This window comes from Candidatus Leptovillus gracilis, assembly GCA_016716065.1.
GTDB lineage: Bacteria > Chloroflexota > Anaerolineae > Promineifilales > Promineifilaceae > Leptovillus > Leptovillus gracilis.
In genome coordinates this window covers 288,358-403,700 of the sequence record JADJXA010000004.1, presented here as the reverse complement: position 1 = coordinate 403,700, position 115,343 = coordinate 288,358, and the positions used below count along the sequence as shown (strand labels likewise).

The following is a 115,343-nucleotide window of genomic DNA, read 5'->3' as shown; positions in this document are numbered from 1 at the left end:
GCGATGACGGCTTTATCGTCGTGCGTAACCTGGACACAGGCGAACGAGCGGCGGTGATCAATGGCAACGACGGCGCCGTGAACAGCGTCGCTTTTGCCCCGGACAACGTGCGGCTGGCGGCAGCCAACGCCAACGCCAATGTGCGCGTCTGGGATACCCAGGCGCGGCGCGCCATCTATAACCTGCGCGGCCACGACGCGCCCGTGCAAGCGGCCGTCTTTAACGCCAGCGGTACGTATCTGGCTTCGGCCGGCGATGACGGCCGTACCATCATCTGGAACATGGAAAACGGCTCCCCTGTCTACTCAGCCAATCCCTACCCAGAAGACCCCGCCCCTGCCAACGCCGTGGCCTTTAGTCCAGACGGAACCCACGTCATCACCGGCTACAATGATGGCGTCTCCCGCGTTTGGGATTTTGCCAACGAAGGGCTGCTGTTTAACCTGATCGGCCACGCCAGCCTGGTGTTCGACGTCGCCTACAGCGCCGACGGCCGTCTGATGGCTACCGCCAGCGGCGACGGCACAGCCAAAGTGTGGGACGCCGCCACCGGCCAGACACTTTACACCCTGTCCGGCCACAACGGCGCCGTCTCGGCGGTGGCTTTCAGCCCAGACAGCAGCCAGGTCGCCACCGCCAGCCAGGACAGCACGGCGCGCATCTGGAATTCTGAAGCCGGTCTGGACGTGATGGTGCTGTCGCGCCACCGCCGGCCGGTGAACGCCGTGGTGTATAGCGCCGACGGCCGTCTGGTAGCCACTGCCAGCGACGACCGCACCGCCAGAGTATGGGACGCGACCAGCGGCGAAGTGTTGTACGCCCTGGGCAACCACAACGCCGCCGTCGAAAGCGTCGCCTTTAGCCCGGATGGCAAGCTGTTGGCTACCGGCAGTTCCGATTATTATGCCCGCCTGTGGGATTTGGAGAATGGAACACTGCGCCTGCCGGTGCTGCCCCACGAAGGGCTTGTATCCTGGGTGGTCTTCGACGCCAGCGGTGCGCGCCTGCTGACCGCCAGCGAAGATGGCCGGGTACGGGTGTGGAATGCGGCCACCGGTGACTTGTTGCAGACCTTTAGCCACGACACGGCCGTTACCACCGCCATCTACAGCCCGGATCAGACACAGATAGCCCTGGCCGACGTAAGCGGCCAGGTAGTTATCTGGGATGCCGCGACCGGCGAACCAATCCTCACGTTGTCTGGCCACAATGGCCCGATTAACGGCATTGCTTTCAGCGGCGACGGCCGTCGGCTGGCGACGGCCGGTGGCGATGGCGCAGCCAAAATTTGGGACCTGGGCAGCGGCGATCTGCTGCGCACATTGTCTGGACATACCGGGCCGGTCCTCAGCGTGGCCTTCAGCCCCGGCGGGGCGCGTCTGGCTACCACCAGCGCCGATCGCACGGCCAAATTATGGAACACCCAGACCGGCCAGGTGCTGCGAACCTTGCTGGGCCATACGGCTCCGGTGAACAGCGTTGTCTTCAGCCCAGATGGCGCGCGCCTGGCTACCGCCAGCGCCGATGGCACGGCGCAAATCAACGCCCTCAATCCAATAGACGCCCTGCTTGAACGCGCCCTGGAACGCATCACCCGCCCCATGACCACCCGCGAATGCGAACAATACCTGCGCGGCGAGGTCTGCCTGACGGTTGAAAATTAACTTGCAGCCGTAAACCGAAGTCCGTATGCGGTTTTCCGATGGCCTTTGCCAGAGATGCCGCCATACGGAATACCGAATACGGAATACGGGCACTAGAGATCTGGTTGGTAAAACAAGATGCCTTCTAAACCATTTGATGCTTTGATTATTGGCGCAGGACCGGGTGGGGTGGCGTTGGCCGCCGCGCTAGGCGACCTGGGCCTGACGGTGGGCGGTCTGACGCCCGACGACCCGGCCACTCCCTGGATCAACACCTTTGGTATCTGGCGCGATGAACTGGACGCGCCGGGCCTGTCGCCCGATTGGCTGAGCCACCAATGGCAGGATTGCACGGTGTATGCCAACGGCCGTGAAATCCCCCTCCACCGCATCTATGGCTTGCTGAACAACAACACCGTGCAGGCCCACTTCCTGAACCGCAGCCAGCAGGCCGGGATGCACTGGTTTCGTGGACGGGCGGCAGAGTTGAGCCATACACCCACCCATTCACAGGTGACGCTGGCCGACGGCCGTGCCGTGAACGCCCGCCTGGTGATTGACGCCAGCGGCCATCACCCGGTGTTTGTGCAACGGCCGTACAAACCAGACGTAGCGATGCAGGCCGCCTATGGCATCGTCGGCCGCTTTTCCCGCCCCCCCGTCCGCCGCCAACAAATGGTGCTGATGGACTTTCGTTCCAACCACCTGTCGCCCACAGAAAAAGAAGCGCCGCCCACCTTCTTATACGCCATGGATTTGGGCGATGACCTTTATTTCGTTGAAGAAACCTCACTGGCTAGTTATCCGGCCGTGGCCTACGATGTGTTGCAGCGCCGCCTGGAGCAGCGATTGGCCCATCGGGGCATCGCTGTAACCGAGGTGCAGCATGTGGAACACTGCCTGTTCCCCATGAATTTGCCCATGCCCTACCTGAACCAACCGGTGATGGGTTATGGCGGCGCGGCCAGCCTGGTACACCCGGCCTCCGGCTATCAGGTGGGCGCGGCCATGCGTTATGCCCCGGAGTTGGCCCAGGTGATTGCCACAGCCTTAGACGCACCGCGCAGCACGCCAGGCGACGTGGCGCAAGCCGCCTGGCACGCCTTGTGGCCGGTGGACCGCATTCGCCGACACAACATCTATCTCTATGGTCTGGCTACCCTGCTGCGTTTCAACGACAAACAAATCCAGCACTTTTTTGCCGCGTTTTTTGACATGCCTCAACCACAATGGGCCGGTTATTTGTCTAATTCGCTCAATACCAATGAGGTTTTGCAGGCGATGCTGGGCCTGTTTGTGCAAACGTCGAACCCTGTGCGACGTTCGCTGTTGTCTGGCGTGGGCAGCGCCGGGGGATTGTTGTGGCACGCGCTGCGCGGCCAACCGGCGTGAGAGGCAGGGGCCATCGCCGCCAAGAATATGAGGGATTGTTGACTATGACTCGTGGATATTTTCTTCTGGCAGGCATCGCGCTGCTCTTCTTATCGGCCTGTGGCCGCCAGGAAACGTCGGTCACACTGTCGCCGCCACCGACGTCAGTTAATCTGCCCCCGGCCATCATCAGCGAAGGGCAGCCAACGGCCGTTACCAACAACCCGGCAGTGGAAACGGCCGCCGCCGCTTCCTCACCCACCCCCTTTGAAACGCCCACCCTGGCCCCTACCGCTACCTCGGCCAGCCAACCGGCCGACAGCCAATCGCAGCCGGTGGCGGTGGATAGTTTGCCTGCCACCACCCACGACTTGTTGTTCATCGCCGACGGGGCCTTAAAGCGCTGGCAAGCCGGTGCGCGCCAGGTGGTCACGCTGCTGCCTGGCGGCGATGAAACCGCCGACGGCCAGAAACGAGCGGCGGGGCAGCCGCTGATTGTGGGGGATGTGACCAGTTATGACCTTAGTCAGGACGGCCGTCGCGCCCTTGTCGCCCGGCTGACGCACAGCGCTAACATCGCCAACACGGCAGCAGCCATCACCACAACCCTGTATACCTACGAGTTGATCTACCTGGATTTGGAGACGGGCAGTCGACGGGTGCTGGCTACGGCCGTCAACGACCTGTCCACGCCCACATTTACCCTGTCGCCAGACGGCCGTCGCGCCGCGTTTGGCGCGCTCAGTCTGGGGGACGGCGCCACCCAGGCCGTGACCGATGCGCGCGTCTACGGCCAGCTTTATGTGATGGACACTGAGGCGGCCGCGCCCCCCAGGCAGGTGGACACCTGTGATGGCCTGTGCCAGTCGCCCGTCTGGCATCAGGACAACAATTTTTTTGTGTTTGGCGATGAGCGCGGGCTGCTGCTTTACAATGTGTCGGCCAGTCGGCCGGAACTCCTGGCGGCTGGCGACGATGGTTCACAGTTTGGTCGCTTTTTTGGACCCATTTCCTGGGCCAAAAACGGCCGTTGGCTGCTGCTCTGGTTGGGCGCCGGCATCGAAGGGGGGCAGCAGGCCATCTTCGACGTGCCCAGCAAACAACTCATGCTCATTCCCCACACCTTGCAATACGCCGATCCGTTATACGCCGAAGTGACCTGGATGCAGGATGACCGGCTGTTTATGGTTCGGGCGGAGACGGCCAATGGACCGGCCCTGGGCGAGACGTGGCGGGTAAATGTGGACGCCGGACAGGTGCAGCGTGACGAATCGGTGGTTTTGTCTACCGATGTTATTCATCCGACAGCGCCGGTTCATTGGGCCGACGGCCGTTTTGGTTACGGTTTGTTGGCTGAGAATGGCGCGCCAGGCGCCGGCTTGTTCCGGCGCATCGCTTTTAACGAACCGGCCGAGCGCATCAACGCCGTGCCGGCGGCCCTGTTCGCGCCGGAAATCGCCTGGGCGCCCGATGGGGCCGGGGCGGCCATCGCCCACGAGGGGTGGCTCTATTACGCCCCGGCCAATGGCGCGTTGTCCCCGGCCAATGGCGCGTTGTCCCCGGCCAATGGCGCGTTGTGGGAGTTGAGTACGGCCGTTGGCCGCTGGGCGCACAGTCTTACCTGGCTGCCCTAAGGCCACCCATCCGACCCTAACCCGGACAAGCCAGAACCAAAAAGAGTTATCAAATATTCTTGCTCACTGTGCAAGGAGTTGGTTCATAAGGCACTATAGTTCCATCCGACTGCGCCATCGTTCGGCCAGGGTCAGCAGCCCCCAGGGAACCAGGATGAGGAACGCGCCAGCCAGCAGGCAGGGCACGGCCGCTGCCATCGCCTCCCAGCCAAAAATCAGCCCAATCAGCCCGCCGCCAACCACCACCAGCATAAAAATTACCAGCGCCAGCAGCCGTTTGTCGCTTTCCTTGCGGTAACGGCGCATGTTGGTGGCTAACGGCCGTGCCTCATTCTTTTCATCGTCTGCCATACAACCTCCACATCGGCAACACCAGACGTCGGCTACTGTATCATCAAAGGGGGCATCTTGCCGGAAACGGCCGTTTCCTTTACAATTTCGCCCATCTCATCAACTGGTAAAAATCTATTTGCTAACAAGAGCGATCATTCCCATCATCCTGTTTTTTTGTCTGGTTGGCTGCGCCACCGCCGACCCTCCATCAGCCACGCCTACCCTTCCCCCCCAACTGGCCCAAGGCCAGAAAGTATTTCAGACCCACTGCGGCGCCTGCCACAGCCTCCAACCCGACCTGACTATTGTCGGCCCTTCCCTGCACGGCATCGCCACTCACGCCGCCGACCGCGTAGACGGCCAGGACGCTCGCACCTATATCTACACGGCCGTTCTCAATCCCAGCGCTTACACTGTGCCCGGCTACGCCCAGCTGATGCCCACCACCTTCGGCAAAACCATCACCGGCGAAGACCTGGACGCCCTCGTCGCCTACCTGCTGACAATGGAATAAAACACGAATTCCCTTTGTCTCTTGGTCTCTTGGTCTCCTTGTCTCTTTGTCTCTTTGTCTCTGTCATAAACCCTTTCCCGTAGGAGGAAACATGAAAAAAGCAGCCAAGTGGTTCGGTATCATCCTGGCGGTCATCGCCGCCTTACTGCTCATTGCCATTGTCGCCGCCGCCGCCGTGCCTATCGCCACCGATCCCGACGTGCGCGCCAATCATGGCGCTGGTTCTAAAAGCGTGCTGCCCTCCTACTCTGGCCTACAGCGCGCCTTCCCCGCCAGCAATGAACCGGCCGACAATCCCTCTACGCCGGAAAAAGTGGCCCTGGGCCAACTGCTCTTCTTCGACCCCGCGCTCTCCGAGAATAACGAAATGGCCTGCGCCACCTGCCACAACCCCGATTGGGGTTTCAGCGACGGCCGTGCCCAACCCCTCGGCCTCGATGGAACGCCGCTAGCCCGCAGCGCCCCCACTCTGTGGAATGTCGCCTACGCGCAAGCGCTGTTTTGGGACGGCCGTGAAACCTCCCTCGAAGCCCAATCCCACTTCCCCCTCACCCACGCCAACGAAATGGGTGTCAGCAACACCGCCGCCCTGGTGTCTGAACTGGCGGCCATCCCTGAATACCAACAGCGCTTCGCCGCCGCCTTCACCGATGGCCTGACCTACGACAACGTGGGGCGCGCCCTGGCCGCCTTCCAACGCAGCCTGCTCAGCCAAAACAGCCCCTTCGACCGCTACGCCGCCGGCGACTTCGACGCCCTGACGGCGCAGCAGCGGCGCGGGTTGGCTCTCTTCCGCTCCGGGGCCACGCGCTGCTTTGAATGCCACAACGCCCCTACCTTTGCCAGCGACACCTTCCGCGTCGTCGGCGTACCCAGCGACGACCCAGGCCGCGCCGGCGTGGTGGCCGATGGCTTGAACGGCGCGTTTAAAGTGCCCACGCTGCGCAATATCGCCCTCAGCGCCCCTTACATGCACGATGGTTCGCTGGCGACCCTGGCCGAAGTGGTGGATTTCTACGCCGAGGGCGGCGGCCGCGCCCACGGCCGTGACAACATAGATGTGTTTGTGCAGGGCTTCACCCTGAACGAGCAGGAACGCGCCGATCTGGTAGCCTTCTTGATGGCTCTAACCGACGAGAGTGGGCTGCCGCAGCCGGTAACGGCCGTGCCTTCCGGCCTGCCTGTCATCCCGGCCAGCGCCAATCCCATGCGCGATGTGGCCGCCAGCTACAACATCGGCGGCGGTGAGCCAGCCATCGCCGAGCGCGCGCCGCAGACAATTCAGGTGGCGGCCGGGGAGAGCATTCAAACGGCCGTAGACCGCGCCCGCCCTGGCGACACCGTAGAAATCCCTTATGGCGTCTACCACGAGCGCGTCGTCATAGACATCAGCGATTTCACCCTGCGCGGCCGACCCAACGAAGCTGGCGATTACCCCATTCTGGATGGGGAAGGTCTGCTGCCCGAAGGCGTGTTGGCCTCCGGCAACAACTTCACCGTCAGCCACCTGCACACGCGCAACTACACCGACAACGGCATCCTGGTGGAAGGCGTCACCGGCGTGCATTTCCATGACATTTTTGCCGAAAATGTGGGAACCTATGGCGTTTACCCCGTACAAAGCACCGACGTACTCATCGAACGGGTCGTGGTCACTGGCGTAGACGACGCTGGCATCTACGCCGGGCAGTGCGAAAATGTGATCGTGCGCGACAGCGAAGCCTACGGCAATGTTCTGGGCATCGAGCTGGAAAACACCCTCAACGGCCAGGTGTACAACAACTACGTCCACGACAACACCCTGGGCATCCTCATCGTCTTACTGCCGCAGCTGACCTCTAAAATCTCGGCCGACACCCGCGTTTTTGACAACGTGGTCGAGAATAACAACCTGGAGAATTTTGCCCCCGGCGGTTTTGCCCGCATCGCCCCGGTGGGCACAGGCATCCTGCTGTTGGCGACCGACAACGCCGAAGTAACCGGCAACACGCTCAGCGGCAACGACAGTGTGGGTGTGGCCGTCTTTGGCCTGGAGCGCTCTGGCGGCTTTAACATGAACGAAGTAGACGTAGGGCCGCGCTCGGAGAACGTGTGGGTGCATGGCAATACGTTTAGCGCCAACGGCCGTTACCCGGCTGCGGCATTGGCCGAGTTGGGTATCCCTGGCGCAGATGTGATCTGGGACGGGCAGGGCAGCGGCAACCGCTTCGACGAGCCGGGCGCATCTACCTTTCCGCCCGTGCTGCCTGGCAGCGGCTGGCCCGCTTGGGCCTATCGCGCCTATTACACCATCCTCAATCTGGCTGTTACGCAGATGGGTTAAGGTGCAGGCAGACCCAAAGGGTTTTAAAGAACCTTCGGGTCTCGTAGGAGTCCTATGACCGAACAAACTTTCCAAATCACCGGCATGGACTGCGCCGACTGCGCCCGCAGCGTGGAAAAAGGTGTTGCCCGGCTGGCTGGCATCGAAAGCTGCCAGCTTAACTTCACCACCGAAACGCTGCGCGTAACCGGGAACGCAGACCGCGCCGCCATCGTCGCCCGCGTTCAGGAGCTTGGCTACGACGTGGCCTCGGCCAACCAGCTAACCAACCGACCGGCCAATCAGCCCGCCACGGCCTTCTTCCCTTACCTGTGGGCGCGGCGCGATACACGGCTGGCGCTGCTGGCGGCGCTGCTGATCCTGCCCGGTCTGGTGTTTGATGAACTGCTGCCGGGCTTGGGCGTGGACGGGGCGTGGATTGAGATAACGGCCGTTCTCGCCCTCATCATCGCCGGTTTGCCCATATTTAAGAGCGCGTGGACGGCCGTGCGTATCAACCGCGAAATCAACATCAACGTCCTCATGTCCATCGCCGCCATCGGCGCGGTGCTGATTGGCGCGTACACCGAAGCGGGCATGGTCATGGTGCTGTTTGTCATCGCCGAGGCCATCGAAGGCTACACCGCCGACCGCGCCCGCCAATCCATCCGCCGCCTGATGGAACTGGCCCCCAACAAAGCTACCGTGCTGCGCCAGTGCCTGGACTGCGCCGGCCACCTGGGGCAAGATGGCTACACCGGCGGCCCGTGCCCCTTCTGCGGCCTCGAAGAGCAGCGCGTGGCCGTGGCCGAATTGCGCGTGGGTGAGACGATTGTGGTGAAGCCGGGCGAGCGTGTACCGATGGACGGCCGTATCCTCGCCGGCCGCTCGGCCATCAACCAGGCCCCCATCACCGGCGAAAGCCTGCCGCTGGAAAAGCAGCCCGGCGACGACGTGTTTGCCGGCAGCATCAACGGGCCGGGCACGTTGGAGATCGCCATCACCCATCTGGCCGAAGACAATACCCTCAGCCGCCTCATTAAATTGGTGGCCGAAGCGCAAGAAGCCCAGGCCCCCTCGCAGCGCTTTGTAGACCAGTTTGCCCGCTATTACACGCCCATCGTTGTGGCGATTGCCGCTTTGGTCGCCACCGTGCCACCGCTGGCCTTTGGGCAGCCCTGGCTGGACGCCGCCGACCCGGCGCAGGGCTGGATTTACCGGGCGCTGGCGCTGTTGGTGGTCGCCTGCCCATGCGCGTTGGTCATCAGCACGCCGGTCAGCATCGTCAGCGCCATCAGTAATGCGGCGCGGCATGGCGTTATCTTCAAGGGTGGGGCGCACCTGGAGGAACTGAGCCGCGTCCGGGCTGTTGCCTTCGACAAAACGGGCACGTTGACGCGGGGTGAACCGGCCGTTGTTGCCGTGCGCTCGGCCGTGTGTGAACTGCCCGCCGGCGCAGCGTGCGCCGACTGTGATGATCTGTTGGCGCTGGCGAGCGCCGTGGAGCAGCGCAGCGAGCATCCCATCGCTCAGGCGGTGGTGGCGCAGGCGGCGGTGCATGGCGTGGCGCAGCAGTACAAAGCGGCGGAAAACGTGCAGGCGCTCAGCGGGCGCGGGGTGACGGGGCAGGTCAACGGCCGTGCCGTCACCATCGGCAGCCACCACTATTTTAACGACCACGCCGCCCACGCCGCCCACTGCGCCGAGCTGGACACGGCCGCCAACCAGGGCTACACCACCATGCTCATCGGCCGAGATGATGATTATCTGGGCTATATCGCGGTGGCCGACACAGTGCGCGAAACAAGCAAGACGGCCGTCGCTGAACTGCGCGCTCTGGGCATCCACTACCTGGTCATGCTGACCGGCGACAACGAACAGACAGCGCACAAGGTAGCCGCCGACGTGGGCATGGGCATGGCCGAGGTGTGGGCCAATTGTTTGCCGGAAGATAAGGTAACGGCCGTGTCCCAACTACGTCAGCAGCACGGCCATGTCGTCATGGTCGGCGATGGCATCAACGACACGCCGGCGCTGGCGGCGGCCAATGTCGGCGTCGCCATCGGCCACACCGCCCAGGCCCTGGAAACGGCCGATGTGACGCTGATGCACGACGATTTGCGCCTGCTGCCCTTTGCCATCCGCCTCAGTCGGGCGACGATGCGCGTGATTGGCGTGAACGTGGCCCTGGCGCTGGGGCTGAAGTTTGCCTTTTTTGGGCTGGTGCTGCTGGGATTAGGCTCCATGTGGCTGGCGGTGCTGGCCGACATGGGCGTTTCGCTGTTGGTGACGGCAAATGGGATGCGCCTGCTGCGTTGGCCGGGATTAAAACGGTAGGGACGAGCCGATGGCTCATCCCTACGGGTGGTCAGGGTGGCGGGAATTGGCTGCTGCCGGGGACGCTGCCATTTTCGACGTGGGGGATGTTGTGGTCTACCAGGACGTTGCCCAGCGCGTCGGTGACGCGGAAGGTGTAGGGGCCGGGTCCCATGCCGCTGTCGGCGACGAAGTAATTCCACATTTCGCGGGGGAGCTGCTGGAAGGAACCATTAGATAGGCGGTATTCCACTTTGGCGATGGGATTGCGGTGATTGCGAATTTGCACGGCCGTCCACCACTGATTGCTGCCATCCTTAAAATGGTAAACGATGGGGCCGTCTAATGCCGGGCTGACGATTTGCCAGGTGATAGGCACACGCCCCAGGGGAATGTCGTCTATCAGGGCAAAGGCTTGTGGACTCATGTCTACGTGCCCCTGAGCACATTCGGGACAGCGGTCTACAATGCGCACGACGACGCTGCCTTTACGGCCGTCTACCCGCACATAGGCCCCACACAAAGCGGCGTTGTTGTAATCCACCTCGTTCATGGCCGCCACCATCAGGTTATTGGGCGAGGCAGGGAAGAGGCAGTTGCCTTCGCCGGTGGCGTTGTAATAGGTGGCGATGCCGCTGCGAACAGGGCCAATGGTCGGGTCGCCGCTTTTGACGATGAGGGGAAGAAAGAGCGGGGGCGCAGCGGTGGAATGGGCAACGGCCGTTACCGCGCCGCTTGCCATCAGCCCAACCAGACCGGCCATCAAAGTGGCCGCCAGCAACCACAAACGCCGAAAATGTTTCATGGCGTCATTGTATAGGCAAAAAAACCATTGTCAAAACGGCCGTGTTTGTTATACCATCCAATGAGTTAGCCTGCGTTTGTTTGTTGATCATCCAACCAGCAAATTTTTACCATCAAGACATCCAATTTTTACTAGACTCAGCCATGCAACCTACAGATTACCCCATTCACCGTGACGTACTCAAGCAATTTTGGTACGCCTTCACCAAAACCGGGCAGGTAGAGCCGGTCAATGGGCAGCAGTTAGACCCCATCGTGCTGCGCTCCTGGCAGCGCTGCGCCCCCCGCCTTAGTCCGCGTCAGGCCCCCCGCCTGGTTACACTGCAAGAACCGGCGCTGCTTAAAACGCTCAAAGTCCATGAAGACCTTACCATGCTCGCCCGCCCTTTCCTGGAAGACATCTATCAGTTTCTTGAGGGGTCTTACTGCGCCGTCCTCGTCACCGATGGCGCGGGCTGCATTTTGGACCTGGAAGGCGACCAATCGGTACTCAGCCAGACACAGGACCCGGTAACAACCCGCGGACGGCCGGTTTCCCCCTTTGGCGCCAATGACGGCGATGGCCTGCACAAAGGAACCATCTGGTCAGAAGGGGTCATGGGAACCAACGCCCTGGGGCTGGCGCTGCTGACCGCCATGCCTGTCCAGGTGGTTGGGGCCGAGCATTACCACGAGTTTTTTCACCAGATTGCCAGTTCCGCCGCGCCGATTCATGATGTGAACGGCCGTATCATTGGCCTCATCGCCTTATTAGAACCGCTGTCATCGGTTTCGCGGCACAGCCTATCGCTGGTGATGGCCGCCGCGCGGGCTATCAACAATCAACTCCAGGCCAACCTGTATCTGGAAGAAGCCAACAACCGCCTGACAGAAGTCAAAGCTATTTTGGAAGTCATTCACGAAGGTGTTGTCACCTGGGACGCCAACGGCCAGATCAACCACATCAACGCCCTGGCGGCCCAGACGCTCAAGATCAATCCCGCTTCTATTTTGGGCCGCCCTTTTAACGAAATTCTGCACTTTCCCGATGAACTGCACAAGTGATTGACAATCACCAACAACTGCTAGATGTGGAGGCGTCGCTGTCGGCCAATGATCAGACGGTAGAATGCCTGGTCAGCCTGCTGCCCATCTCTTACGACCCGCTGCTCAGGGCCGGCTACATTGCCATCTTGCGCCCCATCGAACAGGTGCGGCGGCTGGTGCATCAGCAAGTGGGCACCAGGGCGATGTTGGCTCTGGAAGACATGCCGGCCCAATCATCGCCGATGCGCGCGGTGATGCGGCAGGCGCGCACCGCGGCGCGGGGTCTGGCCCCAGTGCTGCTGCGCGGCGAAGGCGGTGTGGGCAAAAACCACCTGGCGCGGGCCATCCACAACGACAGCGAACGTGGCGCGCACCCTTTTCTGGCAATCAACTGCCGCGCCATTCCTCACGAGCTGATGATTGGCGAATTTTTGGGCCAGGAACAGGACATGCGGACAGACGGCCGTCCCAGCAAATTTGAATTAGCCGATGGCGGCACGCTGATGTTTGACCAGATCGAAGCGCTGTCGCTGGAAATGCAGGCAGCCTTGCTGCACGTCATCGAAACAGGCCACGTCATGCGCCTGGGCAGTTCCCGGCCCATTCCGGTAAACGTGCGCATCATCGGCGCCACTTCGATGCCGGTGGAGAAACTGGTTCAGGAGCAGCAGTTCCTGGCCCACCTCTATTACCGCTTCGGCGTCTTCACCATTTCTGTGCCGCCGCTGCGCGAACGTATAGACGATATCCCCTTGCTGGCCGAACGTTTCCTGGCGCGCATCTCCGAGCGGGATGGAGTGGCGGCGTGGATAGATGATCAGGCAACGGCCGTACTCTGTCGTTATCCCTGGCCCGGCAACGTGCGTGAACTGGAAAGCATCCTTGAACGCGCCCTCCACCAGAGTACCGACAACGTCATCCGCGTCGCCAACCTGTCGGAAACCATCCGCAGCGGCCGTATTGTCATCGCCAATTCCCCCCAGGCCGAACCCTTGCTCACCACCGCCGAAGCCGAACGCGAAGCTATCCTCCGCGCCGGCTGGGCCTACCAGGGACGCATGAGCGAAATGGCCCAACAACTGGGCATCGGCCGGACCACCCTCTGGCGCAAGATGAAACGCTTCAACCTGACCCCCGATCAATTCAAATAAACATCTTCGTTTCATAATAAAACATCTTTGTTGCAGCCATGTTTCGCAATGAAACATAATTTGCTGCGTTGTTGATCTCTATCGCACTTGCTGTATGATTACCGACAGTGTGTTATGCAAATCATCCAAATCAGGCGACTTAAAAGTGTGGCCTTTGCATGAAACACAAACCCCGTCAACGCATCCTTTCAGGTTGGTTCAGCCTGCCAGCGCTGTCTTTGTAGCCATTGGCTGAACCTGTTGCACTCATCAAACGGGAAGAGGCAGCAAACGAGAGCATCACATCATCCATCCATCAAAGGCACTCATATAAGATTCTTGTGGGTGATGTTTTTGTATTGCAACAAGGAGGTGAAGCGACACAACTATTTCCCACCAAAGTAACTCCAACCTGATAATCAGGCGGCAAATCTTGCGACTTCATTTGCCTGGCGTGTGGCGCCCATTTTTTGATTATCGGGGGTTTGAAGACAGGTTGACACAAATCAAGTACCTTATTCTAGTACCTTAAGGAGAATCAAGATGAAAAAGAATGGTTTAACAGGCGAACTGGTTGGCGAAATATTCGGCACCTTTGTTCTGATTTTATTGGGCGATGGTGTTGTCGCCAACGTGGGGTTGGCCCCTCGTTTGGCCGCTCCCGCTTATAACTGGAATACCATCACCGTGGGCTGGGCTTTCGCGGTTGTCGTCGCCGTCTATATTTCTGGCGGCGTCAGCGGTGCGCATCTTAACCCGGCTGTAACGATTGCTCTGGCTGCCAAGCGCGGTTTCCCTTGGGCCAAAGTGGGACCCTACATTGTGGCGCAGTTCATTGGCGCGTTCCTGGGCGCTCTGGGCGTTTACCTGGTCTACCGCGATGGTCTGGTTGCCGCCGGTATGCCCAACGTCTGGTCCACCGGCCCCGGCTCCGTTTTTGGTTCCGCTTTTTCCGCCACACCGATGACCAGCACCGGCAGCTACAGCATGCTCACGGCCGGCATCGCCGAATTCTTTGGCACAATGATGCTGTTGTGGGGTGTGTTAGCCAGCGGCGACGAACGCAACCTGGGCCTGAAGAACAACATGGGGCCTTTCCTGGTTGGCTTCACCGTCCTGGCAGTTGGTTTGTCTCTGGGTGGTCCCAGTGGTTACTCCATCAACCCTGCCCGTGACCTCGGCCCCCGTATTTTCGGCGCTCTCGTCGGCACAAAAGGCCTCTTTGATGGCCTCTACTGGTTAATTGTACCGGTATTGGTTCCGGCCATCTCCGGCGCCATTGGGGTCTTCGCCTACGACGCATTCGTGACGCCTTTCTTACCGGAAAAGAAATAACTTTAGACGTTTCACAAAAACGGGTTTGCTGCGGCGCAAAAACGGCCGCAGCAAACCCGGCCAAGAAGTAAGGAGAGTCCCATGAAAAAATTGATCAATGCCATTGATGATGTGGTGAAAGAACAACTCGAAGGCATGGCAGTCGCCCATCCAGACATGCTGAAGGTGTACTTTGAACCCAAGTATGTTGTACGCGCCGACGCGCCGGTCCAGGGTAAAGTTGCCCTCATTTCCGGTGGCGGCAGCGGCCACGAACCCATGCACGGTGGGTTCGTAGGCAAGGGTATGCTGGACGCGGCCTGTCCGGGCGAGGTCTTTACATCGCCAACACCGGACCAGATGTATGAAGCCGCCAAAGCCGTAGACGGGGGCGCGGGTGTGTTGTTTCTGGTGAAGAACTACACCGGTGACGTGTTGAATTTTGAATCGGCCGCAGAAATGGCCTATGCCGACGGCATGAAAGTGCAGAGCATTCTCATTGACGATGACGCCGCTGTGAAAGACAGCCTATATACGGCCGGCCGCCGTGGTGTGGGCACAACCGTGTTGGTAGAAAAGATCGTCGGCGCGGCCGCCGAAGCCGGGTATACCCTGGATCAATGTGCGGATCTGGCCCGTAAAGTGAATCAGAACGGCCGTTCCCTGGGCATGGCTCTTACTTCTTGCACCGTTCCTGCGGCTGGCAAACCCACTTTTGAACTTGGCGACAACGAATTTGAAATCGGCATTGGCATTCATGGCGAACCAGGCCGCGAACGCCTGCCCATGACAACCGCCGATGAAATCACCGAAATGATGGCCCTGGCGATCATTGACGACGGCCCCTACAGCCGAACCGTTCGTGAATGGGACAACGACGCCGGCGATTGGGTAGACGTACAACTGACCGACCCGCCGCTGCAAGCCGGTGATCAAATCATTGCCTTCGTCAACAGCATGGGCGGCACGCCGGTCTCGGAACTGTATGCCATCTATCGCAAACTGGCGCAAATCTGCGAAGCCAAAGGTCTCACCATCGTCCGCAACCTGATTGGCCCTTACATCACCTCGTTGGAAATGCAAGGCTGTTCCATCACCCTGCTGAAAGCCGACGAGGAAATCCTCAAATTCTGGGATGCGCCAGTCGTAACTCCCGGTCTGCGCTGGGGCGCTTAGGAGCAGTTGGTAGTGGATAGTGGACAGTTGATAGTGACCTATCAACTAACAACTAACAACTATTAACTATCAACTATCAAAGGACGGCATTATGGTCACCAGAGATCAGATTGTCCGCTGGTTAGAGGCAACGGCCGTTGTCATGCGCGACAACAAAGAATACCTCACCCAATTGGACGCCGCCATCGGTGACGCCGATCACGGGATCAACATGACACGTGGTTTTGACAAGGTCATCGAAAAATTGCCCACCGTCGCCGACAAAGACATTGGCAATATCCTCAAGACCACCGGCATGACCCTCATCTCCAGCGTTGGCGGCGCCAGCGGCCCCCTTTACGGAACCTTTTTCATGCGCAGCGGCATGGCCCTGGCCTCCAAAGAAGAGCTTAACGACGAAGACCTCTTTAAAATGCTCAAAACCGGCGTCGAAGGCATTGTCCAACGCGGACGCGCTCAACTTGAAGATAAAACCATGTTCGACGCCTGGTCCCCAGCCCTGGACGCTATGCAAGCCGCCCTCGATGCGGGCCACGACACCCACACTACCCTCAAAGCGGCCACAGACGCCGCCGAACAAGGCATGAAAGGGACCATCCCCCTCATCGCGCGCAAAGGCCGGGCCAGCTACCTGGGCGAACGCAGCCGAGGCCACCAGGACCCCGGCGCAACTTCATCGTATCTAATGCTCAAAGCATTATTGGATGTTTTAGAAAGTTGATATTCATCAGGAAGACGACGAACAACGAACCATTGCGTTCGTCGTCCTACCCACTATTTTTGATCTGAAGGAGCAAAAAAATGGCAGAAAAATTTGTAGCCGCTATTGACCAGGGCACTACCAGCACCCGTTGCATGATCTTCAACCACGCCGGCGAGCCAGTAGGCATTCACCAGATGGAACACGAACAAATCTACCCCAAACCAGGTTGGGTAGAGCATGATCCGCTGGAAATTTGGGCGCGCACCCAAGACGTTGTTAAAGGCGCCATGAAAAACGCCGGCCTCACCGCCGCCGACATCGCCGCCGTAGGCGTTACCAACCAACGCGAAACCACCGTTGTCTGGGACAAAAACACCGGCAAGCCCTATTACAATGCCATCGTCTGGCAAGACACCCGTACCGACAAAATCATCAAAGAACTTGAAGGTGGCATCGGCCAAAATCGGTTCCGCGAAAAGGTCGGCCTCCCCCTGGCCACCTACTTCTCCGGCCCCAAAGTGAAATGGATCCTGGACAATGTCGAAGGCGTCCGCGCCGCCGCCGAACGTGGCGACGCCGTCTTCGGCAACATTGACACCTGGGTCATCTGGAACCTCACCGGCGGTCCCAAGGGTGGCGCCCACGTCACCGACGTGACCAACGCCAGCCGTACCATGCTCATGAACCTGGAAACTCTGAATTGGTCCGAAAGCATCGCCAAAGAGATGACCATTCCCATGTCCATGCTGCCGGCCGTCAAGTCCTCCTCCTTAGTCTACGGCTACACCAGCGACGATGGCCCCTTCGGCGGCCGTATCCCGGTGGCCGGCGACCTGGGCGACCAACAAGCCGCCACTGTCGGGCAAGCCTGCTTCAGCCCCGGCGAAGCCAAGAACACCTACGGAACCGGCTGCTTCATGATCCTGAACACCGGAACCAAGATCGTCCCCTCCAAGAGCGGTTTGCTGACAACCCTGTGCTACAAATTCGGTGACGAACCGGCCGTGTATGCCCTGGAAGGCTCCATCGCCATCACCGGCGCCCTGGTTCAATGGCTGCGCGACAACCTGAACTTCTTCGATTACTCCCCCCACATCGAAGATTACGCCAAAAGCGTCGAAGACAACGGCGGCGTCTACTTCGTGCCCGCCTTCTCTGGCCTTTTTGCCCCCTACTGGCGCTCCGATGCGCGTGGGGCCATCGTCGGCCTCACCCGCTACGTGAAGAAGGGCCACATCGCCCGCGCCGCCCTGGAAGCCACCGCTTACCAGACCCGCGAAGTATTGGATGCCATGAACGCCGATTCCGGTGTGCCGTTAACAGCCCTCAAAGTTGACGGCGGTATGGTCTACAACGACACCCTCATGCAGTTCCAATCCGACGTGTTGGACGTGCCCGTCGTGCGCCCGAAAGTGGCCGAGACGACAGCCCTGGGCGCTGCCTACGCCGCCGGTTACGCCGTTGGCTTCTGGCAAAGCACCGACGAAATGCGCGCCAACTGGGGTATCGCCAAGACCTGGGAACCGACCGAAGGCAGCAACGCCAGCACCACGCTGTACGCCCAATGGAAGAAGGCCGTTACCCGTACCTTCGACTGGGTAGAATAATTTTGAATTGTGAATTGTGAAGTAAGAATTGTGAAGTAAAGAGGGTGGATGGATTCGGCGCTGGCCGGATTCATTCACCATTCACAATTCCCCATTCACAATTCACAATTTCTTTTTGGGGAGACCCAAGATGAACCGTTTACAAACTGAAGTTCTGGTCATTGGCGGTGGGGCCACCGGCACAGGCGTGGCCTGGGATGCGGCGCTGCGTGGCTTTAAAGTCATTTTGGTAGAACGCCGCGACCTGACCCATGGCACATCGGGGCGGTATCATGGCTTGCTGCACAGCGGCGGCCGTTATGCCGTGAAAGACCCACATGGGGCGGCCGAGTGCATTGCTGAAAACCAGATTCTACGTGTCACCCATGCCCACTGTATTGAAGACACCAGTGGGTTTTTTGTCGTTCTGCCCGAAGACGAGGGCGAATACCCCGATACATTCAAAGCCGGCTGCGATGCTGTCGGCATTCCTTGCACCGAAATCTCCGTCGCTGAGGCTCTGCAGCGCGAACCGCTGCTGAATCCGCGCATCAGCCGCGTTTTTGAAGTGCCAGACGGCTCATCGGACAGCTTTCTGGCGGCCCATGCCACCGCGCAGGCAGCGCGCAACGCCGGGGCGCAAATTCTGACGTACCACGAAGTAACCAATCTGATCATGGCTGGCGGCGACAGTGACCGGCGGGTTGCCGGGGCGATTGTCCATAATGTTGTTACCGGTGAAGAGACGGAAATCCACGCCGACATCACTGTCAATGCCGCCGGCGCCTGGACGGGCAAGCTGGCGGCAATGGCTGGTATTGCGATTTCTATTATGCCCAGCAAAGGGACGATGGTCGCCATGAACCACCGGCTGGTGAATACGGTGGTCAACCGTTGCAAAAATCCGTCGGATGGCGATATTATCGTTCCCAGCCATACCGTTTGCGTGATCGGCACCACTTCGATCAATGTGCCGGAGCCGGAACCGCTGCGCATTGAACCGTGGGAAGTACACAAGATGTTGGAGGAAGGGGACAAAATGGTCCCTGGTTTTGCCCAGGCGCGGGTGCTGCGAGCCTGGGCCGGGGTACGGCCGTTATTCCAGGATACCTACGTAAGCGGCAAAGGGCGCGATGTGACGCGCAAACTGGCCCTGCTAGACCACAAAGAGCGCGAAGGCGTTGGCGGCTTTCTCACCATTACCGGCGGCAAATGGACCACCTTCCGCCTGATGGCCGAAGCGACGGTGGATGATATTTGCCGCCATTTGGGCACGGAACGGCCGTGTACCACCGCCGCCACCCCCGTCCCTGGCGTTGAGCAAGGCCATTACTGGTTGGGCCACCGCCTGCACGAAATCGAAGAAAAGCACCTGCAAGGCGAACTGGTCTGCGAATGCGAATTGGCGACGCGGACGATGATCGAAAACGCCGCCCAACGCAATCCGCTGCTGACCCTGGACGATTTGCGGCGCGACGTGCGCCTGGGCAAAGGGCCATGCCAGGGTGGATTCTGCACCTACCGCGCCGTGGGCATTCTGCACGAGATGAAAAAAGCGGGCAGTTGGGAAGTGAACATGAGCGACGAGGCCGGCGCCGCCACCTGGGAAGTCGCTTATTTGCAGTCGCCCGGCCACAACCTGGTCAGTGACGCGGACGGCCGTGCCGCCAACGGCAATGCCGCGGACGGCCGTGCCGCCAACGGCAATGCCGCCAACACCGCCGATTCCTTCAACCCCAACCTGCTGCTGCGCGACTTCTTGCAAGAACGCTGGAAAGGGGTGACGCCTATTTTATGGGGCCGCCAACTCAAACAAGAACGGCTGGATGAATTGATCTACATGAGCCTGATGAACGCCGACCACCTGCCGGACAAAGAACTGTCCAGCCCCGTCACCGATTTTTACCATTTCGACACGACGCCGACAGCCGAGGAGGTGGCCGATGTCTGATTTGCTCATCATTGGCGCAGGATTGAGTGGGTTGATGGCCGCGTACACGGCCGTCAAAGCCGGGCTTACCGTGAATATCGCCGCCAAAGGCTTAGGCTCCATGCACTGGAGCGCAGGCACCATTGATGTTCTGGGCTATACAGCCGCCCAACCAGATGCGCCGGTAAAACGGCCGTTAGAACAGCTCCCCACCCTCATTCAGGCCAATCCCCGCCATCCCTACGCCCACCTTAGCGACAAACACCTGGCCGAAACGCTGGCAACCTTCGTCGCCCTTAGCAAGGATATTGGCGTGCCCTACGGCGGCGCGACCAATCCCGGCGACAACCTGCTGCTGCCCTCGCCGGCCGGCGCGGTTCGGCCCACCTACCTGGCGCCCATGGCCCAACTGGCCGGCGATTTAAGCCGCACCGAGCCAATGCTGATCGTCGGTTTCGAGGGGCTGCGCGATTTTTACCCGGAACTCATCGCCGAAAATCTGAGCAAACTCGGCTGCCCGGCGCGCGCCGCCTTCCTGCCGCTGAAGCTCATCACCAACCGGCGCGACAGCAACACCGTGCAGTTGGCCCAGGGGCTGGACAATAAAGAGCAGCGCGCCCTGCTGGGCGCTGCCCTGCGTAGATTGGTCCGCCCCGGCGAACGCATTGGCCTGCCGGCAATTTTGGGCATGGAAGCCCACATGACGCTGCTGGCCGAATTGGAACGGGAAACCAACACGGCCGTTTTTGAAATTCCCACCCTGCCGCCCAGCGTGCCTGGCGTGCGCCTGTTCCAAGCGCTGCGCCGCCACTTGCAAAACCTGGGCGTGCGCATCACCATCGGCCAGGAGATGATGGCGGCGGCTGTGGCCGCCCCCAACGGCGTGCCCGGCGCGGTGCGTTGGGTAGAAAGCGCCACCAGTTCCCGCCCGCTCAAACTGCGCGCCGACAAGTACCTGCTGGCAACCGGCGGCATTTTAGGCGGCGGGTTTAATAGTGATGTGAACGGTCGTGTCTGGGAAACCATCTTCAACCTGCCGCTCACCATCCCCCAGAATCGGGCCGATTGGTTCGAGGCCAGCTTCCTGAGTCCGCAGGGCCACCCGGTGTTCAAAGGCGGCGTCGCCGTCAACCAGAATTTCCAGCCGGCAGCCGCCAATGGGCAGCCACTTTACGCCAACCTTTGGGCGGCCGGCAATTGGCCCACAGCGACGCGATTCAAGAACGCAGCACCGAGGGCACGGCCGTGGCCACCGGCGTGGCGGCCGCCCAGGCGTTGTGCGGCTGAGAGAGACGACTATGCACACACAATCATGGCATTCCGTAGGACCTTCCTTAGACGAATGTATCAAGTGCAACATCTGCACCAGTTACTGCCCGGTATCGGCCGTTACCGACCTATTCCCCGGCCCCAAATACGCCGGGCCACAGGCGCAGCGCTTCCGCGAAATCGGCCAGCCGCAAACTCCCGACCATTCGGTGGATTACTGCTCCGGCTGCCGGGTGTGCAACGAAGTCTGCCCCACCGGCGTTAAAATCGCCGAGCTAAACGCCCGCGCCCGCGCCCAAATCATGGCCGAAGAGGGCATCCCACTGCGCAACCGGCTGCTCGGACGCAACGAAACGTTGGGCAAACTAGGCTCCATCGCCCCCGCGCTGGCAAACTTCGGCATGCACAACCCCCTCAGCCGCATCCTGGCCGAAAAAGTGATGGGCATCGCCCGCGAAGCCCCACTACCCCACTGGTCCACCGAAGGCACGTTCGGCGATTGGATTAAAAAGACCCAATCCATCCGCCTGAAGTCAGACAAAAAAGTGGTCTATTACCACGGCTGCGCCACCATGTATTACGAACCGTACATCGGCAAAGCGGCCGTGGCCGTGTTTGAACACAACGGCTACCAGGTATTGGTCCCACCGCAAAACTGCTGCGGTCTCCCCATGCTGAGCAACGGCGAATTCGACGCCGCCGCTGAATACCACCAAAACAACATCAACAAGCTGCTGGTCTACGCCCAGGCCGGGTTAGACATCGTTGGGACCAGCACAAGCTGCACGCTGACGCTCAAAGAAGAAGCGCCAGAACTGTTGGACATGGATGGCCCCAACGCCAAAGCCATCACCCAGGCCACCTGGGACATCTTCGAGTGGCTGCGCGAACTCCATGACCGGGGCGAATTGAAGACCGATTTCCACGAGATCAACATGGTGCTGCCCTACCATGCGCCCTGCCAATACCGGGCGCACCGCGTGGGCAAACCGGCGATGGATGTGATGGCCCTGATTCCCGGCCTTGATTTGCGCGAAAGCCATGCCCGCTGCTGTGGCATTGCCGGGACATACGGCTACAAGAAAGAAAAGTACCAGATTGCCATGGACGTGGGCGCGGAATTGTTCGATTTTGTCGCTGAACAGGGCGACGACGTGGCGATGACCGCTTGCGATTCAGAAACCTGTCGCTGGCAGTTAGAACATGGTACGGATTTACCCTCGCGCCATCCTATTGAATTTTTGGCGGCGGCTTATGGGTTGTATGACCTGGAAAAGCGGGAGTTGGTGAGCGGCTAGAGAACAAGAATGAATGGTATGGTTCATCGAGCGGAACATTGTCTTTACAAATTTACGTTACATTGTCATGCTGAGCGGAGTCTTCGGAGCGAAGCATCCCCTTTCCACCAGAGGAACGGGATGCTTCGGAGGACCTCAGCATGACACGCCTTCTTGTTGAAGTCGTAGAGTACATTTTGCTTAAATGAACCATGCCGAATTACTTAACTTACATACTGTGGCCGGTCTCCTGATTGTGCCATAGCAGCAGCAAAGGATTTTTATGGCGAATAAGTCGAAGCGCAAACAAAGAGAGCAACAACGTCAGGCCGACGAAAAGATGGACGCTGAAATCCGCCAGGCGATGAGCGAGCCGTGGATTCAGCAGCGCAGTGGTTTAATCCTGATGGCGCTGTTGAGTCTGGGGTTTGCGGTGTTTATGGCCTGGCAGCTTTACCCCACAGAAGGATTAGGACGCTCGCTGTTATGGGGCCTGGGTTCGGCCGCAGCCCTGTGGGTTATCTTCTTGTTGGCGTTTGGTTTTAACAAATTGGTGAGGCGATAGACAGCGCATGACTCCGGCCACGGCCCGCGAATGGGAACGCCTTTGGGCGACTTATGATGAGCCGACATACAGCGAGGTACTCAAGGCGATCCGGCCCGACGATGTGGTGCTGGAGATTGGCGCGGGCGATTTGCGTCTGGCGCGCCGAATGGCGAATATTGCCCGGCAGGTGATTGCCTGGGAGATTCAGGCGGACGTTTTGCAGCGAGCCGGACGCCATTTGCCGGGCAACCTGACGGCGTGGCAGGTGGATGCGCTGCTCGAGAGAGTACCAAACGGCGTGACGACGGCCGTTCTGCTGATGCGTCATTGCCAACATTTTTTGCTCTACGCCAACAGGCTGCACGCGGCCGGCTGCCAACGGCTGATCACCAATGCCCGATGGGGCATGGACATCGAGATCATCAACCTGCAACTGCCGCGCATCTTGTTTGGCACAGCGCCTATGGGTTGGTATGCTTGTTGGTGCGGCGATACCGGCTTCAAAGCAGGGCCACCGGAATATTTAACACCAGAGCTGGAAACGGCCGTCCACGAAGTGATTGATTGTCCGTCGTGCCGCCAGCTTGCCAACTAATCAAATTGAGGCTTCATGGTTAGCATAGTCATCGTATCACACAGCGCTGCTTTGGCCGCGGGCGTCCGCGAACTGGCCCTGCAAATGGTGCAGGGGCAGGTGGCAATTGCCACTGCCGGGGGCATTGACGACCCCGCCCACCCCATCGGCACAGACCCCATCAAAGTGATGGCGGCCATCGAGTCGGTTTATTCTGAGGATGGGGTGGTCGTTTTGATGGATTTGGGCAGCGCGTTGTTGAGTACGGAAACGGCCGTCGAACTCCTCTCACCAGACCAACAGCCGCATATTTATCTCTCCCCGGCCCCCCTGGTGGAGGGCGCCCTGGCCGCCGCCGTGCAGGCTTCCATTGGCGCGTCCGCCAGCCAGGTGATGCAAGAGGCGCAAGACGCGCTGACCGTGAAGCAGCAGCAGTTGAGCCATTTAGATGCGCCGGTGACAACGGCCGTATCCACGTTACCCGACGACGACGCCCAAACCATCACCCTGGTTGTGCCCAATAAGTTGGGGCTGCACGCCCGCCCGGCCGCCCGCTTCGTCGCCACTGCCAACCGCTTCCAGGCCAACCTGCAAATCCGGCGTGGTCAACAAACCGCCAACGCCAAAAGCTTCAATCAGGTGGCAACTCTCGGCGCGCGCCAGGGAGATACGATTGTCGTCGCCGCAGCCGGGCCAGATGCCGCGGCTGCCCTGGCCGCCATTCAGTCCCTGGCCGATGACAATTTTGGCGATACTGGCGCGGAAACCGCCCCGCCGGCCACACCCGTTCTGGCGCCGGTGGCCACCGCCGGCGAATGGGTGGGCATTCCCGCTTCACCGGGCATCGCCATTGGGCCGGTGGTGCAATACCGCCCGCGCCTGCCAGAAGTGACCACGCGAAAAATCGAGGATGCCATCACCGAATGGGCGCGGTTAACAACGGCCGTGCAGACCGCCCGTCAAGAAATCCAGCAGCTTCATAAACAAGCCGTCGTTCAGGTGGGGGCTGGTGAAGCGGCCATTTTTGAAGCCCATCTGCTCTTCTTGGATGACCCGGACGTGCTAGACGCCGCCCAGACGCGCATTAATCGGCAAAAAATCAACGCCGAAGCTGCCTGGCAGCAAACGATCAGCGAGACGGCCGGCCGTTACCGGGCGCTGGAAGATGCGTATATGCAGGCGCGGGCCACCGACGTGGAAGACGTTGGGCAGCGCGTATTGGGGCAGTTGATGGCATTTGAACGGCCGTCATTGAATTTTAAACGACCGTCCATCCTCATCGCCGCCGACCTGACGCCAAGTGATACGGCCATGCTAGACCCCAAGCAAGTTCTGGGCATTTGCACTGAACTGGGCGGCGCGACGGCCCACAGCGCGATTTTGGCCCGCGCTTTGGGCATTCCGGCTATTGTGGGCATCGGCGCGCAGTTGGAAACGTTGTCCGACGGCCAGACGGTGGCCCTGGATGGGCAGCACGGCCGTCTGTGGGTTGAACCGGACGACAAGCAGCTAACTGAATTAGCCAGACAGCGATTCGACTGGCTGACGGCGCAGCGACAAGTGAAAAGCAGCGCCCAACAACGCGCCGTCACCAAAGACAAAAAGTATATTGAGGTGGCGGCCAACATCGGCGGCCCCAACGACGCGGCCATCGCCCTGGAGTATGGCGCGGAAGGCGTGGGCTTGTTCCGCACGGAGTTTCTCTTCATGGGGCGGACAGAAGCGCCAACGGAAGAGGAGCAGTTTGTGGCCTACACACAGGCGGCGGCGGCGCTGGGCGACAAACCGGTTATCATTCGCACCCTGGACGTAGGCGGCGACAAACCCCTACCCTACATAGACCAGGGCAAGGAAGAGAACCCGTTCCTGGGCTGGCGGGGCATACGGTTTTGTTTGGATCAGACGGCCGTCTTTAAACCCCAACTCCGCGCCATCTTACGCGCCAGTTACCGGCACAAGATTAGAATTATGTTCCCGATGGTCGGCGCATTGTCGGAATTGCAGGCCGCCAAAGCGCTGGTGGCCGAAGTAAAGGCCGAACTAAAAGCAGAAAAAGCCCCCTTCGACAAAAACATCCAGGTGGGCATTATGATCGAGGTGCCCTCGGCTGTGGCTATTGCCGACCAACTGGCAAAAGAAGCCGACTTTTTCTCCATCGGAACCAACGACCTGACGCAGTATGTGATGGCCGCCGACCGGGGGAATGCCCGTGTGGCCGGGCTGGCCCAGGCGCTGCAACCGGCCGTGCTGCGCATGATTAAGCTGACGGTGGACGCCGGCCACGCGGCCAACATTTGGGTGGGTATGTGCGGTGAGCTGGCCGGCAACGCCCAGGCGACGCCGCTGTTGATCGGCCTGGGTCTGGACGAACTGTCCATGAGCGCCCCGGCTATCCCGGTCGTCAAAGCGGCCGTCCGCCGCAGCACCGAATTCGACGCCAAACGGCTGGCAGAGAAAGCGCTGCAACTGGAATCGGCCGCAGCGGTAGCCGCGTTTTTGCAAGAGAGCGGCGATTGACGATTGACGAGCGCTGCTCGCCCAAACCAACGGGCAAAAATTTGGGCACATTTGCTTGTTGGTGAATCGTTGGGCCACCCATATAATAGCATCTCAGTGAGTAACAACACTGAGAACCTGGGGCGGTCAAAAGCGGGCCGCGGCGAATACGAAAGCAGTACGCGGGCAGTGAATTGCCCGTTTTTTATGCTTAAAGAGCCGGAAACGGCCGTAACCCAACAATCAAGGACTTTTCGTCATGGACGAAAAGTCCTTTTTTTATGTCTGCGGTCCGCCAGCCAACCCCTTCACAACTCACAACTCACTATTCACAATTCACAAGGAGAGGATCATGGCAAGTTTGACGAAGAAAAAAGAGGTGTTTGGCTACATGCCAGGCGACACGCCGCCCATTGGCTCGATGTTGAGCCTGGGTTTTCAGCAGGTGCTGACGATGTTCCCGGCGACGGTGTTGGTGGCGATTTTGACCAAGTTCGACGTAGGCGTGACACTGTTGGCCGGTGGGTTGGGCACAATCGTCGCCCTGCTGGTGACGCGGCGGCGCATCCCCATGTATTATGGCTCCAGCTTTAGCTATATCACGGTGGTGATTACGGTGATGAGCCAGTTTGTGCCAGAATGTTTTAACGACCCGGCCACAGTATACTGTCCGGAAGGGGTGCAGTTGGTGCAGGTGGGGATTTTGGGCACGGCCGTTTTGGAAATTCTCATCGGTCTGCTGATTATGCGTGTGGGCAAGGCGGCGCTGGACAAAGTGCTGCCGCCGGTCATCACCGGCAGCGTGGCGATTGTGATTGGCATCGCCCTGGCCGGCGCGGCGCTGAACATGGCCGAGGCGCATTGGGGCGTGGCCTTCATCACCCTGATTGCCACCGTGTTGTTTTCGGTCTATTTGCAGGGGCGCGGCCTGCTGGGAATGCTGCCGATTTTGTTGGGCGCGGTGGCTGGCTACGTGGTGGCGACGGCGTTGGGGTTGGTGGACTTTACGGCCGTGGGCGCGGCCCCCTGGCTGCGCGTACCGGCCATCACCCTGCCCGCCTTCACAGACCCACGCGCCTGGGGCGCGGTGGTTAGCATCGCCCTCATCGCCATCGCCACCATCCCGGAAAGCACGGCCCACCTGTACCAGATGAGCCTATACATTGACCAACTGGCAAAGGAACTGGGACGCGCGCCGCTGAAAATTAAGAACCTCATCGGCCTGAATCTGGTGGCCGACGGCTGCGACGACCTGGTGGTGGGCATGTTGGGCGGCTGCGCCGGGACCAATTACGGCGAGAACAACAGCCTGATGGCGATTACGCGCAATTATTCGGTGCCGGTGCTGATGGTGGCGGCCGGCATTGCCATTGTGCTGGGTTTTGTGGGCAAGCTGGCGGCGGTGGTGAATACATTGCCAACGGCCGTTACCGGCGGCCTGTCCATCTACCTCTTCGGCGTCATTGGGATGCAGGGCGTGGCCCTCATCCAATCGGAAAAGGTAAATCTGTTCGAGCCGCGCCAGTTAGCGGTGGGGGCCATCATCCTTATCACCGGCATTGGCGGCAACCTGGCGCTGCCGAATGGCATCTTCCCGTTCAACGTGCCGGTGCTGTTCCCCAACGGCATCCCGGCCATTGTGTTCGCCGCGCTGATCGGCATCTTGCTGAATCTGGTCTTCCTGGTGCTGCCGCCAGCGCGCTTTGGCGTGAAGGAACGGGACAACATCAACGAAGCATAGAGACATTTATGGCAAACGCAGCGGGCGCGGAACTTCTCTGGAGAAACTCCGCACCCGCTGCACCCTCAACCCATCAACAATTGCAGAAGGGACCAGGCTACCACGCAAGCCAGAAGCGCCAGAACAATCAGGGCCAGATCGAATTTGATCAGCGAGGGTTTGGGGGCAGACGGCCGTACTTCTGGCAACGGCCGTTCTGGTTGGCGCTCTGACTGGACGGCTGGCGCAAGCGGCGGCGGCCAATCTGGTATGGGCGGCGTGGGATGGTCGGCTTGACTGGAGCGCCGCTCATTGCTGATGACAGCCCAACACTCACGGCAATATCTGGGCGGACTGCGCCGTTTGTAACTTGCCGCGCGCTGTCTCTCGTAGCTGTAGAAGAACGGCCGTCCACAACGCGCACAATCTATTGTTTCATCGTTTCTGAACGTCATGACCCCACCTCCGCATAAGACCAACAGACAAAACAACCAAACGAGATGATCACATTATAAACGAAAGCAGGCGTGGACGGTTTTCAATTTCAAGGCATGAATCTGGGCAACTATGGCACAGTCGAATAGGTTAAAACGTGCAGCGCCAGCAGCGCGTATTCTGGCCGGGTGTCGCCAAACTCAGCCAGACGGGCGGCGCATTCGGCCAAAATGGTTTGTTGTGGTTCGGCCAACCCCCTGGCCGCCAAATCGGCCAGGAAACGGCCCAGCAGGGCAAAGCCTTGTGCCAGATCGCCCAGGCTGAGGGCCAGCGCGCAGTCGGTAAGATAGGTGGTGTGGGGAGTAACGGCCGTATTCCCCTCCCCCTCCCACCTCCTCGCCAACACCGTCACCGTCTGCGACAACAGAGTGCCCGGTTCCACTTTCACCTGCCGCGCCAACTGGACAAAATGATACTCCTCGCCCATCAGCCGGGCCAAAGCCAGAGCCAACTCCCGGCGCAGCATCTCATCCGTCTCCTGATACAGCAGCCGCGTCAGCAGCGGCGCCGCCTCGGCCGCCTGCAGCTGCCCCAGCGCCGACGCATAAGCGATACGCAGCCCATGGTCATGCTCTGCCGCCAGACGCGCCAGCAACATCGGGATCACCGAAGCGTCGCCCAGCGTGCCCAACGAGCGGGCGCTGTGGGCGCGAATCGAACGATAGTCAGAATCCAGCGCCAGCAGCAGCGGTTCCCGCGCCCGCTCATCGTGCATTCGGCCTAAGGCCCAGGCGGCCATCACTGCCAATGCCGGATCGGCGCTGCGCAGCACGGCCGTCAGTGCCGCAACGAGCTGTTCGTCTGGCCGGGTACGACCAATCGCCACAATCGCCTCAAAACGCACGTAGAAACGAGGATCAGCCAGCGACTCCAGCAGCTCCTCCGTGGTGAGCAGGCTTTTCGCCTGCCCCAACCGCTCCGTCATACGCACCGTCGCCTCTTCATCCTTCGCCATGTGGTAGCGGATCATAGACTCAACAGCCATAAACGGATTACCGCGCAGCAAAAAACCGGCAAACGTGCCCATACTCACCGTGCTGTCGGCCTGCACCCCCCGGAAAAACAACAGGCTTGCCAGCGGCAAAGTCAGGCCCAGGACAAACAACAATGTGTACGGGTTCAGATCAACGATAAGAAATTGGCCTGATACGTCCTGAGAAAAGTCCAACAGCCAACCGCCAATAAGCTGGCTCAGGCCGCCGACCACGCCCACCCAGGCATAATACAGCGCCATGTAGTCGCTTTTTTTAGCCGGGGGCACAATGCTGACAAACAGCAGCCGCGCCGAGCCTATGGCCCAGCCCATATTGGCGACGCCCTGAAAAACGGCAATCGCCAGAGCAATATGCAGACTAAACGGGCTGTTATGGGGCATGAGCAGCCAGAAAACCGGCAAAAAGACGCGCATCAGCACCCCAGACAACATCACCGGCGTGCTGCCGTAGCGGTCGGCCGCCCAGCCCCAGGCGTATACCGAAACCAGTGTACCCAGCAGCGTGCCGTTTTGCAGCAGAATCACCTGTCCATCGGTCAGCCCCACCTGTTCGCGCATAAACAGGGGCAAAAACGAAGTCATCGGCGTGGTTGCCAGGGTCATCAGAGCAATTGCCAGCAGATAGTTGCGAAAGCTGCGATCGGTGATGGCATCGCGCAGGTCGCGGTGGCTTTGCTGCCCGGCGCCGCGGATCGGCGCGCCGCCGGGGATGAAGGAATAAGCCCACACAGACAGGAAAGCGGCCAGCACGCCGGCGCCCATCAGCAGCATGAAGCCGGTCAGATCGGCCGAACGTTCTATGACCAACCCGGCCGTAACCACCGCCAAAATGCCCACAATGGTGGTAAACAGGTTATCCAAAGCGGAGAATTTGCCGCGCACATGGTTGGGCACATATTCCTGCGTCCAGGGATATTTGCCTGTCTCGCCGATGGCGCGGCAGAGGGCAAACCCGGCCACAATCAGACCGACATAGACGACGGTGACTGCTTCACCGAAGGTTGCTAACACGCCAGGCGTCAACAGCAAAAAAGCGGTGATGACAGTACGCAGCGACCAAAAGGTGAGGAAGGTGCGTTTGTAGCCAAAGCGGGCGACGGCCGGCGCAACAACAAGGGCGATGAGTCCGGCAAAAGGGAAGAAGGAGAGCAGCACGCCAATTTCCCCTTTGCCCAAACCCAGCGCGTCTAAGAAGAGGATGAAGACAGAGCCAAAATAGGTGAATTGGACAAAAATGGAGTTAGCAGAATCCCCAAAGATGCTCCAGCGCAGGCCGCGCATCTTTTCCAGGGTAGTCGGTTCGGCGGGGGTAGTCATGTGGATGTCTTTTCCTGTGCGCTTGCACCGTATAAACTATAACACAAATTAGACTGAGCAGAACGGGGAGTGGACCAGGTATCGAACACTGCTACTAGACAACGCCGCTATTTCCTGATAGCCTGATAACAGTTTTCCACTTTATTTACCAGAGTTGCTCACCGCCATTTACATGCCAGCCATGCGCCGCCAATTGAAGGAGGTTTTTTGCAATGAGTGTGTACAAGATTATCGAGTTGGTAGGAACCAGCCCCAATTCCTGGGAAGAGGCCGCCAAAAGCGTGGTGGACCGGGCCAATCAAAGCCTGCGTGATCTGCGCGTTGCCGAGGTGGTGAAACTGGACATGCGGCTGGAGGAAGGTCAGGTGGTTGAATATCGGGCGCGGGTTGCCCTGTCCTTCAAGTTTGAAAACGAGTAACCGTTTCTGAATCTTACACAGGTCCCCGGCATATCCTAAAAAATGCCGGGGACTGGAGCCGCGGATTTGTTTGCTTCCCTACCCCTTCGCCATTGTGTATAATACGAATACCCACTACAACAATAACCAGCCTGGAATTAGCACAGTGGCTTGCCAGTACCAGGCCGCTGTTTGAGGATTGCCAAAGATGTCGGACCAGACCCTATCGTCTCATCAACCGCAGCGATTACGTGTTTTGGTCGCCGATGATGTCACCGAAACCCGTCGCAGCACGCGCCTGATGTTGACGCTGATCCCTAACGTTGAGATTGTGGCGATTGCCAAAAACGGCCGTGAAGCCGTGGAATTAGCCCGCCAACACAAACCAGACATGGCCCTTATGGACGTCAACATGCCGCACATGAACGGCCTGCGGGCCATCGAGGTGATGCTGGCCGAACGGCCGGAAATGGCCTGTATTGTCATTTCGGCCGAACGCGACCCGGAAACGTTGTTGGAGGCCATGGCCGTCGGCGCGCGCGGCTACCTGACCAAGCCGTTTACCTCTGACCAACTGATCGAAACGGTGGGCCGGATCAGCCGGGGCATTCTTGCCAACCGCAGCCGCGCTGACCAATCGGCCACCATGCGCCGTCAGCGGGATATTTACCTGGTGGAACTGGCGAATGAATATGTCAAACAGCGCCGCACAGATGACAAGGCGCTGTTGGTTTACGAGGAATTGGCTGCCCGCCCCGATTGCGAACTGCAATGGCTGATGTCGCTGGCGATGATCTACGTTTTACGCAAAGAGTGGGGCAAACTTAAAGAGCTTGCCGCGCGTTTGGAAACCCACGCCTAGCAGGAAGCAGTGACAGAACAAATTTTTGCCGCCGAGCGGGCGGCGATGGTCGAGGAACAGCTTCGGCAGCGGGGAATTGGGGATACGGCCGTACTGCAAGCCATGAACACCGTCCCCCGCGAGTTGTTTGTGCCCAAAAATTACCATCTCCACGCCTATCAAGATGGCCCCCTGCCGTTACCTCACAAGCAAACCATCTCACAGCCTTATGTTGTCGCTTACATGATCTGCCTGCTGCGCCTGGAGCCAGGCGATGTGGTGTTGGAAGTGGGGGCCGGTTCTGGCTACGCCGCGGCCGTACTCAGCCGCCTGGCCCGTGTGGTCTACACCATCGAACGCCACGCCGAACTGGTGGCCTACGCCCGAAAACGGCTGGCCCATTTGGGTTACGACAACGTCCATGTCATTCATGGCGATGGCTCGCAGGGCTACCCAGAGCAGGCGCCGTTTGAAGCCATCGTCGTGGCTGCCGGGGGTCCGGCTGTGCCCGACTCATTGAAGCAGCAGCTTGCCATCGGCGGGCGGCTGGTGATGCCGGTGGGGGCAGACCGGCGGCAGCAGCAGCTTATTCGGGTGACGCGGGTGGATACGGCCGTGTTTCAGGAAGAGCGCAAGGGTTCAGTGGCCTTTGTGCCGCTGATTGGCTCCGAGGGATGGGGGGATTGACGATTCACGATTGACGATTGGTCCTGAGCTTGTCGAAGGATTTGGGCTAAAGCTTCATTAACCAGGGAGTCGCGTCAGCGGTGGAGGGGAAGATGACGTGTGCGCCAGCGCGAGACAGTTCGCCCCGTTCACCAAAACCACATAAGACAGCCGCACTCCACGCCCCGGCGCGCCGCGCCGCCAATACATCGGCCGTTGTATCTCCCACCATCAGGCAGTTGGTCACCGGCACGCCCAGCCGGGCAGCCGCCAGGTAAACAGGCTCTGGATGGGGCTTCAGGCGGCGGGTGTCTTGCAAGCCACAGGTGGTGGTGAAGACGTCTGCCAATTGGGGGAAACGCAGCAAGAACTGGTCTATGTGGTAACGGCTGCGGGTTGTTACCAGGGCCAACGGATAGCGCTGCGCCAGCGCCAGCAGCATCTCGTCCACCCCATCAATCAGCACAAATTCTGGCGCGGGGTAGACGCCGCGCCGCCGCCGCAGCCGGTCGGTAAAGCCCATCAGGGGCAGGTCCAGGTGCAGCCAATCCAGCAGGGTGATGAGGGCGTTGCCGGGTGTTTCCGCTTTCATCATCAGCCAGCGGGCGATGTGGGGGGCGCGGTGGGCGAATAACGGCCGTAACCAGCGCTCCACCTGGGCTACCGCCAGGTCATCGGTCTCAATCAACGTGCCATCCAGATCAAACAGCACAGCCTGAATCTGGTTAAAGGGGACAATAATCATAAAAAGGGCCAGAAGTAGAGGAGAAAAATGGCAGCGGCGGTGATCGTCAGGTTATCAATACCTTTGATGGATACCGCTTCAATGAGCGTGGTACAAAAGGTGATGACCAGGGCGGGCAAAAAGGCCACCGCCGCGGTGATGGCGGGCGGTCCCGGCATCACCCAGAGGGCCAGCCAGGTAAACAGCAGCCCAAAGACAAAAAAGCCGGCCGAGCCTTCTACGGTACGCATGTGGGAAGCGACAAAATAAGCGCGACGGCCGTAAGCCTTGCCCACCACCGGCGCCAACCCATCGCCCCAGGTCAGCGGCATCAGCGCCGCCACCATCAAGGGGGGCTGCTGCCAAAACGCCAACACGCCCGCGGCCGCCGCCAGCGGGAAATAAATGGTGCCTTTGTTCGATTTGTCCGTACTGGCCATGGCCGGGACCAATTCATACTTGTAATCCAGGTACAGCAGAAAGGCGAATACCAGGCACATGCCAATAAACGGCCAGGGCGAGGTGAACAGGTACACCAGCACCCAGGTCATCATACCCACCCCGATGTGGATGATTTTGCGCGTAAAGCCGCTGCTGTAACCGCGCCACCAGCGCAGCAGTTCTGCCAGACCAATGATGCTAAAAATGTAGAGTGAGCAGACAATGACGCCCAGTAAGTTGTTGTTTAGCAGCATGTTTGCGTATGTGTTCTCCCTGGTGATTGGTTTGGCAGTTTGTTGGCTAATTGGCTAACATACTAAACAACCAACCAACCACTCCCCCTTAAACAATCAAATGGTCGTACAACATGTCCAGGCTCAGATCGCGCACGACAGTGTCGTTGGTTTGCACGGTCAGGCTGGCGGCGGCGGCTCCCAGGCGAATGGCTTCGATGGTCGGCAGGTCGTTTAACATGCCAAACATGATGGCCGCGGTAACAGCATCGCCGGTTCCGGTGTTGTCTACGATGTGGGCATAGCTGGCCGGCAGATAGCCCACCTCGTCGGACGTGGCGTAGCTGAGGCCGTAGTTCGCCAGGGTAAGCACGGCCGTTCGCACCCCAGCCTGAACCAACATACGGGCCAGGTCGAGGCTGGTGTCTGAATCGTGCCCGGTTACATCAATTTGCAGCAATTCGGCCGCTTCCATCTGGTTGGGGACAACAAGGTGCAGATGGGAGAGAAACGGCCGTAACTTATACGCCAGCCGCGCCGACGACGGGTCCGCGCACAGCGGCACGCCATACTGCGCCGCCAACCGGTCCACTGTGTTCATCGCGTCCGGCGTCAGGCTGCCATCCATCATAATCAACGAGGCGTCGCGAAACAACCGCCGCAAACGATGCAGGTAGCCAGGGGTGATGGTTTGCATCACGCTCACGTCATCCAGGGCCACAGAGAGCGAGCCATCGTCTTCCAATACAGCCAGATAGGCGCCCGTGTGGTAGTCTGCCTCCTGCAAGACATGGCTCACATCCACCCCGGCATCGGCCGTCTGCGCCAGCAGTTGGTCGCCAATCACATCCCGACCAACGGCCGAAATCAGAATCACATCTGCGCCCAACCGCCCCAGGTTTTCCGCCACGTTACGCGCCGTGCCGCCGCGCGTAATGCGCACGTCGGCCGGATTAGACGTGCCCGGCTGCAACCCGGCCAGCGGTTTGCCTTTGGTATCCAACAACGTCGCCCCGATGACCAAAATGTGTTCGCCCATATTATTTCTCCCTTGAAACCCACTGCGGCCCTTTTAGTCCCACCCAAATGCCGATAACAATACCAATAATATCGTCAGCGTACAATGGGCGCTCCTGATCTGGCGACAATTTGACGCTGCCTTTGCCATGATCGGCCCCCTGCGCCCGCGCAATCTGGTTTGGCGGTGGCGGATGCTCAATTTTGCCCAGGAAGATGGGCGAGGGGTAGCGCGTGGCCATGGGCGGCTGCTCTGGCTGCACCGGCACAATGCCCGCGCCGGCCGCATCATCCACAATCACCAGGTCGCCGGGGCGAATGGGATAATTGTCGAAGCGCCGGTCTACCAGGATGCGCGTTTCGGCGGAAATATCGGGAAAAAGGGTCTGCACCTGCGGCCAATCGGCCGGGTCGGGTTTCATCCAAATGAGGTGATCGTTCAGGTTTTGGTGGTCGGGGATAGGCACAGGGGCGGCGGGGGATGGCGCGCTGCCTGGTTCCCGGTGAACGGCCGTTTCCGGCGACAATTTGATGATGGGCAAGCCGGCCGTGGCCCGGACAGTGGTTGGGGGAGTGGGCGGTGGGGCAGACGGCCGTATCTCCAGCGACGGCGCGATAACCGGCGTGGGCGCTTCGCCATCGGTCTGGGGTTGGACCGAGGGCGGGGCCGATGCGGCCGGCGCGTCGCCAGTTGTTTCCTCATGGACATCCCCTCGCATTTGCCGCAGCACCGCCTGACGCCCGGCGGCCAACTGCGCCCGCAGGGCGCGCCAAAACGGCCCATGCTGGCTGGTCACATCATCCACCGGAAACTGCGCCAGGCGTTTTTCCGTCTTGCCATAATAAGTCAGCGCCAGCTCAAAATGATACGCGCCCTGCTGCGCCACAGCCTGGGCAAAATAAGCCAGACAAACGGCCGCCGCCCGATTGGCAAAATCCCAATAACGGCGCGCCTCGGCAAAATAGGGCAGCGCGCCCAAAAACTGCCCGGCGTACAGATAGATCAGGCCATTATAAAATTCGCTCAACCCCATCTGATCATAATCGCCAATAGCGCGGGAAACGCGCTGCGACTGCTCCAGCGCCGCCACCGCCCCCACCCCCAATCCGCTAAAACGAAAGCGATACTTAAATTCTTTCAGCGTCAAAATATCCACCAGCGGTGGGTCGGGATACAACATCTCCAGCAGCGTCTCCAGATCATCGGCGGAGGGGAGCGTTATGGCCGGGGAGTGGGATGTCATGGCGCTTGTTGGCCCTCTTGGCGCTGCTCAGGCAAACGCCCGGTGCGCAGCTGCCGCTGCCAGTCCACCAACTGCGGCATCAGGCTGGCCGGCAGCGCCTGAAACTGCTGCGATTGGCGCGCCATTTTTTCCAACGCTTCGATCATGCGCAGGGCCACCACTTCCCGCATCGTGCCCACGCCGCCGGCGCGTCGGGCATTATCCAGCCCTTCCAGGATGGCCTGAATCATTAGCAGTTCCGCCTCGGCGCGGGCGATTTCTGTCTCCGACAAAGCGTTGGCCTGCCCATCGGCCAGCATGAGTTGGGCGTCTGTTTCCAGGTCGGCTTTCCAGCGCTCAAAGTATTGCTGGTGAGCTTCTGGTGGCGCTTCCAGGCGGCCAATGTGGGCGCTGAGCAGATCAACGCCGATGTCCTCCAGTGCTATGCGCAGCAGGCGCTCCAATTCCTGGCTTAACGTCAGGTATGGTTCGCGCCGCCCCTGGGGATGAAGCAGTTCATCCAACGGATATTTGGCGACGATGCCGGCCAGGAGGCCGCGCGCCATGTTGCCCGGCGCATCTTGCCAGGTGAAGCTGTGTTCGACGTCGCGGTTGATCTCGGCATAGGCGGCCAGACGGACGGCTTCCGGGTTGTAGGGGAAAGGATTTTCACGGGTGGGCAGAAGGCCACCAGTGTCAATGCGAAAGACGAGGATTACGTCGGCAGTCATGTCTATGCCATCGCGGGTAACAAGCGGCGTTTCGCTAAGATGCCGTTCCTGGGTGCGTAAATCCAGAAGGGCATGGATGTATTCAAAACGGCCGATTTTCTGTTTGCCGGAGGGGATAAGACGATGGAAACGGCCGTTCACCTCAGTCACCCCCACTTCCCCGGCCGGAATTTGCACCAGGCCCGGCCCACCCACCCGCAGCAGCTCCGAACTCTGGCGCAGTTTTGCCAACGTATTAGCAGACACAGCCACGGCCGGCTCCTGCGCCGCTTCGCCCACCAGGCGGCTTAAAAAGCGCCGCGCTGTGGCGCTGTCTGGCAAATCATACAACACCCGCAGCAGGCTGGCCGCCGCCAGGTACGCCAACACCCAACCGGTGAACACCGGGATAAAATGACGCAGCACCCGCGGATGGAAAAATTCAGCCAGCACCACAAAAGGCATCGGCAAAGGCGGCAAACCAGGCAGCCAGGTTTGCCAGCGCGTGTTCAACGACGCCGTCAGGTCCAGCCGTTCCAGATAATGGGCGGCCACCCAATAAAGCAGCATAGCAACGACCAAAATAGCCAGAAACGCGGCGCGCGAGACCGGCAGCGAATTATAAGGAGCCGGGGCCGTCTGGCGGCGTCTCATGGCGACTCCTCTTGCGCTTCCATCCAGGTGAGCATTTCCCGCGAGCTGTCCACAATGCTGGTTAACACCGGCTGGGGAATAAGGGCCTGGGTAGACACATCGGCCACCGCCTCTTCAAACGCTTCGATCATACGCAGGGTAATCACTTCGGTCAGGTTTACGTCGTCGCTGCGCCGCATGGAGAGGATGCTTTGGGTAATGTTGTCTATGATTTCAATCTGCGCCCGCGCCCGCGCCTGTTTGAGACGGCGTTCCACTTCAGCGTCGCCGGCCGCCCGCTTGATCGAAATGTCGCGCTGCCAGCGGACCTGCCATTGTTTGATGCGCTGCCCGGCCACCTCTGGCGGCAAGATCAGTTTGCTGGTCCCCACATTCAAAATCTCTATCCCGGCCAGCCCGTCGTTTTGTTCCAGGTTGCGCTGCACGCGCTGCCGGATTTCGTTCAGGGGGCCAAAGCCATTGGCGTCTACCTGGTAAAATTCATCCAGTGCGTATTGGGCAATTTCCATGACCAACATGGCGGCGGCGCGGGGGACAACCTGGCTCGACCAGCGGCGCAGCGTATCGGTGGGGTCCACGCTGCTGGCATAACTCACCTGAAAAAGTGCATCTGAATCATAGGGATAAACGAGATTATCTGGACTCAGGTCTGGCTCTTGCTGCCAGATGCGGAAGAGGACAAATACGTCTAGTTCCACCGGAATGCCGTCGCGGGTATTGGCCTTCACGCGCTGGGAGCGGGTATGGCGGCGCAGGTCTATGACCTGGGAGACAGATTCGCCTTTGTAGAGGACGACAAAACCGGGACCGGCCGGCCGCGCATAACTGGAACCTTTGACCAGGGCAAACGCCTGATGGCTGCGACCAATGCCGCTGCGCAGGGTGACGAAGCTGGGAGGGAGATGGGCCAAATGGGGGGGCACGGCCGTTTTTGCCGTGCGGCGGGCCTGGGCCGTGTTGGCCGCCGGGCGGCGCGGTGGGGTGAGATAGTTGCGCCACAGCAGGCGCAGTCCCTCGGCCCAACCTTCGCTGCCGGGGATGGGCAGGACAAAAATGGCATAATAGAGCATCCCCAAAAGGAAGGTGACGAATACGGCCGTTGCCCACCAAAACGCGCCATACTGCCGGAACCGGTAGCCAGTGGCATCCGCCAGCAGATAACCAACGGCGCCGGCCAACATCATGGCAATTATCAGACCGGCAACGCCAAATTCAACTCGTTGTTTAGTCGGGGTTCCCTGCCCTTTGCTCAATGCCGCACCGTCCTGGTGAATGTGTGCCTTTGGTCGTGGCAACTATACCATAACTTACCCAACTTGGGGATAAGAGCGCGGAACAAGAAATTTCAGCAATTCCCAATTTGCTCTGATGGTATAGTAGGGGCGGGACGGCGCAGACAGATAACAGCCGCAGCAAACGGCATTTTCCCGCGCCGTCTCGCCCAATAGGACCCAAAGAGGGGCGCGACAGGCGGGAGGCAAGGCATTGGTGATTGGCGAAAATGTTGCACCGCCTGTCCCGCCCCTACGGCTGGATTTTAAATTGAGAATTGCTGAAGAAATTTTCTCAGCCGTTGACGCTTCGCGGAAGCCTGTTATAATTTTGTCCTGCTTATAAACGGCAGTCGGGCGGTTAGCTCAGTTGGTTAGAGCGCTACGTTGACATCGTAGAGGTCACAAGTTCGAGTCTTGTATCGCCCATGTTTGATGACGGCCACGGCCGTCATTTTTGTTTTAAACTGCACCTTGCTGGCCATAGAAACAGGAGAACAGAGTGATTTAGCTGCTAATCTCCGCGCCCGCCCTGGTAAATCGTTGCGAATCCCTTTAGCGATGGACACATTGGATGAATTGGTAACGGCCGTTCTCGCCACCAGCAAATACCACGCCCTCAGCCCTGACCTGGTGCGCCGCGTTGGGGCTGAGGAATTGGGCAAACGGCCGCGCCAGAAAGAAGCCCTTAAAGCAACCAAAAACAAACTCCACCAAATTGGCGGGGCGTATCTGGATGCAAAGATTGATTACGGCAAAGCATTGGCCCGCCTGACAGAAGCCCAACACAGCGGCGCAGCGGCGCAAAAAGAAACACTGGCCGAGGTGATGCGGCTGCACACGTCTACACAAGAGCGGCTGCCGCTGTTGGATACATTTTACACCACCACCCTGGCCGGACTGCCGCCCATCGGCAGCGTGTTGGACCTGGCCTGCGGCTTGAATCCGCTGGCCTGGCCCTGGATGCCCTTTGGCCCAAACACAACGTATCTGGCAGTGGACATTTACACCGACATGATGGCTTTTTTGGGCGATTGGCTGGCCCTGATGGGCATTCGTGGCGCGGCGCAGGTGGCCGACGCGGCGGGACCGGTCTCTTTTGCGGCGGTGGACCTGGTTTTGTTGCTGAAGACGCTGCCGGTGCTGGCGCAGGTAGACAAAACGGCCGTGCCCCGCCTGCTAGATTCTTTACAAGCCCAATACCTGCTAATCAGCTTCCCGGCTAAAAGCCTGGGTGGACGCAACAAGGGCATGGTGGAAAATTACGAGGCGCAGTTTGCCGCCTGGCGTGCCGGGCGAAACTGGCAGGTGCGGCGCTTTGAATTTGTGAACGAATTAGCCTTTTTGGTGGAGAAGAATGTTTAATACAAAGGAACAAAGGGACATGAGGAGCAAAGAATCTTCTTTGTCTCTTCGTTCCTTTGTAATAAATTCCCCTCATGGTTGACGAAACAGCTATCGAGACGGTCGTCACGGCCGTCAAACAATCCAAAAAATATGCCGACACCAGCGAGGCCACCATCCGCGAGTTGGCGATAGATGCGCTGCATCGCTACAAAAAGCCCAAACAGGCCATCAAAGCGGTACGGGCGCAGCTGCACAGCATTATGGCCCCCTACCTGGGCGACCCCGATTATGCAGCGGCGCAAGAGCAGTTGACGGCCGTCTTCGCCACCGCCGACCCGGCGCAAATCAAAGCCGCCTGCGCCGACATTATGCACGCCCACCTGTCCACACGGGAGCGGCTGCCGCTGTTGGACAGCTTCTACCACCAGATTTTCGCCGTCACCGGACGGCCGTCCAGCCTGTTAGACATCGCCTGTGGGCTGAATCCGCTGGCCTACCCCTGGATGGATTTGCCGGCCGGCGCCCAGTTTTACGCCTACGACATCCACGAGCCGCGCATTGATTTCCTGAACCATTATTTCCGGCTGCAAGGGCTGCCGCCCCTGGCCCGCGTGCAAGACGTGGCCCACACCTTCCCCCAGGAAACGGCCGACGTGGCCCTTTTCCTCAAGGAAATGCCCCGTTTTGCCCGCAACTATGGCGATTTGGGACGGCCGCTGCTGGAAGCGCTCAACGTGCGTTGGCTGGTGGTCTCTTTTCCGGCCGTCAGCACCCACGGCGGCCGTAACTTAACCAACCGTTACCGCGAATTCATGGCCCAACTCATCGCCAACCACTCCTGGCCCGCCACCGAGCTTCTGTTCGAGGGCGAGTTGGTATTTTGCATTGATAAAGGAAGGAGCGACAGCTAGAGGACAATTCTTCCTCTTCCTCTCGCTCTAGCTCTCGCTCTCATGCACCACTTCTTCGTCACCGACATTCAGTCTGACCAAGCTGAGTTTTCTAGCGAGCAGGCGCACCAGATTGGGCGCGTGCTGCGCCTGCCGGTTGGCGCGCGGGTGGTGGTGCTGGACAATGCAGGCTGGCAGTATGAGGCGGAGTTGGTGGCAGTCGGGCGGCGGGTAACGGCCGTACTCCACCACAAACAGCCGGCCGCCAACGAACCCGCTAGTCAAATAACGCTTTTTCAGGCCCTCTTAAAGCGAGACAACTTTGAGTGGGTGCTGCAAAAGGGCACAGAAATCGGCGTCACCCGTTTTGTGCCGCTGATCACCGAGCGGGCCGTGGCCCACCCGCCCAACAAGAGCGACCGCTGGCAGCGCATCCTCACCGAAGCCGCCGAACAATCGCGCCGCGGCCGTATCCCGGAAATAGCGCCGCCGCTGCGCCTGGCTGACGCCTGGCAGCAAGCCGCCGCCGCGGACATTGCCCTGCTGCCCTGGGAAGGGACGGCGGCGGAGACGATAGGCACGGTGTTGGGTACGATGTTTGGGGGAAAACGGCCGTCTACCATCGCGCTGTTCATCGGGCCTGAGGGTGGTTGGACAGAAGCGGAGGTGGCCAACGGCCGTGCCCACAACGCCATTCCTGTTACACTTGGGCCACGCATCCTGCGCGCGGAAACGGCCGCTGTCGTCAGCGCCGCCCTGATTATGCAATTCATTGGAGAGTGGGGTTAATGGCTGGGAGTTTTATTCTCCCACCAACCGGCCAACCATCCCCCAAATCATCTATGCTTTACCTGGTAGCAACTCCCATTGGCAATTTAGGCGACATCACCCTGCGGGCGCTGGAAACACTGCGCGCCGTGGACCTGGTCGCCAGTGAAGACACGCGCAAGACCGGCCTGCTGCTGAAACATTTTGCAATCAGCAAACCGCAAATCGCCTTCCACGAACACAACGAGGCGCAGGCGGTGGGCAAAATCATGGCGGCGCTGGCCGAGGGCAAATCGGTGGCAGTGGTGTCTAATGCCGGCACGCCGGGCATTTCTGACCCCGGCTTTACCCTGATACGAGCAGCCATCGCCCAGGAAGCGCCTGTTACCATGATTCCCGGCGCGTCGGCGGTGGTGATGGCCCTGGTGCTGTCCGGGCTGCCGACGCACTCGTTTACCTTCCGCGGCTTCCCGCCGCGCAAAAGCGGCAAGCGCCAGCGTTTTATGGCCGTAGACGCCGAATCGCCCCATACTCTGGTCTTTTACGAAAGCCCTTACCGCCTGGAAGCATTCCTGACCGATGCGCTGGTCGTTTATGGCGACCGGCCGGCTGCCCTGGCCAATGAACTGACCAAGTTGTTTGAAGGCGTGCAGCGCGGGACGTTGTCGCAGTTGATCACGGCCGTGCAGACCCAAGAGCCGCGTGGCGAGTATGTGGTGGTGATTGGGGGAATGGGATGACAAGGTGAAGGGATGACAAGTCACTATGTCACCATGTCACTTGTGGTAATTCTCGTTGTTTAGAATGGTGAAGGCGCGGTAAAGCTGTTCCAGCAGGATGACGCGGGCCAGTTCGTGGGTGAAGGTGAGGGGCGAGAGGGCAAGCTGGTGGTGGGCGGCGGCAACAACCGCGCCGGAGAAACCTAAAGGGCCGCCAATGAGAAAGGCGAGACGGCCGTAACCCTCAATCTCCTTGCGCAAAAACTGAGCCAGTTCGGGGCTGGTTGTTAATTTGCCCTCTGGCGACAGCAAAATCAAGCGACTGGCGCCCGCAGCCGCTTTCAGCAGGAGTTCGCCTTCTTTTTGCATCGCCGCCTCATCTGACTGGCCTTGCCCCACATAATCCTTCACCTCCACCAGACGCAGGTGGGTGTAATAGCCGAGGCGCTTCTGGTATTCTGCCTGGGCAAGCTGCCACGCTTTGCTGCGGATTTTGCCCACAGCAATCAGATCAAGGCGCCCAACAGGTGTTGGCATAAGGGGTTAGCTCAGTCGGCCGAGCAGCCGATTTTTGGCTCGTTCGGCCGCCAGATAGAGGGGAGAGAGTTCCAGGGCCGCCCGGTAACAGGCCAGGGCGGTACGCCCATCTCCCCGGTATTCGTAGACCCGCCCCAGATTCATATAGGCGTAATGGGTCAAATCGTATTGAGTGACGTGAATCGCTTTTTCCAGCCAGGGAACGGCTTCCTCCCAGCGCTCCATCTCAATAAGATAAGCCCCAATATCGTTGTACGGATTGCCCCAATTCGGGTTCAATTGGATAGCCTTGTGGCACTCGGCAATGGCTTCATCGTAACGGCCGAATACGCTGTAGGCCCAACCCAGGTAGGTGTGCGCTTCAGCGGTGGGGTGCATGGCGATGGAGCGGCGGTATAATTCGATAGCATCGCCCAACTCGCCGTTTCGGTGATGGCGATAAGCTCTATCAAACAGTACCATCGCCTGCTCATGGAGAATATCTTGCTCGTTCATGATGATGCCTGGTAGCCGAATGCGGTAATCCGTATTCCGTTGGTCGCCGCCTCTGGCAAATGCCAACGGACTTCGGTCTACGGCTATAAGTGTAGCAAGTCCGGTACACATCTGGCAAGCGCCACAAACCTCCAGAACGTTTACAGCGCGGCAAATTGGCGGAATTTTACTTTACGTAAAGCAAAAAGCGTGTTATATTATGTCTAGGAAATGGTCGTCATGGAGGCTCTGAGCGCCTGTTTTGCGTCGCTGGCGGCCAGGCAAAAGGTGGTCATTGTTGTGGAGGTAAGACTATGTTTGCTCAACGTCGTTTTATTTTGTTAGTAGCTGTTTTGTGGGGTGTGAGTTGGTTGGTGACGGCATGTGTCCGTCCCGTCCCGGATGAAAGTGGCGGAGCGGCGGCTACGGCCGTTGCCGGGCCAGATTTGACTGATCCTGACGTAGGCGGCGGGATACTGGGCGATACATCCCCCGCCGCGCCCACCCTGGCTCCCGCCTACCCCGTGAATGTTCCCAGCCCCACGCCAGAAGCAGCCCAATCCACCGATGAAACGGCCGTCGCGCCCACCGAACCCAGCCCTACGCCCAGCCCGGCGCCCACCACGCCACCGGTTGAAGCCATTTCGCCCACAGCAACGGCCGTGCCCATTGAAGCCGCCCCCCCAGCCACCAGCGCGCCGCCCGTCACCGCCGGCGAACGGACACACGTTGTCCAACCCGGCGAAAACCTGTTCCGCATCGGCTTACAATATGGCGTTTCCTGGGTCACACTGGTGCAGTTCAACGGTCTTAGCAACCCCAATGACATCAAAGCGGGGCAGACCCTTAGAATTCCGCCGCCCGGCGCACAACCACCCGCTCCAACGCCCACCTCCCCGGCCAACATCACCTACTACACCGTACAGCCGGGCGACAATTTGTACCGCATTGGCGTCAAGTTTGGCATCAGTTGGGTGCAGATCGCCGAAGCCAACGGTCTGGCTAACCCCAACCAGATCGTCGTCGGGCAGACGCTAAAAATTCCGGTGAACGCGCCGGGGCCGACGCCAGAATTTACCCATGTCGTCAGGCAGGGCGAGACCATCTTTGGCATTGCCGTGCAATATGGCGTCGCCTGGACGTCCATCGCGGAAATGAACAACATCCAATCGCCGTATGTCATTTTTGCCGGGCAAACGTTGATTATTCCGGGGAGTTAGTTGGTTGGAAAGTTGGTTAGTTGGTTAGTTGGGTTCGGCCAAACTAACCATATCAAACCACTCATATGATTACGAAAGGTGCAGATTCATCTGCGCCTTTTTTATGGAAGGTGGTGGAAGATTATGCGTTGGCAAGGTGTTATCCACAAGTATCGGGCCTATTTGCCTTTTGGCGCTGACGTACAGATTGTAACCCTGAACGAGGGCAACACGCCCTTGATCCGCGCCGACCGTCTGGCGGAACAGATCGCCCCCAAAGCCGGGCTAAAGTTGTACCTGAAATATGAAGGTCTCAACCCCACCGGCTCGTTTAAGGACCGGGGCATGACGGCGGCCATCACCCAGGCCGTCCACGAAGGAGCCAAGACGGTGATCTGCGCCAGCACGGGCAACACGGCCGCCAGCGCGGCGGCCTATGCGGCGCGGGCCGGGCTGCGCTGCCTGGTGTTGGTTCCCCAGGGCAAAATCGCCCTGGGCAAATTGGCCGCTTCCCTGGCCTACGGCGCAGAAGTCATCAGCATTGATGGCTCCTTTGATGACGGTCTGAACATGGTGCGGCAAATCGTCGAACGCCAGCCCATCGCCCTGGTCAATTCTGTCAACCCCTGGCGGTTGGAGGGACAAAAGACCGGGGCGTTCGAGATTATTGATCAGCTGGATGGGCAGGCGCCCGATTGGCACTGCCTGCCGGTGGGCAACGCCGGTAATATTTCGGCTTACTGGATGGGGTATAAGCAGTATGGCAAGGGCTTGCCGCGCGTTTTGGGTGGGCAGGCGGCCGGGGCTGCGCCCATTGTGCTGGGCCATGTGGTGGAAAAGCCGGAGACGCTGGCGACGGCCATCCGCATTGGCAATCCGGCGCGTTGGCGGCAGGCGTTGGCAGCGTTGGATGAGTCTGGGGGGATGATTACGGCCGTTACCGATGCCCAAATCCTGGAAAGCTGGAAGCTGCTGGCCCGCCTGGAAGGGGTCTTTGTGGAACCGGCCTCGGCCACCGGTTTGGCGGCGTTGAAGCAGCAAATTGAACAGGGCGAGATTGATCCGGTGGGCAAAACGGCCGTCTGCATCCTCACCGGTCATGGGCTAAAAGACCCGGCGACGGCCGTAGACCAGGCCGCACCGCCGCACACCTTGCCGGCAAACGTAGAAGCGTTGGAAGCGTATTTGGGGAGTTGATAGTTGTTAGTTGATAGTTGCTAGTGGAGAGATTCCTCTTGCTATCAACTATCAACTTCTACTAAAAATTCCGCCCGCATCCAACCTGTTTCGCCCTGGACGGTGCTGATTTCCCGCCAGAGAACGCCGCTGCGGTTGGCGTGACCATTCAGCAAAATCACTGTGTCGCCGCTGTTCATGATGAGCATGTTTTGCCCATCCGGTGAGCGGCGCAGCCAGACTGTGCCACCGCCAACATCAATAACGGCCGTTGCTCTTTCGATCGGCGTCGGCGTCAGCGTCGGCGTGGGGGTGACGGTGGGCGTAGCCGTTGGCGTGCTGGTCGGTGACGGGGTGGTCGTGGGCGTATTGGGCACAGGTGTGGGCGTGGCCGCCGGGCCGGACAAAGCAGTTCCGACGGGAGACGCGGCCGTGGTGGTGATGGCCTCCGTGGGCGCCTCCACAGTGTCTTCTTCTTGGGTCAGACCGGGCGGCGGGCCGCCAAACGCGCCGCTGACCGGCGTCAGCGAAGTGGGGCGGGTAGCGGTGATGGTTCCGCCCGCTTCGACTGCACCGCCGACAATCTCCATCTCGGCTTGTTCAGGAGTGGGAGTAATTTGGGTAACGGCCGTTCCCCCGACAGCGCCATCGCCAATGGGCACGCCGGCCAGGAAAAAGCCCAGAGCCAACAGCATCAGGGCAAAGCCATAACCGGTAAACGCCCGCGCCCGCAAATCCAGCCGGTAGCCCGCCAGACGAGTGCGCAGCAAAAACTTCGGCGACTGCGCCGCAAACGCTAACCCGACGGCAATCAACGCCCCAAAGGAACTCAGGCCCATACCCCACAAAGTCCAAATCGGAAAACCCATAGGCGCGATTATAACACTTTCGCCAAAAGTGCTAAAAACGGCCGTGATGGGTGGACCAACGGACAAAACCTGGGCAGTGGAGTATAATGATGGGGCTGGTGGCAGTGCAGCCTGCCCCCGGCACACCTGAACATTTATTCACATCCCTAACAGGAGATGGCGAGGAGAAAATGATGGCAAACGAATATGATCTTGTGGTTCTGGGGGCGGGACCGGGCGGATATGTTGCGGCCATTCGGGCGGCGCAGTTGGGACTAAAGACGGCCGTTATCGAAAAACAATACTGGGGTGGCGTCTGCCTCAACATCGGCTGCATCCCTTCTAAAGCGCTGCTCAAAAATGCCGAAGTGGCCCACACCTTGCAACACCGCGCCAAAGAATTCGGCTTTAGCTTTGAAAATCTCAAACTCGATTACAACGCCGCCTTCAAACGCAGCCGCCAGGTTTCCGGCCGGCTGGTAAAAGGGGTGCAGTTCTTGATGAAAAAGAACAACATAGACGTGTTTGATGGGACCGGCGCGTTGACCAGTCCCAACAGCCTACACGTCGCCCTCAACGATGGCGGCGAAGTAGACTTACAGGCCAAAAACGTCATCATCGCCACCGGTGCGCGGCCGCGCCAACTGCCCGGCGTGGCCTTCGATGGCGAACACATCATCTCCTACATCGAAGCAATTCTGGCCGAAGAAGTGCCGCAAAGCCTGATTATCATCGGCGGTGGTGTGATTGGCGTGGAATTTGCCTATATGTGGGTCAATTATGGCGTAGACGTGACCATTGTGGAGATGCTGCCTCACCTGCTGCCCAACGAAGAACCGGAAATCAGCGACGTGCTGGAGAAAGCGTACAAGAAGTTGGGCGTGAAATTCCACACCAACACCCGCGTGGAAAAAATCGAAAAAACGGCCGATGGCGTGGCGGTAGACATTGGCGGGGGGCAGGTGTTGACGGCCGAAAAGGTGATGTTAGCCATTAACTTCCAACCCAACATTGAGGCGATTGGCCTGGATGCGGCCGGCGTGCAGTTGACCGAACGGGGCAATATCGCCATTGACGAATACATGCGCACCAACGTGCCCAACATTTACGCCATCGGTGACGTGGCGACCGACTATCGGCTGGCGCACATCGCCTCCGCCATGGGGCTGGTGGCCGCCGAGACCATCGCCGGCGCGCCAACCCACCCCATTGAGTTCCGCATGATGCCCCGCGCCACCTACTGCGTACCGCAAGTCGCCAGCTTTGGCTACACCGAGGCGCAGGCCAGAGAAGCAGGTTACGAGATTAACGTCGGCCAGTTTCCGTTCATCGCCAATGGCAAAGCATTGGGGCTGGGCGAAAAGGATGGCTTCATCAAAATTATCGCCGACGCGAAGTATGGCGAGATTTTAGGGGCGCACATGGTTGGCCCGGACGTAACGGAGCTGCTGCCGGAGTTGACGTTGGCCCACAACGCCGAGCTAACGGCCGCGGAAATCGCCCGCAACGTCCACGCCCATCCCACGCTCAGCGAAGCGCTGATGGAAGCGGCGCACGGCGTCGAGGGCAGCCCGATTCACATTTAGTTTTGCCGGGAGCGCAGGCGTCCCGCCTGCCCGACTGGATAAAACGGCCGTCACCTGCTCAGGAAACGGCCGTTTTTATTCACCACCCCACCACAAAAGATGACAATCATCACTTGCCCACCCCCATCCAACCTGCTATGATGCCTCACAATTCCTAATTCCTAATTCCTAATTCCTAATTCATAATTTAAACTTCTATGCCTGACGACCTCTACCAAAAACTAGCCCACCACCTGGACAACCTGCCCGGCGGCTACCCGCCTACTGAATCTGGTGTGGAACTGCGCATCTTGCGCCGCCTGTTCACCGCCGAAGAAGCAGAGATGGCCCTCTGCCTGACTGTGCTGCCGGAAGAGGCGCGGGTAGTAGCTCGCCGCGCCCATCTGCCTGTAGACGAAACGGCCGTGCGCCTGCAAGAAATGGAAGCCAAAGGCCTCATCTACAGCCTGCACCCCGCCGAAGGAGCGCCCAAGTATTCCGCGCTGCACTTTGTCGTCGGCATCTGGGAATTCCAGGTCAACCGGCTGACGCCGGAACTGGTACGCGACTTCGAGGAGTACCTACCCACCCTGGCCGCCCATGAAGTGTGGCAAAAAGCGCCGCAAATCCGCACCATCCCGGTGGGCAAAAGCATCGAAACCAATCAGGAAGTGATGATCTACGAGCAGGCCGAAGAACTGGTGCGCCATCAGGAACACATCGTCGTGGCGCCTTGTATTTGCCGCCAGGAGCGGCAGACTGTGGGTGAGGGCTGTAAAAAACCGCTGGAGACATGCCTCTCCTTTGGCACGGCCGCCGATTATTACCAACGCAATGGCCTGGGCCGGGTAATTGACCAGGACGAAGCGCTGAAAATTCTCAAGCAAGCCAATCGCGCCGGGCTGGTATTGCAGCCCAGCAATTCACAAAAAGCCTCGTTTTTATGCTGCTGCTGCGGCGACTGCTGCGGCGTGCTGCGCAGCGCCAAGCTCCATCCGCAGCCGGCCAGCCTCCTGGCCTCGGCCTTCTTCGCCACGGTGGATGCGGCATTGTGCAATGGCTGTGGCGCCTGCACGCGCCGCTGCCAGATGGAGGCGGTGGCAATGGTGGGGGAAACGGCCGTACTCAATCTAGATCGCTGCATTGGTTGTGGCCTGTGCGTCTCTACCTGTCCCACCCAAGCCCTCAGCCTGGAACGCAAACCGGAGGCAGAACAACCCCACGTGCCACGCAACTTTACGCTGGCTAACTTTGAACTGGGTCGAATCAGAGGCAAGTTTAAGACGACAGAGATGGTAATGATGATGGTACGCTCTAAAGTGGACAGGCTGCTGTCGCGTCCATGACGGGTTGGCTATCTACCTACCCCTGCCGCGGCACACAAACATCGCCTTGCTCCTGATTGTGCTGCCTAACTCCATCCAATCCCCATGCGCTTTTAACATCGCGTGCAAATCGGCCAGACAGCGATAGTCATAGTGGAGTACCGTTTTCCCCACCGTACAGACAATGATTTCCTGCCCGTCTTTATCCGCCACATACATTTCATACTCTGATGTCTGTGACGGAGTATTTAACTTCCAGGGATTATCTTTCGTTCTCTTTCCATTTCGCAAATCTCCTTGTTGAGAATGGCTGAGCGTTACCGGCAACGTCGGTCAGGCTACCAAAGCGAAACGGCCGCTGCTCAGCAGGTTTTGCTTGTGTTGGCGAAGATTCTAACAGGGAACGGCCGTTCTTGCCCAAAGCCACGCCACGCCAGAACAATGCAAACGTTGACGCCGAAGGATACGGATTACCGAATACGGCTACTCCTGTTATTCCTGTCGCGCCAACGAACCCGCATCCTCCACCACCTTGTCGCCCAACCCCGCCATCAACTGCGTCATAAAGCGCAGGTTGTGCATGGTCGCCAGGCGGGGGTACAGGCTGTCGTTGAGCTTGAACAGGTGGTGCAAATAGCCCAATGAGTAGCGGGCGCATACCGGGCAGTCGCAAAAAGGGGAGATGGGGCGATTGGTTTTGATGTGTTTGTCGTCTTTGATGTAGAAGTAGCGGAAGAAAGGGGCGGTTAGGGGCCGGGTTGGGTCTTGGGTGAAGGCGTAGAGACGGCCGTGTCGCGCATCGCGCGTCGGCATGGTGCTGTCGAACAGCTCGTAGCCCATCTGCACACAGGCGGCCACGTTGTCCGGGTGGCCTACGCCCAAGGCATGGACGGTGTATTCGGGTGGAATCAATTCACGGACAGTCGCCAGCATGTCGCGGAGCAGGCGGCCCTCGGCGTCCAGCGGCCAGCCGCCGTAACCATAACCATCAAAGCCGATCTCTAGCAGTTGCTCGGCGCATTGGCGGCGCAGCGCGGGCGAGCCGCCACCCTGAACGACAGCCACAAGTTTGGGCCGCGCCGCGCCATCATACTTTTTCTGGCCAACATGCCGCGCAAATTCCTCTTTGCAGCGGCGCGCCCAGGCGACTGTGCGCCGCACCGATTCCGCCTGCACGTCGGCGGGATCGTCTACGTGGGTGCAGTCGTCCAGACAAATCACCACGTCGGAGCCATAGCTCAATTGAAGCTGCACACTTTTTTCTGGGGTCAGGTTGTATTTGTGGTTTTCGACGTGGAAGATGGCCCCTTTGTCGCTGATGGAACCACTCTTAGGGTTTTGGCGGATGAGCGAGTAGACCTGGAAGCCGCCGGAATCGGTGAACAACGGCCGTTCCCACCCGGCCATCTGATGCAGCCCACCCAACGCCTGAATCGTCGAAGAGCCGGGGCGCTGCATCAGGTGGAAGACGTTCATTTGCACCGCCTGAATACCGCAGGCGGCCAAATCCTGCGCGTCCACGCTGCGCACCACCCCCTGCGTGCCATCGGGCAAGAAGGTGGGCAGTTGTAAACGGCCGTGTGGCAAATCCAACGTTTTTCTCATGGTTAGTTGATAGTTGGTAGTTGGTAGTTGGTAGTTGGTAGTTGGTAGTTGGCTATTTGCCGATGCAGGGCGGCGACGAGACCGAGCAGCAGCCAGAAAATGAAGCCTGGCTTGGCTCCCAGAGCCACAGCATCCAACATGCCATAGACAAAATGGGCCGCCAACGACCCGGCCAGGCCGATGACCAGAGCGCGAGACCAGACGGCCGTTGGCTGCCCCGCTACCGCTCGCCAGGCGCGCCAAAGCATCGCCCCGCTGCCCAACCACAGGGCCAGGTAGGCGACGAGGCCGGGAATGCCCAAATCCAACGCCGCTTGCAGCAGGTGATTGTGGGCGTGGGCGATGTCCGTGTCGGGCGAGATGAGGAACAGCGGATACAAAATGTGAACCACGCGGCGGAAATTGTTCATACCCATGCCGGTGAAGGGAAAATCCTGTACGCCATAGATGCCGCGTGACCAGATTTCGATACGGCCGTTCAACGTATTTATCCCATCTGCCAGCGCCGCTTCTTGCCCGGTGGGGACGCCCGCCTGGGCAAACAAGGCTGAGGTCAACGCCGGTAGATTCTGGGTTTGCGCCAGCACAGCGACGGCGAACAAAACCACCAGCGCCGCCCCGGCCAGCCAGCGCCAATAGCGCCGCAGCGCCAGCCCGGCCATCAACGCCGCGCCGATGGCAAAGCCCAACAGCCCGCCGCGCGATTGGGTGAGCAGCAGCGCGCCAGTCAGCACGGCCGTACTGCCGGCCAGAAAGAGCAGACCCAAAACGGCCGTCATCGTTCCCCCAGTCTGCCGCGCCTCGCGCCAGCGCCACACCAACGCCAGCAGCAGCGCCAGCGCCAACGGCGCCACCCACAACAGCACGCCGGCCACCTGATTGGGGTTGAACCCACCGTCCGGCCCACCCAATGTCAGCAGGCGGGCGGGCAGCCGCGCCTGCACCGCGCTGACCACCGGGCCTAACAGCGGCAGTTTACGCGGCCAGCTTGTACCCAACAGACTCAGCCCTACCACGCCCAGCCCGGCGGCCAGCAAAACCACCACCGCCCAGGCCAGGCGTCTGGCCGACCCACCTGCCCAATCCGTCCAGGCAAAATAGATCGCCACGCCATACCAAACGCCCACCACCTTGCCAAAGCTAAAGGGAATGTCGAACGTGGCGTACAGGCTGACCAGGACCATCAACAGCAGCAGCAGCAGGGAGACGTTTAACGGCGTCGGCGGCACGAAGTGGCCGGTTGCCAGCCGGCGCAGCAGCCAGAACAGCAGGATGAAGAAGAGAACGGCCGTTTGCCACTCCATCCCCAAAAACGTAAGGGGCAACAAAAACAGCAGGCATATCCATTCCCACCGCAAGAAAGCGGCCACGGCTCGACGAATCATAGGTTGGATTGTATCTGATTGTCAGAGAGAAAAAAGGGGCGCGGCGTTGATTGAACGATTGGTGGATGGTGACATCTGACGTGGAGGGAACGGCCGTTTGTCATCTGGCACGATTCGCCACCTCCGGGCATAATCATATTGGGTAAGCAGCAACAACCTATCAGATTCATCTGGTGGCCGATCCCAAATTACGCGGTACAGATTGGTTGATCCTGGCGATTGGGTCAACCTAAAGAGCAAGAAGCTATTTGGGGTGGTCACCCCATCACAATTTTAGGAGACTTTTCAATGGAAATGATCGTTGATTTTCCCGGCGGCGCCCGCGTAGACGCCCACTTTGGCCCGTTTACCGTGCCCACCGACCAACCGCCGCGCAGTTCCGCGCCAACACCCTTTGCCCTCTTTCTCGCGTCTATAGCGACCTGCGCTGGTATTTACGTTTTGGGTTTCTGCCAACAACGGGGCATCTCAGCCGAGGGGATTCGTGTGGTCCAAAATATGGATGTCAATCCGATGACCGGCATGGTCAGCAAAGTAAAGCTGGACATTCAGGTCCCGCCCGACTTCCCAGAAAAATACAAGCCAGCCCTCATTCGCGCCGCCGACCAGTGCGCCGTCAAAAAACACCTGGAACGGCCGCCACAGTTCGAAGTCATCACCAGCACGGCCGCCATCGCCGGCGCTTGAGCCGCTCGCTCACTTGAGTTGGCTTTTTGCATGAACCGACGCGAGTCGCCAAGACAAAGTATGACCATGACATTACCTGACACTCCCACCTCAAACCAAATCATCAGCCAGCGCCCGGTGGTTGGCGATGCCGATTATTGGCGAATCCACCGGCTGTTGTTGGAAACAGTATCCATCAGCCCGGTGGGTTTTAATTGGGATATACGCCGCTGGGAAGGCCGCCGCTTTCACGATGCCCGCGAAGCCGGTAACGTGGAATGGAGCCTGAACTGCCGCCTATGGGAAACGGCCGTTGGCGAGCTTATCGGCATTGTCAACCCGGACGGCATGGGCTACCCACACTTGCAAGTCCACCCCGATTATCGTTTTTTGGAAGCGGAAATGATTGATTGGGCCGAAGTGAATATCAGTGAACCGGCGGAAGGGGGCAACGGCCGTCAGGTTCAGTTCTTTGTCTATGAATACGACGCCCACCGGCAGCGTTTGCTGGAGGAGCGCGGCTACGAAAAAATGGCGTATGGCGGCGTGGTGCGCCGCCTGCGCTTGGGGCAGCAGCCGCTCGTCCAGCCCGACCTGGCCGCAGGCTACACCCTACGCCCCACCAACCCCGCCGACATCAGCGACTGCCAAAAAATCGCCGACTTGTTGAATGCAGCGTTTGGGCGGGATTTTCATACGGCCGTTGAGTACCAAAACTTCATGTTCCAGGCCCCCAGCATTCGCCAAGACCTGGACCTGGTGGCGGTGGCCCCCAACGGCGATTTCGCCGCCTACGTCGGCATTCCCTGGGACGAGATGAACCGGCGCGGCATCTTCGAGCCGGTCTGCACCCATCCCGACCACCAACGCAAAGGACTGGCGAAAACCCTCATGCAAGAAGGACTTCTGCGCCTGAAAACCTACGGCGCGGTAGACGTAACGGTAGACACCGGCGACATGGTCCCGGCCAACCGGCTCTATACCAGCATGGGTTTTACGGAAGCATACAAAGGCCACTACTGGCGCAAGGTGTTTTAAAGGAGATTGGAGATGAGAGATTAAACCGGTCTTTAATCTCCAATCTCCAATCTCTAACCATGAGCAAAACAAGTCTCAACCCCGATTCCCTGTTTAACAGCCTACAGTTTGGTTTTTCGCAGATTGTGGTGGCGCAGGGCAGCCGCACGGTCTATTTTTCCGGGCAGGTGGCCTGGGACGAGAACCAGAACATCGTCGGCGAGAATGATTTACGGGCGCAGGTGTGGCAGAGCTTAAGGAATGTGGCGACGGCCGTTGCCACCGTCGGCGGCACGCTGGAAGATGTCGTCGCCCTGCGCATCTACATCCGCCACGACTGGATGGACCGCACGGCCCCGGTGAGCGAAGGGCTGAAAGCCTTCTTCCCCGGCGACCATCCCCCGGCAGCCACCTGGATCGGCGTGCAATCGTTGGCGCGGCCAGAGTTTCTGATTGAGGTGGAGGGAACGGCCGTGTTGGCGTAAAGTCCAACTGTTTCATAGCCAGACCGGTCGTGATAGAATGTTGGTAAGGAAACAAAAAGGTGAAAGCATGTTTCAGACTATCGAAATCTATCAAGAAACCGGTGAACGCAAAAACGCGACCTATCGTGCTATTCGCGGACGACAGCAGGCGGAGGGTAAAACGGCCGGTCAAGCACTCGACTCTTTAGAAAAAATTCTCGCTTCCGCAGGTGAATCGGCCAATTCCCTGATTATCTTGCAACGATTCCAGGCCGATGCCTTTTTTACAGAAAACCAACAACAACGCCTGCAAAACCTCATGTCCCAATTTCATGACACTCTGGCCAATGACAGCACACTGTCGCCTGACGAGCGACGGGAGTTAGAGCAGTTGGTAGACACTGAATGGATTGCCGCCATTGCCCGAACCGCCAACATGGTGGCGCAAACCAGTCAATCGCAACGATCTTTATAGCCAGGCATCCCCGTGAACCCTCATTACCCCCTTGTGGCGGAACGAGCCGCACATCGCTGTGAATATTGCCACGCCCCTGAAGTTGTTTTCAACGTACCCTTTGAAGTTGACCACATCATCCCGCCCGGCAAAGGCGGCCAGGATGATCCGTCAAATCTGGCACTGGCCTGCCGATCCTGCAATTTGTGGAAATCGGATGTGGTAACGGCCGTTGACCCCGACACTCAGAGAGAAGCTCCATTATTCAACCCCCGCACCCATCTCTGGTTAGACCATTTTGAGCCACAGTCAGTCCCGCCTTTCAAACTGGCTGGCAAAACGCCCTCTGGCCGGGCGACCATCGCCCGATTGCGCTTAAACGCCCCGCTGCAATTGGTGGCCCGGTCGCAATGGATTGTGTTGGAAATTTTTCCGTAAGAAACGACAACGCCGCTTAAAAAATATTGGCTTGAGTTACACACCAAGAGTGACTATACTCACTCCTATTTTAGTGTGGAGGCAACATGACCCAACTCAACAAATACAGTTCCCGCATCACCCAACCCAAAGCGCAGGGCGCTTCCCAAGCCATGCTCTACGCCACCGGCATGAGCGAAGCCGACATGGACAAAGCCCAGGTCGGCATCGCCAGCATGTGGTACGACGGTAACTCCTGCAACATGCACCTGCTCGACCTGGCCGCCCAGGTGAAAGCCGGCGTCGAAGCCGCCAACCTGGTGGCGATGCGCTTTAACACCATCGGCGTCAGCGACGGCATCAGCATGGGCACAGATGGCATGAGCTACTCGCTGCAATCGCGCGAGATCATCGCCGATTCCATCGAGACGCTCATGGCCGCCCAATGGTACGATGGCCTCATCGCCCTGCCCGGCTGCGACAAAAACATGCCCGGCTGCATCATGGCAATGTCCCGCCTGGACCGGCCGGCGATGATGGTGTACGGCGGCACGATTCGCGCCGGCTGCACCGCGCAGCACGACAAGCTGGACATCGTGTCCGCCTTTCAGAGCTATGGCGAATACATCGCCGGCAAAATCAGCGATGCGGAGCGGCAGGCGATTGTGCGCTATTCTTGCCCTGGTCCCGGCGCGTGCGGCGGCATGTACACGGCCAACACGATGGCCTCGGCCATCGAAGCGTTGGGCATGAGTTTGCCCTACAGCGCCTCTTATCCGGCCGAATCGCCGGATAAATTAGACGAATGTGTGCGCGCCGGAGCGGCGATGCGACTGCTGCTGGAGCGCGACATCAAACCCAGCGATATCATGACCCGCGCCGCGTTTGAGAACGCGATGGCGGTGGTGATGGCTTTGGGCGGCTCCACCAACGCCGTGCTGCACCTGATCGCCATGGCCAAAACGGCCGGTATTCTCCTGACCATTGACGATTTCCAGGCCGTCAGTGACCGTGTGCCGTTCCTGGCCGATTTGAAGCCGAGCGGCCGTTTTGTGATGGAAGATTTGCACCAGGTCGGCGGCACACCAGCCCTGATGAAATATCTGTTGGCAAACGGCCACATCAACGGTGACTGCCTGACGGTAACGGGCAAAACAGTCGCCGAAAACCTGGCCGACGTACCCGATCTGTCCACCGGACAAGAGGTCATTCACCCATTGGAGAAGCCAATTAAAGAGACCGGCCACATCCAGATTTTGCGCGGCAACCTGGCCCCGGATGGCGCGGTCGCCAAAATCACCGGCAAGGAAGGGGTGGTTTTCAGTGGTCCGGCGCGGGTGTACGATTCGGAAGAAGAGATGCTGGCCGGATTGGAGCAGGGCGAAATTGTGAAGGGGGACGTGATTGTGATCCGCTTTGAAGGGCCAAAGGGTGGCCCCGGAATGCCGGAAATGTTAACGCCGACGAGCGCGATTATGGGCGCGGGCCTGGGGAAAGACGTAGCGCTGCTGACAGACGGCCGTTTCTCCGGCGGCAGTCATGGCTTCATCGTGGGGCACATCTGCCCGGAAGCGCAGGAAGGCGGCCCCATTGCCCTGGTGCAAACCGGGGACACGATCACCATTGACGCGCAAAAGCACGCCATTGACGTTTCCCTGAGCGACGCCGAGCTGTCCCGTCGCCGCGCCGCCTGGACGATGCCGCCCTACAAGGCGACACGGGGCACGCTGTACAAATACATCAAGAACGTGCAGTCTGCCTCGGAGGGTTGTCTGACGGATGGATGATGGAGAGGACAGGGGAACGGCCGTTTCTCTCCATCATCCACATTCAAAAAACAGCCCGCACCGGAACCGGTGCGGGCTGTTTTTTTCTGTACCCTTAAATAGCCGTCAGGTCTTCTAGCGGTGTCAGCGCCAGGCTGATGGGGCCGTCGTCAATTCCGGCGGAACCGGGTTGGGAATTACCAGCACCTGCCCCGCCTGAATGTAATTGTAATTGTAGATGGCGTTAATGCGCGCCAACCAATGCAAGTTGATGCCGTAATCCTGAGCAATCCGCGACAAATTTTCGCCGCGCTGCACGGTGTGATAGACAAAACAGGGCATCTCGTTGATGGTAATCGGGCCGGCGCTGCCCGGATTGGGGATGGTGAGTACCGCACCGGGATAAATAAGATCGGCGACGGGGATGTAATTGGCGGCGCGAATGTCAGGAACTGTCGTGCCGTAGCAGCGGGCCAACTGCACAAGCCATTCGTTGTTTTGCACCGTATGCCGCACCGATTGGCCGGGCGTTACCAGGATGGCAATTGGCGGGACAACACCCACCACGCCGCCTGTACCGGCCGCCTCAGAAGTGGCCGCCGTATCGCCAGTCGTTGCGCCAGTCGTTGCATCGGCCGTTTCGCCAGACGTATCGGCCGGCCCTGCCTCAACCACACCGCCGCCGGCATTGGGATCACCCGATTCAGCCGTTCCACCCAGCGCTGAGTCGGGTGTGGTGGCGTCGGTCGGCTGTTCAGCGGCATCTCCGGCATTGCTGTCTTCACCATCACCAACGGCCGTTTGCTCGCCTTCTGGTGTGGTTCCTTCGGTCACGGCCGTATCGGTCGTTTCCGTTCCGGCAGCCGAGCTGTCGGTGACGGCCGTTTCGCCAGTTGTCCCTGTGTCGCCTCCAGGGGCAGTCTGATCAGTTGTCGTTTCGGCCACCGGATACGACCCCGTATCATCCACCACGGCGGCCGTTCCATCGGTTACTGTGTCCTGTCCGGTGTCACGATTCAACCACCAACGAATGCCCAAGACAACAGCCAATACGACAACAACCGCCAGCAAAATGTAAATTATCCGACGAGTCATGATTTATCCTCCTTAACTGTCTTTCGTCAAGCGTCGAATTTCACAAGAACTGGCCTGCGAAAAAACGAATCTTGCCAGCAAAATACGCCCATTCAGAGCCAAATTATATGACATAACCCATTATACATAAAATAATTGGCAGGTTCATCATACCATGCCCCTCCTGAGTCAGTCAAGATGGAGTGCATAAGGGAAAAATGTCATTGTGCGATCTGGACCCTGTGAGTATTCTGGAACCCCCAGGGTCTAAATTGGTTCGCCACAGGCAACTCCCTTACAATAGTCAACCGTGACGCACTTTGGTCGCGCCACATCTTATGGCTACACGAGGTTAACACGATGCCCGACACGACACTATCCGCCGCCGATTTACCGCTTAATAGTCTGGTGCTGTACAAAAATCAGGCGGCGCGCTTGAGTAAAATCAACGAGAAAAAGGTGGAGATTACCCTGGCCGACGGCCGTACCCTCAGCGTGCGCCCCAAAGACATAGACCTGCTCCATCCTGGCCCCATCGCCAACCTGGCCAACCTCACACCGCCGGTTGGCGATGTGGCTACCGCCTGGGACTTGCTCCAGGACAGTGTCAGCAGCCTACCAGAGCTGGCTGAATTGGTATTTGCCGATTACACCCCCATCACCGCCTGGGCTGCCTGGCAGTTAGTGGCCGATGGTCTCTACTTCAGCGGTTCCATCGCGGCCATCACCGTTCACACCCCGGAGCAAACCGCCGCTGAACAGGCCGCCCGCGCCGCCAAAGCCGCCGAAGAAAAGGCATGGTCAGATTTTCTGACCCGGTTGGGCAAGGGTGAGGTGGCGGCAGGGGACGGCCGTTATCTGCAAGAACCCGCTGCGCTGGCCCAGGGGCAAACCCAGCGCAGTCTGGCCCTGCGCGCCCTCGGCCAGCCAGAAACGCCAGAAGCCGCCCACGCCCTGCTGCTGCGCGTCGGTTATTGGGACGAAAGCCACAACCCGTATCCCGCCCGCGCCGGGCTGCCCACCACCTCGCCGGACCTGCCCGTGCCGCCGCTGCCGGAAGAGGAACGGCGCGACCTGACCCACCTGCCGGCCTTTGCCATTGACGACGAAGGCAACCAGGACCCCGACGACGCCCTGAGCTGGGAAAACGGCCGTCTGTGGGTACACGTGGCCGATGTGGCCGCGCTGGTCGCGCCCGACAGCCTGCTGGACCTGGAAGCCCGCGCCCGCGGCGCCAACCTGTATCTGCCCGAAGGGACCATCACCATGCTGCCGCCAGTGGCGACCCATTGGCTGGGGTTGGGGCTGGCTGAACTGTCGCCCGCCCTGTCATTTGGGCTGGACCTGGGGCCAGACGGTTCGGTGACGAATTTGGAGATTGTGCCCAGTTGGGTCCACGTGACGCGCCTGACCTATGAGGAGGTAGACGGCCGTCTAACCGAAGAGCCGTTCAAAACTTTATACGAAATCGCGCAGCGGGCCGAACAGCGCCGCCGCGAAAACGGCGCGATAGAGATTGATCTGCCGGAAGTGCGGCTGCGGGTTGACGAGGCCGGCAAGGTGAGCATACGGCCGTTGCCCAATCTGCGCAGCCGCGACCTGGTGCGCGACGCCATGCTGCTGGCCGGTGAAGCCATCGCCCGTTTTGCCTTCGCCCACAACATCCCGCTGCCCTATACCATTCAGGAGCCGCCAACCGAGCCGCTGCCGCCAGCCGGCACCACCGCCGAATTTTTCGCCCGCCGCCGCCTGATGCGCCCCAGCCAGGCCAGCAGCGTGCCCGGCGCCCACACCGGCCTGGGTCTGGGCATGTACGCCCAGGCCACCAGCCCCCTGCGTCGCTATCTGGACATGGTGGTCCACCAGCAGGTGCGCGCCTTTGTTACGGGCGAACCCCTGCTGGATGCGCAGGAGGTGATGGCCCGCGTGGGCGCAGCCGACGCCGTATCTGGCGATGCGCGCCGCGCCGAGCGGCTGGCTAACCGCCACTGGACGCTGGTTTATCTGCGGCAAAACCCAGGCTGGCAGGGAGAAGGTGTTCTTGTCGAGAAGCGGGGACACAAAGATGTGGTCTTGCTGCCCGACCTGGACCTGGACACGCGGTTGGTTGTGAAGGGAGAACGGCCGTTAGACAGCCGAATCACCGTCGCCGTCAGCGAAGTAGACCTGGTGAACCTGGAGGCGCACTTTCGGGTGGTGGGAAGTTGAGCCAACGGCCGTTTACTGGTACAAGCCACACGGCTCCGCACTGAAAAAGCGCACCGAACTGCCGCCCAATTCACTTTCCAGGCTAAATTGGCACAAGTACAGCTTTTCTGTTTCCACTGGCGCTAAAGTGGCACGGCGACCAAAGTTCACCGTCCAGTAATGGGTCCAATCGCTGCCGGGCAGCCGGATATAACCCACGCCAAAGTCTTGCACAAAGCCATTCAGAATCATCGCCCGGTGGACAGGGCTGTTCAGCCACCAATCCATCATCGCCGCCGGGTCGCCGCCAAAACCCCAGCCGATAATTTCACCCCAATAGTTCCAATCGTAACACGCTTCGCGCATCCGGACGGCGGCCGTGCTGCCATCGGAGCCGGTATGGGCGGTGAAGTGGTTTTCGGCCATGTCCAGGCTGTGGCGGCGCGATGATTGTTCCAATTCATGGGTCTGGGCCAGGGCGGGCAAGCCGTTGTCGCCGCGCTGCTGGTTGATGCTGCCGCGGATGGTGGCTTCGTTGGCGGCGCTGCCGGGTGGGATTTCCGGCCACGGCAGGCAGGCGGGGGCTGGCGTGGGCGTAGGGGTTTCTGTGGGCGTGGGCGAGGGGTCTTTGGCGATGGCCGGTAGATAATTTCTGGGTTCCAGGGTGATCAGCGGATCTATCGTCGGTGTTGCGGTTATCGTTGGGGTTAGGGTTACGGTTGGCGTTAACGTGACCGTTGACGTCACCGTGACAGTCGGCGTTATTGTCACCGTTGATGTCATGGTTAACGTTGGTGATGGTGTGGTGGGTAGCGCCGGAATGCGCTCGCTGCTTTGGCCCAGTGTGGTTTGCGACAGGCTAAAAATAGCCCAGATCACTCCCAGGACCAGGAGGCTTATCACCCAAATTTTCTGACGCTGATTGGCAACCATAGCGAATTCCTGACGGTATGAGATTTGCCGAGTTGGCGAACGGCCGTTGCCAATTTTGCCATAAGGTGGGGAAGGCGACAACGGCCGTATGAATCTGCCCGCCTACAGCGCTTGACCATCTGGGTAATCCCGTTATCATTTGCTGATGCAACGCAACAACAACAGGCAGGCACAGACATGACGGCCGTTACCATTGACGACGTCATTCACGATCTGAGCAGCATTATTGATGCGTCCTGGCAGCAAAACAGTCGCCTGGGCTTCTTTCCGGCCATGTACCGCAAAGTGACGGTGCGGATTAAGGAAGGGGTGGAAAACGGCCGTTTCCAAAACCCCCCTCTCATGGAACACCTGGACGTGGTGTTTGCCAATCGCTACATTGAGGCATACTGGCAGTATCGCCAGGGGCAGCAGCCCACCCGCGCCTGGGCCTACACCTTCGACCGCGCCCAAGACCCTCATCCCTCGGTGCTGCATCACCTTCTGTTGGGCATGAACGCCCACATCAACCTGGACCTGGGCATTGCCGCCGCGCAGGTGTGCCACGATTGTCCACTAGATAATCTCCAGAGTGATTTTTTTGCGGTGAACCAGGTATTGGCCGGCCTGCTGGACGAGGTTCAGGAAGGCGTCAATCAATCCTCCCGCCTGTTTCGTTTGGTAGACAGCCTGGGCGGGCAGGCCGACGAGACCCTGGGCAATTTTAGCCTACGGCGCGCCCGTCAGTCTGCCTGGGAGAAGGCCCAGGCGCTGCACCCGCTGCCCCTAGAAGCTTACCCCACTCTCATTAACCACTATGACCGCGCCACGCTCCGGCTGGCCCAACTGATCTGCCCCCCTGTTTCCATCAGTCAGGTGTTTACGGCCGTTGCCAGCCCCGCCCGTCTTCCCGAACCCCGCGACATCATAGATACCCTCGTCTAGCAGGTTGTCAGGGAACTCAAGATAAGTACACGAATTGAACGGATAGGACGGATTTTCACAGACAAATCGGCATGGTTCATCGAGCGAAACATCTTCTTTACAAATTTACGCTGAATTGTCATTCCTTCGGCGTTGCTCAGGACAAGGTCTGAGCAGAGTCTTCGGCCCTGAGCAACGTCGAACGGGGAAGCATCCCGCTCCCAGCAGAGGAAGGGGATGCTTCGGGGGATGCTTCGGCAAGCTCAGCACAGGCTCTCAGCATGACGCGCTTTCTTGCCAAATTTGTAAAGCACATATCGCCTGGAATGAACCATGCAGATAAATCGTATCTTCTCAGTATTTCGGGGTCAATCGGTGGGCAAAGGGATAAAAGCCGGGTTTACCCGGCGTTGTTTTGTAGACCGGCGCTTTAGCGCTAGTCGTCGCCGGTTGTCCGCTGCACCTGGAGCTAAAGCCCCAGGCTAAAAAACGACGCCCCGTAAACGAGGCTAGAGACGACCCTGACAGCAGCGACAAACCTCCCGGAGTCTCCCCTGTTTATTACAAAATCCGTGTCATCCATGTATCAATTTTTACTTTTCCGACAGGCTGCCAGCCCGGCGACCATCAGGCGTTAATGTTTGCTCAAGATAGGTAAAAACGTAAAGTAGGTTGGCGGTACGCCTATAACCGTGGGCGTACTCGTCACCGTGGGCGTACTCGTCGCCGTAGGTGTGCCGGTTGCGGTGGGGGTGTTCGTCACGGTAGCTGTATTCGTTGCTGTAGCCGTATTGGTTGGCGTAGCTGTATTCGTTGCTGTAACCGTATTGGTTGGCGTAGCTGTGTTGGTTGGTGTCGCTGTGTTGGTTGCTGTGGGTGTGTTGGTCGGCGTCGCTGTGCTGGTTGCTGTGGCTGTGTTGGTCGGCGTCGCTGTGCTGGTTGCTGTGGCTGTGGTAGTGGCAGTCGGCGTACTGGTTGCTGTGGAAGTGGCCGTACTGGTCGCCGTGGGCGTATTTGTCATCGTTGGGGTGTTGGTTGGCGTAGGAAGGGCAAGAACCGCCACATTGCGGGCAAACTCAGACGTATTGCCTGCGCTGTCGGTGGTGTGGGCGGTAAGAATCGCGCCGGCATCAATGCCACTGATGGCGATGGCAAAACTGCCACTGCCGTTGGCTGCGCCCTGCGCCAGATAGGTTTTGCCCTCGCCAAAATTATCACCACCGGGGTTGTCCACCACTGTTTTGTCCGAGATAAACAGTTCCACCAGACAGCCGGCGCATGTATTGCCCACCACCTGCGCCGTTGTCGCCGACGTGATCTGTGGGAAAGCAACGCCCTCATTGGGATAATATGTCAGGCCATCGTCGCAAACACTGGAACGCAGTCGGATGCCTCTGGCGGCATTATCGTACAGGCTGTTCTGGCTGAACGTATTGTAATATGTCTGGCATGTGCCGTAAGTCAGATACCCCTTGTCCACGTCCAGGTAGATGCCGTACTCTGGATGGTAAGCGATGGTATTATGGGTCACACGGTTATTCTGGCTGCCAGCAGTCATATAGACGCCGCTCAGACCTTTATTTCTCGCTGGCATGGAACCGTTGGGTAGGGCGAGCAGGCCATTTTCGGCGCCGGGCACAGGCACTACGTCTAGCGGCCCCAGGCCGGTGGGCGCGGCGCCAATAAAGTTATCGTACAAATCGTTGTTGAACACGGTATAAAACCGCACGCCATCCCCGCCATTACCCACAATAACATTGCGATAAACGAAATTGGCGTTTACGTTATCTTCAAAGGTGATGCCGCGGTCGCGGTTGGGGATTGCCGCTGTGCCGCCAGGATTCAGGCCAATAAAATTGCCGACAAAGTGGTTGCCCTGCGTTGTAAATTCGTGGGATATTTCGATGCCATCACGGCCGTTGCCGCTGATAACATTGCGTTCGCCCGGATTCAGACCGCCTATCTGGTTGTTGGCCGCACCTTCGGCCACATCTACCCCATCGGCCACATTGAACAAAGCAACGGCGCCGGTTTGTTTGAGGCCAATATAATTGTTAACAACAACATTGAAGTCCGCCAACTCCAGGTCCAGCCCATCTTGATCGTTGCCGGAGATGATGTTGCGCGCCGCCGGATTCGCGTCGCCAACCTGGTTGTTGTTCGCCCCCAATTGAATGCGCAAGCCATCCCCTTCAATACCGCCAATAGATTGGGTAAATGTATTGGCAGCATTGGTTCCAATGAAATTGCCGGCGATGGTATTGTGGTGGGCGCGTGTGCCCAGCACCTGAATCTGGCGGTGCCAATTATAGACAGCCAATCCCTTGACAAGATTGTTGGGCGAAAGAATATGCAGCCCAAACACATAGGCAGCACTGACGCCGCGTATCTCTATCTTGATGACGGCGTCCCCGGTGAGCCACTGCGTGTTAGCCGAGGCGCTGCACTGGCTGTAGCCATCAATGGTCAGGCTGGCGTTGTCGTAGGCGTCAATGGTGAGCGTGCTGCCTGGATAGATGGTCACCAGGTTAGGGCAAGAACCATTGGCGTTGCGAATGTCGAACTGGATGGTGTCCGGGCCGGGCCGGGCGTTGGCCTCTTGAATGGCCGCCCGCAGGGTGCAGGTCCCAACGGCCGTCAGGCAAATGCCATCGCCAGGAGTCTGGTCGCTTTGGTCCAGGGCCGAGTTGACGGTAAAAATGGCTTCCGGCGACAGGCCGCCGGCCGCAATATCCGGCGGCGAACCGACCGACTGCCCCCAGGCAGCCAGAATGGTTTGCACATCGGCGGTGTTCAGGCAGCCGCTGGCGTTGACGTCGTAATGGGCCACGTTGGGATGAAAGCAGCGGCCGTTGCGCAGCGAATCGCGCCAGACATCCACCACCAGATAGGCGTCGGCATCGTTGACCACCTGATTGCCAGACAAATCCAGGGCAGCGACAGGCGCAGCCGCCGCGTCCAGGTCGGCTTGATAGCGCTGGCTGGCGAACAGAGCGCGGCCAGACGTGTCTACCAACAAAATTTCGGCCAGGTCGAGGGTTAACTGCTCCTGGCCGCGCGCAACAAATTCAAAAGTGGCTAATTCCAACCGGCCCGACGCGCCGTTGGCGCTGCGGGGTGCATCCTGGTAAGCGGCAGCGGCGCAGTCGGCCACCGGGCACGTAGCCACGCCCAGGATGAGACCCTCGGCCAGACGCACATGGCCCAGGCTGAATAGTTCTCGTCCGCTGGACAGAGCGGGATCAGGCACGGCCGTTCGCAGCGCCAGGCGCGCCGGATCATAGGCCAGGGTTACTTCATAGCCCCCCAGGTTTGCAACGTTTTCGACCATTAGTTGAACAGTGACGTTTTGCCCGGCAACGGCCGTAGCCGGCGCTTCCAGCCAGACCCGAGGCGCTGTCTTCTGCCTGGTGGCGGCCTCTGCGCTGACCGAGGTGACGATTTCGACAACCTCGTCTTGTTGTACCGCCAGGGCCGGGCGACCAAATCCCCAGACAATCATAACGGTAACGATTAAAGCCAGAACAACAAATCTTTGCAGTTTCAGGCCAGAAAACATGACACACCTTCGTTTAAGAGACCAGACTTCACCTGAGGACTCTGGCTTTCTCGATAACCTCGCGCACGTCGGCCACCACCTGATCCAGCGGTTGGCTGGCAGCAATCACGCAGCCACAGCCGCACGTTTGCACCAGATTAAGATAGTTTTGCCGTAGTTCATTCATTTTTTCGACCGTCAATTCCTGCTTGCGGGTCTGCAAAACGGCCGTTGGCGCGTCCAACAACAAGACGACGTTGGGCATGGGCAGGAACCGCGCTGCCAGGCGCGCCCATCGCGGCGAACCGCCATACCGATAGCGCAGCGGGTCGGCTTGCACATCTAACAGCGAATGACGGTCGGCGATAACCAGGAACCCGCGCGCGCGACGCCCGTGAACATACACCACATACCCCACCAGCCAATCCAACCACATGGCCGCCAACTTCAGGACCGAGCGCCAAGAGCTATGAGGCGGCTTGTGATAATGTTCAATCTTTCCCTGGCGCACGGCCGTCGCCTGGCGATAAACAATACGCGGACGGCGGTGCAGAACAAACAAACCGGCGTAACCGGTGGGCGGCAGCGTCTCTGTCAATGCCTGGATCACACTGGATTTGCCGCTGCCATCCACGCCTAAAAAAGCAATCCAGGGACAAGAGGGAAACAGCCAGTTTTTCAGTTTACGCCATACTTTTATAAACATAACAACTTCGGTTCTCAGACCGGGCAAGTTTGCGGAAACTGCCAGGTTTTGACATAACTTTTCTTTCTAACCAACAGACAAATCGGCCACGCCGGCCGAAATCAGAGAATGGCGCAGCCGTTTTACCACGTCTGCCCAGTTGTAGGTCTGTTCCACTTGGACACGGGCTTGCTGGCCCAAGCGGCGGCGTAAATCAAAATCCGTCAGCAAACGGATGATTGCCACCGTCAGACTGTCCACATCTTCCCGCTCCACCAGCAGCCCTGAAAATTCATGCTCGATGATTTCTGCCATTGCCTCCCCCGTTACCCCAATGCACGGCAAGCCAAAACTCATGGCTTCCAACAAGACATCGCCCCACGTTTCCAGCCGCGAAGGCAGCACAAACAAATCGGCGGAAGCATACAGAGCAGCAATGGCCTGCCGATCCCAGGTGGGAGATATGATTTCTACGCCGCTATCGGAAAAATCGTTGGGGAGCGGATGGGTTGTAAGCATTTTTAGCCGCGCCCCAGGCGCCACCTGCCGCACCTGCATAAACGCCTGAAGCAAAATATCTCCACCTTTACGGTAAAACTCTTTGCCAATAAAGAGTATCGTGGGTGTGTCGGTGGGCTGGTAGGTGATAGGTGACGGCATCTGGGCAAAATTAACGCCGCCGCCAACGGCCGTCACTTTTTCCGGGGCAATGCCATAATCATGGATGATAGATTCGCGCACCAGGCTGCTGCGGGTGCAAATGTGGCTGGCTTTGCGAAAAGTGCTGCGTTCCAGGGTCAACCAATCCCGTCGCTGACGCTCGGAAAAAGGAGAACGGCCGGATAACGGCCGTTGCGCCGTCAGATATGCGGTGTAATCCACATAGATCACACTGGGAGGCGTATTCGCCCGCCAGCGCACATCAAACAAGACCCCTAACTGCACAATCAGGTCAACCTGTCCACGTAGCTGTTGAAAATGCCGGCTCGCCAACCAGGAACGCAGCCGAAACGCCGGCGCATTCTTATAAAACCGTTCCCGCCAATGCTGCCTATCTGGATGAAATGTTTGCGCAGCATTAAGATAGCGAAACATGCCAGACAAACTGGCGTCATATATTTCGACGAGCGGGAAAATTTCTTCCAGCGCTGAGAAGAAACATCCATATTTTGTTTTAGCGTTTAGGTCTTGTTGGATGTCCCCAATCAAAGCAGCAGCAACACGGGGCCTTCTCTCTTCCATTGCCTGTACTATACTATATATTGTAAGACAATGGTACTATACGCGACAAACAGCCACATATGCGGCGCTTCAGAGCCAGGACCCGCCCCGCACAACGCGCCACAGACTCACGCCCTGAATGCCGGAACGCCCACAAAAGCTACAGTTTTACTTTTATCTGCCCGGCTTCTTCTTTGGCAACGTAGCGTTTTAGCCGGACCATTTCATCTTCCGGCCACAGTGTGCGGCCAGTAGACACAGCAAAGCAGTAGCCGTGGTCGGGGCATTCCAGCTTGCCCCGGTAAAATTCGCCGCCAGACAAATCGGCGGCAGCGTGGGGGCAAATGCTGCTCACGGCGTGCGGCGTCCCCTGCCAACGCACCAGGATCACCTTTGTGCCGTTCAGGTCCACAGTAAGCATCTGGCCTTCGGGCAGTTCGGCAGCGGCAACGGCCGTATAAAATCCCGCCGCGTCCTTGTCCGCTTTCTTGTTAAATAGCTTCATAGCGATTGACCATTGGTCCTGAGCTTGCCGAAGGATTGATGATTAGAGAACACCGGCGTCATCTAGCAGCAGACCCAATTGGGCGGTGGCTTCGCGCAGGTTGGCCCAGTCGTTCCGGCGCACCATCACCGCCAGGTCGCCCAGGCTTTCGCCCAGAAACGGCCGTGTCTTGGGGTTGGCTCGCAGCGTTTCCAGAATACCCGCCTCGCGCACGCGCAGAATAACGGCCGTTTCCAGCCGCCCTTCCACCCCCCGTTCCGCCCAACGCGCCAGCGAACGCTTGACACTCATGGGTAACGGCCGTCCACTGGCCTCCGCCAGAAATTGCAAAATACGGTCGGCGACAATGCCTTGCTGCTGCGCCGCGGCCAATGTCGCCGGCGTCAGCCGGTACAGATACGGCTGCCCGGCCGCCACTGGTTCGGCTTCGCTGATGCGGGCCACCTGGAAGCGCTGGTAACGGTCCGCATTGTGCGGGACCAAAACGGTGGCGTCGGCCTGCACCACTAAAGGCACACGGACTTCATCGGCCGTCGGCGGCTGGCCTTGCAGCCAGCCCAGTCCCCGCGCCGTCAGGTGGAACAAATCGTCGCCATCAAAACCCGTTTCCGTCAGGCCCAGCCAGGCCAACGGCCCCCGCACCAAAAAGCGCAGCAGCCGCCCTTCTACCAAATCCCAATTGGCAAAGCTGGTCACATAGGCGTCACCCGCCAGGTCGCGCACGTACCAGGTGTCGTAGTTGCCGTCTGGCCGCTGAAAATCTGGGTCATCAAGTTTGATGTGGGCTACCAGGTCAGCCAGACGATACCAATCAGTGGTACGCGGCAGATGGTCCAACAAGGCAGCGCGGGCCAGGATGGGTTCGTTGCTCCAGCCTTCGCCTTCGCAGCGCAGCCCAGGTGTATGGCACAGGTCGTTCCAGATGGAGCTGCTCCACGCTTCGGCCATGTCGCGCAGTTGGGCTTCGCGGCTTTGCTTGAGCCAGTTGATGGCGGCGCGCGTCGGTCGCAGCACATTGTCTGCCTGCCGCAGCAGGCCCATTTCATCGGCCAGGGTCATCAGCAGCGAGAGGCGGTCGGGGTTGGCGTCGCCCAACAACGGCCGTATAGCGGCCAGGGTTTCTGGTCCCAGGCTGGTAGTTTGGGCAGCGGCCAGCAGCGTGGTCAGGTCGTCTACGGCATCGTGGACGGCCGTATTGACCAGTTTTGGCGCGGCTGCGGGCTGCAAGGAGATGGCGGGGGAAACGGCCGTGTCCGCCGCCTCTTTGCCACCCGCCTGCGGAAACTGGCCCAGCAGTTCCCCCGGCAAATAATAAAACTCAATCAGCCCTTCAGCCGTCTCGTCGAAGCCGCGAAACAAAAAACCACGATACCATAATGACTCGGCCGGGCTAACGGGGTCAAACCACGGTTCTTCGCGTTCCAAACGACCCGGCCCCATCAGGCGCACTTCGCCATGCGTCCGGCTGTAGGCCGCCACCGGGACCTGCCCACCGGCCTGGATCAATTCTTGCAGCGCCGCCGCCTCTTCGGGCGACAGATACAGCAATTCTTGTGGCATGTCCAACTGCGCCAACGCCTGGGCCAGCGTTCGGACACAGGCCGCCTTGTCCATGCCGGTCAGGTCCATCTCCCACCACTCGCCAATGACACGCAAAACGATTAAATCATGATCCTGAAGGGCTTGTTCTAAAGAACGCATACACTTCTCCATTGGAATATAGGTGTCCAGAGAAATCTTCGCGCAATTTGTAGAACGATTTTCCAAATCGTTCTTTGGGCGATTTGGAAAATCGCTCTACAACCGTAGGAAAAGGCTTTTCTGGACAGCTATAGCTATTTGATTCTCAGGCATGGTTCAGTTTACCCCACCACCTCTAGAGCGGCGGGAATGCTGGTGATGGTCACCTGGCGAACGTTGTCTTCAGGGTAGGCAAACATCTCGCCATCTATGTGCATGGGCGTCGGTTCCCGAAGCTGAATGGTAATGCGCCGGCTCTGGCGCATGGTAACGTGGCGGCTGTGGATGTGAGTCCCTTTAACCGCCTGCGTCAACATTTGCAGCATTGTCAACCGGCCAATGGGATTTACCAGACAACTGTCAATCAGGCCGTCATCCTGACGCGCATCGGGCGTTAGCAGAAAGCCGCCGCCGCTGCGCCGCCCAATGCCCAAAGCCAAAAATAATACTCGCTGAGCAGCAGCGTCGTCGTCGAAATGAATGTCCAGATGAGGCGTATGGTAGTAGAAGGCAATGCTGTGCAGCACAGCGAAAAAATACTTCATAAAGCCATGAACGCGGGTCATCTTGATGGTTTGCACCACCACACGGGCGTCGAAACCGACGCCGAAGTTGTTGCCGAAGTATCGGACACGGCCGTTATCCGCTTCAATGCGGGCCAGGTCTACCCACTTGCTTTGGCCGGAAAACAGGCGGGGCACGGCCGCTGCCCAATCTGCGGCCAGGCCGGCGCTAAAGGCAAAATCATTGCCCGAACCCAGTGGGATAACGCCCAACCTGGCTTGCGGGCTGCCAGAAGTATACAAGCCGTTGATGACTTCATGAACCGTGCCATCACCGCCGGCGGCCACCACCAGGCCAACCCCCGCCTCGGCCGCCAGGCGCGCCAGGTCCACCGCATGACCAGGACGCTGCGCCACAACAACCTCCAGGCCGCCAAGCGGCGCGGCCGCCTGAAGAATAGGAGCCTGGAAATGTCGGGCACGGCCGTTATCGGCCGCCGGATTTAGAATCACCTGTATTTGCACGCGGCCCTTGCTCTTTTCATAGTACCAATGGCCTATCACCGCCAGCCAAAAAATATATCCGATTGTGGCGTAGAATTGTACCCTGTTTCGTCGAGTGGCACAGACCACCCGCCGCAGCCACAAGGGGGTATCATTGCTTTACACCCTCATCTAAACGTGTTATACTCGCCCCAATATATTATGTTACGTTAACTGTTATAACAAACACCGCAGACGGTTAGAAAGATGGCTAAAAGTTCGCCGGGGTAAAAATTTTGAGAAGAGTGTGCCATGAATCAGGAAACGCCTGACCAGACTGCGACAGACCATAACAGCTTCATTGACCAGTTGGCGGCGGCCTTTTGTCGGCGCGGTCTGCGGCTTCCGGCGCTGATTGCCCTGGAAGCAGGCGGTCCACTGGCTTTTATTGGTGGGCAGTTGTTATGGCTGGCTGAACCGGCATTGTCGTTGGTGGTCAGCCATGAAACTGTCCGGCAAACGGCGCGCCTGCTCGAAGACCCAACGGCCGTCGCTGCGTTGGTTCACCGGTTGGAGGCCAACGCCCGATGAACGACCTGTTACCGCCAGTCATCATCGTTGTGGTTGCCGCCGCCATTTTGTTGTGGAGCCGTCGGCTGACCGGACAAGAAAAACCGGCGTTACGGCCGTTAACTGGTTACACCGCCCTCAAAGGCCAGGTAGGGCGGGCCATCGAAAGCGCCAGCCAACTCCACGTCAGCCTGGGTCGCGCCAGCCTGACAGGCGCGGCGGCCACCACCAGCATCGCCGCCCTGGCCGTATTAGACCGGTTGGCCGAAGATGGCTGCGCCAATGATACCCCACCCATCACCACTGTCGGCGATGGAACCTTGCTGCCCCTGGCAGAGAACAACCTGCGCCATGCCGCCGAATACGCCAACAGCAGCGTAGGCATCCCCCCCGGCGTCGCCCGTTTTGTCGCCAACACCACCGATGCCTTTGCTTATGCTGGCGGCGTCGCCAGCGTGATTCAAGAGAATAAAATTTTGGGCAGTGTGATGGTCGGGCAGTTTAGCCAGGAATTGGCTCTGGTGGCCGAAGTCGCCGGTCGCAACCAGGTGCAGCAAGTTATCGGCTCAGACGACCCATTGGCTTTGGCAGTTGCCATGCCCGTCACCGACAATGTACTCATCGGCGAAGAATTGTTAGCCGCCTCCGCTTATTTGCAGGGCCAACCCCACCAGATAGCCAGTCTGCAAATCCAAGATGCAGCCCGTATCCTGCTCAGCCTGACTATTTTAGGTCTGGCTGTTTATCGTTTGTTTGCCGGTTAACCCGGCTGTTAAACCAGCGCCTGATCACTGTTATGTTTAAACGAGGTCTTCCACTTGCTATCGCTGTCTTCTTTGGGGTTCTCACCCTGGTTGGGCTACTGTTTTCTATCCCTGAAATCAGCAATCTCGTTCTGGAATGGGCCAGTTTCCTGGTGGCCGTTGCCTTACTGCTAGGGGCCATCAACCTGTTCAGTGTCCATGCGCAGCGCGTGGTTTACACGCCACGCAGGGCCGGCCAACGAACACCTGGCGAAGGTCCCACAAGTGGGCAGCGGCTATACAGCTCCGTGTTGGTACTCAGCATGGCCGTCGTTTTTGGTCTGGGGCTGACAGACCTTTTGGACATCACCAGCGGCAGTATGGCATTAGTTTTTGCCTGGGTGCAGGCGCCGTTGGAAGCCGCCCTGGCCTCGCTGCTGGCCTTTTTCTTGCTGCTGTCGGGGATTCGTCTGTTACAGCGTCAACGCACGGTATCGTCGGTTTTATTTTTGCTAACGGCCGTACTCATTCTCCTCAGCAATGCCCTCATCGTCAGCCCACTCGTCCCCCAGTTTGTCAGCAGTGGGCTGCAACAAGTGCGCGACTTCATCCAAAACATCATCGTCAGCGCCGGTATGCGTGGTATTTTGATTGGCGTCGCTTTAGGCGCTGTTACCCTGAGCGCGCGTCTTTTACTGGGCCTGGAACGGCCGTATAACAAATGACTATCAAGACCATTTGCCAGGAATGCCATACGCCCAACCCACCCGGCGGCAAGTTTTGCAGCAACTGCGGCGCTCGCCTGCCTAAAAGCACCAGCCTGATCTGCCCCCGCTGCCAGACGCCCAACCCGACCAGCAATTTTTACTGCGACAAGTGCGGTTCACGCCTGGTACAAGAAGAGGCGCCGCCGCCCAGCCAGACGCCCGCCGCGGCCGCCGAGGATTTGCCCACCAGCGCCAAGATGCTCTCGTTGCCAGTCCGCAAACCAGGAGAAACTGGTGAGTTAAACGCCGATAACGTCATGGATTGGCTGCGGGCCGGGCAAGGGGCCGCCAGCCCAGAAGGCGACAAACCCGACACCGGCAAGCTGCCCCGTCTGTCAGACCTGACACCAGAACAGCGCGGCGTAACAGACGATCTGCCAGCCTGGCTGGTTGATTCCAGCAGCCAGGAATATCCCATTGAAGCGCCACAAGACATCACCACCGAGCATTTTCTCAACCTGATTCAACAAGTTGACGAAGAAGAACGCAAAAAACTGACCGGCATGTTAAGCGATCCGGCTATTGTCGGCAGCGGTAAACTGCCAGAATGGCTGCAAGACTTTGTACAGTCCACTGGCGAGGCAGCAGAAACGCCAACCGCAGCGCCAGCCAAAACGCCAACGCCAGCCAAAAAAACGGGAGACAGCGATGATCTGGATTGGTTGAGCGAGTTAGGCCCGCTTAATACCGACATTCTGTCCCAACCGGCGCAGGCAGCGGCGAGCCAGCCGACTATCTCCCAGTCTGATGGCTTACCCGACTGGTTGGACGAATTGGAACCGCCGAATACGGATATGCTTTCGCGGCCAACGATGCTGCCAGCCGACCCGACGCTGGAAGCCATTTTATCCGGCGAAGGCGTGCCAGACTGGTTGGTTGGCAACAACATACCGGATACAGACGGGTTGTCTTTGCCTTCTTCGGGGACATATGAAGAGGAACCAGCAGAAGAGGACGACGATTACCCAGATTGGCTCGTTTCGCCGCCAGATACCAGCGAGTTGGCGCTGCCGGGAAGCCCACAGCCAACAACAACTTCGGCGGCCGACGTAAGCGCCCAGAAAGCTGTTTCTGACTGGTTGACCGGCTTTGACGATGACGAGGAAGAAGAAGAGGGTGATGATGACATCTGGGATGCTGCGCCAGTGGCAACGGCCGTCACATCGCTGCCAGAAGAGAAAGCCCACAAATCGTTAACCGATTGGCTGGATGACATAGACGAGTCGCCGCCGCAACAGACGGAACCAGCCGCCGCTGAATGGACCGACGACGACGCTGCCGAGGATTGGTTGGCCGCTGATCAGGCAACGGCCGTGCCCTCGCTGGTAAACGTAAACCTGACTGACTGGTGGACCGAACAGTCCACGCCAACCGACGCCGAAGCAGACGAAGACGAAGCCGAAGAAGCTATGGCCTTTGGCATGACCGGGGCGCTGCCCGATTGGCTGGATGAGTTGGAACCGGCCGAGTCCACTTCCGGCGAAACCACGCCCATGTTCATGGCCGACATGTTGGACGATTTGTTAGGTCTGGCGCCAGTCGAAACCGCATCTGTCGCCGAGGAACCGGCGGCGTTGGAACAGCCGGCCGAGGATCTGTCCTTCAGCGAAATAGTGGAACAGACGTCGGACATCTATGCCCTGGACCTGGATAAAGAACCGGACTGGTTGAGTGAACTGGCGGCCTTCGACCCCAACGATCTGGTGGCCCGGAATACCATCGTCGCGGCTGAAACGGCCATATCGCCACCGCCGCCTGACACAAGCGCTGAAGATGAAATCGCCGAGACATTCGACCTGGCCGACTGGCCGGCTTTAGCCGCCGAAGAAACGGTGGCCGTCCCTGACGACGAATGGGCTTCCCTGGACGAAATTTTAGACGGAACAGAGGAGGAAACTGGACTGGCCGATTGGCTAGAACAGTTAACCACACCGACAGACGCCGCCTTCCTTGATGTGGCGGAAGATGAAGCAGAGGAAACATTGATCGAGACCGGCGACCTGCCTGCATGGGTCGCCAATATGCGCCCGGAAGATGCCCGGCAGCAAGACAGCCTGCTGCCATCTGTACTACCCACCACGGAACAAGACTTTTTTGCCATCGCCGACGACATGGCCGAGGCCGACCTGCCAGAATGGTTGGAAGATACGGCCGTGCGCCCACTGGAAAGAATGGCCGCGCCGCCATCGGGCGCGGAACTCCCTTCATGGATAGATACAGAGAGTGAGCTGGGTGAACCTTCCAGCGAGTTAGCCTCTATTCTGGCGGGGTTACCGGCAGCGCTGCCACCGGAAGAACTGCTGCAAAAAGCAGAAATTCCTGATTGGATTCAAAACCTCAAACCCGCAGAACTCAGCGGCCAGCCGGCCGCCACCATTGATTTTAAGCTAGAAACCACCGGCCCGCTGGCTGGAATGCCAGACGTGGTCAAAATCGAACCGATTGTCGCCATGCCGCGCAGCGTCCATCCGTTGATTCCGTTTACTGTTACCCCGGAACAGCAGCAGCAGGCGCGCCTGCTGCGCCAGCTTGTCCAGGAAGAGCAGCAAGCTGTTTATCAAGGCGGCGCGGCTGTCAAAGTCACTGGTCGGCGCGGGCTGCGTTTCTTGTTGGCGGCGCTGCTGCTGATAGTCGTTGCCTTGGCATTGGCCGGTCCCGATTGGTTAACCGGTCGCCCACCGGCATCATTGCCACCGGCCGCCGCTGCCCTGAACACGGCCGTAACCGCAGCCACCGGCAAACCTGTTTTAGTCGCCTTCGACTACACCCCGGCAATGGCCGGCGAGTTAGACCACCAGGCCCGGCTGTTGTTGGGCCAGCTCCAGGCCAACGGCAGCCCAATCCTGATCGTCAGTCAATCGGCGGCAGGTACGGCCGTTGCCGACAGCCTCACCCAATCATTGAACACGCCGCCCATCAACCTGGGCATGTTAGCCGGTGAAGCCATTGGGCTGCGCCAGCTTGGCAATTGTGTCGGCAGCCCACCAGTGGCCTGCCCTACACTGCAAGGGCGCGGCCTCAGCCAGGAGGCCCAAACTGCTTTACAAGACCTGGGGCTGATTATTGTGCTGACCGGTGAACGCGCCAATCTGCTTAACTGGGTAGAACAAGTCGGAACGGCCGCCGACGTTCCTCTGGTCGTCGGCGCAACCCAGGCGCTTGGTCCAGTGGTAGCGCCTTATTACGCCAGCGGCCAGTTGCAAGGCTACCTGGACGGCCTGCCGGCGACGGTTGCCCTGGCCGCGCATGTCGGCGCTTCAGATACATTGGCCCAGGCGCAGCGGCAGTATGGCGCACAAAGCCTGGTGCAGCTTGCCGCCGCGCTGCTGCTGGTGGTGGGCGCATTGATCATGGCCACGGCCCGGAAAAAGCCTGGGGCACAAGGACGATGACAAAACGAGCATGAACGATACGCTGGGTCTTTTCATCGGTTTTGCTTTGACGTTGTTGATTTTCAGCTACCTCATTGACGACAACCCTGTCTACCGATTGGCGGTTCATATTCTCGTTGGCGTTAGCGCGGCGTATGCGGCCGTTTACGTCTTGCGCCAGGTAATTTTGCCGGTTTTTGCCCAACTGGCGCTCAATCCACTGAGCCTGGATTCGCTGCTGTGGTTGGTTCCCATTCTGCTGGCGCTGCTGTTGATCTTGCAGCGCTTGGCCCGCTTTGCCTGGTTGGGCGACAATGCCACGGCGCTGCTGGTGGGCGTAGGTGCGGCCGTCGCCCTGGTGGGAGCTATTTCCGGCACACTGCTGCCCCAGGTTGCCGCATTTGGCGGCGAGGGCGCTTCGCTGCTGACGCCTATCCAGGGTTTCATCGCCGCTATCCTGACAGTGTGTGCGCTGCTGACGTTTCATTTTAGTGGCAAAAAGAACGAGCAGGGGGAATGGGTACGGCCGTTATGGCAGCGTGGATTTGCCCAAATAGGCCAGGCCGTGCTGGCGATCACCTTTGGCGCTCTGTTTGCCGGCATCCTTAGCACCAGTCTGGTGCTGTTAACCGAACGCATTAGCTATTACTTCACGCAGATCACACAGTTACTCCCATGACAATTGCCGAAGAAACCGGAACTTCAGAAACCAAAGCGCTAGAGTCGTTCCTCGTTGTCGAGTGTGGCAGCGTCAATACCACCGCCGCTCTGTTCGACATTGCCGCCGGAACCTACCGGCTCATTTGCCAGACGATGGCGCCCACCACCGCCAGCGAACCCTGGCTCAATATCATGGACGGGGTGCTGAACGCCATCCAGCAAATGGAAAGCATTACCGGCCGCGCCCTCCTGACGCCGCAGCGCAAACTCATCACCCCCGCCCGGCAAAATGGGTCAGGCGTGGATCAATTTGCCGCCGTTGCCAGCGCCGCCGAACCGCTGATCACATCGCTGGTGGGCTTATTCGATGATGTGAGTCTGTCCAGCGGCCGTGGCGTTGTGGCCGCCGCCTACGCCAATGTGATCAACAGCTTCAGCCTGAACCAGGAGCAAAACGCAGAAGAGATGTTGGCCGCCCTCATCGCCCAAAGACCAGACCTGGTATTTATTGTGGGCGGCACCGATGGCGGGGCAGAGCAGCGGCTGCTGCATCTGGTAGAGACGGTAAGCAGTGGCATTGGACCGTTGGCTGCCAAACAGCCGGTGCAGGTGCTGTTTGCCGGTAACAAGCATCTACGGGAACGGGTGCGAGACTTGTTGAAAGACCGCGCCAAAGTCCATGTGGCCGAAAACGTGCGCCCCAATCTGGAAACAGAAAATCTGGCCGACGCTGCACGCATCGTCAACGACTTGTACAGCGATTTAAAACTCGGCGCGCTGCCGGGCGTTCACACTCTGCACGAATGGCACAAGCAGCCTATTATTCCCACACTGCAAGCCTTTGCGACCGTCGCCAAGTATTTTGCGGCGCTGCACAAGGGGCGCGTGGTGGGCGTAGACCTGGGCAGCAACAGCGTGGCCGTGCTGGTGGCCGATGCCCACCACGTGCAAACGTATATGCGCAATGACCTGGGCATGGGCCAGCCGATCATTCATCTTTTGGATGAGGTAGAGCCGGCGGCCATTGCCCGTTGGATGCCACAAGCCATTTCTGATGACGAGATCCGTGACTTTATCTGGCATAAGTCGCTTTATCCGCAAACGATACCGACAACGGAATTTGAATCTTATCTGGAACAGGCGATTGCGCGGGAGATGATTCGCTGTGTCGCGCCGGAGGCGCTGCCACCGTTTAACGTGCTGTTGGCGCGGGGGCAAACGTTGACCAATACGCCGCTGCCGGGACAGGCAATTTTACTGTTGTTGGATGCCCTACAGCCGACGGGTATTTTTTCGGTAGCGTTGGATAAATATGGCGTGCTGCCGGCGCTAGGTGCATTGGCCGCTTACCAGCCGTTGGCGGTGGTGCAAGCGTTGGAAGCGGGCGTCCTGACAGACCTGGGTTGGGTGATTGCGCCGACGGGCAAGGTGCAGACCGGGCAATCGGTGGTGAAGGGTGTGGTGGAATCGCCGCAGGGTCAGTTTGACCTGGATGTGGAGTACGGCCGTATAGACGCCACCATCCTCGACTCTGGACAGATAGCCGACGTATCTTTGCAGCCCGACAAACGGATTGACCTGGGTTTTGGTCCCGGCAAAGGCAAAAAGCTGTCGGTGCGCGGCGGGGCTGTGGGCTTGATGGTGGATGCGCGGGGACGGCCGTTGCCCACCCCCGACGACGATAAACGAATAGAACAAGTACGCAAATGGTACTGGGACGTAGGCGGCTAACAACGGTATACGGACTTCGGATGACGTCTACTGAACACTGAACACCCAACACTGTTCCCAGACCTATCAGGTGATTAAACCCATGCAAACGCTGATTCCAACCAGAATGGTGTCGCCCCATGTTCGTCTCCGGGTAAAACGGCTGCTGCCCATCGCTGGCGAGATCATCACCGGCATTGGCCAGACGGTAAACCCGATGCAAACGGTGGCGCGGGCGACGCAGTTTACGCGCTATCGCATTTTGCCGCTGAGTGAAACCCTGCAAATTCCTCCGGCCGAGTTATCTGCCTGCCTGACGGTGCAGCCGGGCGACCGGGTTGTGCAGGGGGCGATTCTGGTGGACAGAAAAGGGTTCCTCGGCCGCCGCCAGCAGTATCAATCGCCGGTGGATGGCGAGGTGTATGAGGTGAGTAACGGCCGTCTTATTCTGCGGCAAATGTCGGAAATTGTGGAATTACGCGCTCTGGTTGCTGGCCGGGTGACCGAATACATCGGCGACCGCGGCGTCGTGTTAGAGACTTTCGGGTCGCTCATTCAAGCGGCCTGGAGTACCAACGACGAAGACGCCGGCCTGTTGAAGTTGGTGGCGACGGCCGCAAACTCACTGTTTTACCCAGAGCAAATCACCGCCGAATGCAGCAGCGCCATTCTTGTCGTTGGTTGGTTTGATCAACCTAAAGTATTGGAACGCGCCCGCGACACCGGGGTACGCGGCATTATCACCGGTAGTTTGCCAGCCGATTTATGCCGTTTAGCCAGTCTAATAGACATGCCTGTTTTTGTGACGGACGGCATTGGTACGCATGGCATGTCGGCGCCGGTATTTGACCTGCTGCGAGCGGCCGACGGACGGCGCACGGCGTTGTTGGGCAAAAAGACGGACGGCAAAGCGGAACGGCCGCAAATTGTTATTCAGGCCGATAAAACAACGACTCAAGACCCACGTTCAGCGGCAGAGCCTTTGTCCGTCGGGCAAAGGGTGCATCTGCTGCGCCAGCCTTATCTGAATCAGACAGCGACAGTGGCCCACCTGTATGCGTTGAGCCAGGCCATGCCCACCGGCAGCAAAGCCCACGGCGCGGACGTGCGGTTGGAAAATGGGCAGATAGCATTTGTACCTTACGCGAATATGGAAGCGATCATATAATTGCAGCGTGCAGGTGAAACCCACAAGATGGAGGGAAAGATGGAAGACGAAGAATATATCGTTCAGGGAGAAGCTCAAGAATCGTCCGGTGGCTCTAACCGGCCTTTTTTGACGGCCGTTGGTATTTTATTGTTCGTTTTTATCCTGGCGGCGGGATGTTCGGCCTATAACCTGTTCACCAGGGATTCAACTAATGAGGTTGCGTTGGCTACTGTGGCGGCGATTGAGACACAAAACGCCATTGTCGCCGTGACCAATGAAGCGGTGACGCAAACCATTGCGGCCATGGAAACAGAGGAGGCGCGCCCCAGCGAAACTCCCTCGCCACCGCCAACCTTTACGCCATCGCCCCAGCCAACAGCCACCACCCAACCGACCAATACGCCGGTGGTGGCCGACAGCGGTACTGGCGAGGGCAGCGGTGATGTCGGAACGCCCAACGTATCGGGCACAAGCACCTTCGGCGACTCAACAGATGCCAGCACACCAACGCCAATCCCGGTGGTGGTGGGCGATGGCAGCGGTTCCTTGCCCGATACAGGTTTCGAGACCTGGGGTGTGGCGCTGGTGGCCCTGGCGCTGGTGGCGGTGCTGTTGATGGCCCGGCGACTGCGCCGCGCCTGACCTGCGGCATAAGCGCGCCGCTGTTTCAGATGACCGCGTGGGGGGGCATGAAGTTGATGATTGGCAACGGCCGTTGTATGGGCAACGGCCGTTCTGTTGTCTGGCAAAAAGCGTTGGCGCGATTTGGGCGGAATAGCAACCGTAGACCAAAGTCCGCATCCCGTTTTCCGTTGGCATTTACCAAAGTTAGCGTCCTACGGATTACCGATTACGGATTACCGAATACGGCTGCTAGGTATATCGGGTCACTTCCAGCCGGAGGGCTTATGCTATAATGGGCAGGGGTTGCTATCAGGTAAGTAGGATGGATGTAGGAAGTCTATGAGACGCGCGGTAACAATTCTGCTGGTTGAAGATGACAAATCCATGCTGTATGGCATGAGCGACTTGCTGCAAGTGGTGGACATTGATTATGAGATTGCGGTGTGCACAGCCAGCAACGGCCGTGAAGCCCTAGACCTGATGTCCAGGCAAACGCCAGACCTCATTGTCTCCGATATCATGATGCCGTTCATGGATGGTTTTCAATTCCTGGCAGAAGTGCAAAAAACGGCCGCCTGGGTCAACATCCCTTTTATCTTTCTCACCGCTCGCGGCGAAAAACATGAAATCCACAAAGGGCGGCTCAGCGGCGCGGCCCTCTACATCACCAAACCCTTTCACAGCGTCGAACTGTTGGAACTGATCAAAACGCAGCTAGACCGCAAATTCCAGATCGAACATACCCACGAACAACATATCAACAACCTGAAAAAAGACATTTTACAGATATTAAACCACGAATTTCGCACGCCGCTCACGTATGTCACCGCCTATTACGAAATGCTGGCCGACAGCGTCAACACCTATGCCGACACGGACAATTTCCAGGAATATTTGCGTGGGATTCAGGCCGGTTGTTTGCGCCTGACCCGGCTGATCGAAAGTTTTATCGCCGTCATCGAACTGCGTACCGGCGAAACCCAACAGAACTTTTTGCGCCGGGTGCGACGGATTGATGACGTAGACGCGATCATTCAAGAAGCCGTGTTGAATCAACAAGAGAAAGCGCAGCAGCATGGCTCGCAAATACATTACCGCCCCACCGCCAATTTGCCCGCCGTCTACGGCGACCCCACCAGTTTACTGACTATTTTTCAGCAGCTTTTAGACAACGCCATCAAATTCTCATCCAAACGACTAATGTCTGCCTCAGGCGATATGGTGGAGGTGCGCACGGCCGTTGCCGATAACGAGATCGCCATTGCCTTCCAGGATCATGGCATCGGGATTCCCGCGCCAGTACAAAACCAAATTTTCGACCTGTTTTTTCAGTACAACCGCACTCATCTGGAACAACAAGGCGCTGGCGTGGGGCTGACTATTGCCAAAGGGTTGGTGGAACTGCATAACGGCCGTATCCAACTATACAGCCAGGAAAACACTGGCAGCACCTTCACCGTTTTTCTGCCGGCAGCGGGCGTGGCCCAGCAGCAGCCGACAGCCAACCACCACACAAAGCCAACCGCCAACATCCTTGTCGTTGAAGATGACCCCTTCCTGCTGGATGGCCTGCGCGAATTGCTCGAAATACACGAGGGACCCTACAATCTCCAGATTTTCACCGCCATGAATGGGCAAAAAGGGTTGCAAGTTCTGGCCCACCACACCCCCGACCTGATCATTTCCGACATCATGATGCCCGTTATGGATGGCTTCACCTTCTTAACCGAAGTGCGCCAAAACCCGGAATGGGTGCAAATCCCCTTCATCTTCCTGACCGCCAAAGGAGAAAGGCGCGACATCCACGCCGGTTTCCGCAGCGGCGTAGAAGAATACATCACCAAACCTTACGACAGTGAAGAGTTGCTGGGGTTGGCCGTTAAACAATTGGAGCGTTACTTCCAGATCAAACACACCATGTCGCGCAGTTTCGACGGACTCAAACGCAGCATCATCGAACTGATCACGCCAGATTTTCGTGTGCCGCTGGCTTCCGTAGCCAAATATTCCGGTGAATTTGAACAGCAAATCAGCACAGCGCGCACCGACGAAGAGCTAAAATTCCCCCTCCAGGGCATTCAGGCCAGCAGTCTCCGCCTCAGCCGACTCATCGAAGATTTCATCTCGCTGGCTGAACTGAAAACAGGCGAAGCCGACATGGCTTACGACCTGCGCGTTGACGCTATTCCCGATATTGGCCTGCTGCTCTATGAAACGGGCCAACAATATGAAGCCACAGCGATGCAAAAAGGGCTGACCGTTACCTGCCCGTTGGCCCACGATTTGCCCGAAATCCAGGGGGATCGGGTGACGCTGACAAACTGCATCCAGCGCTTGTTGGATATCGGTCTCAGTTATTATCGGCCGTCGCCAGACAGCGCCAGTATCCAACTGGCAGCTACCCAATCCGACCAGGAAATACGCCTGTCTATAAAATTTCCGTTTCCTTTACCGGCGGAAGAGGCCGCCGGCATCATCCGCCACCTGGCATTGGAAGATTTGGACACATTTACCACATCCAACTACTCGCCTGGTATTAATATTGTGCAGGGATACATCCGGCTGCATCACGGCCGTTTGCTGCTGCACACATCAAGCAATCAGTTTACATTTACCCTCACCTTACCCATCCAACCCGCAACCACTTCTTACGCTGCGCCGTATTAGCCTTTTAATTCCGACAAACACACATAAAGGAGATTCCTCAATGGCATCATTACTCGAAAAAACCCAGACCCTCATCCAGGCTAACCTGCATGAAATGGTAGACCGCGCTTTAGAAGCCAACTCCGTCGCCGTGATGAAACAATACATCCGCGACGCCGAAGACAACCTGGAAGACCTGGAAAAGGCCGCCGCCACTGTCGGCGGCGAAGTCAAATCCATGGAGCGCAAATACAACGAGTACAAGAAAAAAGCCGACCAACTCGACCGCAATATTGACATGCTGCTGATGCAGGGCAAACCAGAACTGGCAACGGCCGCGCAAAACGAACTCAACAGCGCCCGCCGCCTGCAAGAACAGTACCACGAACAATGGGTGCGCCAACAACGGGAATACGAAGCGCTCTTAAATGCCCGCCTGAAGCTCCAGGCTAAACTCAAGACCATCCGCCAGGAACAAAAGGAAATGGAGGCCCTGCTGCGGTTGGCTAAGTCCAAAGAAATCACCGTCAAGGCCATGAAAAGCCTCAACGATCTGCAAGGCGTGGGGGATGGCGACATCGCCCGGCTGCGCGATTCTATCCAGGCGCGCCTGGACACGGCCAGCGCCCACAGCGAAATGTACGCCAGCAACCTGGATAACCAGATGGATGATATTTTGGGTAAAACGGAAATCGAACTGCAATTGGAAGAGCGGAAACGCCGCCTGGGTCTGGCTGCGCCCTCCGCGCCCACGTTCATCGAAGAAGAGGAATCTTCTGCCTCTTCCCTGGAAAGCGAATAGCGGCTGCCCGCCAGACCTCCGCGGTCCTGGAGACCGCGGAGGTTTTAGCCATACTTATGCCCACGGCCGACAGCCACACCTTTTTACAAGCCGGTATCAGCGCCCTGAAAGCAGGTGAACGCGCTCAGGCGCGGGAATGGCTGCTGCAAGCGGTGGACGCTGACGAGACAGACGAAGTGGCCTGGCTTTGGTTAAGCGGCGCGGTCGAAAGCCCGGATGACCGGCGCATTTGCCTGGAAAATGTGCTGGCTCTAAACCCGGATAATGAGACAGCCCGGCGTGGATTGGCGAAATTGGAACCAACGCCAGAACTTACGGCCGTTGCCCCGCCAGCCGCACCCATCGTCACCTATGCCCAGGAATGGATCGGCCTGAGCCACACATCGCGCTACGACGATGTCTGGGAGCGCAGCGGTGACTTGTGCGCTTACTGTGCCCAGAAAATTACGCCGCAAGACAAAACCTGTCCACGCTGTGGGCGCAAACTGCTGATCTCCAGCTACCGCTACGAAGAACCAGACACAACCCTGCACATTCTATGGGTTGCCCTGGCCGGTATCGCCCAGTTATATCTGGTGCAGGCATTGTACGACGTGATCGTGCGCCAAAGCATGTTGGCGGCTGCCCTGCCGGTCAGCCTGATGGTCTTATTTCTGGTTTTTACGGCCGGGGTTTACTTTCGCCAATTTTGGGCTTACGTGGGCGCGCTGGTTACGCTGTGCCTGATTCTGTTGGTGAACGTATTGGGCTTTTTTATTCCCGCCGAACTGACAAACAATCTGCTGTCGGTTGGTCCGATGTTCGACAACGTCGTCAATCCGGTGGTCAGTGGGTTGGCCGACTTTTTGCGCTATTTTCAATTGGCGGCCGTCGTTCTGGCGCTGATCGTCGCCGCCCTGAAGGCTGGCCCAAACTTTGAGCGCGTGCAGCATCGGCAGGTGGCCGCGCTGCAAAAAGGGATTCGCGACGCGGGCAGTTATCACGGGGTGGCAACGCGGGCGGCCAAACGAGGCGAATGGGCAACGGCCGTACTCCACTGGCAGCGCGCCGCCGCCAACGCCCCCGGCCAGATCAGCTTTCAGCGCCACCTGGGCAGCGCCTACGCCCGGCTTGGTTTTTACCAGCGCAGCGCCGACGTGCTGCAAGCCGCCCTACCCCGTGTCAGCGACCCGGCGCAAAAAGCCCAACTGCAACGGCTCTTGGACGCGGTGCAGCAGCAACTAGACATCATACCTGTGAAGCAAGAAGATACAAACCATGGCTAACGACAAACGGGAAGAACTGGAATCGCGCGTCAAACGGGCTTACGTGGAACATGCCCTATTCCGTTGGGAAAGCGCCGTCATCATCAGCCTGACGATGCTGCTGACGGCGCTGTCTTTGCCCGCAGTGCAGCAGCTCATTGGGATGCCCGATTTTCTACCGGCCTGGTGGGTCTGGCTGCTGGCCGGGCTGCTGGCAGAAGGCGCCGTCATCGCCAGCAGCCTCACCGACAAACAGCTTTACCAAAAAATCATGGCCGACGCGCTGCGCCAGGAATTTGATCCCAAGGGCATCGCCGATAAAACAATGCGCGAGCAGTTTATCAAGGCGATGAACTACCGCCAACGCATTGAAGGCTTTCTTCAGGAACAGCCAGACAGCCCGCTGCGCGATGAACTGCTGCACGCCACCAGTCAGATTGACGATTGGTTGGAACACATTTATAACCTGTCGAAAAAAATCTCCCGTTATCGGCAGCGGCAGCAAGAGATCGAACGAGACAAGGCGCGCGCCCAGCGGCGCATCGAAGAATTGCAGCGCGAGTTTATTCTGGAAGATGACGAAGCCGTCAAAAAACAGATGATGGCTAATATCCGGGGGTTGCAGCAGCAGCTAGAGGCCCTGAGCGGGGTAGAAAACACAATTCAGCGCGCTGAATTGCAGATCGAGAACTCGCTGGCCCATTTGGGGACCATCTATTCGCAAGCCTTGTTGGTAGACGCCAAAGGCATAGACAGCAGCCGCGCCCAACGCCTACGCCAGGAAATCTCCGAAGAGGTGACAGAACTTAATGAGGTGCTGCTGGCGATGGATGAGGTGTATACGGCCGAGAGCAGCGGGACCTGAGCGGCATCAGGTTCTTAGTGGGTCGTATTGGTAGTAGTTGACACGGATACGGCCGTTATAAAACTTGCGCACGCGGTCTGGGCGGCTGCGCTTAAAATAGTCGGGGAATTTGGGGTCGGCCGTGAGAATGCACACCGCCCAACCGCTCTTTTTGCGCAGCATTTTGTTCAGGGCGATGTATAACTGGTTCATTTCCTGAAAGTCGGACAGACGACGGCCGTAGGGCGGGTTGCAGATCAACACGCCAAACTGCTGATCAATCCACAAGTCGCGCACATCCTTTGGCGTAAACACAATATCATCGGCCACGCCGGCGTTGGCCGCATTTTGGCGGCTGGCGGCGACGGCCGCTGCATCTATGTCGTAACCCAGCAGCGGACCGATAGGGCCGGCGCGGCGCATGGCCCGGGCCGCTTCGCGGGCGCCCTGCCACCAGGCGGCGTCGAGAATCGGCCATGCTTCGGCGGCAAAAGAACGCCCCAGACCAGGAGCCATCTGCCGCGCTTGCAGCGCCGCCTCGATCAAAATTGTGCCAGAGCCACACATGGGGTCCAGCAGCAGCCCATCAGACCGCCACGGACTGAGCCACACCAGCCCGGCGGCAAAGGTCTCCTTTAGCGGCGCGGCGACGTTGGCCGTGCGGTAGCCGCGTTTGTGCAGCCCCGCGCCGGAAGTATCCAGCGTCAGCGTCGCCACGTCGTTGAGTAGGGCGACCTGGATGGCGTATTCGCCGCCGGTTTCGGGCAGATCGGCCGTGTGGTAAGCGGCTTGCAGCCGGTCTACCACCGCCTTTTTGACGATGGATTGGCAGGAGCGCAGGCTTTGTAGGCCAGACTTAACCGATTTGGCGTCTACGGGGAAACGGCCGTCCACCGGCAGCCAATCTTCCCAGGGCAGCGCTTTGCTTTGCTCATACAACTCGTCAAACGTCAGCGCCGGGAACGCACCCACTTTCAGCAGCAGGCGGTCGGCGTAGCGCAGCCAGAGGTTGAGGCGGGGAATGTCGGTTAACACGGCCGTAAATTCCACGCTGCCATCAGACACCACCGGGTCCGGGAACCCGAGGCGCGCGATTTCCGATTTAACCAGTTTTTCCAGACCAAACTTGCAAATAGCGCTTAAGGTAACAGGTTGCATCATAGTCATATCAGCGGACGACCGCCTGCTGCCGCAGGGTGCGCATGATCACGCTTTCCCAGGGGGCATCGGTGACGAGGGGGATGTAATGGACGGCGCGGCTGGCGCAAAAAGCGGCGATTTCTGCCTGCCAGGCGCGCAGGCGCTGGCGATAGGCGTCCAGCGTGGCCCCATCCAGGCTGATTTCGGCGTCCTGACCCGTTTCTACGTCCACCAGCTTCAGGTCGCCGCTGAGGGGCGGGTCTACTTCGTCGGGGCTGAGCAGATGGAACAGGCCCACTTCGTGGCCGCGAGAGAGCAGGGCAGTCAGGCCATCCTGCCAACCGCCAGGCGAGAGAAAATCGCTGAGGACAAACAAGAGACCGGGGCGACGGCCGTGCAGCGCATAATGACGCAGCGACACATTCAGGTCGGTCAGGCCATCGGCCGCGGCCGTTTCCAGGAATTGCAGCAGACGCAGGCTGTTTTGTTGGCTGCGAAACGGCCCCCAGCGCCGGTCGCCCTGGCTGGCAAGCAGGGTGGCGGTGAGCAAATCGCCAGTGGTGAGGGCGATGTGGCCCAGGGCGGCAGCCAGGTGGAGGGCGTAGGTGAGTTTGTGGGTTGGTTGATTGGCTGGTTGGTCGGCGGGCCAGTTCATGCTGGCGCTGGCGTCAATCAGCAGGTGGACAGAGAGGTCTTCTTCTTCCTGGAGCAGTTTGATGAACGGCCGTTCCAGCCGGGCATACACATTCCAATCCAGCCGCCGCAAATCATCCCCTTTGACATAGTTGCGGTAGTCGGCGAATTCGATGGATGTGCCGCGCTTGCGGCTGCGGCGGTCGCCCTTCATCACCCCGACGCGCACATTTTCGGCCACCAGGGTCAGTTGTTCCAGTTTTCGCAGCGTGGCTTCGTCAAAAAGGTTCATGGTAAGGGGAGAAGAGAAATCACCACGGTGGCGCGGAGTTTTTTACGAATTTCGTAATCAGTCACTCCCGCCCCTTGAGCCTGTCGAAGGGGGATCGGTTTCGACAGGCTCAACCGACAGGGGGTGAACAGTTACAGAATTTCTGTGTCCTCCGCGCCTCCGTGGTGAAAATTTTTAATCTTTCTTAACCTGGGCGATGAGGTCGGCGACCACGTCATCGGGGCGGATGCCCTGGGCCTGGCCCTCGAAGTTGAGCAGCAGGCGGTGGCGCAGGGCGGCAGGGGCGACGGCCGTTATATCATCGAAACTGACATTGAGACGGCCGTCTAGCAGGGCCGTTATCTTGCCACCCAGGACCAACGCCTGGGCGCCGCGCGGGCTGGAGCCATAGCGCACGTAGCTGTTCACCAGCGGCGCCGGGCTGCCGCCGGGATGGGTGGCGACGACCAGGCGGCTGACGTAGTTGGTGACATGGCTGGGGATGGGAATCTGGCGGGCAAGCTGCTGCATGGCGAGGATGGTAGGACCGGAAACTGCCGTGTCTGCCGCCGTTACCAATTTGCCGGTGGTGCGCGTCAGAATCTCGGTTAACTCATCGGGCGAAGGGAAGCCGACGTTGATTTTGAACAGGAAGCGGTCTAGCTGCGCTTCGGGCAGTGGGTAAGTGCCTTCTTGCTCGATGGGATTTTGCGTCGCCAGGACAAAAAAGGGCTGCGGCAGCGGATAGGTGTGGGTGGCGACGGTGACGGTATGCTCTTGCATGGCTTCCAGCAGCGCCGATTGGGTTTTGGGCGTGGCGCGGTTAATTTCGTCGGCCAGGACAAGGTTGGCGAAGACGGGACCTTGTTGGAAGCGGAATTGGCGCCGGCCGTCGCCCACTTCCTCCATGATGTCTGTGCCGGTGATGTCGGCCGGCATCAGGTCTGGGGTGAACTGGATGCGGCTGAAATCCAGACGCATGGCCTGGGCGAAGGTGCGCACCAGCATTGTTTTGCCCAGGCCTGGCACGCCTTCCAGCAGCACATGGCCGCTGCTGAGAATGCCGATCAGCACGTGGCGCACCACATCTCGCTGGCCGACAATTACTTTGGCGACTTCGCTTTCGATGGCGACGGCCGTTTGGCGGAATTGTTCAATTGTTAGTTCGGTGGATTCAATCATTGTATCCCTGGTGGGTATGGATTGTCTTTGATTATCACAGAATGGCAGTATAGTCGTGGGGGGAACGGCCGTCAACCTGAGGCAGTATTTCTGTAGCGCGTCACACCTGTAGAGATTATCCGGCGGCAGCGCCCCATTTTGTTCCTCGGCGTTTCACGGTTAAAATAGCCTGTAGATATAGGAAATCGGATGATATGGAACAACTTGAGACAGCAGTCGTCCTGACGCCAGCAGCAGAACCCGTGATTCGTTTAGAGAATGTGCGTAAGCGGTTCTACTATAAAAATGAACGGCCGTCAACCCTGTTAGAACAGCTTACGGCGTTGGTGAAAAAGCAGCCAGGCGGTCATAACGACCTGTGGGCGCTAAACGGCGTGACGTTGGATGTTTTGCCAGGGCAGGCGTTGGGCATTATTGGGCGCAACGGCAGCGGCAAAAGCACGCTGCTAAAACTCATCGCCCGCATATTGCGCCCCCAACGAAGGGCGCATTATGGTACGCGGCCGGATGAGCGCCTTGCTGGAATTGGGCGCCGGGTTTCATCCCGACCTGACCGGACGAGAGAATATATTCCTGAATGCGGCCGTTTTAGGGCTGACAAAGCGAGAAATTGAGCAGCATTTTGATTCTGTCGTCGCGTTTTCCGAACTGGAAGAATTCATAGACATGCCGGTGAAGCATTATTCATCGGGCATGTACATGCGCCTCGGCTTTAGCGTCGCCATTCACGTAGACCCGGATATTTTGATTATTGATGAGATTTTGGCGGTGGGTGATCAGGCGTTTCAGGAGAAATGTTTTGACCACATCTTCCAGATGAAACAAGCCGGCGTCACCATTGTCATGGTCAGCCACAGTCTGGACCAGATGCGGCGGTTGTGCAGCCATTTGTTATGGCTGGACCAGGGGCACGTCCGCGGTGATGGTCCTACCGAGGAAGTGGCCCATCACTACCTGGACTTTTTGTACAGCACAGACCCCCGACCGATGCAGTTGGCGCAGACGGATTTTGTCCGGTGGGGGACGGGTGACATTGAGTTAACGGCCGTGCGCATCCTCAACGAAGCCGGTGAAGTACAGCCAGTCTTCCGCACCGGCCAGCCGCTGATCATCGAAATGACCTATCAGGCGCACCGCCCCATCACCGAACCGGAATTTGGTCTGGCAATTTACCGGCGCGATGGCTTGCAAATTAACGGCCCCAACAACCAACTGGCCGGGCTAAAGATGGGTATTGTGGGTGGTTCTGGTGTTGTCCGCTACGAAGTGACGGCGCTGCCCTTAATGCCCGGCCAATATCAAGTCACCGCAGCTATCCACGACAGCCGCCGCTCGCACGCTTACGATTACCACGAAAAGGCGTATGACTTTCAAGTGGTGGTCGGCGGAACGCCGGAGATTCATGGCCTGGTGGCCTTTCCGGCGGTGTGGACATGGGCGCAAGATGACACTGTGAAGGTAACGGCCGTGCCAGAAACGGCCGTGCCTTCCCCAGGATGAGTGATATGAACCACAAACGTATTTCCGTTCTTTTCGTCAGTATTGCCGCCGCCTTTGTGGCGATGACCCTGCTCTTCAGCAGCCAACACGCCCTACAAGCCAGCCCCAACGCCGCACCAGCTGCCAGCCCATTTGTGACCGAATACCCATTGCCCAATACGGGCGCTCCCCGTTACCTTATCCGCACAGGCAGCAGCTCCTTTTGGTTTACTGCGCCTGGCGTGAACGCCATCGGTCACCTGATCGTTACCGATACCCTGACATATGGCTACACGTTTTATACCATTCCAACAGCGAACAGCGACCCGTACCAGCTTGCCAGCGATGGCAGCAATATCTGGTTTACGCAGCGGGCGGGCAACAAAATCGGCAAACTGGTGATGGCAACTGGCGTTTTCACTGAATATCCAATACCTACCGGGGACAGTGCTCCCACCGGCATTACCATCGCCCCCGATGGTCTGGTCTGGTTTGTGCAGCGGACCGGGAACAAGGTCGCCAAACTCGACCCGGACACCGGGCAGATCACGGAATATGCCTATACGCGCCCTAACGCCAATTTAGAAGATATCGCCGCCGCGCCCAACGGAACGATGGTCTGGTTTACGGCCCCGGCTGTACAAAAACTGGCCTCTTTTACCATTAGCAGCGAAACATTCGACGACACGTCCACCAGTGACCCGGTCGCCGGTATCTTCACGCCCAACCAAACGGCCGTAAACACAGACAACGTGGCTTGGGTTAGCACCACCAATGGGCTGATCGGCTTTGATTTTGGTACCACCATCTCTCTCTTTCGCTGGTACACCGCCGCACCGGCAAGCGCCAACCTGAGCGACCTCTTGTTGGTCAACAGCGGCAGCACGACGACAGCCTGGTTCAGCGATTCGGCCAGCGGATATGTGGGCCGCGTCACAACCAACAGCAACGGCAGCATCGCCTCCTCCTGGCGATTCCCCTTGCTCAATCGCACACCGCAAGGCATTCAAGTAGACGCCAACCAGGTCATCTGGCTGGCCGACAGCCAAAACCACATGATTATCCGCTGGGAGCCGCCCTATTTCTTTGTCGCCTATTTGCCGTCCATCAGCATCCCGTAAAAAGCAGCCGAGAAAAGTTCTCGTGCTAGAAGCTCAGCTTCTCGTTGAAGATGTTGGTTAGTTAGTTAGTTGTTTGGTTTGTCAGCAAGCCAAACAACTAACCAACCCAATACCCTTTAGAGGTAGGTTCATGAAACGATCTGTTTATGCTGTACTGTTATTCACTGCTGTTTTCTGTCTCTTTATCCCCTTCACTTTAGTGGCCCAAACCAGTGTAACATTGACAACCGCAAATCCTACAGCACCACAAGAAACAAGTTATGTCTATTTACCGGTCATTACCAATCGTCATGATTCGCAGTTTCCGGCGCCGCTTTTTGGCGTGCAAATGTATGGCAACAGCGGCGTATCGTCGCCCTATCATCCGTACCTTATCGGCAGCCAGAGCCGATGGCTGCGCAACAGGATTTCGTGGGAGAGCGTAGAGCCAACCAACCGGCCGGTAGAAGAGTTTATCTGGGGCGGGGCGGACAACGCTACCGCCGCCGCCCGGCCAGACAACGGCGGGCTGCATCTGGTTTTTGTCATTGGCGATGGCGTGCCAGAGTGGGCCAGGCTGCTGCCTAACAAACCCTATGGTCCGATTCACCCCAACGCGCTGCCAGATTTTGCCGAGTTTGTCCAGGCTATTGTGGAACGGTACGATGGCGATGGCTATCAGGATGCGCCGGGCGGGCAGGTCATTAAGCATTGGGAACTGGTGAACGAACCAGACAGCAACCGCGAGGGATGGGGCGAATATGGTTCCGAATATGCAGCCATGTTGCAAGTTGCTTATACAGCCATCAAACTTGCCGACCCTCAAGCCCAGGTGGTGATGGGGGGTGTCGCCCATGATTGGTTTGAGTATCAGGGCGGCCCTTTCAACTCATCATTTCTAGATGATGTACTGGCGGCTGGGGGTGGCAATTACTTTGATGTAATGAATTTTCACGTTTACCCCCTGTTTGCGCCAAATTGGGACAGTAACGGCACAGGATTAAAGGAAAAAACGGCCGCGATCCGCAGCAAACTCGCCAGCTATGGGCTGAACAAACCGGTCATTATCACCGAGGGCGGCTGGTACGACAGCGAACCCAGCAACCCCGATGAGCAGATAGCCCGGCTGGTGCAGTTGTTCACCCAAAGTTACGCGGTCAACATCAAAGTGATGATCTGGTGGATGCTGCACGATCCCGGTAGTTACTTTCCCAATTTTGGCCTGGTCACCAATGCCGATAGCGGCCCAGCCGCGCCCAAGGCGGCCTACACCGCCTACCAGTCAGCCTATAACTTGTTGAGCAACACCCGTTTTGTGCGTGAACTGCCACCGGCGGAAACTGGGGCGGCAAACATGGAAGCCTACTTGTTTCAGAGCCTTACCGGCCCCTTGTATGTGGCCTGGCTAAATCCCTACCAAACCCTGGAAACCAAACCGCTGCGTATTCCCGGCAGCCAGGCTACGCTGCTAGACGGCCAGGGAAGTTACAGCAACACCATCTACGATACGGATGGCGATGGCTACGTGATCATCCCGATCACCCGGCATCCCATCTACATACGGGTGAACTAAATGAATCGGAAAACCATCCCGCTCCTGTTAGCCGCTTTTCTGCTGCCTGGCCTGGTTGTGGCGGCAGCGTTAACACGTCCGGCACAGGCTGTGCCCCAAACGGCCGTCAGCGATGATGCGCCTTTGTGCCGGTTTGGCGTGAATGTGTTGGAAACGCAAACCATCGCCAGCCTGCCGGGGTTGGGCGCCGGTTGGTATATGAATTTCACCACCCTGCCCAACCCGCCGCGACCAGAAGGCATGGAATATATGCCGGTTATCCGGTTACGGCCGTCGGCCACCCCTCCCGGCTATACCTACCAGCCTAACGGCAGCGCGCTGCAACAGGCCATCAGCAACAGCCCAGGAGCCAAATGGCTGATTAGCAATGAACCCGACAGCACGCAGCAAGATGACCTGACGCCGCCGGTTTATGCGCGCGCTTACCATGAGCTATACGGCCTGCTAAAAACCGCCGATCCTGCGGCGCAGGTCATCGCCGGTTCCATCATCCAGGCCACGCCCATGCGCCTGTTTTACCTGGATCAGATTCTTGGGAGTTACTACAACCAGTTTGGCGCACCGCTGCCCACCGATGGTTGGAGCATCCACAATTACATCCTAAACGAGGTGAGCTGCGACTATAATCCGGCCAACTGCTGGGGGGCGGGCATTCCGCCGGGGGTTGATTGGTTATACGGCGAAGTATGGGGCCTGCGCGATACCGACCGGTTGGATATTTTCACGCAGCGCATCACCCGCTTTCGGCAGTGGATGGCCGACCGAGGCTATCGGGGCGCGCCGCTGTATCTGACCGAGTATGGGGTGTTGATGCCGCCCGATTTTGCCGATGAAGACGGCGTTTTTTTTACGGCCGCGCGGGTGAACGCTTTTATGAATGGCACGTATGACTACATGCTCAACGCCACCCACCCCACGCTGGGCAATCCACTAGACGAGAACCGCCTGGTGCAGCAGTGGGCCTGGTACAGCACCACCGACGACCGGTATAACGGCGTTTTGTTGGACCCAATCACTTACGCGCCGACGGAAATTGGGGCGAATTTTGCGGCGTATACGGCCGTTCTCAACCGTGAGATTGATTTTTACCCAACGGCCGTGAAAGCCACCACCAGCGCCCTCTCTCTGGGCCAACCTGTCACCCTGACTCTGCACACCCAGGTCGCCAACAGCGGCAATCTCAGCCAAGCGGCAGCGGCGACGGTGCAGTTTTATCATGGCAACCCGGCCGGTGGCGGTGTACCGCTGGGGCCAGCGCAAAACATGGTTCTGAGCGGCTGCGGCCAGGCGCAAACCTTCAGCGTTGTCTGGCCGGATGTCGCCCCCGGGGTCTACGACATCTATGTGCAAGTGACACCCGGAGCAGGTGTTGTGGACGTTGATACAAGCAACAATCTGGTAGTCAGCAGCGTTGTGGTGGGCGTCAATCATCTTTTTTTACCAATCATCAGCAGAGCAATCAACTGGTAAGCAGCATGTCTGTCTACGCTTTTCAGCTTGTCAGCACATTGGCATGGGTTGTTGGGTGTACGGCCGTTTTCTTCTGGCTTTTGTGGAAACGGCCGTCTCGTTTGCCTGGGCCGGTCACAATTTTGCTGTTGGCCTTGTTCATCCGCATTGTGCCCGCTCTTGTCTTACAGCGTGGGGCATTATACGAAATAGGCGTTTTTCGTCTGGCGGCCGACACCTTCCGCGAAGGCCAGAATATCTACCACCTGCCCGTCGCCCACCCCTATCTGCCCATGCAGCTTTATTGGTTTATTGCCGCCGATTGGCTGACAGAAAACGTCGGGCTTTTTTTTGAGTTTTGGCTCAAGAGCAGCAACATCCTGGCCGATGTGGGCATTACCTGGCTGTTGATTCGCGGGCTGGGCCACAGGTACAGCCCGCAGATTTCCCGCCTGGGCGGCCTGCTGTATGCCGTTAATCCGGTCACGTTGATGGTCGTCTCTTACCAGGGGCAGTTCGACGCCACGACGATGTTTTTTGTCATACTGGCCGGGTATCTGTATGAATTTTACCGGCAAAAACCGTATGGTCTGTCATTGTCGGCCGCCGCGCTGGGACTGGCAATCCTGAACAAGACATGGCCGCTGCTATTTCTACCGATTATACTGATCCGCTTAACAGATTGGCGCACACGGTTGCAGTACACGGCCGTTAGCGCCTTCATGCCATTGGCGGGGATTGCCTTTTACGAAATCTTATTCCCCAACAGCGTGTACTTTATGCTCCGCCGGGGGATGTCGGCCGGTTCCATCTCTGGCTGGTGGGGGTATTCAGCCGTAAGCAATGCCATCATCGAGCTGACAGGCCGCGGCGAAACTGTCCATCAATGGTTCAGCCAATACGGAAAACTCATTGGGCGGTTAGCCGGGTTTGCCACCATTTATTTCACGCGCAAAACTTCCGCGGCAGAAGCACTGCTGGCAGCGATATTGGCAATGTTTGCTCTGGTCCCCAACCTGGGTGTACAGGGGTTATCCTGGATTGTGCCCCTGGCAATTTTGCTGCAATTGTATCGTCCTCTGGGCTGGTATGTGGGCGCGGCCAGCGTGTATATGGTCATCGCTTACTGGCTCTTGCATCTGGTGGGACGTGGTTATGGTCTGTACACGATTGTGCCCCATCTGTATATGGATGTCTTTATTCAGCTGGCTTCGTTGACCATCTGGTTGGTCATTGTGGGATGGAACTGGCAGTGGTGGCGCAGCCACTGGCAGCGCAGCCATTATCCGTTGGTCAGCAGCCGCGCCGCTTCACCGCCGTAATAAGTCAGAGGGCGCAGCAGCCGATTGAGGCGCTGAAAGCGGTGCAGGACCGCCTCGCTGCCCAGGGTGGCCCACTGATTGGCAAAAAGTTCCCGGCCGTAGGCGACCAACGCCTGATCATATTGGTTAACGGCCGTTACCGCGACCCGCGCCGCCTCATCCACCGACAGCCGGTGTTGGCTGACATTACGTTCGGCATAAAAAATATTACGCCAGCCAAAAAGCTGTCGCATCAGCAGCAGCGATTCATCAAACCGCTCCGTAAGGCCCACCAGCACAAATGTCTCCAGGTTTTGCCGGGCGCGCTGCAAATGGTCTGGGGTCAACTCGCCATAGGGCACGGTGTAAAGAACCCCGGCCAACATGCGCGTCTGTCCATTATCCATCATCACGTCTATCCCCGAATTGGCAAACTCGGCCAGACTCATCTGGCGGCGGCGAATCGCTTCGTAGCAGTAATGCTCGCGGATGCGCCGCGCATGGCCGTAATAGGAAATGGCGCGGGCGACCGGATCGCGCAGCATGGTGAAGTATTGGGCCGATCGGGGCAGAAAAGCCGCCGCACCCATCTCCACATGCCCCATCAGCAGGCGGATGTCGGCGCGCTTCGCTTCCGGCCATTGCTGGAAGGCCAGCCAGCCATCAGGCTGTTGGTCGGTGTGATATAGTTCGGCCAGGCGGTAGTGGCGGCGGATGATGCGATGCAGGGTAGACCCGGCCGTTTTAGGCACGTGCAAGAAAATGAGTGGACCTGTTTGCATAGCCGATTATTATAACTCAGGTAAAGAATGGGGTAAGGTTGTTAAGAAACATTGCCAGTCTCTGACGCTCTTTGTACTATTGGGACGATAGAGTGACGGGCGTCGCAACACCCAACGCCTGCTCTGACGGGTAAATTCTGAGTAGCTTGATGACATTTTTGCAGGCTCCGACTCTTGTGGTTTTGCTGTTTATCGCCGTGTTTTTGCTGGCGGTGGGCGCTGCCCTGCTCGTGTGGGGCGGCCGGAACGCAGCCGAGCAGACGGCCGCAGCCCCCCTGGATTGGCTGGAAGCGCTGTTTGCCGCCCTGATGACGGTGGTGACGCTGACAGGCTGGCTGGCGGTTCTTCTGGCTTCGCTGGGCCGCTTTTCGCTGCTGACATTGGCCCTGCTGCTGTTGGTGGCGATGGGTGTAGTCTGGTGGTGGCGACGGCCGTTTCTCCGACCCCGTTTCCTCCCCCTGACCCGGCACGAAATGGTTTTGCTCGTCTTATTACTCGGCTTTGCCATCCTTTATTTTCGTCCCCACGAATACATTTTGGGCAGCAACGACGCCGGAACCTACATGAACATTGCCGCCACAGTGGCCCAAACCGGCGACTTTGTGCTGCACGACGAATGGACCAGCTTTTTGCGCCAATACGCCGATGTCACGCTGCGGGAGCAGCCGGGCCATCTGCAAACGCGCTTTCTGCAATTTGTCGGCTGGTATATTGACGACGCCGATGCAACGCGGCTGATTCCGCAGTTCTTTTTGTTTCATCCGGTCTGGCTGGCCGTTGGTATTAGCGTGGGTGGCATAACCGGAGGACTGCTGCTGACCCCGCTGTGGAGCGTATTGGGTCTGGTGGCGGTTTATCTGTTGGCCCGCCGACTGTTCGACAGGTCTACGGCTTTGTTAACGGCCGTCCTCCTGGGTATCACCCCGACCCACCTTTATTTTGCCCGCTACCCCACCACGGAACCCCTCACGCTGCTGCTCATCTTCACCGGCTTGCTGGCCTTGCAGCACATTTGGGATGATGCCCAGGCGCGGCCGGCCTGGGGCGTCCTGGGCGGACTGGCTTTGGGCAGCGCCGTGCTAACACGCATTGACCTGCCTGTTTTCGTCGTGGTGGTGCTGGCTGGCCTGCTGATTCGCTGGCGACAAGGGCGTTGGACGGCGGCGCTAACGGTTTATACGGCCGTTCTCGGCGCCTTCCTGATTCACGCTACCCTATCGGCCGTACTCATCAACTGGCCTTACACTTGGAACACATACAGCAGCATGATTCGCATCTTCAGCCGTTCTACGCTGGTAGTCGGCGGAGCCAGCCTGCTGTTGGTTGGCCTGGCTGTCGGTGGGTGGGTATGGCGCAAGGGGTGGGTAACGGCCGTTGATATACAAAAAATCTTGGGGGCCACCACGACGCGCCGTATTCTGGCCCTACTGCTCATTTTGCTGAGCGCCTATGCCTATTTTCTACGACCAATTGTGGAACCGGTCCAAATTTCTTACAACGTCTGGCCCAGCGGCAGCGCCATTCCCTACACTGACGGGCAAAATTGGCTGCGCCTGGGCTGGTATCTGACGCCGTTGGGCATCCTGCTGGCAACTCTGGGGGCGGCCTGGCTGGTGGCCCAAAGTTCCTGGGACCGGTATGGACTGTTCCTGAGCCTGGGAGTGCTGACCACCGCACAGTACGTATATCGCATCCTCAACACCCCTTACCACATTTATGCCATGCGCCGCTACGTGCCGATTGTGATCCCCATGTTGGTGCTGTATGCGGCCGTGCTGATTATAGCCGTGACCAAAGCCCGGCCCGATTGGCGCTGGCGGGCGGCTGGCGGGCTGCTGGCGGTCGCGCTGGCGGTCGGGCTGCTCTACCAGGGGCGTTATGTGCTGCCCGTGCGCGATTACCACGGTGCGGTGGCGCAGTTGGAGATGCTGCACGGCCGTTTAAACCCAGACGCCATCATCCTCATCACCGAACCGGCCAGCACGGTGTTTGCCGATACGTTTGGCGTGCCGCTGCGCTTTTTATACGGCCACGATATAGCCACTATTCGCCAGGATGGGGCGGCGGCGCAGCTGTTTGTGCAGGCATTGCTGGCTTATGCGGCCGAACAGAAACGGCCGTTACAAGTAATCGCCCTGGACCCGATGATGACGGCCGTGCGCCAGCAGCTTGTGTTGCAGCCAGTGGCTTTTGTGCCCATCTGGTTATCCCACCTGATGAATACCTTCACCGATTACCCGTCCGTCGTCCAAACCGCCTATTATGGTCTGGAGATTTATGACGTGGTGGGGGAAAGGGAAACGGCCGTTACCACCCCTACCCTCCCCCTGACCATAGACGTGGGCAGCCTGGACACATCCTATATTCATGACGATTTTTATTACAAAGAGCCTCTGCGTGGCGAAACCACCATGCGCTGGACCGGCGCATTGTCTACGGTGGACATTCCCCTATCGGCCACACCGGCCACGCTTACCATTCGCGCGATGATCTACCGGCCAGAAGGCGTGCCCGCGACGCCGGTGAATGTGTTGGTAAACGGCCAATCTATCGGCCAATTCATCCCCGGCCCCGAATGGAATACTTACAGTTTCACCATCCCCCCCGGACAGGGAACCGGCGCCCTCCAATTCCAAAGCACCCCCTTCAACCCCTCCGATCTGCAGCTAAGCGGCGACGGCCGTGACTTAGGTTTTCTTCTCGATTGGATACAAATCGCTCCATAACACACACAACCTAATTCCTATTGTCCTTAAACCGTTGCGCTTTACAATGGAAACATACGCCCTGTAATGTAAAGGTAACAAAGAATTAGAGGTGAAAGATGACAATCCGTAAAAGAAGTACCTTATTCGTAATGGCAATCCTGTTAATCTCTGCAACCATCTTTCTTGTCAGCACGCCATCTATTACAAAAGCCGAAGTAACCGGCAACACCTGGCATATCTCGCCCACCGGCGCAGATAGCGATGACTGTGGTTCCACCACAGCACCCTGCCGCAACATCCAAATCGCCATCGAAAAAGCCAGTTCAGGTGACACCATCAAAGTCGCCGCCGCCACATACACCTACATCAGCGCTAGTGACCGCTGCCAGCAGTGGTATGGCACAACAGGCGTCTTGTGCATTGATCGCAAGCAAGTCACTTTGGTTGGCGGCTACACCGCCAGCAACTGGAACACGCCCAATCCAACGGCCAATCCGACGATTATTGACGGCCAAAACACCCATCGGGGTGTCTTTGTTCTGGAAACCACCGCAGGGCCTACCGCGCTGACGATGGAAGGATTCACCATCCGCAACGGTCTGGCCAAAGGTATCCCCGCCCGTGGCGGTGAGGACGCCATCTTTGCGTTTGGCGGCGGCATGTTTGTAGACCGCGCCCAACTCACCCTGCGTCACGTCATCTTTGAAAACAACAAATCAGTAGGCGAAAACACGTCTACCGCTTATGGCGGTTCCGGCAGTGGTGGTGGTCTGGCGATGCGTGGTTCGCCGTATCTATCCATTTTGGAACATGTGACCTTTCGCAACAACGAAGCGCGCGGGGGTGTTGGTCCTGAACGAGGCGGCTTAGGTCTTGGCGGAGGCATGTATACCTACAGATCCAACTCAAGAAGTTACTATCTCACATTCACCAACAACCTGGCTCAGGGCGGCAGTTCCAACGGCAGTGGGATTAGCATCGGCGAAAAAGCGGATGCGCAAGGGGGTGGGGTGGCGGTGCAAATTGGTTGCAACAGCGAGTTTCATAACCTGACGGTGACCAATAACCAGGCTCTCGGCGGCAATGCGCCCAACGGCAGCTCCGGCGGCGCTTTTGGCGGCGGTGTCTTTTCTGAGCAGGCCAGCCTCGTCGTGACCGATGCGCTCGTCCAGAACAACCTGGCCCAGGGCGGCACGGGCAAAAACAACAGCAGTCCGCCATTTAGCATGGGCGGGGGGATCGCCACAGATGCGTCCACTCTGTTGGTGGATCGCTCGCAAATACTCGGCAATACGGCGCGAGGTGGCAGCAGCACGTTTTTGGCCGGACCGGGCGGTGGTGGTGGTATTGCCGTGCAGCGTTTAGCCGGCAGCACGCTGACCACCATTCATAACACCATTATCGCCAACAACACCGCCAACATGGGTGATGGCCCAGACAAATCGGCCGGTGGTGGTGGCGGCGGCCTGTACTTTAATGGCGCAGTGGCTACAGTAGAACATTCGACCATTGCCAACAATGTGTTGGGCACTTCGCCAATGCAGGGAATTGGGGCGCTGGTTTTTGGCTACGCGACGGCGACTCCGGCCAATGTAACCATCAAATATTCTATTATTGCCAACCATACAGCCTATGCGGGAGCGGCAGCGCTGCATACCCAGGCAGGAAGTGCGTTGACGTTAAACACGGGTTTGTTTGATGGCAACACGGTTAATATAATCGGTGCGGCCAATGGCACAGAAACGATGATAAGCGGACTGGCCCGGTTTGTTGATGCGGCCAATCTGGATTTCCATATTCGCAGCGATTCGGCGGCGATTAATGCGGCGGCGCAAAGCACGGCCGTTTTAGATGTAGACGCCGAAACACGCAATGTGCAGCGGGACATTGGGGCGGATGAGTATGTGCCGCTTATCCCAGAGATTACGGCCGTATACGCCATCCCCACCAGCAGCAGCGCCATTCGCGTGCAGTGGCAAACCATCAACATGGGTGGCGCGCTGCACCATTACACCCTGACGGTGACCTGCCCGCCCGGCGGCAGCGCCCCCAACCAGATGGCGTGCAATGCGCCGACAAACATTGGCACAGTAAACAGCTATCAACTCACCGGCCTGACCAACTTTAAGCAATACAGCTTTAAAGTCGAGGCTTATGACGCTGGCAATGCTCTGCTGGACACAAAACAGGTAACGGCCGTGCCCACCAATATCTTTGTCATGTTACCAATCGTGCAAAAATAAGCGGGTGGTGGGTGGCCGCTAGACCGGCCACCGGCCGTGTCATTTGCCTTTTTGCCCCAACAGGGGCATAAATAGCACCAGTAACCAATTTCGGCACAGCGCCACATGGACGGCGCTGTGCCGAATCTGTTAATGAGGGGCAGGCTATGAAAAATCGGCAGATACAAATCAGGCTCTGGCTGAAGAAATTGACGCGGATTGGGGTTTGCGCGCCACCCAGCAAAGCGGTGAAGGTGCATGATGTAAGCGCATTCTATTATCAATTTAATCTAGATTCTCTCCAGGTCATCACCACGGCGCCCGTTTCCATGTCGCGGGCCGAGCGTTTGTTGTTGTACACGCTGGTTTTTACCCTGCGGCCCACTTATTGTCTGGAAATTGGCACGCTGTATGGTGGCTCGGCCCTGATTATGGCTGCGGCTATGGAGAGCTTGCAAAACAACGGCCGTATCTTTTGCGTAGACCCAGAACCACAAATCAACCCGGAGCATTGGCGGCGGTTAGAACCCCGCACAACCCTGCTTAAGGGGAGATCGCCAGAAATTTTACCTACGGCGCGGGCAGTGGCCGGCGCGCCCTTCGACTTTGCCCTGATTGATGGCGATCATGATTACTACAACTGTTTTTACGATGCCGAAGCGCTGCTTCCCCTTGTTTCCGACGGCGCTTATTTGCTGTTTCATGACTGCTTTAACCCTCTCGTCAATCGGGCGATAGATGATTTTGGGCGCAAGTACGCCGGTCAGATTTTGGATATTGGCCCAATGACCCGCGAGATCACCAGCGAACTGCTGCCCACCGGCGAATCTGTGCCCTGGGGAGGGATGCGCCTGGTCCAGGTGCGCCGCTGAACTGCCATGTCTGCCAGTCGTTGGGTAACTGCAACCTCCCGGTTTAGGCGTTTCGCCAACCGCCTGCCTCTCCTTCAAAACCCCTTCATGGAGCATTTGTTGGCTGGTGGCTGGTATTTGCTACTGGCAACGGCCGTTACCTGGCCGCTGGTTATCCATTTCACCACCTCAATTCCCGGCGCGCTAGACGCACAAGACGCCATCGGCATGTTGTGGCACGCCAAAGAAGTGGCGCACGGGCACGAATCGTTGTTCTACCTGTCGCGCCTCTATGCGCCGTTGGGCATCACCACCCTGACTCATTCCATTGGCCCGGTGTTGGGTTGGCTGGCGCTGCCATTCTGGTTTGGTGGCGCGACCACAGCCTATAACGCGGCCGTGCTGATGGGCCTCTGGCTAACGGGCTGCGCCATGTATTTGCTGGCCCGCAGCTTGGGGCTTACCTGGGGCGCTGCCTTGTTTGCCGGTACACTGTTCCTGATGGCTCCCGCACACCTGGTAGCCGTGACCTCAGGCCATTTGGGGAGTGTGTTTCTGGGGCTGATTCCGCTCACGTTGTGGTCTTTAAACCATGCGCTGCAATCACAATACGGCCGTCGCTGGCTGCTGCTGACGGCCGTTCTCTTTTTGCTCACCCTGCTGCATTCCGGGCTGCAATTTATCTTTGTTGGATTGGGGGCCGGCGTGTTTACCCTGCTGCGCATTTTGGCCACACCCGCGCCAGAACGCACGGCCGTCATCCAACGCGCCAGCATAACCGCTTTGTTGGCCCTGGCAGCCACGGGTTGGCTGTTGCTGGCAATCTGGCGTATCCCGCAAACAACGGGGATTGAAGTGAGTAAAAGCATCGAATCATGGCGCTTTCAGCCCGACCTGGTGCAATTTTTCCTACCCGGCAGTAGTACCAGTTGGTTAGGGCGGCGCTTTGTGGCCGATTGGCTGCGGCCGTTTCAGTCGGCGGAGACGGAGACGGCCGTTTACATCCCCTGGACCATCCTTTTCCTCAGCGGTGTCGCCTACCAGACCGGGCACAAAACCATCCGGCAGTGGCTGTGGTTCGGTTTGGTCTTCATCCTCCTGGCCTTTGGACCCAGCCTCAGAATACTGGGACAAACAGAATGGACAACCTACAACCTGCATATCCCCATGCCCTATACCTTTCTCACCTCTCTGCCCGGCATGGACTTTTTGCGCACGCCGGGGCGGATGATGGTGATGGCCCACCTGGGACTGGCCATGTTATCTGGGTGGGGATTGGTCCGGCTGACGGAGAAGGTATCAGGGCTGTGGCGTTTGGGGGTAACGGCCGTGTTCTTTGCCCTCCTCCTGCTTGAAACCTGGCCCGGTCAATGGTTATCCTTTGCGCCGCTGCGCCCCCTACCCGATTTTTATGCGCAAATAGCCACAGATCCCGAACAATATAACGTCTTCGACCTGCCCATCCGCCCTTACGCCAAACCCACCTACGATAGTTCCTACATCACCTACTCCTCCCATTACCAGATGTACCAAACCACGCATGGCAAAGGCATTGCCTCCGGTTACGTAGCGCGTGTTTACGACCCCCACCCCCTCTTTGGGCACGTCATCAGTAACAAAGTCTTCAACTTCGCCATGCAGGATAACGTGCTGCTAAACCACCAACCGGCCAATCGCTATACCAACATGTTGTATGAACTGGCTTCCAACAACTATCGCTATGTCGTCTTCCACAAGCCACAGATGGCCTACCGTAACTACCAACCCGGCGCGTGGGGAGAGCAAGTGGCGCTGGAGTTCATCGCCGAAGTGTTCGGGCAGCAGCAGCCCATTGTAAACGATGACCTGGCCACGGTTTTACGAAGTGCCGTCAATCGTCACACTGCAACCCAACATCGCCCTGATTGACGCCGAAAAGTGGACTTATTCTCCCGTTCGCCTGCACATTACCTCACCATCACCTCAGGTAGCGCTGCTAGAAGTGCAGCTAAATCACATCCGCAACGATCAGGATCAGGAGTTGCCAGGCAGCCATACCCTGACATTGAACATGGGCGGCACCACTGTCAGCGCCGAGATTGAAGCGAGGCGGATGATCACCCTACCCATTTTCCTGGAAGCGGGTGTGCAAACAATGGTCATGGATTGGCATGAAACGCAAGGCATCTCGCCGGGCGCCTATATCGTCTCGTTGGATAGAATCCATTTGCTAACTCAGGCGATTCCCTACACCACCCAACCGGCCGCCAACGACATGCTGCTGGTCTACGGCAATGGCTGGTATGCGCCAGAAGCGTGGGACGCTTCTGGCGATGCCTGGCGTTGGGCAAAATCGCCGGCCGCACTTTGGGTCTACAGCCCTACCCCCAGGCAGGTGTTATTGGAAACAAAAGTCGGCGCAGTTTACGATGCGGCAGCGGCCAATGGGTTAGGAAATGCCGGTAATTTTGCCGTGAAGGTAAACAACGGCGACCCGCTGCATCTGGCAGGGCACATGGATCAACCCTTTATTGTGGCGGTCGAGGTGCAGGCGGGATGGAATGAAGTTGTGTTCGAGCTTGAAGCAGGCAACTTCCGCCCGATTGACGTGACACCGGGCAACGGGGATTTACGTGAGCTTAGTTTTGCTTTGCGGGCGTTTGTTGTCTCATCTGCTAATGATGAGGGATGAAAAAAGCACTGCCGTTCTCGCCCCACCCCTCCCATTGTTACTATGATGACTCAGGCAAAACGGCCGTTCCTCCGTTGACCATGACCATGCAGCTCTACCGTTTTGCCCGCCCCACTCAGACAAGGTAACATATGGATATGAAAATTTCCGTCATCATCCCTGTCTGGAATGGCGCGGCCGTCCTGCCCGGCTGCCTGGAAGCGCTGGCCGCCCATGCCGACGATTCCTTGCAGGAAATCATCTGCGTCAACAATGCCTCCACCGACGACTCGGCCAACATTGTGGCCCAGTTTGCGCTGGTCCACCTGCTCGATCAGCCGGTGAACCTGGGCTTCGCCGGCGGCGTCAACGTCGGTCTGGCGGCCGCCCAGGGCGACGTATTGGTCTTGCTCAATCAAGACTGCCTGGTCCATGCGGGCTGGCTCACGGCCGTTACCACCACCTTCACCCAATACAAAACCTGCGGCGTCGTCGGCGGCATCATCTACAACGAGGATGGCGCCATAGACCATACCGGCGCGCATATCAGCCAACCAGAGGGGTATGGCGTCCATGAAACGGCCGTCCGCTCCACCGATACCCCTTACCCGGTCGAATACGTCACCGGCGCCCTGTTCGCCATTCGCCGCCAGGCATGGCAAGACATCGGCCCCCTGGACGACGCTTTCTACCCTGGTTACTTTGAAGAAAGCGACTACTGCTACCGCGCCCGGCGGCTTGGCTACCAGAGCCTCTGCGCCCCTGGTGTGCAGGCCACCCACCTGCGCAGCAGCCGCGCCTGGCAGCAAGACCCCATCCGCCATAATGCCAACCAGCACCGCTCCCGCTATCGCTTCATCGCCAAGCATTTCAGCGCCACAGAAGTTGCCGCCTTCGCCGCCGCCGAAGAACGCGCCCTCGGCCAGCCAGACGTCCATCCCCACCAGACGATGGGCCGCTTACTGGCCCTGCGCGACACCCTGCGCGATCTACCGGCCATCACCGCCCGCCGCCAGCAAGATTTAGAGCAGCCGCCCACGCCAGAGCATGAACGGCTGCTCAGCGTCAGCTTTACCCACCTGCTGCACCGCGTCTGGGCGCGCGCGCATGAAACAGATACGGCCGTTGCCCACCATCGCGCCGCCCTACAACAAACCAAGACCCAACTCGACCAACTGCAACAACAACAATATGACTTGCTGCGCGCCATTTACTTCAAACACCCCCAAGACACCCAACCCGAATCCACCGCCCGGCGCTTGTGGCGGCGATTGGTGCTGCGCCCCCTCAGCGTCATCACTCTGCGGGACTATTTCCTCCATGCCAAATTGGGCTACTTACACGCTGCCTACCTGGATCAACTTACGCACCAACTTGCCCTCACGCAGCGCCTCCTGGAAACCCAAACCAACCAACGTCTAGAATTGCTGGAAACAGTCGCCGACTATGAATACCGCTGACCCCACCTTCTCCCTCATCGTCAACACCATAGACCGCGCCGGGCCACTGCGCACGCTGCTCTATGCCCTGGAACAGCAGTCTTACCCCCGCTTCGAGGTTATCGTCGTCGTGGGGCCAACCCATGACAATACCCTGGACACCCTGGCGGAATGGGGTGACCGGCTGCGCGTGCTGCGCTGCCCCACCGCCAACCTCAGCCAATCACGCAATATCGGGCTGCGCGCTGCCCACGGCGATATTGTGGCCTACATAGGACGACGATGCCGTGCCCAGCCACCATTGGCTGGCCCAGTTGGCCCGCCTGTTTCAGGACCCGGCGCTGGCCGGGACCGGCGGCAAGGTGTATATGATCCAGCCGCACAACCCGTTTGTGCATCACCATCTGGGCATTGCCTCTGGTCTGGCAGAGCAGGTAGACAGCCGCGCTTCCTGGCTGGACGACCAGCCGCCGCCTGGTAACGGCTATCAGTGGGTGGCGCGCATGATGGGGACCAACATGGCCTACCGCCGCCGCGACCTGCTGGAAATTGGCGGTTTCGACGAGTTTTTCCAGTGGGTCTATGATGATTCAGACGTAGCCTTACAGTTGGTTAATGCCGGAAAGCTGGTTCACCCGGTGCGCCAAAGCGTGGTTTACCATGCGCCGGCCTCCAGCCGCAACCGGCAGGTGAACACGGCCGTTGGCAATTGGTGGATTCAGACCAAAGCGGCCGTTTACTTCACCGTCAAGCATGGTCAGCAGGGTGGCAACACCTGGCGCGATGTAGCCCTGCGCAGCCTGCACCTGTGGCACGGCCACCTGCTCTGGTACAGCCACCTGCGCCGCGCCGGCAAAATCACCGCCGGGCTGCATTGGCAAATGCGCGCCCAGGAGATGCGCGGCGCGTTCAGCGGCGCTTATCATGGCTGGCGGCAGAGTCGCCGCCCGGCCAATCCCCCTTCGCAGGAACTTATGTCTGGCACACACACCCCTATCCAACCCTTTCAACAGACCGGCTCCGTTTACCAAGCGACCGTAGATCCTATCAGCGGGCGACGGCCGTCCATCACCCTGCCCGACCCGCCCCTGCGCCTCTGCTTGCTCAGCATGGCCTACCCACCCGACCAATACGAAGGCGTTGGGCGGCTGACCAATCTCATGGCCCAGGGCTTGTTTGAAATCGGCCACACAGTCCACGTGATTACGCACGGCGAGAAAGATACCACTGCTTTTTACGATGGCGCTTATGTCCATCACACCCCCTACCAGCGGACGCGCTACGAACGTTACCGCTTCTTTCCGCGTCTGCACAACGTCCTCAATTACAGCCATGCCGTGTACGACAAAGTGCGCCAACTGCGGTTGAATGATGGCATCCAACTGGTGGATTCGCCCCTATGGCAGATAGATGGGTTGGTAACGGCCGTCTCCCGTGAAATCCCCGTCGTCGTCCGCCTGGTCACAGCCGCCAAACAGATCGCCGATCTACAAAGCGAACGCGACACCGACGCGCGACTGTTGGGCGAAATGGAACAAAGCCTCATCCAACACGCCACCCATCTTCTACCCAACACCCAGGCCACCTTCGACGCCGCCCGCAGCGTCTACAACGTCGCCGCCGCACCCGACGAATATACCATCGTGCCTTACGGCATTGTGCCGGCCCCAGAAGAAGCGGTGCGCCCCTTCGACCCGGACACCCCACCAGAGACGCTGACAGTGCTTTACGTCGGGCGGTTGGAAAAGCGCAAAGGCATCGCCGACCTTTTCGCCGCCATCCCCCAGGTGCTGGACCAGATTCCCCACACCCGCTTTGTCATCGTCGGCGCAGATAACAGCCACCAGGATGGCTTTCAGAAGAAACAGGGTTGTGATTATGTCACTTATTTCGCCCGCGCCTATCCGCAGTACCAGAGCCGCGTCACCTTCACCGGGGCTGTCAGCGATGCCGACCTCAACAGCCAATATCAGCAGTGCGACCTGTTTGTGGCCCCGTCGCTGTATGAATCGTTTGGCCTCATTTACCTGGAGGCGATGAATTACGCCAAGCCGGTCATCGGCTGCCGCGCTGGGGGCATCCCCGAAGTGGTCGCAGATGGCATAACCGGACTGCTGGTAGACCCGGAAGCGCCAACTCAACTGGCGGCAGCCATCCTGCGCCTGCTGCGCTCTCCTACGCTGCTGCGCGAGATGGGGCTGGCCGGCCGCCAGCAGCTTTTAGAGACCTTTACCCACGTGGCGATGGCCCGGCGCTTCGCCGCCGTCTACCGCCAGGTGATTGCCGCGCAAAAGCAAAGCTCTGGGAGCGCAGGCGTCTCGCCTGCCGGGGCGGACGGGACGCTCCCTCCCTAACCCCATTTTTATAGGAGTCGTGATGTTTTCATCGTTTACCGCCCAGGATATTCTGGACGACATTGAATTTGAATTGATGCAGGGCGCCATTTCCCACGATGATTTGGGGCGCGGCGTGGCAGCCATTAAGCAGTACCAGGCCAAACTGCGCGCCGAACTGCTGCAACCCGGCCAGCCCGCGCCCGATTTGCGCGAGGCGCTGGGGCGGCAGTTTCAATTGAACGACATGCTGCTGACGCTGCTGCAAGAAACGGCCGTCGCCCTGCAAACTACCAATCAACAATGGGAGAAGGCTGCCCGCCGCCACCCCCTGGCCCCACCACCCACGGCCAACGCCACATTGACGACAGAGTGGGACCCTTCTATCTGGCGCGACAGCCACAGCCTGCAAGAAACGGCCGTCGCCTCCCTGGACGTCAAACCAGATTTGCAGATGGCGACCACGCCGATCATCGGCCCATTTTTGCAGCGGCTGCGCCACGCCGCCCACATGCTGGTCATCTTTTACGTCAACAAACTGGCGCAGCGGCAAAAACAGGTCAACCACACCCTGGCCGATTGGCTGCTGTACCAGGATGGGCTGAACCATTACCAGGCGGAAGAATACGCCCACCTCCAGCGTCAGCTGGTCGAAATGCAGCAGCGCCTGGCAGCGTTGGAAAACCGCGACGGCTGATGCGCGTACTCATCCTGACCCCTGGCTACCCGCCCCTGCCCGGCGGCGGCGAGCGGTATGTCCAGGCGCTGGCCGCCCACCTGGCGCAGCAGGCGGTAGACGTGACGGTCGTCACCAGCCACGCCGCCCGTGAACGCGACTTGTGGCGCGGCGAAGACGGGGCGGTCGCCCACAGCCTGGAAGGTAACGTGACGGTCATCCGCTGCCCGATACGGCCGTTTCCCGGCGGTTGGAATGGACTGCTGGCCTACCGCAAGCTCATGGTGCTGCTCAGTTTGCTGCCCGGCGACCAATCCATCTTGTTGCAGCGCATGGCGCGGGCCATCCCCCCCATTCGCCGCCTGCCGGAAACGTTAGCGGCGCTGCCCGGCGCGTTTGACCTGGTGCATGGCTTCAACATTTCCTGGGAACAAGCCATGCTAACCGGCTGGCGGTACGCCCGGCAGCAGGGCATCCCCTTTGCCGCCACCCCCTTCATGCACTTTGGCGCGGGCGCTGACCGCGTGGCGCGCAATTCAACAATGGACCATCAACTGGCGATGCTGCGCACGGCCGGCCGCGTGCTGGTCTTAACCGGACTGGAGCAGGATGGCCTATGCGCCGTCGGTGTTCCGGCCAAAAACATCGTGGTGATCGGCGGCGGGGTGGATGCCCCGCCGGCTGTGCAAGCCGCCGCCGACCTTCCCGCCGGACCATATGTCATCTTTGTCGGACGGGCCAGCCACGACAAGGGGGCTATTCACGCCGCCCAGGCGGTGTTGGCGCTGCGCGGGCAGGGAACAACCGTTAACCTCATCATGGTCGGCCAGTCCACGCCAGAGTTTGACCACTTTTACCACCACCTGAGTCCAGAGCAGCAGATGGGCATACGGCCGTTGGGCATCCTCGACGACGGCCAAAAACATGGCCTGCTGCAGCACGCTGCCTGCCTGGTGCTGCCCTCGCGCATAGACTCTTTTGGCATGGTGCTGCTGGAGGCCTGGGCGCACGGCGTGCCGGTGATTGGCGCCCAGGCGGGCGGCATTCCGGCCGTGATAGACGATGAACAAAACGGGCTGCTGGTCCCTTTCGGCGACGTGCCCGCTTTAACAAAAGCCCTGAGCCGCCTGCTGACCGATCCGCCATTGCGGCAGCGATTGGGCGCGTGTGGCCGAGACAAAATCCAGCAGATGTATAACTGGGAGGCGACGGCCGTGCGCGTGTTGACCCAATATCGCTGTCTGCTCCAGGAAACCTGATGCGCCTTCTCCACGTTTTGCACCAATACCTGCCAGACCATGTTGGCGGTACGGAACTGTATACCCACTGGCTGACCAACGCCCTGCAACAGCAGGGGCAGCATCAGATCGCCATTTTTCATCGCCGCAGCGCCCCCGGCGCAGGACTAACACGCCGCGAAGAGGCGGGTATCGGCATTTGGTCGGCCTGGCATGAACCCTTTACCCCGGTAAACCGTTTCACGGCCACCTTCGCCGATGCGTCGCTGGCCGACAACTTTCGGCGCGTCTTGGACGCGACCCAACCCGACCTGGTACACATCCAACACCTCATGGGGCTGCCGGCGCAATTCTGCCATGAATTGCGGCGGCGGCGCATCCCGTATGTGGTGACATTGTGGGATTTTTGGTGGGTGTGCGCCAACGCCCAACTGCTCACCAACGACACAGAGGAGATTTGCGACGGGCCGCGCGCTTATCTGAACTGTGCCCGCTGTGCCCTGGCACGGAGCAATCGGCCGCAGTTTGCCCCGGCGCGGCCGTTGTTGGCGCTGCCATTGGCGCTGCGGGCGCTGCGGCTGCGTGGTGTGCTGGCCGGGGCAGCGCGCCTGATCGCTCCGGCCAATTTTGTACGCGACTGGTATACGGCGCATGGTGTGCCGGCTGAAAAGCTGGCGGTGATTCCGCCTGGCCTGGAATACCCGCCAGATTTGCGGCGGCGGCGAGGCGTGGAAGAGGGGGAACAACGGCCGTTGCGCATCGGCTACATCGGCGGTTTATCGCGGCAAAAGGGGGTTCACGTTCTCGTCGAAGCGTTCCAGGGCATGGCTGCCGACGCCGAACTGTGGATTGCCGGTGACCCCCAGTTTGATCCCGCCTATACCGCCCACCTGCAAACCCTGGCGACGCCGCAAGTGCGCTTCTTGGGCCGGTTGGACCGGGCGGCCATCTGGCAGATGCTCGCACAACTCGACCTGGTCGTGGTGACCAGTGTGTGGTATGAGACATTTTGTTTTGTGGTCTCGGAGGCGTTTGCCGCCGGCGTGCCGGTGATTGCCACCGACCTGGGCGTGCTGGCCGAGCGGGTGCGCCCCGGCGTGGATGGCTTGCTGGTTCCGCCCGGCGATGTGGCCGCCCTGCGCGCCGCGCTGCAGCAGATGCATCGGGAACCGGAGCGTCTGGCCGACCTGCGGCGCGGCATTCAACCAGTTCCCACGATGGCCGACCATGCCGAAGTCATCCGCCAGACGTATGTGGCGTCTATCTGACGCCCTGTCCTGGCGACCACAAATTATGAGTCCGCACCCGGCTAAGCTATAATGCGCGATGGTGGTAACGGCCGTTGCCACCGCAAACGATTATGACAACCAAGAGCAAAGAACAAACCATCTATTTCTACGATGCGGATAGTCGCTGGAATTGGCGTACCCGGCTGGACGAATTAATCCGTTATCGCTACCTGCTGCAAAGCCTGGTAGTCCGTAATGTCAAAGCCCGCTACAAAGACTCAGTTCTGGGCATCTTGTGGAGCCTGCTCAACCCCCTGGGGCTGATGTTGGTCTTCACCATCCTCTTTTCCGTCCTCAGCGGCGACGCCGCGCCGCGCCAATATCCCGTTTTTATCCTGGTAGGGCTGATTCCCTGGCGCTTCTTTTCCGGCTCGCTCATGAGCGGCAGCGTCGCCATTACCGGCAACAGCGCCCTGGTGAAAAAGGTGTATTTCCCCCGCGAACTACTGCCCATCACCTCGGTACTCACCGAGTTGGTCAATTTCCTCATCGGCTTCATCATCCTTATCGTTTTTCTGTATATTTCGGGCCTCGGGCTGACTATTTACGCGCTGTGGGTTCCATTCATTTTGCTGACGCAAATCACATTTTCCCTGGGCTTAAGCTTTCTGTTTGGCGCTATCAACGTTTTTTATCGGGACGTTCTGATGGTGCTGGATGTGGTGTTACAGGCGTGGTTTTTCCTGACACCGGTCTTTTATTCCTTTGATACCCTATTTGGCAGTTCCAGCACCCTCTGGGGCATTACCTTCAACCCCACCCAGGTGATGCGCTGGCTCAATCCGATGGCTTCTATTATAGATGGCTACCGCACGGTGCTGTGGGGAACCATCAGCAGCGAGGGCGCTGTGAGTATGAACCCTACGTTTCTGCTGCGCACATTTATCCAGTCTGTCATAATACTTGTCTTTAGTTACTTCATCTTTGTGCGTTCAGAACACTTGTTTGGCGAAAAGTTGTGATCATGGCAAATTTCAGCAACACTTCCCGGTTCAATTGGGCCTGGCGACCGGCGCTTTTTCTGCTGCTCCTCTTGCTGATCGCCGCCCTGCCCGCCTGCGCCGCGGCTGGTCAACCGACCGCCACACCAACCTCCGCCTCGTTGGCGGTGGTGCAACGGCCGTCCACCACCCCCACCGCTTCCCCATCACCAGAACCCAGCCACACGCCAGAAGCCGCGTCGGATACGGCCGTTCCCCCAGACGCCACCTCCGCTGCACCCCCGGCTACGGCAACTCGCCAACCTACCGCCACCCGCCAACCCACCGCCTCGCCTACCAGCCGGCCACAGCTAGACCCCACCCTGGACGCCACCGTCGCCGTTGGCTTCCTGCGTGAAGGCGAACCCACACCCAGCACACCCATCCCAACGGCCGTGCCCACCTTCGAGGTCCCCCGCGGCACCACCAACATCCTCCTCCTCGGCTCCGACAACCCCATCAGCGACAAGACCAGCGGCCGCACCGATACCCTCATCATCGTCACCATCAACCCCAATGGCCCCACCGCCTCGATGATCTCCCTGCCCCGTGACCTCTACGTCTACATCCCCGGCTACACCATGAACCGCATCAACACCGCCCTGGCGCGCGGCGAAGAAGTTGATTACGCGGGCGGCGGCATCGGCCTGCTCAAACAAACCATCCTCTACAACTTCGGCATCCCCATCCACTACTACGCCCAGGTAGACTTCCAGGGCTTCCAGGACATCGTAGACGCCATGGGCGGCGTAGACCTGGCCGTCAGCTGCGAGCGCACCGACTGGCGGCTCATCTCGCCCGAACTCGACCCCTTCGACGAAGAGAACTGGGAAGTCTTCACCCTGCCGGTTGGCGTCCACCACATGGATGGCGACCTGGCCCTCTGGTATGCCCGCTCGCGCCTGCTAGACCCCATGGCCGACTGGGGGCGCAATCGCCGCCAACAGCAGCTCCTGCGCGCCATGTTCAACCAGGGCCTCGAACTCAACCTCATCGCCGAACTGCCTACCCTCTGGTCCACCTACAAAAACACCGTCGAAACAGACCTGGACCTGGGACGACTGCTGCAATTAGCCACCCTGGCCCCGGCCGTGCGCCAAAACGGCATCCAAAACCTCTATCTGGCCGGCAAAACCCAATCCTGGGTCACGCCCGGCGGCGGCGCCGTGCAGCTGCCCGTCTGGGAAGGGCAGGGCATGATGCGCGACACCCTCCAGCGCCTCTTCCGCCCGCCAGACCTCAACCGGGCCACCCGACCGCCCATCTACGTGGAGATCATCAACGCCACCGACAACCCAGACATGGCCGTCCTGGCCGCCGACAATCTGGCCTGGCATGGTTTCCTCCCCGTCGTCGGTCCGGCCGAACCTCAACCCGGCGCGACTACCCAACTCAGCTACTACAAACCCAACTTCAAAGAATCCTACGACTGGTTGATCAGTTGGATTTTTAATCAGCCACGCGCCAATATTGAACTTGTCAGCGATGACAGTTACCCGTATGATTACCGCGTCGTCATCGGCGACAATTACAATCCCTGCCGACCACAACTTTATACGCCCGCAGCCTTTGGGCCATAACATGAAGCCTGCCAGGCTTCGCAAAACCTGTCAGGGCCAGCCACAGGAGACATAAAACGTGAATGTGATGAATGATCGCCGCGAAATCCGGGGTTGGATGATGTACGATTGGGCCAACTCCGCCTTTTCAACAACGGTTGGTACGGCGCTGCTCGGTCCCTACATCGCCTCACTAGCCGAATCCAGCCAGACGCCCCTCGCGTTCTTTGGCACACTGATCGAACCGGCCGCCATTTATCCGGCCAGCGTCTCCCTCTCCGTTATCTTACAAGTTCTTTTCCTCCCCCTGTTGG

At 58.8% G+C, this 115,343-nt stretch carries 95 protein-coding genes and 1 tRNA gene (2 of these 96 only partly in view); 69 read left to right on the top strand and 27 right to left on the bottom strand.

The window, feature by feature from the left end; translation table 11 throughout:
• From IPM39_14360 to IPM39_14350, 3 genes are all read left to right on the top strand, one after another.
• Positions 1–1,664 carry the final stretch of a hypothetical protein gene (locus IPM39_14360; protein MBK8987240.1) on the top strand. The gene continues 2,455 nt to the left of window position 1, outside the view, so only the last 1,664 of its 4,119 coding nucleotides appear in the window; its start codon lies beyond the left edge, outside the window; its stop codon occupies positions 1,662–1,664.
• A 117-nt stretch (positions 1,665–1,781) separates the two neighbouring features.
• Complete coding sequence (locus IPM39_14355; GenBank protein MBK8987239.1) at positions 1,782–3,035, top strand: lycopene cyclase family protein; 1,254 nt, start codon at positions 1,782–1,784, stop codon at positions 3,033–3,035.
• 44 nt (positions 3,036–3,079) lie between these two features.
• Entirely contained in the window at positions 3,080–4,648 is a 1,569-nt protein-coding gene (locus IPM39_14350; protein MBK8987238.1) for a hypothetical protein, read from the top strand.
• A gap of 93 nt (positions 4,649–4,741) precedes the next feature.
• Here the strand turns inward: IPM39_14350 and IPM39_14345 are convergent, their stop codons facing one another.
• On the bottom strand, positions 4,742–4,999 hold the full coding sequence (locus IPM39_14345) for a hypothetical protein (protein ID MBK8987237.1): 258 nt from the start codon (positions 4,997–4,999) through the stop codon (positions 4,742–4,744).
• Between the two features lie 118 nt (positions 5,000–5,117).
• On the opposite strand from IPM39_14345, the gene IPM39_14340 reads away from it, so the two are divergent.
• The 3 genes from IPM39_14340 (at position 5,118) to IPM39_14330 (ending at position 10,134) form a co-directional block, all read left to right on the top strand.
• Entirely contained in the window at positions 5,118–5,495 is a 378-nt protein-coding gene (locus IPM39_14340) for a cytochrome c (GenBank protein ID MBK8987236.1), read from the top strand.
• A 91-nt stretch (positions 5,496–5,586) separates the two neighbouring features.
• Positions 5,587–7,818: a right-handed parallel beta-helix repeat-containing protein gene (locus IPM39_14335; GenBank protein ID MBK8987235.1), complete on the top strand. Its 2,232-nt coding sequence runs from the start codon at positions 5,587–5,589 to the stop codon at positions 7,816–7,818.
• 54 nt (positions 7,819–7,872) lie between these two features.
• Positions 7,873–10,134 (top strand): heavy metal translocating P-type ATPase, encoded by a 2,262-nt coding sequence (locus IPM39_14330; protein ID MBK8987234.1) that lies wholly within the window; start codon positions 7,873–7,875, stop codon positions 10,132–10,134.
• Between the two features lie 31 nt (positions 10,135–10,165).
• Here IPM39_14330 and IPM39_14325 read toward each other — a convergent pair whose 3' ends face one another.
• Positions 10,166–10,876: a hypothetical protein gene (locus IPM39_14325; GenBank protein MBK8987233.1), complete on the bottom strand. Its 711-nt coding sequence runs from the start codon at positions 10,874–10,876 to the stop codon at positions 10,166–10,168.
• Between the two features lie 185 nt (positions 10,877–11,061).
• Between IPM39_14325 and IPM39_14320 the strand changes: the two genes are divergently transcribed.
• From IPM39_14320 to IPM39_14265, 12 genes are all read left to right on the top strand, one after another.
• On the top strand, positions 11,062–11,961 hold the full coding sequence (locus IPM39_14320) for a PAS domain-containing protein (protein MBK8987232.1): 900 nt from the start codon (positions 11,062–11,064) through the stop codon (positions 11,959–11,961).
• Entirely contained in the window at positions 11,958–13,094 is a 1,137-nt protein-coding gene (locus IPM39_14315) for a sigma 54-interacting transcriptional regulator (protein MBK8987231.1), read from the top strand. The genes IPM39_14320 and IPM39_14315 overlap by 4 nt, the downstream gene beginning before the upstream one ends.
• Positions 13,095–13,616: 522 nt before the next feature.
• Positions 13,617–14,408 (top strand): MIP family channel protein, encoded by a 792-nt coding sequence (locus IPM39_14310; protein ID MBK8987230.1) that lies wholly within the window; start codon positions 13,617–13,619, stop codon positions 14,406–14,408.
• 81 nt (positions 14,409–14,489) lie between these two features.
• Positions 14,490–15,563, top strand: a complete 1,074-nt coding sequence (gene dhaK, locus IPM39_14305; GenBank protein MBK8987229.1) for a dihydroxyacetone kinase subunit DhaK — start codon at positions 14,490–14,492, stop codon at positions 15,561–15,563.
• Positions 15,564–15,654: 91 nt separating this feature from the next.
• Positions 15,655–16,284, top strand: coding sequence for a dihydroxyacetone kinase ADP-binding subunit DhaL (gene dhaL, locus IPM39_14300; GenBank protein MBK8987228.1), 630 nt, complete (start codon positions 15,655–15,657; stop codon positions 16,282–16,284).
• An 80-nt stretch (positions 16,285–16,364) separates the two neighbouring features.
• Positions 16,365–17,873: a glycerol kinase GlpK gene (gene glpK, locus IPM39_14295; GenBank protein MBK8987227.1), complete on the top strand. Its 1,509-nt coding sequence runs from the start codon at positions 16,365–16,367 to the stop codon at positions 17,871–17,873.
• A gap of 130 nt (positions 17,874–18,003) precedes the next feature.
• Complete coding sequence (gene glpA, locus IPM39_14290) at positions 18,004–19,803, top strand: anaerobic glycerol-3-phosphate dehydrogenase subunit A (protein MBK8987226.1); 1,800 nt, start codon at positions 18,004–18,006, stop codon at positions 19,801–19,803.
• 1,277 nt (positions 19,804–21,080) lie between these two features.
• Positions 21,081–22,349 carry an anaerobic glycerol-3-phosphate dehydrogenase subunit C gene (locus IPM39_14285; GenBank protein ID MBK8987225.1) on the top strand — a complete coding sequence of 423 codons (1,269 nt, stop codon included), beginning with the start codon at positions 21,081–21,083 and terminating at the stop codon, positions 22,347–22,349.
• A 262-nt stretch (positions 22,350–22,611) separates the two neighbouring features.
• Positions 22,612–22,893: a hypothetical protein gene (locus tag IPM39_14280; GenBank protein MBK8987224.1), complete on the top strand. Its 282-nt coding sequence runs from the start codon at positions 22,612–22,614 to the stop codon at positions 22,891–22,893.
• 7 nt (positions 22,894–22,900) lie between these two features.
• Positions 22,901–23,470: an rRNA adenine methyltransferase gene (locus IPM39_14275; protein ID MBK8987223.1), complete on the top strand. Its 570-nt coding sequence runs from the start codon at positions 22,901–22,903 to the stop codon at positions 23,468–23,470.
• Positions 23,471–23,485: 15 nt separating this feature from the next.
• Positions 23,486–25,966 (top strand): phosphoenolpyruvate--protein phosphotransferase, encoded by a 2,481-nt coding sequence (gene ptsP / locus IPM39_14270; protein ID MBK8987222.1) that lies wholly within the window; start codon positions 23,486–23,488, stop codon positions 25,964–25,966.
• Positions 25,967–26,297: 331 nt separating this feature from the next.
• Positions 26,298–27,686, top strand: a complete 1,389-nt coding sequence (locus IPM39_14265) for a xanthine permease (GenBank protein ID MBK8987221.1) — start codon at positions 26,298–26,300, stop codon at positions 27,684–27,686.
• Positions 27,687–27,751: 65 nt separating this feature from the next.
• On the opposite strand, the gene IPM39_14260 is transcribed toward IPM39_14265, so the two are convergent.
• Together IPM39_14260 and IPM39_14255 are read right to left on the bottom strand one after the other, a co-directional pair.
• Complete coding sequence (locus IPM39_14260; GenBank protein ID MBK8987220.1) at positions 27,752–28,120, bottom strand: hypothetical protein; 369 nt, start codon at positions 28,118–28,120, stop codon at positions 27,752–27,754.
• A 110-nt stretch (positions 28,121–28,230) separates the two neighbouring features.
• A complete protein-coding gene (locus IPM39_14255) occupies positions 28,231–30,471 on the bottom strand; it encodes an MFS transporter (protein MBK8987219.1) in 2,241 nt (746 codons plus the stop codon).
• Between the two features lie 212 nt (positions 30,472–30,683).
• On the opposite strand from IPM39_14255, the gene IPM39_14250 reads away from it, so the two are divergent.
• From IPM39_14250 to IPM39_14240, 3 genes are all read left to right on the top strand, one after another.
• Complete coding sequence (locus tag IPM39_14250) at positions 30,684–30,890, top strand: dodecin domain-containing protein (GenBank protein ID MBK8987218.1); 207 nt, start codon at positions 30,684–30,686, stop codon at positions 30,888–30,890.
• A 187-nt stretch (positions 30,891–31,077) separates the two neighbouring features.
• Positions 31,078–31,731 (top strand): response regulator transcription factor, encoded by a 654-nt coding sequence (locus tag IPM39_14245; GenBank protein ID MBK8987217.1) that lies wholly within the window; start codon positions 31,078–31,080, stop codon positions 31,729–31,731.
• A gap of 45 nt (positions 31,732–31,776) precedes the next feature.
• Positions 31,777–32,397 carry a protein-L-isoaspartate(D-aspartate) O-methyltransferase gene (locus IPM39_14240; GenBank protein MBK8987216.1) on the top strand — a complete coding sequence of 207 codons (621 nt, stop codon included), beginning with the start codon at positions 31,777–31,779 and terminating at the stop codon, positions 32,395–32,397.
• Positions 32,398–32,443: 46 nt separating this feature from the next.
• Here IPM39_14240 and IPM39_14235 read toward each other — a convergent pair whose 3' ends face one another.
• The 6 genes from IPM39_14235 to IPM39_14210 all read right to left on the bottom strand — a co-directional run bounded on the left by IPM39_14235 (position 32,444) and on the right by IPM39_14210 (position 38,562).
• Positions 32,444–33,121: an HAD family hydrolase gene (locus IPM39_14235; GenBank protein MBK8987215.1), complete on the bottom strand. Its 678-nt coding sequence runs from the start codon at positions 33,119–33,121 to the stop codon at positions 32,444–32,446.
• Entirely contained in the window at positions 33,118–33,795 is a 678-nt protein-coding gene (locus IPM39_14230) for a hypothetical protein (GenBank protein MBK8987214.1), read from the bottom strand. Before IPM39_14230 ends, IPM39_14235 begins: the two co-directional genes overlap by 4 nt.
• Positions 33,796–33,883: 88 nt before the next feature.
• Positions 33,884–34,813: a carbohydrate kinase family protein gene (locus tag IPM39_14225; protein ID MBK8987213.1), complete on the bottom strand. Its 930-nt coding sequence runs from the start codon at positions 34,811–34,813 to the stop codon at positions 33,884–33,886.
• A gap of 1 nt (position 34,814) precedes the next feature.
• Positions 34,815–36,035, bottom strand: a complete 1,221-nt coding sequence (locus IPM39_14220) for a hypothetical protein (protein MBK8987212.1) — start codon at positions 36,033–36,035, stop codon at positions 34,815–34,817.
• On the bottom strand, positions 36,032–37,378 hold the full coding sequence (locus tag IPM39_14215) for an SPFH domain-containing protein (protein ID MBK8987211.1): 1,347 nt from the start codon (positions 37,376–37,378) through the stop codon (positions 36,032–36,034). The genes IPM39_14220 and IPM39_14215 overlap by 4 nt, the downstream gene beginning before the upstream one ends.
• On the bottom strand, positions 37,375–38,562 hold the full coding sequence (locus IPM39_14210; protein ID MBK8987210.1) for a hypothetical protein: 1,188 nt from the start codon (positions 38,560–38,562) through the stop codon (positions 37,375–37,377). Before IPM39_14210 ends, IPM39_14215 begins: the two co-directional genes overlap by 4 nt.
• 442 nt (positions 38,563–39,004) lie before the next feature.
• Between IPM39_14210 and IPM39_14205 the strand changes: the two genes are divergently transcribed.
• The 5 genes from IPM39_14205 to rsmI all read left to right on the top strand — a co-directional run bounded on the left by IPM39_14205 (position 39,005) and on the right by rsmI (position 42,394).
• Positions 39,005–39,078, top strand: a tRNA-Val gene (locus tag IPM39_14205).
• Positions 39,079–39,192: 114 nt separating this feature from the next.
• Positions 39,193–40,014, top strand: coding sequence for a 16S rRNA methyltransferase (locus tag IPM39_14200; protein ID MBK8987209.1), 822 nt, complete (start codon positions 39,193–39,195; stop codon positions 40,012–40,014).
• Positions 40,015–40,088: 74 nt separating this feature from the next.
• Positions 40,089–40,907, top strand: coding sequence for a hypothetical protein (locus tag IPM39_14195; protein MBK8987208.1), 819 nt, complete (start codon positions 40,089–40,091; stop codon positions 40,905–40,907).
• 42 nt (positions 40,908–40,949) lie between these two features.
• Entirely contained in the window at positions 40,950–41,675 is a 726-nt protein-coding gene (locus tag IPM39_14190) for a 16S rRNA (uracil(1498)-N(3))-methyltransferase (protein ID MBK8987207.1), read from the top strand.
• A 53-nt stretch (positions 41,676–41,728) separates the two neighbouring features.
• Positions 41,729–42,394 carry a 16S rRNA (cytidine(1402)-2'-O)-methyltransferase gene (rsmI, locus tag IPM39_14185; GenBank protein MBK8987206.1) on the top strand — a complete coding sequence of 222 codons (666 nt, stop codon included), beginning with the start codon at positions 41,729–41,731 and terminating at the stop codon, positions 42,392–42,394.
• A gap of 36 nt (positions 42,395–42,430) precedes the next feature.
• Here the strand turns inward: rsmI and IPM39_14180 are convergent, their stop codons facing one another.
• Together IPM39_14180 and IPM39_14175 are read right to left on the bottom strand one after the other, a co-directional pair.
• Positions 42,431–42,910, bottom strand: a complete 480-nt coding sequence (locus IPM39_14180; protein MBK8987205.1) for a 23S rRNA (pseudouridine(1915)-N(3))-methyltransferase RlmH — start codon at positions 42,908–42,910, stop codon at positions 42,431–42,433.
• Between the two features lie 6 nt (positions 42,911–42,916).
• The gene (locus IPM39_14175) at positions 42,917–43,405 is read right to left on the bottom strand and encodes a tetratricopeptide repeat protein (protein ID MBK8987204.1); all 489 of its coding nucleotides are present in this window, start codon (positions 43,403–43,405) and stop codon (positions 42,917–42,919) included.
• Between the two features lie 293 nt (positions 43,406–43,698).
• Between IPM39_14175 and IPM39_14170 the strand changes: the two genes are divergently transcribed.
• Positions 43,699–44,604 carry a LysM peptidoglycan-binding domain-containing protein gene (locus IPM39_14170; protein MBK8987203.1) on the top strand — a complete coding sequence of 302 codons (906 nt, stop codon included), beginning with the start codon at positions 43,699–43,701 and terminating at the stop codon, positions 44,602–44,604.
• Between the two features lie 123 nt (positions 44,605–44,727).
• Positions 44,728–45,780, top strand: coding sequence for a threonine synthase (locus IPM39_14165; protein MBK8987202.1), 1,053 nt, complete (start codon positions 44,728–44,730; stop codon positions 45,778–45,780).
• Positions 45,781–45,824: 44 nt separating this feature from the next.
• Here the strand turns inward: IPM39_14165 and IPM39_14160 are convergent, their stop codons facing one another.
• Positions 45,825–46,628, bottom strand: a complete 804-nt coding sequence (locus IPM39_14160) for a hypothetical protein (GenBank protein MBK8987201.1) — start codon at positions 46,626–46,628, stop codon at positions 45,825–45,827.
• A gap of 173 nt (positions 46,629–46,801) precedes the next feature.
• Here IPM39_14160 and lpdA point away from each other — a divergent pair, with 173 nt between their 5' ends.
• Both lpdA and IPM39_14150 read left to right on the top strand, forming a co-directional pair.
• Positions 46,802–48,193 (top strand): dihydrolipoyl dehydrogenase, encoded by a 1,392-nt coding sequence (gene lpdA / locus IPM39_14155; GenBank protein ID MBK8987200.1) that lies wholly within the window; start codon positions 46,802–46,804, stop codon positions 48,191–48,193.
• Positions 48,194–48,390: 197 nt separating this feature from the next.
• On the top strand, positions 48,391–49,518 hold the full coding sequence (locus IPM39_14150; GenBank protein MBK8987199.1) for a 4Fe-4S binding protein: 1,128 nt from the start codon (positions 48,391–48,393) through the stop codon (positions 49,516–49,518).
• Positions 49,519–49,989: 471 nt separating this feature from the next.
• On the opposite strand, the gene IPM39_14145 is transcribed toward IPM39_14150, so the two are convergent.
• Positions 49,990–51,102 (bottom strand): queuine tRNA-ribosyltransferase family protein, encoded by a 1,113-nt coding sequence (locus IPM39_14145; GenBank protein MBK8987198.1) that lies wholly within the window; start codon positions 51,100–51,102, stop codon positions 49,990–49,992.
• Between the two features lie 2 nt (positions 51,103–51,104).
• On the bottom strand, positions 51,105–52,487 hold the full coding sequence (locus tag IPM39_14140; GenBank protein ID MBK8987197.1) for an O-antigen ligase family protein: 1,383 nt from the start codon (positions 52,485–52,487) through the stop codon (positions 51,105–51,107).
• Positions 52,488–52,775: 288 nt separating this feature from the next.
• Between IPM39_14140 and IPM39_14135 the strand changes: the two genes are divergently transcribed.
• The 6 genes from IPM39_14135 (at position 52,776) to ilvD (ending at position 57,292) form a co-directional block, all read left to right on the top strand.
• Complete coding sequence (locus IPM39_14135; protein ID MBK8987196.1) at positions 52,776–53,174, top strand: OsmC family protein; 399 nt, start codon at positions 52,776–52,778, stop codon at positions 53,172–53,174.
• Between the two features lie 60 nt (positions 53,175–53,234).
• Positions 53,235–54,191 (top strand): GNAT family N-acetyltransferase, encoded by a 957-nt coding sequence (locus IPM39_14130; protein MBK8987195.1) that lies wholly within the window; start codon positions 53,235–53,237, stop codon positions 54,189–54,191.
• 59 nt (positions 54,192–54,250) lie between these two features.
• Positions 54,251–54,655 carry a RidA family protein gene (locus tag IPM39_14125; protein ID MBK8987194.1) on the top strand — a complete coding sequence of 135 codons (405 nt, stop codon included), beginning with the start codon at positions 54,251–54,253 and terminating at the stop codon, positions 54,653–54,655.
• Between the two features lie 67 nt (positions 54,656–54,722).
• On the top strand, positions 54,723–55,109 hold the full coding sequence (locus tag IPM39_14120; protein MBK8987193.1) for a hypothetical protein: 387 nt from the start codon (positions 54,723–54,725) through the stop codon (positions 55,107–55,109).
• A gap of 12 nt (positions 55,110–55,121) precedes the next feature.
• The gene (locus tag IPM39_14115) at positions 55,122–55,526 is read left to right on the top strand and encodes an HNH endonuclease (GenBank protein ID MBK8987192.1); all 405 of its coding nucleotides are present in this window, start codon (positions 55,122–55,124) and stop codon (positions 55,524–55,526) included.
• Between the two features lie 86 nt (positions 55,527–55,612).
• Positions 55,613–57,292 (top strand): dihydroxy-acid dehydratase, encoded by a 1,680-nt coding sequence (ilvD, locus tag IPM39_14110; protein ID MBK8987191.1) that lies wholly within the window; start codon positions 55,613–55,615, stop codon positions 57,290–57,292.
• A gap of 123 nt (positions 57,293–57,415) precedes the next feature.
• Here ilvD and IPM39_14105 read toward each other — a convergent pair whose 3' ends face one another.
• A complete protein-coding gene (locus IPM39_14105; protein MBK8987190.1) occupies positions 57,416–58,366 on the bottom strand; it encodes a LysM peptidoglycan-binding domain-containing protein in 951 nt (316 codons plus the stop codon).
• A 339-nt stretch (positions 58,367–58,705) separates the two neighbouring features.
• Between IPM39_14105 and IPM39_14100 the strand changes: the two genes are divergently transcribed.
• Positions 58,706–60,553, top strand: coding sequence for an RNB domain-containing ribonuclease (locus IPM39_14100; protein MBK8987189.1), 1,848 nt, complete (start codon positions 58,706–58,708; stop codon positions 60,551–60,553).
• A 12-nt stretch (positions 60,554–60,565) separates the two neighbouring features.
• Here the strand turns inward: IPM39_14100 and IPM39_14095 are convergent, their stop codons facing one another.
• Positions 60,566–61,465 (bottom strand): CAP domain-containing protein, encoded by a 900-nt coding sequence (locus IPM39_14095; GenBank protein MBK8987188.1) that lies wholly within the window; start codon positions 61,463–61,465, stop codon positions 60,566–60,568.
• Between the two features lie 24 nt (positions 61,466–61,489).
• Here IPM39_14095 and IPM39_14090 point away from each other — a divergent pair, with 24 nt between their 5' ends.
• Positions 61,490–62,389: a hypothetical protein gene (locus IPM39_14090; GenBank protein MBK8987187.1), complete on the top strand. Its 900-nt coding sequence runs from the start codon at positions 61,490–61,492 to the stop codon at positions 62,387–62,389.
• Between the two features lie 613 nt (positions 62,390–63,002).
• On the opposite strand, the gene IPM39_14085 is transcribed toward IPM39_14090, so the two are convergent.
• The 6 genes from IPM39_14085 to IPM39_14060 form a co-directional block, all read right to left on the bottom strand.
• Complete coding sequence (locus IPM39_14085; GenBank protein ID MBK8987186.1) at positions 63,003–65,927, bottom strand: right-handed parallel beta-helix repeat-containing protein; 2,925 nt, start codon at positions 65,925–65,927, stop codon at positions 63,003–63,005.
• A 28-nt stretch (positions 65,928–65,955) separates the two neighbouring features.
• Positions 65,956–66,612, bottom strand: a complete 657-nt coding sequence (locus tag IPM39_14080; GenBank protein MBK8987185.1) for a hypothetical protein — start codon at positions 66,610–66,612, stop codon at positions 65,956–65,958.
• A 66-nt stretch (positions 66,613–66,678) separates the two neighbouring features.
• The gene (locus tag IPM39_14075) at positions 66,679–67,686 is read right to left on the bottom strand and encodes a glycosyltransferase family 4 protein (GenBank protein MBK8987184.1); all 1,008 of its coding nucleotides are present in this window, start codon (positions 67,684–67,686) and stop codon (positions 66,679–66,681) included.
• A gap of 286 nt (positions 67,687–67,972) precedes the next feature.
• The gene (locus IPM39_14070) at positions 67,973–68,317 is read right to left on the bottom strand and encodes a Rieske 2Fe-2S domain-containing protein (GenBank protein MBK8987183.1); all 345 of its coding nucleotides are present in this window, start codon (positions 68,315–68,317) and stop codon (positions 67,973–67,975) included.
• 42 nt (positions 68,318–68,359) lie between these two features.
• Positions 68,360–70,018, bottom strand: coding sequence for a helicase-associated domain-containing protein (locus IPM39_14065; protein ID MBK8987182.1), 1,659 nt, complete (start codon positions 70,016–70,018; stop codon positions 68,360–68,362).
• 161 nt (positions 70,019–70,179) lie between these two features.
• On the bottom strand, positions 70,180–71,085 hold the full coding sequence (locus tag IPM39_14060) for a diacylglycerol kinase family lipid kinase (protein ID MBK8987181.1): 906 nt from the start codon (positions 71,083–71,085) through the stop codon (positions 70,180–70,182).
• 270 nt (positions 71,086–71,355) lie between these two features.
• Here IPM39_14060 and IPM39_14055 point away from each other — a divergent pair, with 270 nt between their 5' ends.
• From IPM39_14055 to IPM39_14000, 12 genes are all read left to right on the top strand, one after another.
• Positions 71,356–71,634 carry a hypothetical protein gene (locus tag IPM39_14055; GenBank protein ID MBK8987180.1) on the top strand — a complete coding sequence of 93 codons (279 nt, stop codon included), beginning with the start codon at positions 71,356–71,358 and terminating at the stop codon, positions 71,632–71,634.
• The gene (locus IPM39_14050; GenBank protein ID MBK8987179.1) at positions 71,631–72,377 is read left to right on the top strand and encodes a hypothetical protein; all 747 of its coding nucleotides are present in this window, start codon (positions 71,631–71,633) and stop codon (positions 72,375–72,377) included. The genes IPM39_14055 and IPM39_14050 overlap by 4 nt, the downstream gene beginning before the upstream one ends.
• Positions 72,378–72,409: 32 nt before the next feature.
• On the top strand, positions 72,410–73,081 hold the full coding sequence (locus IPM39_14045; protein ID MBK8987178.1) for a hypothetical protein: 672 nt from the start codon (positions 72,410–72,412) through the stop codon (positions 73,079–73,081).
• Positions 73,078–76,515 (top strand): zinc ribbon domain-containing protein, encoded by a 3,438-nt coding sequence (locus IPM39_14040; GenBank protein MBK8987177.1) that lies wholly within the window; start codon positions 73,078–73,080, stop codon positions 76,513–76,515. Before IPM39_14045 ends, IPM39_14040 begins: the two co-directional genes overlap by 4 nt.
• Positions 76,516–76,525: 10 nt before the next feature.
• Positions 76,526–77,173, top strand: a complete 648-nt coding sequence (locus IPM39_14035) for a hypothetical protein (protein ID MBK8987176.1) — start codon at positions 76,526–76,528, stop codon at positions 77,171–77,173.
• On the top strand, positions 77,170–78,885 hold the full coding sequence (locus IPM39_14030; GenBank protein ID MBK8987175.1) for a glutamate mutase L: 1,716 nt from the start codon (positions 77,170–77,172) through the stop codon (positions 78,883–78,885). The genes IPM39_14035 and IPM39_14030 overlap by 4 nt, the downstream gene beginning before the upstream one ends.
• An 82-nt stretch (positions 78,886–78,967) precedes the next feature.
• Positions 78,968–80,032 (top strand): hypothetical protein, encoded by a 1,065-nt coding sequence (locus IPM39_14025; GenBank protein ID MBK8987174.1) that lies wholly within the window; start codon positions 78,968–78,970, stop codon positions 80,030–80,032.
• 39 nt (positions 80,033–80,071) lie between these two features.
• Positions 80,072–80,656 (top strand): hypothetical protein, encoded by a 585-nt coding sequence (locus IPM39_14020; protein ID MBK8987173.1) that lies wholly within the window; start codon positions 80,072–80,074, stop codon positions 80,654–80,656.
• 321 nt (positions 80,657–80,977) lie between these two features.
• Positions 80,978–83,305, top strand: a complete 2,328-nt coding sequence (locus IPM39_14015; GenBank protein ID MBK8987172.1) for a response regulator — start codon at positions 80,978–80,980, stop codon at positions 83,303–83,305.
• 40 nt (positions 83,306–83,345) lie between these two features.
• Positions 83,346–84,086: a PspA/IM30 family protein gene (locus IPM39_14010; protein MBK8987171.1), complete on the top strand. Its 741-nt coding sequence runs from the start codon at positions 83,346–83,348 to the stop codon at positions 84,084–84,086.
• A 56-nt stretch (positions 84,087–84,142) separates the two neighbouring features.
• Positions 84,143–85,351 (top strand): hypothetical protein, encoded by a 1,209-nt coding sequence (locus IPM39_14005; protein MBK8987170.1) that lies wholly within the window; start codon positions 84,143–84,145, stop codon positions 85,349–85,351.
• Positions 85,344–86,195: a hypothetical protein gene (locus tag IPM39_14000; GenBank protein ID MBK8987169.1), complete on the top strand. Its 852-nt coding sequence runs from the start codon at positions 85,344–85,346 to the stop codon at positions 86,193–86,195. Before IPM39_14005 ends, IPM39_14000 begins: the two co-directional genes overlap by 8 nt.
• Before the next feature lie 6 nt (positions 86,196–86,201).
• Here IPM39_14000 and IPM39_13995 read toward each other — a convergent pair whose 3' ends face one another.
• From IPM39_13995 to IPM39_13985, 3 genes are all read right to left on the bottom strand, one after another.
• On the bottom strand, positions 86,202–87,332 hold the full coding sequence (locus tag IPM39_13995) for a class I SAM-dependent RNA methyltransferase (GenBank protein MBK8987168.1): 1,131 nt from the start codon (positions 87,330–87,332) through the stop codon (positions 86,202–86,204).
• A gap of 10 nt (positions 87,333–87,342) precedes the next feature.
• Positions 87,343–88,239 carry a DUF58 domain-containing protein gene (locus IPM39_13990; GenBank protein ID MBK8987167.1) on the bottom strand — a complete coding sequence of 299 codons (897 nt, stop codon included), beginning with the start codon at positions 88,237–88,239 and terminating at the stop codon, positions 87,343–87,345.
• A 174-nt stretch (positions 88,240–88,413) separates the two neighbouring features.
• Positions 88,414–89,400, bottom strand: a complete 987-nt coding sequence (locus tag IPM39_13985; GenBank protein ID MBK8987166.1) for a MoxR family ATPase — start codon at positions 89,398–89,400, stop codon at positions 88,414–88,416.
• 194 nt (positions 89,401–89,594) lie between these two features.
• Here IPM39_13985 and IPM39_13980 point away from each other — a divergent pair, with 194 nt between their 5' ends.
• From IPM39_13980 to IPM39_13955, 6 genes are all read left to right on the top strand, one after another.
• Positions 89,595–90,014 carry an ATP-binding cassette domain-containing protein gene (locus IPM39_13980; GenBank protein ID MBK8987165.1) on the top strand — a complete coding sequence of 140 codons (420 nt, stop codon included), beginning with the start codon at positions 89,595–89,597 and terminating at the stop codon, positions 90,012–90,014.
• Positions 89,908–90,900, top strand: a complete 993-nt coding sequence (locus IPM39_13975; protein ID MBK8987164.1) for an ABC transporter ATP-binding protein — start codon at positions 89,908–89,910, stop codon at positions 90,898–90,900. The genes IPM39_13980 and IPM39_13975 overlap by 107 nt, the downstream gene beginning before the upstream one ends.
• A gap of 5 nt (positions 90,901–90,905) precedes the next feature.
• On the top strand, positions 90,906–92,000 hold the full coding sequence (locus IPM39_13970) for a hypothetical protein (GenBank protein MBK8987163.1): 1,095 nt from the start codon (positions 90,906–90,908) through the stop codon (positions 91,998–92,000).
• Positions 92,001–92,130: 130 nt separating this feature from the next.
• A complete protein-coding gene (locus tag IPM39_13965; protein ID MBK8987162.1) occupies positions 92,131–93,552 on the top strand; it encodes a cellulase family glycosylhydrolase in 1,422 nt (473 codons plus the stop codon).
• The gene (locus IPM39_13960) at positions 93,553–95,022 is read left to right on the top strand and encodes a hypothetical protein (GenBank protein ID MBK8987161.1); all 1,470 of its coding nucleotides are present in this window, start codon (positions 93,553–93,555) and stop codon (positions 95,020–95,022) included.
• Between the two features lie 5 nt (positions 95,023–95,027).
• A complete protein-coding gene (locus IPM39_13955) occupies positions 95,028–96,323 on the top strand; it encodes a hypothetical protein (GenBank protein ID MBK8987160.1) in 1,296 nt (431 codons plus the stop codon).
• Here the strand turns inward: IPM39_13955 and IPM39_13950 are convergent.
• On the bottom strand, positions 96,284–97,084 hold the full coding sequence (locus tag IPM39_13950; GenBank protein ID MBK8987159.1) for a sulfotransferase family 2 domain-containing protein: 801 nt from the start codon (positions 97,082–97,084) through the stop codon (positions 96,284–96,286). The two genes, IPM39_13955 and IPM39_13950, sit on opposite strands and share 40 nt — an antisense overlap.
• Positions 97,085–97,233: 149 nt before the next feature.
• On the opposite strand from IPM39_13950, the gene IPM39_13945 reads away from it, so the two are divergent.
• The 13 genes from IPM39_13945 to IPM39_13885 all read left to right on the top strand — a co-directional run.
• Positions 97,234–99,810 carry a glycosyltransferase family 39 protein gene (locus IPM39_13945; GenBank protein ID MBK8987158.1) on the top strand — a complete coding sequence of 859 codons (2,577 nt, stop codon included), beginning with the start codon at positions 97,234–97,236 and terminating at the stop codon, positions 99,808–99,810.
• Positions 99,811–99,941: 131 nt separating this feature from the next.
• Entirely contained in the window at positions 99,942–102,035 is a 2,094-nt protein-coding gene (locus IPM39_13940; GenBank protein MBK8987157.1) for a hypothetical protein, read from the top strand.
• A gap of 146 nt (positions 102,036–102,181) precedes the next feature.
• Complete coding sequence (locus tag IPM39_13935; GenBank protein MBK8987156.1) at positions 102,182–102,886, top strand: class I SAM-dependent methyltransferase; 705 nt, start codon at positions 102,182–102,184, stop codon at positions 102,884–102,886.
• A gap of 99 nt (positions 102,887–102,985) precedes the next feature.
• Entirely contained in the window at positions 102,986–104,773 is a 1,788-nt protein-coding gene (locus IPM39_13930) for a hypothetical protein (GenBank protein MBK8987155.1), read from the top strand.
• On the top strand, positions 104,706–105,536 hold the full coding sequence (locus IPM39_13925; GenBank protein MBK8987154.1) for a hypothetical protein: 831 nt from the start codon (positions 104,706–104,708) through the stop codon (positions 105,534–105,536). The genes IPM39_13930 and IPM39_13925 overlap by 68 nt, the downstream gene beginning before the upstream one ends.
• A 131-nt stretch (positions 105,537–105,667) precedes the next feature.
• Positions 105,668–106,975 carry a glycosyltransferase family 2 protein gene (locus IPM39_13920; protein MBK8987153.1) on the top strand — a complete coding sequence of 436 codons (1,308 nt, stop codon included), beginning with the start codon at positions 105,668–105,670 and terminating at the stop codon, positions 106,973–106,975.
• A gap of 266 nt (positions 106,976–107,241) precedes the next feature.
• Positions 107,242–109,308, top strand: a complete 2,067-nt coding sequence (locus IPM39_13915; GenBank protein ID MBK8987152.1) for a glycosyltransferase — start codon at positions 107,242–107,244, stop codon at positions 109,306–109,308.
• 22 nt (positions 109,309–109,330) lie between these two features.
• The gene (locus tag IPM39_13910; protein ID MBK8987151.1) at positions 109,331–109,984 is read left to right on the top strand and encodes a hypothetical protein; all 654 of its coding nucleotides are present in this window, start codon (positions 109,331–109,333) and stop codon (positions 109,982–109,984) included.
• Positions 109,984–111,222, top strand: a complete 1,239-nt coding sequence (locus IPM39_13905; protein ID MBK8987150.1) for a glycosyltransferase family 4 protein — start codon at positions 109,984–109,986, stop codon at positions 111,220–111,222. Before IPM39_13910 ends, IPM39_13905 begins: the two co-directional genes overlap by 1 nt.
• Positions 111,222–112,469 carry a glycosyltransferase family 4 protein gene (locus IPM39_13900; protein ID MBK8987149.1) on the top strand — a complete coding sequence of 416 codons (1,248 nt, stop codon included), beginning with the start codon at positions 111,222–111,224 and terminating at the stop codon, positions 112,467–112,469. Before IPM39_13905 ends, IPM39_13900 begins: the two co-directional genes overlap by 1 nt.
• A gap of 92 nt (positions 112,470–112,561) precedes the next feature.
• Positions 112,562–113,452 carry an ABC transporter permease gene (locus IPM39_13895; protein ID MBK8987148.1) on the top strand — a complete coding sequence of 297 codons (891 nt, stop codon included), beginning with the start codon at positions 112,562–112,564 and terminating at the stop codon, positions 113,450–113,452.
• A gap of 2 nt (positions 113,453–113,454) precedes the next feature.
• Entirely contained in the window at positions 113,455–115,050 is a 1,596-nt protein-coding gene (locus tag IPM39_13890) for an LCP family protein (GenBank protein ID MBK8987147.1), read from the top strand.
• Between the two features lie 67 nt (positions 115,051–115,117).
• A protein-coding gene (locus IPM39_13885; protein ID MBK8987146.1) for an MFS transporter crosses the window boundary here: on the top strand, positions 115,118–115,343 show its 5' portion. It continues 1,103 nt past the right edge of the window; the window shows 226 of its 1,329 coding nt (coding positions 1–226); the start codon lies at positions 115,118–115,120; its stop codon lies beyond the right edge, outside the window.

Excerpts from the sequence above, each read along its gene's own strand:
- IPM39_14160 (MBK8987201.1), bottom strand. The coding sequence starts at position 46,628 with ATGGGTTTTCCGATTTGGACTTTGTGGGGTATGGGCCTGAGTTCCTTT.
- IPM39_13990 (MBK8987167.1), bottom strand. The coding sequence starts at position 88,239 with ATGAACCTTTTTGACGAAGCCACGCTGCGAAAACTGGAACAACTGACC.
- IPM39_14190 (MBK8987207.1), top strand. The coding sequence starts at position 40,950 with ATGCACCACTTCTTCGTCACCGACATTCAGTCTGACCAAGCTGAGTTT.
- IPM39_14215 (MBK8987211.1), bottom strand. The coding sequence starts at position 37,378 with ATGAGACGCCGCCAGACGGCCCCGGCTCCTTATAATTCGCTGCCGGTC.
- IPM39_14140 (MBK8987197.1), bottom strand. The coding sequence starts at position 52,487 with ATGATTCGTCGAGCCGTGGCCGCTTTCTTGCGGTGGGAATGGATATGC.
- IPM39_14065 (MBK8987182.1), bottom strand. The coding sequence starts at position 70,018 with ATGCGTTCTTTAGAACAAGCCCTTCAGGATCATGATTTAATCGTTTTG.
- dhaL (MBK8987228.1), top strand. The coding sequence starts at position 15,655 with ATGGTCACCAGAGATCAGATTGTCCGCTGGTTAGAGGCAACGGCCGTT.
- IPM39_14325 (MBK8987233.1), bottom strand. The coding sequence starts at position 10,876 with ATGGCCGGTCTGGTTGGGCTGATGGCAAGCGGCGCGGTAACGGCCGTT.
- IPM39_14240 (MBK8987216.1), top strand. The coding sequence starts at position 31,777 with ATGGTCGAGGAACAGCTTCGGCAGCGGGGAATTGGGGATACGGCCGTA.
- IPM39_13925 (MBK8987154.1), top strand. The coding sequence starts at position 104,706 with ATGACCTGGCCACGGTTTTACGAAGTGCCGTCAATCGTCACACTGCAA.
- IPM39_14220 (MBK8987212.1), bottom strand. The coding sequence starts at position 36,035 with ATGACATCCCACTCCCCGGCCATAACGCTCCCCTCCGCCGATGATCTG.
- IPM39_13890 (MBK8987147.1), top strand. The coding sequence starts at position 113,455 with ATGGCAAATTTCAGCAACACTTCCCGGTTCAATTGGGCCTGGCGACCG.
- IPM39_14005 (MBK8987170.1), top strand. The coding sequence starts at position 84,143 with ATGCCCACGGCCGACAGCCACACCTTTTTACAAGCCGGTATCAGCGCC.
- IPM39_14355 (MBK8987239.1), top strand. The coding sequence starts at position 1,782 with ATGCCTTCTAAACCATTTGATGCTTTGATTATTGGCGCAGGACCGGGT.
- IPM39_13995 (MBK8987168.1), bottom strand. The coding sequence starts at position 87,332 with ATGCAACCTGTTACCTTAAGCGCTATTTGCAAGTTTGGTCTGGAAAAA.
- IPM39_13940 (MBK8987157.1), top strand. The coding sequence starts at position 99,942 with ATGGCAATCCTGTTAATCTCTGCAACCATCTTTCTTGTCAGCACGCCA.
- IPM39_14020 (MBK8987173.1), top strand. The coding sequence starts at position 80,072 with ATGGAAGACGAAGAATATATCGTTCAGGGAGAAGCTCAAGAATCGTCC.
- IPM39_13920 (MBK8987153.1), top strand. The coding sequence starts at position 105,668 with ATGGATATGAAAATTTCCGTCATCATCCCTGTCTGGAATGGCGCGGCC.
- IPM39_14135 (MBK8987196.1), top strand. The coding sequence starts at position 52,776 with ATGGAAATGATCGTTGATTTTCCCGGCGGCGCCCGCGTAGACGCCCAC.
- lpdA (MBK8987200.1), top strand. The coding sequence starts at position 46,802 with ATGGCAAACGAATATGATCTTGTGGTTCTGGGGGCGGGACCGGGCGGA.
- IPM39_14025 (MBK8987174.1), top strand. The coding sequence starts at position 78,968 with ATGCAAACGCTGATTCCAACCAGAATGGTGTCGCCCCATGTTCGTCTC.
- IPM39_14335 (MBK8987235.1), top strand. The coding sequence starts at position 5,587 with ATGAAAAAAGCAGCCAAGTGGTTCGGTATCATCCTGGCGGTCATCGCC.
- IPM39_14235 (MBK8987215.1), bottom strand. The coding sequence starts at position 33,121 with ATGATTATTGTCCCCTTTAACCAGATTCAGGCTGTGCTGTTTGATCTG.
- IPM39_14265 (MBK8987221.1), top strand. The coding sequence starts at position 26,298 with ATGGCAAGTTTGACGAAGAAAAAAGAGGTGTTTGGCTACATGCCAGGC.
- IPM39_14250 (MBK8987218.1), top strand. The coding sequence starts at position 30,684 with ATGAGTGTGTACAAGATTATCGAGTTGGTAGGAACCAGCCCCAATTCC.
- IPM39_14000 (MBK8987169.1), top strand. The coding sequence starts at position 85,344 with ATGGCTAACGACAAACGGGAAGAACTGGAATCGCGCGTCAAACGGGCT.
- IPM39_14120 (MBK8987193.1), top strand. The coding sequence starts at position 54,723 with ATGTTTCAGACTATCGAAATCTATCAAGAAACCGGTGAACGCAAAAAC.
- IPM39_13900 (MBK8987149.1), top strand. The coding sequence starts at position 111,222 with ATGCGCCTTCTCCACGTTTTGCACCAATACCTGCCAGACCATGTTGGC.
- ilvD (MBK8987191.1), top strand. The coding sequence starts at position 55,613 with ATGACCCAACTCAACAAATACAGTTCCCGCATCACCCAACCCAAAGCG.
- IPM39_14035 (MBK8987176.1), top strand. The coding sequence starts at position 76,526 with ATGAACGATACGCTGGGTCTTTTCATCGGTTTTGCTTTGACGTTGTTG.
- IPM39_13975 (MBK8987164.1), top strand. The coding sequence starts at position 89,908 with ATGAGCGCCTTGCTGGAATTGGGCGCCGGGTTTCATCCCGACCTGACC.
- rsmI (MBK8987206.1), top strand. The coding sequence starts at position 41,729 with ATGCTTTACCTGGTAGCAACTCCCATTGGCAATTTAGGCGACATCACC.
- IPM39_14230 (MBK8987214.1), bottom strand. The coding sequence starts at position 33,795 with ATGCTGCTAAACAACAACTTACTGGGCGTCATTGTCTGCTCACTCTAC.
- IPM39_13980 (MBK8987165.1), top strand. The coding sequence starts at position 89,595 with ATGGAACAACTTGAGACAGCAGTCGTCCTGACGCCAGCAGCAGAACCC.
- IPM39_13960 (MBK8987161.1), top strand. The coding sequence starts at position 93,553 with ATGAATCGGAAAACCATCCCGCTCCTGTTAGCCGCTTTTCTGCTGCCT.
- IPM39_14345 (MBK8987237.1), bottom strand. The coding sequence starts at position 4,999 with ATGGCAGACGATGAAAAGAATGAGGCACGGCCGTTAGCCACCAACATG.
- IPM39_13955 (MBK8987160.1), top strand. The coding sequence starts at position 95,028 with ATGTCTGTCTACGCTTTTCAGCTTGTCAGCACATTGGCATGGGTTGTT.
- IPM39_14210 (MBK8987210.1), bottom strand. The coding sequence starts at position 38,562 with ATGATGTTGGCCGGCGCCGTTGGTTATCTGCTGGCGGATGCCACTGGC.
- IPM39_14195 (MBK8987208.1), top strand. The coding sequence starts at position 40,089 with ATGGTTGACGAAACAGCTATCGAGACGGTCGTCACGGCCGTCAAACAA.
- IPM39_14275 (MBK8987223.1), top strand. The coding sequence starts at position 22,901 with ATGACTCCGGCCACGGCCCGCGAATGGGAACGCCTTTGGGCGACTTAT.
- IPM39_13965 (MBK8987162.1), top strand. The coding sequence starts at position 92,131 with ATGAAACGATCTGTTTATGCTGTACTGTTATTCACTGCTGTTTTCTGT.
- IPM39_14085 (MBK8987186.1), bottom strand. The coding sequence starts at position 65,927 with ATGTTTTCTGGCCTGAAACTGCAAAGATTTGTTGTTCTGGCTTTAATC.
- IPM39_14175 (MBK8987204.1), bottom strand. The coding sequence starts at position 43,405 with ATGAACGAGCAAGATATTCTCCATGAGCAGGCGATGGTACTGTTTGAT.
- IPM39_14145 (MBK8987198.1), bottom strand. The coding sequence starts at position 51,102 with ATGAGAAAAACGTTGGATTTGCCACACGGCCGTTTACAACTGCCCACC.
- IPM39_14280 (MBK8987224.1), top strand. The coding sequence starts at position 22,612 with ATGGCGAATAAGTCGAAGCGCAAACAAAGAGAGCAACAACGTCAGGCC.
- IPM39_14330 (MBK8987234.1), top strand. The coding sequence starts at position 7,873 with ATGACCGAACAAACTTTCCAAATCACCGGCATGGACTGCGCCGACTGC.
- IPM39_14015 (MBK8987172.1), top strand. The coding sequence starts at position 80,978 with ATGAGACGCGCGGTAACAATTCTGCTGGTTGAAGATGACAAATCCATG.
- IPM39_13985 (MBK8987166.1), bottom strand. The coding sequence starts at position 89,400 with ATGATTGAATCCACCGAACTAACAATTGAACAATTCCGCCAAACGGCC.
- IPM39_14245 (MBK8987217.1), top strand. The coding sequence starts at position 31,078 with ATGTCGGACCAGACCCTATCGTCTCATCAACCGCAGCGATTACGTGTT.
- IPM39_14075 (MBK8987184.1), bottom strand. The coding sequence starts at position 67,686 with ATGTTTCGCTATCTTAATGCTGCGCAAACATTTCATCCAGATAGGCAG.
- IPM39_14105 (MBK8987190.1), bottom strand. The coding sequence starts at position 58,366 with ATGACTCGTCGGATAATTTACATTTTGCTGGCGGTTGTTGTCGTATTG.
- IPM39_13905 (MBK8987150.1), top strand. The coding sequence starts at position 109,984 with ATGCGCGTACTCATCCTGACCCCTGGCTACCCGCCCCTGCCCGGCGGC.
- IPM39_14095 (MBK8987188.1), bottom strand. The coding sequence starts at position 61,465 with ATGGTTGCCAATCAGCGTCAGAAAATTTGGGTGATAAGCCTCCTGGTC.
- glpA (MBK8987226.1), top strand. The coding sequence starts at position 18,004 with ATGAACCGTTTACAAACTGAAGTTCTGGTCATTGGCGGTGGGGCCACC.
- IPM39_14170 (MBK8987203.1), top strand. The coding sequence starts at position 43,699 with ATGTTTGCTCAACGTCGTTTTATTTTGTTAGTAGCTGTTTTGTGGGGT.
- IPM39_14050 (MBK8987179.1), top strand. The coding sequence starts at position 71,631 with ATGAACGACCTGTTACCGCCAGTCATCATCGTTGTGGTTGCCGCCGCC.
- IPM39_14150 (MBK8987199.1), top strand. The coding sequence starts at position 48,391 with ATGCCTGACGACCTCTACCAAAAACTAGCCCACCACCTGGACAACCTG.
- IPM39_14080 (MBK8987185.1), bottom strand. The coding sequence starts at position 66,612 with ATGTTTATAAAAGTATGGCGTAAACTGAAAAACTGGCTGTTTCCCTCT.
- IPM39_13935 (MBK8987156.1), top strand. The coding sequence starts at position 102,182 with ATGAAAAATCGGCAGATACAAATCAGGCTCTGGCTGAAGAAATTGACG.
- IPM39_13950 (MBK8987159.1), bottom strand. The coding sequence starts at position 97,084 with ATGCAAACAGGTCCACTCATTTTCTTGCACGTGCCTAAAACGGCCGGG.
- ptsP (MBK8987222.1), top strand. The coding sequence starts at position 23,486 with ATGGTTAGCATAGTCATCGTATCACACAGCGCTGCTTTGGCCGCGGGC.
- IPM39_14255 (MBK8987219.1), bottom strand. The coding sequence starts at position 30,471 with ATGACTACCCCCGCCGAACCGACTACCCTGGAAAAGATGCGCGGCCTG.
- IPM39_14225 (MBK8987213.1), bottom strand. The coding sequence starts at position 34,813 with ATGGGCGAACACATTTTGGTCATCGGGGCGACGTTGTTGGATACCAAA.
- IPM39_14125 (MBK8987194.1), top strand. The coding sequence starts at position 54,251 with ATGAGCAAAACAAGTCTCAACCCCGATTCCCTGTTTAACAGCCTACAG.
- IPM39_14040 (MBK8987177.1), top strand. The coding sequence starts at position 73,078 with ATGACTATCAAGACCATTTGCCAGGAATGCCATACGCCCAACCCACCC.
- IPM39_14055 (MBK8987180.1), top strand. The coding sequence starts at position 71,356 with ATGAATCAGGAAACGCCTGACCAGACTGCGACAGACCATAACAGCTTC.
- dhaK (MBK8987229.1), top strand. The coding sequence starts at position 14,490 with ATGAAAAAATTGATCAATGCCATTGATGATGTGGTGAAAGAACAACTC.
- IPM39_13910 (MBK8987151.1), top strand. The coding sequence starts at position 109,331 with ATGTTTTCATCGTTTACCGCCCAGGATATTCTGGACGACATTGAATTT.
- IPM39_14045 (MBK8987178.1), top strand. The coding sequence starts at position 72,410 with ATGTTTAAACGAGGTCTTCCACTTGCTATCGCTGTCTTCTTTGGGGTT.
- IPM39_14285 (MBK8987225.1), top strand. The coding sequence starts at position 21,081 with ATGCACACACAATCATGGCATTCCGTAGGACCTTCCTTAGACGAATGT.
- IPM39_14030 (MBK8987175.1), top strand. The coding sequence starts at position 77,170 with ATGACAATTGCCGAAGAAACCGGAACTTCAGAAACCAAAGCGCTAGAG.
- glpK (MBK8987227.1), top strand. The coding sequence starts at position 16,365 with ATGGCAGAAAAATTTGTAGCCGCTATTGACCAGGGCACTACCAGCACC.
- IPM39_13945 (MBK8987158.1), top strand. The coding sequence starts at position 97,234 with ATGACATTTTTGCAGGCTCCGACTCTTGTGGTTTTGCTGTTTATCGCC.
- IPM39_13970 (MBK8987163.1), top strand. The coding sequence starts at position 90,906 with ATGAACCACAAACGTATTTCCGTTCTTTTCGTCAGTATTGCCGCCGCC.
- IPM39_14165 (MBK8987202.1), top strand. The coding sequence starts at position 44,728 with ATGCGTTGGCAAGGTGTTATCCACAAGTATCGGGCCTATTTGCCTTTT.
- IPM39_14310 (MBK8987230.1), top strand. The coding sequence starts at position 13,617 with ATGAAAAAGAATGGTTTAACAGGCGAACTGGTTGGCGAAATATTCGGC.
- IPM39_14180 (MBK8987205.1), bottom strand. The coding sequence starts at position 42,910 with ATGCCAACACCTGTTGGGCGCCTTGATCTGATTGCTGTGGGCAAAATC.
- IPM39_14010 (MBK8987171.1), top strand. The coding sequence starts at position 83,346 with ATGGCATCATTACTCGAAAAAACCCAGACCCTCATCCAGGCTAACCTG.
- IPM39_14320 (MBK8987232.1), top strand. The coding sequence starts at position 11,062 with ATGCAACCTACAGATTACCCCATTCACCGTGACGTACTCAAGCAATTT.
- IPM39_14350 (MBK8987238.1), top strand. The coding sequence starts at position 3,080 with ATGACTCGTGGATATTTTCTTCTGGCAGGCATCGCGCTGCTCTTCTTA.
- IPM39_14130 (MBK8987195.1), top strand. The coding sequence starts at position 53,235 with ATGACCATGACATTACCTGACACTCCCACCTCAAACCAAATCATCAGC.
- IPM39_14100 (MBK8987189.1), top strand. The coding sequence starts at position 58,706 with ATGCCCGACACGACACTATCCGCCGCCGATTTACCGCTTAATAGTCTG.
- IPM39_14070 (MBK8987183.1), bottom strand. The coding sequence starts at position 68,317 with ATGAAGCTATTTAACAAGAAAGCGGACAAGGACGCGGCGGGATTTTAT.
- IPM39_14260 (MBK8987220.1), bottom strand. The coding sequence starts at position 28,120 with ATGACGTTCAGAAACGATGAAACAATAGATTGTGCGCGTTGTGGACGG.
- IPM39_13895 (MBK8987148.1), top strand. The coding sequence starts at position 112,562 with ATGACAACCAAGAGCAAAGAACAAACCATCTATTTCTACGATGCGGAT.